The sequence below is a fragment of the Paenibacillus sp. MABNR03 genome (assembly GCF_050455445.1).
GTDB classification, from domain to species: domain Bacteria; phylum Bacillota; class Bacilli; order Paenibacillales; family Paenibacillaceae; genus Paenibacillus; species Paenibacillus xylanilyticus.
Window position 1 is genome coordinate 1038087 of record NZ_JBCIYR010000002.1, and the last position, 115343, is coordinate 1153429.

Genomic DNA, 115343 nt, shown 5'->3' on the forward strand with positions numbered 1-115343 from the left:
CGTTATTGATTTCGCCTCCGGCAAAAATGATTTTTCCTGCAAAGTCCTCCAACGCACAGGCAAGAATGGGCACAGAGTTGGTAATAACGGTGACCTGTGACCGACTTCGCAGCTGTCGCATGATCTCCAGCGTGGTTGTCCCATTGTCGAGCATTACTGTTTCCCCATCTTCAATGAGTGAGGCTGCCGCAGCACCGATGCGCTGTTTTTCGTTCAGTTGCAGTAACGAACGCTTCTGGAAGGGGGCTTCAATCATTCCCGAGCGCACACGAACCGCACCCCCATATACTTTGCGCAATTCTCCTTCCTTTTCAAGCCGATCCAGATCCCGCCGGATGGTTTCCGTGGATACCTGGAAAAGTTCAGCAAGTGCTTGAACCTGAACCTTGCCCTGAGTCGCCAGTTGAGCAAGAATGGTCTGTCTGCGTTCTTCATAGGTTAACGACATGAGTTATACCTCCCGGTTTTCTGTCTAGTTCTCTTCTTATTCTACGTCAGTTTTCATACTGCTAGCTACACGGATGGTCCAAATCATGTATTGACAGGATGAAGAGGGGGAGATAAGATCGGATCAAACAAACAACATAAAACCACAAGATACCACATATCTGTGGTATATGTACATAACGCACTTATAGGGGGATCCAAGGTGAAACGACAGTTAGCATTTCAAGCAAACGAAACCTTCAAAATCGTTCAGTTCACGGATTTGCACTGGAAAGATGGTCGGCCAGAAGACATCCGCACCCGTCAATTAATGAAAACGGTGATCGAAGCGGAGCAGCCGGATCTGGTGGTATTTACGGGAGATGTCATTTATACAGGCCCTGTCGATCCTGGGAAGAAGGCATGTGAACACCCTGAACAGGCCTTTCGTGAAGCCGTATCGGTTGTGGAGGAATGTGGTATTCCTTGGGCGTTTGTATATGGCAACCATGATACGGAAAATCGGATTACTCCAGCTGGTCTGATGGAGGTTGTCCAGGAACATGCCCATACGGTGACAGAACCGGGTCCAAGCGGGATTGCAGGTTTGGGCAATTACACACTGGAGATTGCAGGAGTGGACGGCAGCCCGGCAGCGGTATTGTACTTTCTCGATTCGGGGAGCTATTCGGAGGTCCCGACGGTACCTGGTTATGGCTGGATTCAGCCCAATCAGATCCAATGGCTGATGTCTGAATCCACACGCGTGAATCCCGGCCGCAGCCGCGGGGAGAAGCTTCCAGCTCTGGCGTTTTTCCATATCCCGATTCCGGAATATCAGGTCATGTGGGACACACAGACTTGTTACGGCAGCAAGCATGAACCCGTCTGTTCTGCGCAGGTTAACTCCGGTCTGTTCTCGGCGCTGCTGGAGATGGGAGATGTAATGGGTACCTTTTGCGGGCATGATCACGTCAATGATTTTCAGGGGGAACTCCACGGTATTCGTCTCTGTTACGGGCGTTCGAGTGGGCATAATACCTATGGAAGAGAAGGCATGCTGCGCGGAGGAAGAGTCATTCAATTGCAGTTAGGACAGCGCAGTTTCGACACCTGGATTCGTTTGGAAGACGGATCAGTCGTCATGGAACAGCCAGAACATCACCCGGAGAGCGCTGCGGCGAAGTAAGTTGGAAGGGCATCGGTTTAGAGAGGAATTTTAAATGATGATTTTACCGATATTTCTGGTGCTTGCATCCGGCATGGCTCATGCCGTCTGGAGCATGTTCACCAAACGAAGTTTGAATAAGAGTGTGTTTTTGTGGTCCATTATGATGATCCCTACGGTGATATTGCTGCCTGTGCTCATTGTGGAGCTGGTGCGTGTGCCCTTATCCATGTCAGCTTATGCACTGCTGGTTCTGTCGATGGCTTTGCAGGCTTTGTATTCCTGGCTGTTGTCTCAGACCTATGAACTCGGTGACTTGTCGCAGATTTATCCGATAATGCGGGGAACGAGCACCTTGCTGGTGCCTTTGATCGGGGTGATTTTTCTTGGGGAAACATTATCTTCGTTCGGGTGGATCGGCATTGCCTGCATGCTTGGTGGATTTATGGTACTCGGCGGTGTGGGAAGCAGGAGGGCTAAGACAGGCTCACAGGTACAGGGAACGAAGCCGGTCTTGATGGCACTATGTGTGGGGCTATGTACAACCAGTTATGTATTCGTAGACAAATTGAATCTAGAGCATATCTCGCCTTTGTCGCTGCTTGAGGTGACGAACATTGGCTTTGTCGCCGGACTGACTCCAGCGCTGCTCGCTTCCCGTCAATTGCGTCAGGAATGGAAAGTGAATCGATCCACCATCCTGCTTGGAGCGCTGTTAAACCCGGGTTCGTACCTGTTATTCCTGTTTGCGCTGCAGCAGGCACCGATGGCGAGACTGGGCCCTTTGCGTGAGGTGGGAACGGTATTTGCAGCGTTTCTCGGCATTCTGCTATTGAAAGAACAGCAGGGGAAGAAGCGCATCCTCTGTTCAATCGTTATATTTGGTGGCATCCTGCTTATTGGCATGTGGGGATGAATGGAATTCCAGATTCTGGAGATATGGTGTATACTCGTGAATATTGAACCGCTTTCACAAGGAGGATGAATCATTGAACATGCACCGTTTGGAAGATATCCATTTTCGTGACCCCTACATACTGGCTCTGCCATCCCGGAAGAAATACTATTTGTACGGCTCCATCGGACAAAATGTGTGGAGTGGCCCAGCGATTGGCTTCGATGCCTATGAGAGCGAAGATTTGGTTCATTGGCATGGCCCTATTCCGTGTTTCCGTCCGCCTGCGGACTTTTGGTCAGATCATCACTATTGGGCGCCGGAAGTGTATGAATGGGAAGGGCGCTATTATATGTTTGCCAGTTTCAAGGCGGAGGGTATCCCAAGGGTAACCGGAGTGCTGGTGGCTGATCAGCCGGAAGGTCCGTTCACATTGTGGAGCCGCTCTCTGACTCCCCCGGATTGGGAATGCCTGGACGGCACACTGTATGTGGATGATCATGGTGATCCCTGGATGATCTTTTGCAAAGAGTGGGTACAGGTCGAGGATGGCGAGATGTATGCAGTTCGTCTGACGCCCGATTTAAAAGGTCCGATTGGTCAGCCCGTTTTGCTATTCCGAGCTTCGGAAGCTTCATGGTCCATCGGAAGCGGAGAACAGCATAACCGCTATGTCACGGATGGTCCCTTTCTGTATCGGATGCAAAATAATGAACTGGTCATGATGTGGTCCACAACGGGACAAGATGGCTATACCCTGGGTCTTGCCCGCTCGATATCGGGAAAACCGCAAGGTCCATGGAAGCAGGATGACTCACCACTATTCACCAAAAACGGAGGGCATGGCATGTTATTTCGTACGTTCGAAGGACAGTTGTGTCTGACCATCCATGCACCAAACGATCACCCCAATGAACGCCCGGTTATTTTCCCCATCCAGGAGAAAGACGGACAACTTAAGCTTCTTGATGATGATTCAAAGTAATTTATTTGTAATTTATTTAATCCCCTCAGATTAACCGAACCTCAAGGAACATCTGTCCAGATGCTCTTCAAGGTATGGACTGAGGGGATTTGTTCATTTTATCGCAGGTACATAAACATGATATATTGGAGTCAGACGTGTTCAAAAAGGTAGAGTAAGTAGAGTCGGCTGAAGAGAGCATGCAGTAAGGAGAGGGTTCAAGTGCTACACGAGGCGAAATTAATCCAGTCAATAAGAGCACATGAGCGGTTGATGCATGACTTGCGGCAAGTCCGGAGCCTTGCACTGCCTCAGTGTTATATAGGTGCAGGGTATATTCGCAATTATATATGGGACGTTCTTCATGGATATGCCCAGCGCGAGCTGCATAGTGATATTGATGTCGTTTACTTTGATGCCGAAGACATGGATGAGGTGCGGGATGTGCGGCTGGAAAATCAGCTGCGAGACGAAACGGGTAATCCCAAGTGGTCTGTAAAAAATCAGGCCAGAATGCATCTGCGCAATGGCACAGGACCCTATCAATCCACAGAAGACGCCCTTCGGTACTGGCCCGAGATTGTAACAGCAATAGGCGTGCAGCTGGATGAGAAGGACCAAATTGGCATCTGTGCCCCGTATGGGTTGGATGATCTGTACGCGTTAACCGTTCGCCGAAGTCCGTTGTACACGGATGCGAAGGGGTACAACCAGCGTGTAGAGCAGAAACGTTGGCAGGACCAATGGCCGAAGCTTACCATCTTAAAGCATGAGTTTTCTTATGTTGTTTATTTGGTATAAAACAGCCTGAGATCAGGTTTAGTGAAATGCGGTGCAGGTACAAGAAGGAGTGTTGCTGGATTTATGAAAAAGTTCCTACGAGAAAAAGGCCTGATTATTGATCTTGCTCTGCTCGTCTGTTTTATCATTTTTCTGATATTCTGGGGCCAGAGGTTCGCGGTGATATTTTTTGGCTTGCTCACGGTGGCCTTTATCGTGCTTCGACGGATTGATTATCAGAAACATGTGGTACTTAAGCGCATTTTGTTAACGGGATTCGGGATAGCGGCCGTTTCCTTTGTCATCATCGAAGCATTGGTATTTACACAGTTGAATGCGAATGATCCGGAAGAAGCAGATTATGTCATCATTCTGGGATCAGGCATCAAAGGTACAGAGCTGTCGTTGACCTTAAAGCAGAGGCTGGATGCGAGCCTGGATTACATCCGTAACCATCCGCAAACGCCAGTGATTGTGTCCGGAGGGCAGGGACCGGGGGAGTCGATTCCTGAAGCTCTCGCGATGAAAAACTATCTTGTGGATCAAGGCATCAAGCCATCCCAGGTCATCATGGAAGACCAATCAACCAGTACACAGGAGAATATGGCTTTTTCCAAAAAGATAATAGACAAATCAGGGCTGGAGCATCCTGAGATTATGATTGTCACCAGTGACTACCATATGTTCCGGTCGAAGTATCTGGCTGCCAAGAATGGATACGCTGCCGAATATGGCATATCCGCTCCGTCACCGGGTTACCTGAAACCGATCAATATGATCCGTGAATATTTTGCGGTGGTCAAGGCTTTTATGTAGAGTTCATTTTTTCTATTCTCTATTAAACGTTTTACAAGGTTCCTGCATTACAGAACATGCAAAAAGCAGTTGAGCAGAATGTATTCAGGCTTAACTGCTTTTTGTCGTTCTTCAAGTGAATTCAAGGGTAACCAGCCAAATCATGATATAATATAGGTTACGAATAGAAGAATGATGTAGGAGTGAACGATGATTACAGCATATCCATTACCCGCTCTCTATGAGCAAAAGAAGATTTCAACGAACGATTTGGAAGAGATTGTACGCCTGCTCGCACACGCACCGTTACTATATGATGACGGACTAAGCATTCAGGTTGAGGATTTTACCGAAGGTTTGGAAATGGAGCTTAAGCATGAAATACGGCCGGCTGTCATCGAGCTGTATGAACTGGCTGTTAAGGCTTGCCGACAATTGTCCAATCCCTCTGCGTATGAGCAGCTTCAGGATACTCTGGGATTACAAGCAGAACTGTGGCAGGAAGGAGTGCTTGATCTTGCCTCATGGATGGATTGGCTGAAGCAGGTTGGTGAAGGACGCAGAGCCCTGCCGGAGTATGATTTCACGACCATGCTTGGAGCACTCCCTGAGGGGTTTATGATTCATGACTTCTATGATGAACTGCGATATCAACTAGAGCAGAACTCCTCGAATGCTTGGGCTATTCAGGAGCGAGATCGCTTATATGCAGCCATGGGTGTCAGATAATATCGAACGAAACGTGTAGAAACCGTGTTTATCCATATATAAGGGTTTGTCTTATCGCTTATGGAAATGAGGGGATACCGTGAAGAGGGTTGTTTTGGCTGGAGGTACGGGATTTGTTGGTCAGGATTTTGCGCAAAGATTCAAGAACCTTGGATATGAAGTACTCATTATCTCACGTCAGTCAGGTCATATTGCCTGGGAGGATCGAGAGGGAATCAGACAAGCGCTTGAAGGTGCAGAAATGTTGATTAACCTTGCGGGTAAATCCGTAAACTGCCGTTACACGGACGAGAATCGCAGGATTATTCTGGAATCCAGAACCCGGACAACCCGTATTCTTGGCGAATCTGTCCTTGCTTGTGACCATCCGCCTGAGCTATGGATTAATTCGAGCACAGCCACGATATACAGACATGCAGAAGACCGCCCCATGACGGAAAAAGAGGGAGAGATCGGCTCCGGTTTCTCGGTCGACGTTGCCAAGGCGTGGGAACAGGCTTTCTTCGAATTCAGTCCGCTGCCGTCTACCCGTCAGATTGCCCTGCGAATTGCGATTGTGCTCGGCAAGGGCGGTGTCATGGAGCCGCTTACGAATCTGGTTCGTTTTGGCTTGGGAGGATCACAGGGGTCCGGATCACAGCAATTTAGCTGGATTCATATCGAAGATCTGTTTCGCATGGTACTCTATTTTCAACAGCATCCAGACCTTGAGGGAATATTTAATGCTTCGTCTCCGCATCCCGTTACGAATCGTCAACTGATGGAGGGTCTGAGACGACAGATGGGTGTTGGTATCGGACTGCCATCCCCTCGCTGGATGCTGGAACTGGGAGCTCGATTGATTCGGACGGAAACGGAGCTGGTGCTCAAAAGCCGATGGGTCATTCCCGAGAGGCTTGAGCAGGAAGGTTTTACGTTTATCTACGATACGCTCGACACCGCACTACATGAGATTTTGAAATAGACAGATCACTAAACAACAGTTGAATAAAAAGGTTCATCCAGAAGGGCAGATGCATCTGCCCTTCTGCTGTATGTTCCAAAGAATTTTCGCTGACGTTTCGCCATCTCAGGTGCAGTGTATGAGTCATTTAATTCAGTCCGATGGAACAGAAAAAGGTTGGGGAAATGCAACTGAGAAGAGTGAGAATTGTTGGAACCGGCAAATATCTGACTGAGCGGAAAGTGTCAGACGAGGAGTGGATCTCCGCTTGAATGTGCCCTCTGGCTGGGTCACCAAAGCTACTGGTAGGTGTGCGTCATTATGCTTCTGGCGAAGAGACGTCTTCGTTCATAGGCGCAAGGGCTGCAGAAGCTGCGCTTGTCGATGGAGGATTGCAATTCTCAGATATGGACAATATGGTGGAGCCGGTATGCTCAAGGTGAGATGAATACATTCAGCAGAGGAAGGTGGAGAGGGAGCTGGTACAGAAGACTAAGGTGGAGACTGCACCCGTAACATTAATTACGGGTACTTCGAGTGGGTTCGGCATGCTTACTGCCATTTCACTTGCGAAGCAGGGATACCGGGTTGCCGCAACCATGCGAGATTTGAGCCGGAACGGAGAGTTGGTTAACCTGGCGGAACAAGCAGGTGTTGCGGATCGATTGCACTATATGCGTCTGGATGTGACGGATTCGGATTCAATACAAGCGGCTGTCGCGACTGTTCTTCAGATATATGGCCGGATCGACATGCTGGTCAACAATGCAGGGTTTGCGGTTGGTGGTTTTATTGAGGAAGTATCGATGGATGATTGGCGGCGGCAAATGGAGACAAATCTCTTCGGTCTCATTGGGATGACACGTGCCGTTATTCCTGTCATGCGTAAACAGCAGCAGGGACTCATCATCAATCTCTCCAGCGTTAGCGGGTTATCCGGTTTTCCGGGCCATGCGCCTTACGCGGCTTCCAAATTTGCCGTGGAAGGTTTCACGGAAAGCCTTCGCCATGAAATGACGTCGTTTGGGATACGGGTTGTTTTGGTTGAGCCGGGAGCTTATCGCACCCCCATTTGGGACAAAGGACTGGGTGAAATTCACCGAAGTGATGACTCTCCGTATAAAGATAAACTGGATGCGGTTCTCCGGTATTCCAGGCATGCGGGTCAGACTGCGCCCGATCCGCAGGAGGTGGCCGACTTGATTGTCCGAATTGCCCGGATGCGTTCACCACGGCTTCGCTATGCTCTGGGTAAAGGTTCACGTCTGCTCATCATTGGCAAAACGCTGCTTCCCTGGAAGTGGCTGGAGTGGATAATCGCCCGTGGTCTGAAATAGGGCAGTCAGGAATTCAACGCAGGAGGTACTTGGTCATGTTCGAAATGATCGTTATCGTATTGCTTGTAGCTGTTGTGGGACTGCTTTTTCGAATCAATAGTAAGCTGCCTGAACGTAACTGGGTCAAGGAAGCAATGGAACGTGACGCGTTGAAATAAAAATACGGGAGGTCTTTTCGATGAAAATGGCTTTTGTTTTGTTTGATGGCCTGACTTTTCTTGATTTTGCAGGATTTTATGATGTGATCAATCGGCTGAATTTCTTTGAACCAACCAAGGGCAGCACATGGGAAACCTGTGCGATGACAGATCAGGTCACGGATGAATCCGGATTAACGCTCAAGGTGGACCGAGTGAAACCGGACTTGGGGGAGTACGATCTTGTGTTTGTGCCTGGTGGCATGGGTACGCGCAAGCTTCGGTTTGATGAGGCTTTCGTGGGATGGTTACGACAGGCGGAGAAGGTGCCGTTGAAGGTGTCGGTGTGCACAGGCTCATTGCTGCTGGGTGCAGCGGGTTTTCTTACTGGTAAAAAAGCAACGACACATCCCAATGTGTATGATCTGCTTCAGCCTTACGTCGCGGAAGTTGTTCAGACCCGGATTGTAAAAGACGGGAATGTAATCACAGCCGGAGGCGTAGCCACGTCGATTGATCTTGGAATTTATGTGCTCGGATTGCTTGCCGGGCAGGAAGCGGCAGAGAATGTGAAGCTTCAGATCGATTATCCATATGTCATGCAGGGAGTGGTGGAGCAATGAGTGAAGAGCGGAAACAGGACATGTTTACTATTCGCAATATTCGGCGGGATGAGGCGGACAAGTACTGGCCTTTGCGCCTGGAGGCTCTGAAAAATCATCCGGAGGCCTTTGGATCATCGTACGAGGCGTCCGTTCCGCTTCCCATGAATGAAGTGCAGGATCGCATACATAACGAACCCGATGATTACATCCTTGGAGCGTTTACAGAAGAAGGAATGCTCGTTGGAACGATGGGGTTCAAAAGAGAATATGGTCTTAAACTCAGACACAAAGGGTTCATCTGGGGAGTGTATCTCGCTCCGCAATTTCGGGGGAATGGGCTTGCTTCCCGGTTGCTCCGTGAAGTGTTGGATCGTGGAAGTGAACTGGAGGGCATCAGGCAAATTAATCTGAGCGTGGTTACAACAAATGAATCAGCCAAACGTCTATACGAAAAATATGGATTTGAAACGTATGGGATCGAGAAACACGCCCTCGAAGTTGAGGGACAAGGTTATGATGAAGCCCACATGACGTACGTTTATCCCCTCAGGAGGTCTATATGACAGATCAATTTCAGCTCGAAATGGACGGTGTTTCGTTCGTTTTATTAGAGCCTCATTCTTTCGAATGGCTGCGGCCTTTGGGTAATGTATTTCGTGTGTTTGATCAGCAGGATTCAGGGAATCTGTCTTTTGGCATTGTGCAACAGGATGGACACAGGCTGTTTGTAAAATATGCAGGAGCAAGCACCATTCATGCGAGTAGTACAAATAGTCCTCCGGAAGCGATTCGTAATCTGAAATCATCTGTTTCAATCTATGAAAATTTGGCGCATGATACCCTGATTCGATTAACGAATCATTTTGCAACAGACCAGGGTTATGCCTGTGTATTTGATTGGGTGGATGGAGAGGGTCTGCATCCGCATTGGAGTTTTCCGCCACCTGCCAAATATGAAGATCCGCGTTCACCGTACTATCGTTTCAAACAGCTTCCTGTAAAGGCACGGATTCAGGCGATGGAGCAGATTCTGGATTTTCACATGGAGGTGGAACGGAAAGGGTATGTGGCTGTTGATTTTTACGATGGCAGCCTGATCTATGATTTTGAGCAAAACAAGATCAAGATATGTGATATCGATCTGTATAATAAGGGCTCTTTTACCAACACCATGGGACACATGTGGGGCTCATCCCGCTTTATGTCTCCGGAGGAGTTTGAGCTTGGCGCACCTATTGACGGAATAACCAACGTATTCAATATGGGGGCGATGGCATTTTCGCTGCTTGGAGGGGAGAAGGACCGCTCGTATGCCAAGTGGGATGCTGAAAGAGCGTTGTATGAGGTTGCTGTTCGGGCAGTTGATCCTGATCGGGCCCATCGCTATCCATCCGTTGCGGATCTGGGTGAAGCCTGGAAGCTGGCGATGAAGCAGGGGCTATGAGTTGTTGTTCGTGAATGGTGGATAAAAAAAGATCGGTACATGCTCCATTCGCAATTGCGCAATTTACATTCGTATCTGCATGAAATATCCCGTATAATGGAAATTAATGAGGGGGTGCAGCCCGAGCATGTGTCCAATATCAAACATCGCACCGTCGGAACTGATGGAAATACAGGCACAAACCCTATATACGATGAACACACAGCAGCGTCTGACAGGCATTAACGAACCGGAAGGTGGTCATGCTCCGGCCCTGTTTATTGGCGTGTCGTCTGCAGGCCCTCTTCCTTATTACCATGAGCAGTTGCCGCTGGAACTGGTTCATCAGATGGGTCATGACGTGAAGCTGGCAATTGATATTCCGAAGTTGGAGTTAATTCAGTTCGGCATGGATTTCAGCATCACGACTACATCATAAAGGGTGGATTCTGTTGATTCGAACGTATGTACAAAAGGATCTGCAATATGTCATTGAAGCCCATATCCGTATTTATCGGGAAGAGTATAATTATGATGATCGCTTTGCTGAATTTATCACGAATGCGGTGAATGCATTTGGACTTTCGGACAATGACACAGCTCTCGCTCTGGAGCAGGAACAGGAGGCTTGATCATGAAAACAGAACCGGTCTATGCGCAGAATACCATTACAGGAGTCCAATTTCATGGAACGTGGTGCTGGTATGTAACCGAGCGGGAGTACTGGTTTCTGAATGTGGAGATGGAGGAACGGTTCGGCATTGAAGTGCTGAATGAGGACACCGCTGCCCGATTCCTGCAGGCCATTCAGGACGAGCAAGTGACCGCCACAGAGCTGAGATACTACCTGCATCAATTCAAGGAACAGCACAGGGAAGGCGATGAATGGTTGAAGTTCGTACCGTCATTCCTTGTGGATTTTGACAAAAGGCAGTTTTGCTCCATGTTCCCTGAGCCTGCGTCCTTTGAACATTACATGCCTGAAGGCTGGATTGGAACTTATGAGGATTTCCTGGGTCGGGTGCCTGCGGAGGAACGATACTGGGAAATGGACGGCAAGTCCCTGTTTTATTAAACTTTTTGTTGAAAGGAGTGGTACAGTGATTCGTAATCGTTTGGTACGCGGCTTGGTATCTCTGAGTACAGTATTCATGATGGCTGCGTGCTCCACTCAGACGGAAGAACAAAATATAGCAGGGACAATTGAACGCAGCCTGCAGCAGATGGTTAGTAAACCTGTTACTATGGCCAGCAGTAATCCGAATGACTATATTGCTGGCAGCCCGGATGCGTACGAACAAATCTTGAATACGGGTGAGGAAGGACTGCGCGTTCTGCTGCAGGAACTTGAATCCAGTCGGGAGAACGGTCTCAAGGAATGGATTATGGCCCAGGCGAGTACGGAGCTGCTCGGGGAGCGGAATTTCGTGAACGAATGGCATAGTGGCAAAGACTGGCTCAGGCAGTATAAAATAAACGAAGAATAAAACAATTCTCGATGAACATACCTCACCTCCAGTCATCATGAGCAGGAAATAGAGGTTCCTGGAACCCAAAAGAATACGTTATAGAGGTGAAACCCTTGAATAAGAAAATTGCATTTTTTGACTCGGGCATTGGCGGCTTAACGGTCCTGCATAAGGCTATGCAGCAGCTGCCGCAAGAACAATTCCTGTATTATGCTGATACACTACATGTTCCCTATGGAACCAAATCTGCAGATGAAGTAAGAGGTCACATCTTCGAATGCGCTGAAGCAATCGTTCGGGAAAACGTAAAAGCGATCGTTATTGCGTGCAACACGGCGACAAGTCTTGCTGTGAAGGATTTGCGTGCCATGTATGATATCCCGGTCATTGGGATGGAACCTGCTGTGAAGCCAGCAGTAGAGATGAACCGTGAAAGCGGAAGAAGAGTGCTTGTATTTGCAACGGCTCTGACCTTGAGTCAGAACAAATATAACGAACTGGTATCGCGTGTGGATGACCACCACAGTGTGGATTCCATACCGCTTCCTGAACTTGTGGAATGGTGTGAGCAGCTGGATTTTGATCCGGAAAAGAGTGCAGCGTACTTTCGCCGGAAGCTGGCTGATCTTGACCTGAATGCATACGGGACGGTTGTTCTTGGCTGTACGCATTATCCGTTCTATACACCAATTTTACGTACCGTTCTTCCGGATCACGTGCAAATTATTGATGGCAGCACAGGCACAGTCAACCGCCTGAAGCACCTGCTCGGATTGACGGAGCAAACTGGAATGAGACCGAGGGAGCAGGTGACATTTCTCAGCTCATCAGGTCGTTTGGAAGATCAGGAGAACATGAGACGTGCACTGGAGTACCTTGACACCAATTACATGTGAATGGATCCCTAGGAGGTGAGAACCCTGCAGTCTATTTACCTCATTCGTCACGCCAAGGCTACAGGACAGGAACCGGATGCAGAGCTTACAGATGAAGGACTTCGTCAGGCGGAAAATTTGGCCGAAATGCTTGCTGTACATTCCATATCCTATATTGTATCCAGTCCGTGGAAAAGGGCGCTCCAGACGGCAATGCCGCTCGGTAGGGCAGCAGGGCAGCATATACATACCGATGAGCGGCTTCAGGAAAGGGTGCTTAGTACCCGTCATCTGGAGAACTGGATGGAAGTACTGGAACGTACATACACGGACGAGGACTGGATCGAAGAAGGCGGAGAGTCATCGCGTTACGCTGCTGCGCGCGGGATGGAAGTGTTGGAGGAGTTATGGAACCGTCCAGAGTATTGTGCAGCTGTAGTAACTCACGGCAACTTGTTATCTCTGCTCATTCGTCATTATGATATGTCCTTTGGATACGAAGAGTGGAAGCTGCTCACGAATCCTGATGTATATGTGCTGGAACGGCAGCAAGGAGATCATAAGTCACCCTCCATTCGCAGAATCTGGATCGATTAAACAACAAAGAGTGCTCCAGCGATCATTTACATCGGCTAGAACACTCTTTTTCGTCTACAATTCAAGATTACATTACAACGCGGCAATCATCACCAAGATCCAGCCGGCCAGAAATGCGACTCCGCCAAGTGGCGTGATGGCACCAAGTTTGCGAACTCCCGTTATGCTTAGCGCATATAGGCTGCCCGAGAACAGGAGAATGCCTGCGAACAGCAGCCATCCGGCTACCATAATGAGGGAAGGCTGTTCCAGGCGATCAGCAATCAATCCAAGCAGAATTAATCCGAGACCGTGAGCGATGTGATACTGAACCCCGGTTTCGTAGATTTTGATCATGTCAGCAGATAATTTGCGCTTGAGCGCGTGTGCACCGAATGCTCCGAGTGCTACGGCGAGAAACATCATGATACTACCGAGTACAACTAAGGTTTGCATAGGCTATTGTCTCCTTTAGAAGATGGGTAGATTGACCTTCAGTATACCTTGCTGAGAGCACCTACAGTTTACGCAGTTTAATGTGCTGAATAGAGTGGTCGGCTTCTTTTCTTAAGATTAGTCTGGCCCGCCCCTTGGTTGGCAAAATGTTCTCGTGCAAATTTTTGGCGTTAATATCCTGCCAGATTTGACTGGCCGTAAGTACTGCTTCCTCTTCACCGATATTCGCAAAGCGGTCATGGAAAAAGGAATTCGCATTTTGAAACGCTGTGCTGCGCAGCAGCTTGAACCGCTCAATGTACCAATGCCGGATGTGCTCCTCTTCCGCATCAATATAGATGGAAAAGTCAAAAAAATCGCTGACCAGCAGCGGAGTTTCCTTTTTCACCTGCAGGACGTTAATGCCTTCAATAATGAGTATGTCCGGTTGGCAGATCGTTTGCTCTTCCCCTTGAATGACATCATAGGCAAGATGGGAATACACCGGTGCTTTTACTTCGGGTTTACCCGATTTCACATCGCCCATGAACTGAATGAGTGATTTGATATCGTAACTTTCGGGGAATCCCTTCCGGTTCATGATGCCCTTCTCTTCCAAAATGGCATTGGGATATAGGAAACCGTCGGTCGTAACGAGATCAACCTTGGGTTTGTTTTTGCCTCTGGCAAGCATGGCTTGGAGCAAACGGGCAGTTGTGCTTTTGCCCACGGCAACACTGCCCCCAATACCAATGATGTAGGGAGCGGGATATTGTTCCTTTTTCAAAAAAGAAGCGGTCAATCGATTCAATTCGCGCGAAACTCTTGCATATAAGTCAATAAAGTGGGTAAGAGGTAAGTAAATATCTTCCACTTCCTGAATGGATACCTCTTCATTCAATCCCTTTAGCTGTTCCAATTCGGCTTCCGTCAGTGGAAGAGTGGTCTGATGTTCCTTCAGTTCAGCCCATTCCTTGCGGTTAAACTCGATGTAAGGAGAGTATAAATTCATGAGATCCCGCTTTCTGTATGTAATGTAATCAGTGACACAATCTTTAGTGTACCAAATTTCAGGGAACTGACAACACCTTTACATTTGCAATTCTGTTACGCTGCCCCATGAAGATGAATAAATGAAGTGATATCCGAAAGATTTGTACCAGTAGTTGTTAAATTCGAAGTATACCATGCGGAAGGGTGACAGCAAATGATCGTATATGAGAGAGAGCATGATTTTGTTTTGACCGCACAGCATGAGCATGGACAAGTAGCCGGTGTGATGGCTTCCCATTGGAAAAATGAACTGCTCGCCGATTCCCGTCACCGGGAGGAGCTTATCCTTGCTGCAAGAGAACATGACCGGGGCTGGATCGAGCTGGATTCTGCACCGTTCTGGAACGATTACAGCCAGTCGCCGTATTCATTCCGCGATTTTCCGCTGCGCCCGCGTTTTGTATTTTACCAAAAAGGGATTGAGGAAGTCCGTCAAAAAAGTCTGTATGCAGGATTGTTGTGCAGTATGATGTACACCGAGCTGTTCCAGAAAACCCTTGGTGCTAACCCTATTGATGATGATGATATCAGGGACTATCTGAACGAAGAACAGAAGCTGCAGACGGATTGGGAGCAGCAGTTGGGCGGAGGAGAGCCGCTTAAGAAGAGACTGCAGAGCGATTTGGAAATTATGCTCTTCTGTGATCAGCTAAGCCTCTTTCTCTGTATGGAGGAGCCGGGCACCCCTGCGTCACGTTATGACTTTTTTGCCGAGGGACTCAGCTGTACCTTTGATGCATGTGGGAGACAACCGATTCGGGCCGAATGGCTCACCAGTGATAAAGTAGGACTCTCTTACTTTCCATTTACGCAGGAATTCACAGTTGGTCTGCCTTACAAATCGGTACCCAAAGGAAGTATCCGCAAATTTGGTCTGCTTCAGGCATACCGGCGCGCCGAGTGGAAAGAACGCAGAGTATTGATTACAAGTATGGACTGAACATGGACGATTAATAGCAGGCCTCGAAGAAACCTTCGGGGTCTGTTTGCTTTTATTTTTTACCTATACGAAGAGGCAGGAAAATCCATGGGTTGACCAGAAATGTTAATGTACAACCATGTGAGATCAGCAGTAGGGGGAACGTAATGAATAAGCGAATTGAAATATTCACGATGTGTATGGTATGGGACAAGTTGAATGGAAAGGTTCTGTTGATGAACAGGCCTGATCGCAAAGGATTTCCGGGATACATTGCGCCTGGAGGCAAGGTGGATTTTCCGGAAAGCATCGTGGACGGAGCCATGCGGGAAGTTCAGGAAGAAACGGGACTAATGGTCAGTGAGATTACATATAAGGGATTGGATGAGTTTTGTGACCCGGAGCAGGGACTGCGTTATATGGTATTTAATTATTTGGCAACTTCATTCGTGGGTGAATTGCTGCAGGATCCGCCTGAAGGTGAATTATTATGGATCCCGGTTGAACAGGCACTTGATCTGCCCATGCAGGATTGGTTTGCGGAGCGATTTCCGCGATTTTTTCAGGAGGGTACGTTTGAACGAAGTGTCATTTGGGAAAAGTCGACGAACCGTACGCTAAAAGAAACGTTTATGATGTATACCGATGCGGTATTGAAATAGTAGGCCGCTTGAAGGATACATGCAGTAATTTAGCCTTAATCCCAAATAAGGATTGAACGAATGTATCATCCATTTCTATGTATACGTATCCATATATTGTGATATAATGAAGTTTGCTTTTTAAAGGGAGATATGAACGATGAAGGTGTCATACCGATCGAAGCTGGACGGAATAGGTGTTGAACAGCTAAGCGGAAATTTTTTTGATGGCTGGCCGAATCCCCCATCACCGGCGACTTTTCTAAAAGTGTTGGAACAATCCTATGCCGTTGAACTGGCAGTGGATGATGAGACCGGAAATGTCATAGGTTTTATTCAGGCGATTTCGGACGGGGTGCTCAGTGCGTATATCCCTTTGCTGGAAGTGGTACCGGAGTTTCAGGGCAAGGGAATCGGGACAACGTTGACAGAGAGAATGCTGAATAGGCTCCAAAGTCTATACATGATCGATCTGTTGTGCGATGCAGAAACACAGCCTTTCTATGAGAAACAGGGTATGTCCAAAGCCAGCGGCATGATGGTGCGCCATTATTCCAATCAGGATGGAGCAGCAGAACAGTAGAGTTTTGACCACAAGTGGATTATAACCAGATTAGAAGATAACTTAATACGTTACGCTATTACGATATAAATCTAGTGGCGTGATTGACGAGAAACATCAAGTTTAGAGATTTTGCCGATACATAGGCTTCCGCAAACGAGCCGTAAATGAATATTGTACGATGAAAAGGTGGAGATTGGCATGAGACTAACGTTCCGGATATTGGACTGGGAAGAAGAAAAACCATACGATCTTTTGTTAATGGCTGATCCCTCCAAAACCAAGGTGGACGAATATTTAAGTCGAGGAGTTTGTTTTATTGCTGAATATGAAGGTGAGATGGTAGGCGAGTTTGTGCTGCTTAAGACTCGGCCCGAGACTGCAGAGATTGTGAATATTGCCGTTCAGGAAGAATTACAGGGACAGGGCGTTGGCAAGCACATGATCAAGGAAGCGATCGAAGCTGCAGGCAGGCTGGGCTGTCGTACCGTCGAGATCGGAACAGGCAATTCAAGCTTTCACCAGTTGAAGCTCTATCAGCGCTGCGGTTTCCGTATTGTAGGGGTCGATCGCGATTTCTTTGTGAGACACTATGAGGAAGAGATTGTGGAAGACGGTATTCGTTGTGTGGATATGATTCGTCTGGCCTTGGACCTGGATACCCTTACAAAGGAGAACGACAAGTGAAATTATATCGCATGGAAGCTGAGAATTCGCGAGTCATTGCGGCCTTTGGCAGTAGCGGAGCAAATATTACACCGATTCTCCAAAACGCATCAGGATGCCATGTGTCTCATCTAAAACTGGCAGCGGGAGGGCATCTAGGGCTGCATCCAGCGGTGGGTGAGCAAGTATTTATGGTGCTGGAAGGTGAAGGCTGGGTTGAAGGAGAGGCAGGTGAACATGTGGTTATCCGTGCTGGAGACGCTGCGTTCTGGAAGGATGGCGAACATCATCAATCCGGTTCTGAACTTGGATTAACTGCCTTGCTGATTGAAGGAGATGAGCTGGTTATTCGTTTGTCGTTACAGGCAAGTGAATCTGAGAAGGGGAGCTGAAGCTTTTGAGTATGATCTGGGTGGTTGTGATTATAACGGGGTTAATCTTCACTCCATCGTTTTATCAGATGAATAAGCGGATACGTAAACTGGAGGAACAGGTCAGGTATTTCACAGACGAAAGAAGGAGTCATTAATGGATCGACATACACATCTGGGAGTATACGGTCTGGTCCAATGGCAGCACAAGGTGCTGTTGATTCATAAGGCACGCGGTGCATATGAGGGGCATTGGGATTTGCCTGGTGGCAGGCTTGAGTTTGGAGAAAAACCCGAAGCTGCTCTTCACCGCGAGATTGAAGAAGAAACGGGTCTTACGGATGTGCAAGCGATCATTCACTCTACGGAATCCAATGTGGTGCATTGGGTCCATCAGGGAAAGCCGGAAGAGATGCATCATATCGGTATTTTGTATCATGTGTATTTGAAATCAGACAGTCAGGCTAATGAGATCAGGAAGGAACGGATGGTGAGGATTCACTGGGTGCAGATTGGTTTACTTTGGAGCAGGTTCGACATCTCTCCCTAACACCATTTGCATCGCATATGATCCATGGGCGTAGTTGAAATCCGGGATTCAATTTAAAAATATGGATGAGATGTACTAAAGTTATTTTGGGAAAATAGACATGATGTTATATATTGCCAGGCAAAGTTGCTGTAAGGTATAATCTGGATAATGTTTGAACTAACAGCCCGATTAGAGGTCAGATGACCGGTTGTATACAAAAGAGATGCAATTTATAATTCGCGAATTCGATTTGCGATTATATCGGGGTATAGCGCAGCCTGGTAGCGCGCACCCTTGGGGTGGGTGAGGTCGTGGGTTCAAATCCCGCTACTCCGATTCGGATTTTTACACAGGGCAAAGGCTGTGAATCTGCGGATTCACGGTCTTTTTTTGTTGAATTAGTTCTCAAATGGTTAATGTTTAACTTGACGGTTTGTTTTGGCTGGTTATGGACCACAATTCTTATTAAAGGGGGTTAACGCGGAAAATTTGGAGCTTATTCATCTCCGATATGCAGAGTTTATGCTTCATTTATCTGATTCATCTAATTTATGCATCAATTGAACTAAAAATAGGAAATGCTCCTGAGCGCAAAAGTTTATAGAATAGACAGTAGAACACGACTTCAATTCTAAGTTGAGCTAGGTGTAACCCTCGAACGGATCCGGACAGTATTCGACATCTGTGCGACGGTATATACAATTATTGTTTATTATGTTATTGAAAACGCAGACAAACCTTGACGGGAGCGTCGAAACAACGTAATTTACCTCCAACAGCACGATGATTGGACTTCATGAAAAATTTCGCTTAAAATGTTGAACGAACGCAAATTACGGCTTAGTCAATGATTTCCGTCAAAAAACACGACTAAATCAAGACGGAGGGAACGTCGATGACGATCGAGGAAGGCAACAAGAAGCCCTGGGAAAGTTACTATGGACCCAATCTGGGATACGTACAGGAACAATATGAATTATTCTCTCAAGACCCTAATTCGGTTACACCGGCATATCGGGATTTATTTGAACAATGGGGTGCTCCGCCGATGCCCGGCAGAGATGCACATACAGCCACTTATTCCGGCAACGCCCAAACGGCTTCCGGGAGCGTGGATATTCAGTTATTACAGAAAGCGGTTACAGCCGGGAAACTGGTTTGGAATATTCGAACGTATGGACACCTTGCCGCGGATATTGACCCGCTTGGCATAAGTGAAGATTCAGATACATCTTTATTGGAACCGAAGCATTTTGAATTAAATGAAGAAGATTTGAAAGCACTGCCCGCTTCCCTGATTTGGGAAGGTGCGGATGGACAGACCACAAACGGCTGGGATGCAATTCAGCGTTTGCGTCAGATCTATACTGGACCGATGGCATATGAATTCAGCCATGTTCATGAAGTGCATGAACGTGAGTGGCTTAACCGTCGTGCGGAATCCCGCACGTCTCCTGCACCGTTGGATCAGGAGGAACGGAAGGCATTGCTGGAACGTCTGGTTGAGGTGGAGCAGTTCGAGGATTTCCTTCACAAAACATTTGTGGGACAAAAGCGCTTCTCCATCGAAGGGAACGATGTGCTTGTACCGATGCTGGATGAAGCGGTACGCATTATGGCGCAAGCAGGCTCGAGTCACATTTTGATGGGGATGGCCCACCGTGGTCGCCTGAACGTACTGGCTCATGTACTGGGCAAACCGTATAGCAAAATTTTCTCTGAATTTCATCATTCCCCGAACAAGGATCTGGTTCCGTCAGAAGGATCGACTGGAATCAACTACGGATGGACGGGGGATGTCAAATATCATCTCGGTGCGAATCGTTTTGTGAAAGATGGCGAAGCAGTACAGGCTCGTCTGACGTTGGCTAATAACCCAAGTCACCTTGAATACGTGAACCCTGTAGTTCAAGGTTTTGCTCGCGCTGCACAGGATGATCGGCGTGATCCGGGATATCCGAAACAGGACGTAACAAAAGCAGCGACGATTCTTATGCATGGTGACGCGGCTTTCCCTGGTGAAGGCATTGTGGCGGAAACACTTAATTTCAAAGCACTTCCGGGCTACCAAAATGGCGGAACAATACACATTATCGTGAACAACCGCCTCGGTTTTACAACGGATAGCAGTGATTCCCGTTCCACGTATTACGCGAGTGACCTCGCCAAAGGCTACGAGATTCCGATTGTCCATGTAAATGCGGATAATCCGGAAGCATGTATCGCAGCTATTCGTATGGCAGCAGAGTATCGCAACAAGTTCAAGAAGGATTTCCTGATTGATCTGATCGGTTACCGTCGCTACGGTCACAATGAAACAGACGATCCGGAAACAACGCAACCGAAAGTATATGAAAAAGTGAAGAATCACCCTACAGTGAGTCATCTGTATCAGGACCACCTCAAACAGGAGTCGGTTATCGATGACACATCCATTAATAGCATACGTGATGCGGTGACGGGCCGCCTAAAAGAAGCTTACGAACAAATGAAGAAAAACGAAGTTCATGAACAATCCCAATTGAAAGCCAGTCAGCCGGAGGCAGTGTCTCTTATTCCAACAGCAGTACCGCTGGAGAATCTGCGGAGCATCAATGCCGATCTGCTGAAATGGCCAGAGAACTTCAATGTGTATCCGAAGTTGCAGCGTATCCTTCAGCGTCGCAGCACTGCCCTGAACGAGGGTGAAAAAGTGGACTGGAGTCTTGCCGAGACACTTGCTTTTGCTACGATCCTCGCTGATGGCAAGCCTATCCGGATCAGCGGACAGGATGCAGAGCGTGCAACATTTGCTCATCGGAACCTGGTATTGCATGATTCAGAGAACGGCACGACGTTCTGCCCGCTGCATCACTTGCCGCAAGCACGTGCGGCATTTGCGATCTACAACAGTCCATTGTCTGAGGAATCGGTGCTTGGATTCGAGTATGGATACAATGTATATTCCCCGGATACGCTTGTCATCTGGGAAGCTCAATTTGGTGATTTTGCCAACTGTGCGCAGGTTATTTTTGACCAATTTGTATCCGCTGGCCGTGCCAAATGGTCTCAAAAATCGAGTCTGGTCATGCTGCTTCCTCACGCAAACGAGGGACAGGGACCTGAGCATACAAGTGCCCGTCTCGAACGTTTCCTGCAGCTCTGTGCAGAAGATAATATGACGGTTGCCAATTTGACGAGTGCATCCCAGTACTTCCATCTGCTGCGTCGTCAGGCATCGTTGACAGAAACGGAAGATGCACGTCCACTGGTATTGATGTCGCCGAAAAGCCTCATTCGCAATCCGCGTGTGGCGTCACCCGCTGCAGCATTTAGCGAAGGCAAGTTTGAGCCTGTACTGGAGCAAGCTGGGTTGGGAGCCAAACCGGATCGCGTTGAACGCATCATTTTGTGCAGTGGTAAAATCGCCATTGATCTCGAGGATGCTTTTGAGAAAGACAAATCAGACTGGTCCTGGCTTCATATTATCCGTGTTGAACAGCTGTATCCTTTCCCGGCGGAAGAAATCAAGCGTGTACTTTCACGTTTCAGCAATCTGAAAGAACTGGTTTGGGTTCAGGAAGAGAACAAAAACATGGGAGCCTGGACATACATGGAACCTCGCTTGCGTGCCATTGCACCGGAAGGAACAACCGTGAAATATGAAGGCCGTCCGGAGCACGCGAGTCCTTCCAGCGGTTATCAAAGTGTGCATAGCATGGAGCAGCAACTGATTATTACATCCGCGTTGAAGCAAACGACGAAGAATAATATTCCACTGGGGAGGTAACAGCTGTGAGTGAAATTAAAGTACCTGCAATGGGTGAATCAATTACCGAAGGAACGGTTTCCAGATGGCTTGTCAAAGAAGGGGAAACCGTGAATCAGGGCGACGTTCTTCTGGAACTGGAAACAGATAAGGTCAATATCGAAATCAGTGCGGAAGAGAGCGGAGTACTCGAGAAAATCATTCGTCAGGAAGGCGAGACTGTTGAAATCGGAGAAACGATTGGTACGCTCGGCGCTGGAACTGGAGGAGGAAGCGGAGCATCCGCTTCTGAGCCCGCAGCAGAACAGAAACAGGCAGCGGTGTCAGCACCGGAAGCAGTAGCGGTAGCAGCACCTCCGGCTCCTGCTGCTGTAGCAACGGAATCTTCCGATAACGGAACCAAAACAGCGTCACCGGCGGCACGCAAGCTTGCTCGCGAGCGTGGCATTGAGCTTGATCAGGTTCAGAGCAAGGATCCGATTGGACGTGTATACCAGGAAGACGTGAAAAGTCATAGCACGCAGGCACCCGCTCCGACGCCAGCTCCCGTAAGCCAAGCCCCGGCAGCACCAGCAAGTGCTCCTGCAGCTGGAGGATCGACCTATGCGAAACCGGTAGAACGTCAACGCATGTCTCGTCGCCGGGCTACGATTGCGAAGCGTTTGGTTGAAGCACAGCAAACTGCGGCGATGCTGACAACTTTTAACGAAGTAGACATGACTGCGATCATGGATGTTCGTAAGCGTCGTAAGGACAAGTTCAAGGAGAAACACGATATTGGTCTTGGATTCATGTCTTTCTTCACCAAAGCAGTTGTTGGGGCACTGAAAAAATTCCCAACGATCAATGCTGAGATTGATGGGGAAGATGTTGTCCTCAAAAAGTATTATGATATCGGAATCGCGGTATCTGCCAAGGAAGGTCTTGTTGTTCCTGTCGTTCGTGATGCAGACCGTCTGGGCTTTGCCGAGATTGAAAAGAGCATTGCGGACTTAGCTTCCAAAGCGCGCTCGAACTCACTTGCGCTTTCCGATCTGCAAGGTGGTACATTCACGATTACTAACGGCGGAACATTTGGCTCCCTGTTGTCGACCCCGATCCTGAATACACCTCAAGTAGGTATTCTCGGGATGCATAAGATTCAGCTTCGTCCTGTTGCGATTGATGCAGAGCGGATGGAAAACCGTCCAATGATGTATATCGCATTGTCGTACGATCACCGTATTATCGACGGAAGCGAGGCAGTGCGTTTCCTTGTCACAGTGAAGGAACTGCTGGAAGATCCGGAATCCCTGTTAATTGAAGGGTAACTCGATTGAAACATAAACAGCTATCATTATAGATTTGTGAAAGTGAAAGCCCCTACGGAAGCGCAGCATAAGCTGTACTCATCGGTAGGGGCTTTTCGTTTGTATAGATATGATGAAGAACATTATACAGAATCAGCGATAACCTCATTAAACTCAGGAGGGCTGTCTTGACCGAAAGCCGGCATATGACGCTCTAGCCAGTCCACCACATGCAAGCATACTTCTTCACGATTGGTTTCGTGCAGCATCTCATGGCGTCCATCAGGATACAGGCTGTACTCCACATCATGAAGTTGAAGCTGCCTATATTGGGCGACCAGGTTATGGACGCCTTTACCATGCAATCCCACCGGGTCCTGTTCCCCGGAGAAGAGGTACACCGGTTTATCTTTTGGGATTCGCTCCATATTCTCGGGCATATGAATTTCCAGCAGCAGCTTGAAAAAGTCACGAAAGAATCCGGCGGTACAGATGGCCCCGCATAATGGATCGTCGATAAATCGTTTGACTTCGTCTGCATCTCGCGATAGCCAATCAAAAGGTGTGTTTGCCGGACGGAAGGCACGATTAAATCCGCCGAATACAATGGCATTGAGCAGCATACTCGGATGCGTGGCACCCTGAATACCACATTGCATAACAGCAAGTTTTTCACCAAAACGGAGAAAGTTGCGTTTCCCATTGGTTCCGGACAAAATGAAAGCGTGATAAGGCTCATGGCCTGCATACATCAAATGCTGCACCAAGAACGATCCCATACTATGCCCCATGAGACACAAAGGAACACCCGGATGCTCCTTGGCAGCAACCTCGCCGAGGTTAATCATATCACTTGCCATCCAGCGGAAAGCATCAACTCCGGCATTGCCAAGCAGTTTCGGGCTTTCCACAGATTTTCCATGTCCTCGGTGGTCATTGGCATAGACAGCATACCCGTGGCTGGTGAGACACTTTGCGAATTCCTCATATCGTGCTGCGGTCTCAGCCATGCCGTGAGCAATTTGTACAATACCTTTGATTTTGCATTCCGGATCGGGAAGCCAGCGGTAGACATGAATACGGGTACCATCATTACCCACAAGGGCAAAAGTAGATTCCTGCATCGTGTAACCCCTCCTTCACTGGTTGATTAAGGTAGATAAGAACGAAGAACGGTTGTATTGCCGTCCAGTGTATAAGAACCCAGATTGGCAGGCAGCAGGTAGCACTGTCCCGAGCTTAATTCGATTTTCTCCTGTGCATCATTGTCCCATTCCAGGGTTCCATTACCTTCACAAACCACAAGAATAGTGAAGCTGTCAGCATGGGTAGAGAGTTCCCAGCGATCCGTAACAATCCCTTTTTCGACGACAAAATAAGGACATTCCGCAAGCTTCAGCCATTCGCCTGGTGTGGCGTTATTGGTTTTCATTGTGGTTGCTCCTGCACCCTCATAGGCAGTCACATTCAACGAATCTTCAACATGAAGTTCACGTGGTTTTCCATCGAGTCCTGGACGATTGTAATCATAGATCCGGTAAGTTGTATCCGAATTTTGTTGGATTTCGGCAACGACAACTCCTGCACACAGCGCATGCACTGTTCCGGCAGGAATAAAGAAGGTGTCTCCTGCCTCCACGGGCACTTGACGAAGTGTGTCCATTACCGTGCCATTCTCCAGTGCTTCCTTCAGTACCGCACGATCGACTCCTTCATTCAAACCATAGATGATGTGCGCTCCTGGTTTGGCATCAAGCACATACCACATTTCCGTTTTACCCAGTTCGCCAGGAGGAAGTGCCTCATAATCATCTGTAGGATGGACCTGTACGGACAGATCGTCATTGCAGTCAAGCAGTTTGATCAGAAGGGGGAAACGCCCGCCTTTTTCGGATACGCCTTTCGTTCCGAGCCATGCCGTTCCCAGCTGTTCCCGTACTTCATCCAGGCCTTTGCCAGCAAGTGCACCATTGATGACTTTGGTTGTACCATTGGGATGATCTGCAATCATCCAGCCTTCTCCAATATGTCCTTCAGGTGGTGTCAGACCGAATTGCTCCAGCGCCCGACCTCCCCATACACGTTCTTTGAACTCGGGTTGAAATTGCAGTGGGTATGGCTTAGACATCGTAATCTCTCCTCTAGTATATGAAATGGTGAATCGATTTAATCAATTCATGCCTGTTGCATTTCCCGATTGTATACGGTTGCAGCAGACGAATATGTAAAGCACGCATCGTCATGACAAGCGAACCGGCAATAAGGCTTGACCGTTATTCATGTACGGCGATGTCGTGCATTTTAATGTGTTCATTTTATGGCATTTGGAGAGTAAAGGAAATTACTTTTTCTCAATGCCAATCAGAAAAGGGGAAGATGACCGCTGCATCTGGCGGTACATTACCACTTGCGCCTGGTCAACAGGCAGAGCGGAGCACCATTCCACGACTGCATCTGCTTCCTGTGCACCTCCGTCGTGGCCAGGGTATAATACTGCAGTTATAATGCCGCGTGGTCTCAATAGACTCAATGCAGCTTCCAGTGCAGCAATCGTGCTGTCCGTTTGAGTAATGATGGAGGCGTCTGCTCCCTCTGCGGGAAGGTAGCCCAAATTAAACATAATCGCGCCTACTGCACCCTGCCATCGTTCAGGAACAGCTTCAGCCATTCGGTCATGGCTTAACTCCATCAAGGAGATGGAGCCGAGCTTCGTACTGTCTTCCTGTTTGCGAATTCGGGCTTGTGCCAGAGTCAGCGCTTGACTTTGAATATCGAAGCCGATCACCTGGCCGCGTTTGCCAACTTGCTGTGCCAAAAAAAGTGTATCCGCACCAGTCCCTACTGTGGCATCGATCGCATATTCCCCAGGCTGCAAACGGGAGGATACCCATTGTTGGGCACAGCTTAGAACAGAAAGAAATCCCATTTTATGCTCCCCTCCAATATTTACCCTGCCATGAATCGCGTAATCGCAGTTCCCGGTCAATGGAATTCAGCACTTCCCACTTTTTCATGGACCACATTGGACCAATCAGCAAATCACGCGGAGCATCCCCAGTAAGGCGGTGCACAATCATGTCCGGTGGAAGCATCTCCAGCGTATCGACAATCAGTTTAATGTACTCGTCCTGTTCCAGGAAACGAAGAAGTCCGGCTTCATATTGTTTAACCATTGGCGTTTTGCGCATCAGATGCAGCAGATGGATCTTAATGCCTTGCACGTCCATATTGGCTACAGCACGTCCTGTATCCAGCATCATTTCATGCGTTTCTTGAGGCAAGCCATAAATGATATGCGTACAAACGCGAATATTCCGTTTCCTCAGCTTCTCAACCGCTTCTTCATAACATTTGGTATCGTGCGCACGGTTAATGAGCGTCGAAGTGGACTCGTGAATGGTTTGAAGCCCCATTTCAACCCACAGGTATGTACGCTCATTCAGTTCGGCCAAGTAATCGACAACATCATCTGGCAAACAATCCGGCCTTGTGGCGATGGAGAGACCAACGACGCCAGGCTGCTGTAAAATGACTTCAAAATACTCACGCAGTTCTTCAACAGGAGCGTATGTGTTCGTGTAAGCCTGAAAGTAACCGATGTATTGGGCCGTTGGCCACTTCAGATGCTGTTTATCTCTAATTGTATTAAATTGAGTGACCAGATCATCCCGTCTGCTGCCGGCAAAATCGCCTGATCCCCGGGCGCTGCAGAAGGTACATCCGCCTTTGGCAATCGAACCGTCACGGTTCGGACAGGTGAATCCCGCGTCAAGCATAACCTTGAACACTTTATTGTTAAACTCGTTTCGCATCTCATAATTCCAGGTATGGAATCGTTTATCTCCCCAGGAAAGAGGAGTTTGTATTGCAGGTGCATTCATCTTCAAGGTGCTCCTTTGGCTGCCGCATTCCCTCTTGGAAGTGACATGTGTTTATCTATTCACGTGATAGAACGGATCCTCAAATCCGTGTCTCCATGGACTTTATCCATTGTATCAAAAAACTCAAAAAAAGGGGAATCCGAACGCAAAAATAGACTGTAAAATCAAGGTTTTCCCCTTGCTAAAGTTTACACCTTGTGTTATATTTAACTTAACGTCAGACAGCATCCAATGGGTACTATTCATCATAGCATTTGAATCAAAATTGACGTCATGGACCATACTATACCGTGAGGTGATATGAATGAATTCCCAAGTTAAAAACAGTAATCTTCATCATGTTTCAGTAGAACTGACGGCAGAAGAGGCACTGGCCTTGACAGGTGTTCGTTTCAATGGCAATCCAAAAGTGGAAGCGGCTGCAAGACAAAAAGTCCGCAATGCTTTCGAAAAGACATTTGATTTTTCACACCAAGATAAGGTAGACTATGAACTATTAAAGTAGTTGGACCCCAATTCCAAATAAATCGAAGAGGGAATCTTTGAGATTTGCCCCAAGTGGCAGATCCGAAGATTCCTTTTTCATTGCTCTTTACAATTGGCCGGTTCTTCGGCAAAATGAGTCTGAGACAAGTATGGACAAACGGAGGAATAAAATGCGTTTACGTGGCAGAAAAGGGATTCGGGAAAATCTGGAGGAGCAAGTGGATCTCGTTGTTCTGGATCCCAAACAGTTCAAGGGGAAATGGTCTGAACTGTTTGGCAATGACCACCCGATCTTTGTTGAATTTGGCATGGGTAAAGGTCAATTTATCAGCCAAATGAGTTATAAATATCCGCAATACAATTTTATCGGCATTGATATGTATGATGAACTGGTGCGCCGGGCAAGTGAAAAGGCTCGCAATGCGTGGAGTCAGGCCGATGTGGAAACCCCGCCCAATGTGAAGCTTGTACTGGCGAACATTGAACAGATCGAGGATGTATTTGAAACGGGAGAGCTGGAACGAATTTATTTGAACTTCAGTGATCCATGGCCAAAAGCCAAGCATGCACGCCGACGTTTGACGCATCCGCGTTTTTTGAAGAAATACACGGAATTGCTTAACAGCAAGGGACAAATTCATTTCAAAACCGATTCGGAGACATTGTTCGAGTTCTCACTTAACGCAATTGCCGACTTTGGTCTGCAAATGACCAATCTGTCCCTCAACCTTCACCGTGATGGATTGAATGAAGAGCATGTCATGACCGAATACGAGCAAAAATTCATGGGTAAAGGCATGAACATCCATCGTGTGGAAGTGATCGTAGGCGAAGAAGCGCTGCGTGAGTATCAGCAAATGCGTCTGGACAAGTATAAAGTACGTGAAGCTTCGGATGAATCCGGAGACGATCAGGAGTAAAAATGTACAAGCGACACAGTGAGGAAGGATTCGTCTGCCTCGTGTGTCGCTTTTTTTGTTCGTAATTCGTGTGATAAAAAATGGATATGCTGCTGTCTCATTGACAATGTCAGTATAGATTTGTTTGGCTACGCACGTTTTGCCTGTCTTCGGGCAATCAATGAGCTGCCGTTCTGTACTTCGTATTCGAAGTCGGCAGGCATTACAGTAATTTGTATTTTATTGCATCCATAAAGACCAAAAAAAGGCACCTTCGATTGAAGGCACCTTTTTTTCTATGCATATGTGCACACGGCTTGTTTGTCGCAGTCCATTCATGGCAATCAGGCCTGATCCGGCTGAAATGGCCTCAGATCCAGAAGATCGATGATGCTTTGTGCACTTTCCATCGGACGATATTTGGCGATCTGTGCCAAATGGCGTTTGCGTTTGCGAACGATGTCGGGATATTTATGTACCAATTTGTTCATCCATTTGACCACAACATCAAGGGAAGTAATCGGCTCTCCCAGTCCTCTAGCTGTAAAGTATTGAACATTCTCTTCTTCCTGACCCGGAATGGGATTATGGAACAACATCGGAATGCCTTTGGCAAGACCTTCGGTGCAGGTCATTCCACCGGGCTTAGTGATAAGCAGATCGGATACTTCCATTAATTTGTCCACTTCTTTGGTGTAACCGATAATGTGAATGTTTTCCTTCCGATATTGCGGATTCTGTTCCATGCTGATCCGGATTTTGTCATTCCGTCCGAGACAGAAAATGATCTGAATATCATTGTGCCATCTAGTCAGAAGCTTATTAACAACTTCGTCACTTAGCATTCCCCAGCCGCCGCCCATAACAAGAACGGTGGGCATATCTTTCAGGTTGAACTTGTTGCGAATCTCATCCCGGCCCGGATGTTCCCAGAAGTTGGGATGAACCGGGATGCCTGTAACTCGTATTTTGTCTGCGGAAACTCCGCGAAGCATTAGTTTGGACTTTACCTCATCTGTAGATACCAGATACAGGTCCACTTCGGGACTAATCCATGTGCCATGAGCGTCATAATCTGTAATGACAGTGCAGAGCGGCACTTGAACCCCCAGACGCTTCAATCTGGATATGACGGCACTCGGAATCGGGTGTGTGCATACAATGGCATTTGGACGCAGCTGCCGTACGATGCTGCGTGTATGAGTGTAAAACAGCTTGTGCAGCGCCAGTGTAGTCAATCGGTTTAATGACTTTTTATATTGATGCCTGTATACGTATCCTACAAGTTTGGGTTGGTTGGTTACCGTTTTTTTGTATGCCGTAATAATGAGTGGTGCAACTCTGGGATTCAGAAAACTTCCGAGCTCAAGCACTTTGGTTTGTACTTCCGGAGAGAGCTTTCTCAAACTGCTGGACAGTGCATAGGCAGCTTGCGTATGACCTGCTCCAAAGCCTTCGGATAGTAGTAATACTCGTTTTTTTTCCACGCTTGCTTCACCTGTTCCTGCTAGGTTTTCCTTAGTCTAACATATCCGCTTTAAGTCCATAATGCAACTGTTGCAAGTGCGACTAAAGTACCGATTGTAGCCCCTGCGAGCACATCCGAAGGATAGTGCAATCCCAGATAAATTCGGGAGAATCCGACAATCAGCGCAACCGGCAGCAGCAGCATCAGCAAATAAGGTTCCATAGCCATAAACGGTACGGTTACTGAGAAGACAGCGGTTGTATGACCTGAAGGAAATGAGTGGTCCGTCAGGGGATTGCGGAATGTAATCGTATCCGGCATGGCCAGATAAGGCCGGATGCGGGGATACAGCCTTTTGGCAATCGCCACGGGAATATGGCTGACAGCCAGTGCGATGCAGGCCTGAAGACCTGTCGTATTCCAAGGAGCTGGAGCGAGCAGCCATACCAATAAGGATACAGCAATAGAAAAGGTTGCTCCGCCCAGATGGGTGAGATAATACAGCCAAAAATTCATAAATCGATTATGAAGTCGACCATTAATCCACATAAACACGTTGCGATCGTACTCTTGAAACTTAACGAATAAACGGCTCATATTGGCCTCCTGCCAGTCAGGCCGCCCGAATTGGCGGCAGTATTTCCGGTATGTTTCCTGTGTCCGGTGTTGTCCTGATTACTATATAACCGTTTTTCGTGAAGTTCAGGTTATTTCAGGTATATGTTTATCATATTTTTAAATGTTGTCCTTTTCAAGAAGAAGACATGTGAACAACGTAAAATTCATGTTAAAGAGTGGTTAATCATCCAACTTAACTTTTTGACTCGGACGAGCTAAAAAAGATACAATGATTCAACATGGCTGAAATGAGGTTAAAAAAATGTGAGTTTTATATTGAACTTTTTGGTGCCTGTTTGCGTTATTTAGGTAAAGCCTCTGGTTGGACAGTACTGGGTAATGAAAAAAGCAGGGACTTTAGAAATAAAAATCAAGCAAACGGCTGAAAATAAGATATAACAGGCATGAATGCGAGGGTGCAGTATCACGAAGTGCCAATTCAGCGTTTAATGTTCACATTTCTGCTTCAGGAAGTGAAATTGCGGTTTTGACAAATGGCTGAAAAGCATCCAAAATCGATAAAGCAGCCAAATTGGTAGCAACCATGCTTGAAACACATGCGTAATAAACAAAAGACCAGGGTCATATTCTGCACATTACAAAAAAACAAAGATGCAGAATCAGGTAGAGAAACGCTAAAGTAAACAGGGTTTGAAAAAAAGGGGGTAACAGAGAACGATGTTGGACGCTATATTCGTCACGATGCAGGTCATATTGGCACTGCTAGCCGTGTACCAATTCACGTTTTCGCTGTTCGGTCTGTATAAGAAAAAGAAAAAGAAACATTATCCTGCGACAAAGTCATTCGCTGTACTCGTTGCAGCGCACAATGAAGAACAGGTCATTGGTGCGTTGATGGAAAACCTGAAACAACTCGATTATCCGGAAGATCTGTACGATGTATTTGTTATCTGCGATAACTGTACGGATGGTACGGCTCAGATCGTCAGAGAACATGGCTTGAATGCATGCGTGCGTACAAACGCCGACCTGAGAGGTAAAGGCTACGCGATTGAATGGATGCTTAAGTATCTGTGGAAATTGCCGCGTCAGTACGACGCCGTTGTGATGTTTGATGCCGATAACCTGGTTGATCGCAATTTCTTGCTTGAGATGAATAACGACTTGTGCAACGGTTCGCGTGTTATTCAAGGTTATATCGATACGAAAAATCCGGAGGATTCCTGGATTACTGCAGCTTATGGCGTATCGTACTGGTACATCAACCGTTTGTGGCAATTGTCCCGTCACAACCTGAACATGGCCAACTTCCTTGGCGGTACAGGTATGTGCTTTGAAACGAACTTGCTGAAGGAAATCGGTTGGGGCGCTACGAGCCTGGTTGAGGACTTGGAGTTTACGATGCGCAGTGTGCAGCGTAACGTATATCCCGTATTTAACTATGATGCAAAAGTATTCGATGAAAAGCCTTTGACATTCAAAGCTTCGGCCAGACAGCGTCTGCGCTGGATGCAAGGCCACTTTACGGTTGCGCGGAGATATTTCTTCCCGCTGCTGTGGCAAAGTATCAAGGAAAGAAGTTTGGTCAAATTTGACCTTGCAGTATATGGAGCGAACGTATACGTTGTATTGCTGACCTTCCTGATGACAGCTGTTATGTGGGTTGATACTGCCATATTCAGTGGTCCGCACATCGCCAACATCTACGGTTACTTCCCATTATGGGTAGGATTCGTTGCCATCGGTTTGAACATTCTCACGTTCCTGCTGTCGATGGCACTGGAGAAGGTTACTTTTGCGAAAGTGTATCTGTATCTGATTGTGTTCCCGATTTATCTGTTATCTTGGTATCCAATTACGTTCTATGCGTTCTTCACGCAGAACAACAAGCAATGGAGCCATACCCAGCATACGCGTGTTGTACGTTTGGATGAGGTGCAGAGCAAGCAGGGATAGAATGGTAAATGGTTAAGAAACCAATGTTTTTAAGGAAATTGTTTAAAAGGTGTTGACTATAGTCAACAATGATGGTATAGTATTCAAGTGCGTTAAATGAATAGTGATGGAATCACAAGCAGAAGTCCGACTTCTCACCTGACCAACATTCACGTTGGCTGGTCAACGATCCCAATAATTTATGAAGTGTATACTCATGAAGAATTGTGTTGATTACAGGGATGTCGGTAGCTTGACCGGCATCCCTTTTATTTTTGTTTAACAGTATTCAAAATGACCTGGAGGTGGACGGTTATTAGTAAAGATCACATGATTAATGATGAGATTCGGGCGAAGGAAGTACGCCTTGTCGGAGCTGAAGGAGAACAAATTGGGATCAAGCCCATTCGGGAAGCACTGCAAATGGCGATTGATCTGAACTTGGATCTGGTCAATGTGGCACCACAGGCTAAACCGCCGGTGTGCCGCATCATGGACTATGGCAAGTTCCGCTATGAGCAGCAAAAGAAAGACAAAGAAGCCCGTAAGAACCAGAAAATTGTTGACATTAAAGAAGTATGGTTCCGTTCCAATATTGAGGAGCACGATTATCAAACGAAGCTTCGTAATGTAGTTAAGTTTTTAAAAGAAGGCGACAAGGTTAAATGTTCTGTTCGTTATCGCGGACGTGAAATTGCGCATGCCGCCATTGGTCAACGGATTCTGGAGCGCGTTAAGGTGGAGGTTGCAGAACTCTGCACCATCGAACGTCAACCGAAACTGGAAGGCCGCAGTATGATCATGATTCTGGCTCCTAAAGCCTGATAACATTGAAGGAGGAAACACAAAATGCCTAAAATGAAAACACACAGCAGTTTGAAAGGACGCTTCAAAATTACCGGTTCCGGTAAAGTCCTTCGTTACAAAGCACACAAAAACCACTTGCTTTCCCACAAATCCAAACGTGCTAAGCGCGTTCTGAACGGTAACCCAGTAATGGCAGCCGGGGACGTAAGACGTTTGAAACAAGGTTTGGCTAACTTGAAAGGCTAAATTTAAAATTAGTACATTCCGTATGGGGGATCGGCTACGGCCGTACACATACCACGGATACATTTATATTTATTTGGGAGGTTCTTTAATATGGCAAGAGTAAAAGGCGGTTTTGTAGTACGTCGTCGTCATAAAAAGGTTTTGAAACTGGCTAGAGGTTATTTCGGTTCCAAACACCGCATTTTTAAAACAGCTAACGAGCAAGTAATGAAATCCCTGGTTTACGCATACCGTGACCGTCGCAACACAAAACGTAACTTCCGCAGACTGTGGATCGTTCGTATTAACGCAGCAGCACGTCAAAACGGTTTGTCTTACAACAAACTGATCCATGGATTGAAACTTGCTGGAGTGGACATGAACCGCAAAATGTTGGCTGATCTGGCCGTTAACGACATCAATGCGTTCAACTCTTTGGCTACTGTAGCTAAAGGCAAAATCAACGCTTAAATTGTATTATGCAAGCCGCCGTACCTTATGGCGGCTTTTTTCACGCCAGAAAGCGCCGGACGAATACAGTGTGGTCCGAGAGGACAAACTTAGATTGGATGCGGTTGACAGCTATCAGACCACTGGCAGATACATAAAAACCGAACGGTCATATAATGCAAATGAAAACTAGGAGTTACTGGTTATTGGTGATAATGATGGTATAATTTTGTTATATAACATCACATCGTTGTAACGTTAGTGTGTTAAACCGCTAAAATTTTAAGCGTTTTCAACAATAAAAGACTAAAAATATGTGATTTTTGGTCATGAAACATCTGGATTTTAACACTGGTTGAATGTATAATCACCTCTAGTAGGCAAGTCCTAAACATTTCTCTCCTAGTCATAATGTTCGGTTTTTCGGCTGATGATCCGGTAAAGTTAAGACGTGAATGTGCTCTTTATGTCGAAGAAACCATACATTCCGCTTGAAAATGATATCTGACATCTGTTCATCGTTCACTATCGACCTGGGTAGGAATTAGGTATATATCATTAAGGGGGAACAAGAGAAATGAAAAAGATGCTCAGCTTGTCTTTGGTCATGTTGCTGGCAGTTTCGGTAATGCTCGCAGGTTGCGGAAGCAAACCGAAGGAAGAAACAAATGCCGGAGGAACTACAGGTGGAGAATCCACTGAAGCAAAATCCGATTTGCAGATCGGTATGGTTACTGACGTAGGTGGCGTAAACGACAAATCCTTTAACCAATCCGCTTGGGAAGCCCTGCAGGCAACTGAAACTGAAACAGGTACTGCTGTAAAATACCTGCAAAGTAAATCTGATGAAGAGTACATTCCTAACCTGAACGAGTTCGTTAAAGGCGGATATGACCTGACTTGGGGTATCGGTTTCCAATTGGCTGATGCAATCAAAACGGTTGCTGACCAAAACCCTGATTCCAAACTGGCGATCATCGACAGTGTCGTTGATTCTCCTAACGTTAAATCCGTAACATTTGCTGAAGAGCAAGGTTCCTTCTTGGTTGGCGTTGTTGCCGGTCTGACTACAAAAACGAACAAAATCGGTTTTGTTGGCGGAATGGACAGCCCACTGATCAAGAAATTTGAAGTTGGTTTCAGAGAAGGCGTTAAAGCAGTTAACCCTGACGCTGAGTTGATCTCCAACTATACAGGTGCATTCGACAAACCAGACCTTGGTAAAGCAGCAGCTGCTACAATCTACAACCAAGGCGCGGATATCATTTTCCACTCTTCCGGTGCTACAGGTAACGGCGTGTTCAACGAAGCTATTGCCCGTAAAAAACAAGGACAAGATGTTTGGGTAATCGGTGTGGACAAAGACCAATCCCTTGAGTTCGGTGACGATGTTACCCTGACTTCCATGATCAAAAAAGTTGACGAAGCAGTTAAGAAAGTAAACCAAGAAGTTATCGACGGTACATTTGCTGGCGGTTCCGAAAACCTGACTCTGAAAGAGAACGGTGTAGGTATTGCTGATACTTCTACAAAAAATGTTTCTGCTGACATCCTTGCTAAAGTAGACGAATACAAAGAAAAAATCATCAACGGCGAAATCAAAGTACCTACAGAGTAATTCGCCTGCGAATTGAATAATCACAGGGCCGGTCTTGACCGGCCTTATGATTGTCAGGATAGGAAAATTTGCTCAGGCCATCATAACATTTGTACGTTGTTTTATAAGATGCTTGTTGGAAACCTTCCAAATGCAGAATCAATGTTTTAGCAATATGCTCCGTAAGGAGCTTTTCTTAAGATTATGGAATTTATACGTTTCAGCTGAGCTGAATGGATTCGATAATCTCAAGAAAAATAACCGCAATCGCGGTCTTTTCCCTTGAACATACGTCGATAGGACGTTTTTCTTACGTTTACGGAACCACACTATATCAGTTATAAGGGTGATTACATGGGTGCAGCAACCCCCGTCGTTGAGTTAAAACAAATCACGAAGCGTTTTCCAGGCATTGTTGCCAACGACGCCATCAGCCTTCAGCTTCGTAAAGGCGAGATTCATGCCCTGCTGGGCGAAAACGGCGCTGGTAAGTCAACGTTGATGAATATTGTATTTGGTCTCTATCAGCCAGATGAAGGTTCCATTGAAGTGAATGGCAAGCCTGTCATGATCGACAGCCCTAACAAAGCAATCGAACTGGGTATCGGCATGGTGCATCAGCACTTTAAGCTTGTACAGCCGTTCACGGTAACAGAGAACATTATTTTGGGATCTGAACCAACGAAAGGTCTCAACATTAACTATAAAAAAGCGGCTGCCGAAGTGCAGCGTTTATCCGAGCAATACGGACTCAAAGTGAATCCGCATGCCAAAATTCATGATATTTCTGTCGGCATGCAGCAGCGCGTTGAAATTGTAAAAACGTTGTACCGCGGTGCTGACATCCTGATCTTTGATGAACCAACGGCTGTTCTGACTCCTCAGGAGATCAAGGAACTGATGGTCATCATGAAAAAGCTCGTCGCCGAAGGCAAATCCATCATTTTGATTACGCATAAGCTGAAAGAAATCATGGAGATCTCCGATACGGTCACCATTATTCGTCGCGGAAAAGTGATCGATTCTGTAAAGACGTCGGAAACGAATCCCAATGAGCTTGCCGAAAAAATGGTTGGGCGTAATGTTACGTTCAAGGTGGATAAAAAACCGGCTACACCTGGAGCCAACGTGCTTGAAGTCAGTAAACTGACTGCCAAGAACAAAGAAGGTATTTCCGTCCTGAATGAACTGAATCTGAATGTTCGTGCAGGTGAAATTTTGGGCATCGCGGGCGTTGATGGTAACGGGCAGAGTGAACTGATTGAAGCCCTGACCGGATTGCGTAAGGTAGATAGCGGATCAATCCGTCTGCAAGGGAAAGAATTGTCCAACCATTCGCCGCGTCATATTTCGGAATCGGGAGTAGGTCATATCCCGGAAGACAGACATAAACACGGATTGGTTCTGGATTTCTCTGTCAGTGAAAATATCGTTTTGGAATCTTATTATAAATCTCCTTACACGCGTAAAGGATTCCTTAATTTCGATGCGATTAAAAAGCAGGCAAAGCGTCTTGTTGAGGCGTTTGATGTGCGGACACCTAGCATTGAAACGAAAGCACGTTCTTTGTCAGGGGGTAACCAGCAGAAGGCAATCATTGCACGGGAAGTCGATAAGAACCCGGAACTGCTTATTGCGGCTCAGCCAACGCGTGGCTTGGACGTAGGTGCTATTGAGTTTGTCCAGAAACAGTTGATTGCTCAGCGTGACCAAGGAAAGGCGGTACTGCTCATTTCCTTCGAGCTCGATGAAATTATTAACGTTTCGGATCGGATTGCTGTCATTTATGAGGGCCAGATCGTCGGTGAGGTGCTGCCGGAAGAAACGAATGACAGGGAGCTCGGCTTGATGATGGCGGGCAGCACCCAAAAGAGAGGTACTGTACATGAGTAAAGTATTGAAATGGTTTACCCGTGATTCCTTTATTCTGCCTATTGTTGCGATCCTTATGGGATTGATCTTGGGCGGTATCGTCATGCTAATTGGAGGATACAACCCCATTGAAGCATATGGCGCACTGTTTAAAAAGGTCTTTGGTGACATGTACAACTTCGGAGAAGCCGTACGTGAGATGACGCCACTCATCATGACCGGTCTTGCGTTTGCCTTTGCGTCCCGTGCGGGACTGTTTAATATCGGTGGGGAAGGACAATTTCTCGTTGGTATGACAGCAGCTACATTTGTGGGGGTTAAATTCGCAGGTCTTCCGATCTATATTCATGCTCCACTGGCACTGATTGCTGGTGCAGTATTCGGTGGTCTGTGGGCAGCGATTGCGGGTTATTTGAAGGCCGCTCGCGGAGTGAACGAAGTTATCAGCAGTATTATGCTGAACTGGATCGGTCTGTATTTGGCTAACCTGATTGTACGCCAGTTTTTGCTGCTTCAAGGGGAGAACCGTTCAGTCGATATCAGTGAATCAGCTTCTATCAGTTTGACTTGGTTATCCGAACTCATGGGCAATTCCCGTGTTCACATGGGAACATTGATCGCCCTGGTTATGGCTGTGCTCTTTTATATCTATATGTGGAAAACCAAGCAAGGATATGAAATCCGTGCTGTAGGTTACAACCCGAATGCGGCTGAATATGCAGGTATGCATGTCAATCGTAATATCGTAAAAGCTATGTTTATCAGTGGTATGCTTGCAGGTCTTGGTGGAGCTTTCCAGGTGCTTGGCGTATTCCAGTACCAGACAGTAATGTCGGGATCTCCAGGAACAGGTTTTGACGGCATTGCCGTTGCCTTGATTGGTTTGAACCATCCGTTTGGTGTGCTCCTGGGAGCGTTGTTGTTTGGTACGCTTACCTATGGATCTGCTGGTATGAGTTTTGCTGCGGACGTACCGCCGGAGATTATTCGGATTGTAATTGGATCGATTATCTTCTTCATTGCGGCACAAGGCATCGTGCGCTGGGTACTTAAACCGTTCTATTCCAAGCGCAAGAAAGAGAAGGTGTTGTAGATGGACTTGTTGACAATTGGGCAAATTATCAATACGACGCTTGTCTTTGCTACCGCATTGATTTTTGCTTCCCTTGGCGGGATATTCTCAGAAAAATCCGGTGTAACTAACCTGGGACTCGAAGGTTTTATGGTCTTCGGTGCATTTGCAGCCGGGATCGGGGCGCACTATGCCCAAGAAGCAGGTATGGGTGGTACAACATCTGCCTGGATGGGTGTTTTGGTTGCTGTGGCATTGGGCGTGCTGGTATCTCTTATTCACGCCGTTGCGTCGATTACGTTTAAGGCAGACCAGATTATCAGTGGTATTGTTATCAACTTCCTGGCAGCAGGAAGTACGCTATATTTGGTTAAATTGCTGTTCGAAGGTTCAGGAGACTCGCCTTTGGTACAGGGCTTCAGCAAATTTGATGTGCCGCTCCTGAAGGATATTCCTTTGCTCGGAGAAGCGTTGTTTAAGAACGTCTACCCAACAACATATTTGGCGATTATTCTAGTGTTCCTGACGTATTATGTACTCTTCAAAACGCCATTTGGACTTCGTCTGCGTTCTGTGGGTGAACACCCGAGTGCAGCCGACACTGTAGGTGTGAAGGTTCGTCGCTATCGCTATGTTGGCGTAATGATCAGTGGTGCACTTGCGGCTATTGGTGGTGCTGCTATCACACTGACAACAACAGGCACGTTTTCACATAATACGGTTTCCGGTCAAGGATACATTGCAATTGCAGCCATGATATTTGGTAAATGGAATCCAATCGGAGCTTTCGGTGCTGCTGTATTCTTTGGATTTTCACAAGCGATCCGAAATTATGTGCAGTTGTTCGAATGGTCTCAAAGTATTCCCCAGGAAATTATTTATATGCTGCCATATCTTCTCACGATTATCGTGCTTATCGCGGCAGTCGGGCGTTCTTCTGCTCCGTCTGCACTCGGCGAACCATACGATCCGGGGAAAAGGTAAGACAAGCAATCGATTAAATTTTTTAACAAGTTTTACAGAGAAAAGGGTCCGCTGCGTGCGGGCCCTTTTTTTGCTTTCTAACAAGCTATTTTCTCAAATCAGAGTGTTAGGTAGAATACCCATATTTTTTAGTAGGGACAAAGAAACAGGCGAAGCAGGTCTTGGACGAATACACTGTTTTGAATGATCCGAGGAGGAGGGGAAAGTATGAAACAACATGTTACGCGTCGTGAAGCGGTGAAATTCATAGGCAAAAATATCGTTGCGGTGAAAAAAGACGGCACTCGGGTAACGGGAAAGCTGTTGAAAGTATCCGGCAATAAATTAGTGCTAAAGCGCATGGATGGTAAAAAAGTGCGCACAAAAGCTATTTTGCCACTGGTATTGTTTGATCTGCTCGCTATTGCTACACTGCCTTATGCTTATGGTCCTGGCCCTGGATTCGGTCCCGGATATGGACCTGGACCGAAACATGGCCCTGGATATGGTCCAGGCTACGGACCGGGATATGGACCTGGCGGCGGCTTTGGCCCTGGCCCTGGATTCGGCCCTTATGGTCCGGGTCCACGTCCACCAGGGTTTTTCTAGGCCATTCTACAATGTTTTTTCCATCTCGTAACAGCGGCTTATCATAATATAACGAACGGTACTGTAACCATTTTTTTGATAAAATTGCAGTCCCTTCATGTTGCCTTCGTCGACCATCACTTTGGATCTCTTACAGCCCCGCGATGCAGCGAAGTTTTCGGCCTTTTGCAGCAAAGTCTGCCCGTACCGTTTGCGCTGCTCCTTCGTAGCCACAGCCATCATATCCACATATAATAGCTCGCCATGCATGAGAAAATGAACAAAAGCAACAGCCTCTTTATTCTGTTCCGGCGAGATCACAAAGGTCATGCCCCTGTTCATTCGCAGGGGTATCTCTTTGCGGATTTTGTTGATTTCATTTGTACTCATATGGGAAAGAGGAACAAGTTGTGAGTCAATTAAACTCATGATGGCCCCATCATCCAGCCTCGATTTGCGTTGCCGAATCACCATGCGTATTCTCCTTTCAGGACCAGTCGTGCTGCTCGTATATCCTATGCCTGCAGCAAGAGAAAAGGTGACTGTATGAAGTGCAGGGAATGGGGATACGTTAAGAAGCGAAGAAGTGTGATGGAAGAAGTTTAAAATTTTTATCTGAATCAGGTATTGACTTATCGGTTAGAGGAATCATATAATGTTCCTAACATTTAACGAGAATATTTAATCGGCTATGAAGAGGACGAAGTTTTAAGGGCTCTTTTGCTCAGAGAGTGGCTGGATCTGCTGAAACCACCACCATAATCCCTTATATACGAGCTCACCTCGGAGCTGTTTTCCTGAAAAGCACTGGATGTCACTCCATCTGCGTATTAGGGAAAATCGTATGTCTGCGTTACAGACAACAGGTATGGAAAACGGCTGTGTCCGTTTGATCTATCGTTTTTTGTACCTGGTAAGGTCCGTTATTGCGAAATTTCGGACAAAGTTGGGTGGTACCACGGAAGCAACAACCTTTCGTCCCTCGCAAGCATTAACTTGTTTGCAGGGATGAAAGGTTTTTTTTGTAACTTCAAATGTCAGAATGGTGTAAATTCCGAGAGGAGGATGACTGATGGGAGCTCAAATTCCAGAAGTACGATCAACAGATGAATTACGTGAAAAATGGATGAAGCCGGAGGTCATTAGCGGATCCGAAATTCTGCTAAGAAGCTTGTTGCTGGAAGGCGTAGAGTGCGTCTTCGGTTATCCAGGTGGTGCAGTGTTGTACATTTACGATGCCATGTATGGTTTTGAGGATTTCAAACACGTATTAACACGTCACGAACAAGGAGCCATTCATGCAGCAGACGGATATGCACGTGCGAGCGGCAAAGTGGGGGTTTGTATTGCTACCTCCGGTCCGGGTGCGACGAATCTGGTAACCGGTATTGCAACGGCTTATATGGATTCCGTACCACTCGTAGTTATTACGGGTAACGTCATTTCCAGCCTGATCGGCTCGGATGCTTTCCAGGAAGCGGATATCACCGGTATTACAATGCCAATTACCAAACACAGCTACCTGGTAAAAGACGTTAAAGATCTGCCGCGTGTCATTCATGAGGCATTCCATATCGCGAATACAGGCCGTAAAGGTCCGGTGTTAATCGACATTCCGAAGGATGTATCAGCCAACAAAACGTTGTTTGAACCAATCACTGAACCGGTTACGCTGAGAGGTTATAACCCTCGGACGGTTCCCAACAAGCTTCAGGTTGATCGTCTGGCTCAAGCGATTCAGGAAGCAGAACGTCCGATGATTCTTGCAGGTGGCGGGGTTGTTTACTCGGGTGGACACGAAGAGCTGTTCGAATTTGTTGAAAAAACGGGCATTCCAATTACGACAACGCTGCTTGGACTCGGAGCATTCCCAAGCGGACATGAACTTTGGACAGGAATGCCGGGTATGCACGGAACATACACATCGAATCAGGCGATTCAACAAGCGGATTTGCTGATTAACATCGGAGCACGTTTCGATGACCGGGTTACGGGTAAACTGGACGGTTTTGCGCCACATGCCAAAATTGTACACATCGATATTGACCCGGCGGAGATTGGCAAAAACATTGCAACAGACATCCCGATCGTTGGTGATGTGAAGACGGTACTCGAAATAGCGAACAAGGAAGTGCAGCGTGCAGAGCGTGCGGATGCTTGGAGAGACCAGATCAAGCAATGGAAACAAGAGAAACCTTACAGTTATACAGATTCCGAAGACGAGTTGAAGCCGCAGTGGGTTGTTGAACTGTTGAATGATACAACCAAAGGTGAGGCAATCGTTACCACAGACGTTGGTCAGCATCAGATGTGGGCAGCGCAATATTACAAGTTCAATCAACCGCGTTCATGGGTAACCTCTGGCGGTCTGGGAACAATGGGCTTTGGATTCCCTTCGGCAATCGGTGCACAGATGGCGAATCCTGACAGACTGGTAATCTCAATTAACGGTGATGGCGGAATGCAGATGTGTTCACAGGAACTGGCAATCTGCGCGATTAATAACATTCCGGTCAAAATTGTCATTATCAACAACCAGGTGCTTGGAATGGTTCGTCAATGGCAGGAAATCATCTATGAGAATCGTTACAGCCACATCGATCTTGCGGGAAGCCCGGATTTTGTAAAACTGGCTGAAGCATATGGTGTTAAAGGACTGCGTGCCACGAACAAGGAAGAAGCTGAACGGGCATGGCAGGAAGCGCTGGATACACCGGGACCGGTCGTTGTAGAATTTGTTGTACGCAAAGAAGAAAATGTATATCCAATGGTTCCGCAAGGAGCAACAATTGATCAAATGCTGATGGGGGATGCTGAGGAATGATTAGACATACGATTTCGATTTTGGTCAACGATCAGCCTGGCGTCCTGCAGCGGGTATCCGGATTGTTCGGTCGACGTGGATTCAACATTGAGAGTATTACGGTAGGCCAGTCGGAAGAAGCGGGTTTGTCGCGTATGGTCATTGTCACCATTGGTGACGACAAAACGCTGGAACAGATTGAGAAGCAGCTCTACAAAATCATTGACGTAATCAAAGTGGTGGATTTCAGCCTTAAGCCGATGGTCGCCCGTGAACTCGCATTGATTAAAGTAAAAGCAGAACCTTCTGAGCGTCCTGAAATTATGGGTGTGGTAGAAACGTTCCGCGCGTCAGTTGTAGACATTGGTCCAAGCAGTCTGATGGTTCAGGTGGTTGGGGATACCGACAAAATTGATGCCATGATCGAATTGCTTAAGCCTTATGGCATTCGCGAACTGTCGCGGACTGGAGTAACTGCACTGGTACGTGGCAACGTATAATTGCCAATAGATCTAAATGTATGGTCTAATATGCATATCGGGAAAGTGACAAGGGTGCGAAAAGAAGCAGTACCAACATACTTCGACTGATTCTTGAATGACATCGTAGTCCTGCATCTGCTGCAAGTCGACATTTTAGTGATGTAACGCTTGAAAAGATAGCTACACCCCCGCTTTAAAGGGCGGGTGTCTGAACGGATCGGATCAGACCCGAGTTGCTGGAACAACCAGCATGCCGGTCCCTTGAGACACCCGCTCATTAATGAAGGGTTCTTTACAATACAAAGGAGGACTTATAAACATGCCAGTAACTACTTATTATGAACAGGATGCAGAGCTTAGCGTATTGAAAGGAAAAACGATCGCCGTAATTGGTTACGGTAGCCAGGGCCACGCCCAAGCACAAAACTTGCGTGACAGCGGCTTGAACGTAGTCATCGGACTTCGTGAAGGTAAATCGTTTGACACTGCGAAAAACGACGGATTCGAAGTATTGTCCCCGGCTGAAGCAACTAGCCGTGCAGATGTGGTTCAAATCTTGCTCCCTGATGAAACGCAAGCTTCTGTATACAAAAACGAAATCGAACCAAACCTGAAAAAAGGCGCAGCATTGCTCTTCTCTCACGGTTTCAACGTTCATTTCGGTCAAATCGTTGCTCCAAAAGACAGCGATGTTCTGCTGGTAGCTCCTAAGTCCCCTGGCCACATGGTACGTCGTACCTATGTGGAAGGATTCGGTGTACCAGGCCTGATCGCGATCGAGCAGGATGCAACTGGTAAAGCAAAAGACATCGGTCTTGCTTACGCAAAAGGTATCGGCTGCACACGTGCAGGCGTTATCGAAACGTCCTTCCGTGAAGAAACAGAAACAGACCTGTTCGGTGAGCAAGCTGTTCTGTGTGGCGGTGTAAGTGCCCTGGTAAAAGCTGGTTTCGAAACATTGACAGAAGCGGGTTACGCTCCTGAAATGGCATACTTCGAGTGTCTGCACGAATTGAAACTGATCGTTGACCTGATGTATGAAGGTGGACTGGCTAGCATGCGCGATTCCATCAGTAACACAGCTGAGTACGGTGACTATGTAACTGGACCTCGCGTTGTGACTGAAGATACGAAGAAAGCAATGAAAGAAGTTCTTTCTGATATCCAACAAGGTAAATTCGCACGTGACTTCATCCTGGAAAACCAATCCGGTCGTGCTTTCCTGACAGCAACTCGCCGCAACGAAGCTGAACACCCAATCGAAGTGGTTGGCGGACAATTGCGTGAGATGATGCACTGGATCAAGAAGTAAGCATTTGCACTTAGAGGTAGTCCAAAAAGTCCTCAATTGATCACGAAGTAGCCCATGAAGCGAACTCGACATCGAATCTTGCGTTTACCTTCGGAGTCCGGTGCTCATGTAGGTTTGCCTACATTCCGCTCCTCCTCCTTCAGGTTCTCGCAACCTTCTCGGTGCTGAATCGTTGACTTTTTGAACATGCACTTATAGAATAAGCAATTTTACAGCTTTAACCGGAAATAGCGGCCGTGCTTATGCGTGTGCCGCTATTGCTGGTTTAGAGGCAATCATACATTACAGTCTAGGAGGTGCGAGGCGTGCGTAAAATCTATGTATTTGACACAACGCTGCGTGATGGTGAGCAATCGCCGGGAGTCAATCTGAACACTCGTGAAAAGGTAGAAATTGCCCATCAGCTCGAGCGGCTTGGGATTGACCGGATGGAAGCCGGTTTTCCGGCAGCATCTCCAGGCGATCTGGCAGCCGTAAATGCAGTAGCGAAAGCGGTTAAGAATATTACAGTTATCGGCTTGTCCCGCTCCAGAGAGCAGGATATTGATGCGGTTAGGGAAGCGCTGAAAGGTGCGCAGGACCCGTGTATTCACGTTTTTCTGGCAACCTCACCTATTCACCGCCAACATAAATTGCGCATGGACAAAGGGCAGGTGCTGGATACTGCTCGTTCAGCCATTCGTTATGCGAAGAAATCTTTTTCCAAAATTGAATTCTCCCTGGAGGATGCAGGCCGTACCGAATATGACTTCCTCGTCGAGATGGTAAACATGGCCGTAGAGGAAGGCGCATCGGTTGTCAACATCCCGGATACGGTGGGATATCTGAGCCCATACGAGTACGGTAACATTTTTAAACATCTCAAAGAGAATGTGCATGGCATTGAAAAAGTACAGCTGAGCGCACACTGCCACAATGACCTGGGAATGGCAACAGCCAATACACTGGCTGCCATTCTGAACGGTGCCGATCAGATTGAAGGTACGATTAACGGAATCGGTGAACGCGCAGGGAACACTGCAATCGAAGAGATTGCCATGGCGCTGGAGACACGTCAGGAATTTTTCAAGGCGAAAACTTCGCTCCAGCTCTCGGAAATTGCACGCACCAGCAGGCTTGTCAGCCGTTTGACAGGGATGGTTGTCCCTGGAAACAAAGCCATTGTCGGCGCCAACGCCTTCGCACACGAATCCGGTATTCATCAGGATGGTATGCTGAAGGAGAAAACAACGTACGAGATCATGACGCCAGAGACCATTGGTCTGAAGGAAAGCAAGCTCGTACTGGGTAAACACTCCGGGCGCCATGCCTTCCGTGAGCGTTTGATTGAGCTTGGATATGAGCTGGAGGACGAAGCATTAAATCGTGCTTTTGCTCAATTCAAGGATCTGGCCGACAAGAAAAAAGAAGTTACAGACGAGGATTTGCTGGCCGTAATTGAAGAGAAATTGCAGGATGCACCTGAGGTGTACAAACTGGAATCCATTTTTGTGACGTATGGGGACGAATCGACTCCGACAGCCAAAGTCCGCATTGCTACACTTGACGGCAGCACGGTTGAAAAGCAAGCGGAAGGAAACGGTTCCGTAGATGCCATTTACAATGCGATTGACCAGGTAAGCGGGGAAGAAGTAACGCTGTCCGATTACTCCATCAAATCGGTTACACATGGTAAGGATGCGCTCGGCGAAGTGCATGTTGTATTGACTCAAAATCAGGTTTCTGTTCAGGGACGCGGCGTAAGCACCGATATTTTGGGCGCAAGTGCACGTGCCTATGTGGACGGCCTTAACCAGCTGATTGAGAAACGCAAAACATATACCAATCGGGTTAACGTGAACCTCTAATAATTATTGCAGCAAGCATAGGATGCATGGATATCTGCGAAGCAGATGGATGCACAATCTAAAAAGTCTGACCCTCAACGATTTCGGAAGGGTCAGACTTTTTGTTATAACTTTAAGTGAACAGGTTTATGAATTAGGACGGATTACGGATTATTGTTTAGCTAGCTCTCATTACCATGCATACGCGTTAGGCGCATGTCCACCCGGACCAGGGAAAATCTCATCAAGACGTTTAAGTACCGCTTCATCCAGAGTGACTTCCAGACATTTGAGCGCGGTTTCGAATTGTTCCAGCGTACGAGGTCCGATGATCGGTGCTGTAACGGCCGGATTGGCCGCAACCCAGGCCAGAGCGATAGTGTCCTGTGGTTCACCGAGATCACGGCACAGTGCAGCAAATTCCTCAAGCTGTGTTTTATGACGCTCAATATGCTCAGCGATGCCGCCACTGCGTGTGCCCTCCAGTTTCTGAAGTGCATTGCGACCCAGCAAGCCACCATCAAGTGGGCTCCAAGGAATCACGCCGAGACCCAGTTCTTTGGCTGCAGGCAGCACCTCAAGTTCAGGCAAACGGCAGTTGAGACTGTATTTATGCTGCTCGGAAACCAGGCCGAGGAAATGACGATTTTTGGCTTCACTTTGAGCGATCGCAATCTGCCATGCAGCGAAGTTGCTTGATCCAACATAACCAATTTTGCCTTGATGAACAGCATTTTCGAATGCACCCCACAGCTCGTCCCAAGAAACCGCCGGATCAACATGGTGCATCTGGTACAGCTCGACATGATCCGTTTGCAGGCGGCGAAGGGAACCCTCCAGATGACGTCTGATTTTATAGGCAGAAAGGCCGGCGTCGTTGTTGGGACCATCTGTTTCGTCATGCATGGAACCATACACTTTGGTCGCGAGTACCACTTTTTCACGTCTGCCGCCACCCTGGCTGAACCAGCGTCCGATGATTTCCTCGGTGAGGCCGGAATTCTCACCCCAGCCGTAAATGTTAGCGGTATCAAAAAAGTTAACGCCGGCATCGAGTGCTGCATCCATGATGCGGAATGCTTCTTTTTCGTCTGTAGCAGGCCCAAAATTCATGGTGCCAAGACATATCCGGCTGACTTTGAGACCTGATTTTCCCAAGTACGTGTATTGCATGGTTGCAATCCCTCCTGAGTTACCTGAATTTGACTTCAAGTTATATTTTACCCCAGCCAGACGAGCAGAACAACAGACTCTAACCCTCTTATAGGCAAAATCTATTAAAGTCATAGATTGTATATCTTGGTCAAATGACCACTGAATATGATACAAAAGAGAGAGTTAAGTATGACACGTACGTAGATGAATGAAGGAGTTGGACAACCCATGACAGACGTAAAAAAAATTGCAGTCATCGCAGGTGACGGAATCGGTCCGGAAGTTGTAGCAGAAGCAGAGAGAGTACTCAAGCGCACGGAGGAAGTGTTTGGATATCGTTTTGAAACTGAACATGCACTGTTTGGCGGAATTGCCATCGACGAGAAAGGCACACCACTTCCAGAGGAGACGCTCAGCGTTTGCAAAAGCGCAGATGCAGTACTGCTCGGAGCTGTTGGTGGTCCAAAATGGGACAACAACAGCAAGGAACTTCGTCCCGAAACGGGCTTGCTGGGAATTCGCAAAGCACTCGGATTGTTCTCCAACTTGCGCCCAGCTGTTGTGTTTGACTGCCTGAAGGATGCATCCACCTTAAAACCTGAAGTACTGGAAGGTACAGATCTGATGGTGGTGCGAGAGCTGACGGGAGGCATTTACTTCGGGGAGAAGTTCAGACGTGAAGGATCACAGGGTGAAGAAGCAGTCGACACCTGTGTATATAATGTAACGGAAGTGGAGCGGATCGTTCGTCAGGCGTTTGAGATTGCTCAAGGACGCCGCAAAAAACTGGCTTCTGTCGACAAAGCAAACGTCCTGGAAACCTCCCGTCTCTGGCGTGAAGTCGTTAACCGGGTAGCCCCGGAGTATCCGGATGTTGAAGTGGAACATGTACTCGTAGACAACTGTGCAATGCAGCTGTTGCGTCGTCCAGCAAGCTTTGACGTTATCGTAACGGAAAATATGTTTGGAGATATTCTCAGTGATGAAGCAGCAATGCTGACAGGTTCGATTGGCATGCTGGCCTCTGCGTCACTGGGCGAAGGCAGCTTCGGATTGTATGAGCCGGTACATGGTTCGGCGCCGGATATTGCCGGTCAAGGGTTGGCGAATCCAATCGCAACAATTTTGTCTGTAGCGCTTATGTTCCGTACAACCTTCGGTTATGCCGAAGGCGCGGATGCCATCGAGGCAGCCGTATCCGAGGTACTGAATGCCGGACATCGTACGAGTGACATTGCAGTAGATAAGAGCAAAGCCATCAGCACTACGGAAATGGGCGATCTGATCGTTGCAGCGATCCGTAAGCAATAATAAGACATCATGATCAGGCAGCCCTTAGCTTTCCAGCAGGAAAGATAGAGGGCTGTCCCTTTATCTTTTTGGCACGAAAATTTCTTATTTATAATAATTATAAAAAAATAACGTTTATAATCTTGACTTTGAGAAGTCCGGATGATAACATTTTACTTGTACTTGTTATCAAGTATCAAACCGCTTTAATAACAGGAAAAACGTCCGCGTTTTTCTTGATGATGAGCAATCCATAGGATTGCTTACATAATCCCAAAGGAGGAATTTTTAGTTATGGCAGAACGTTTGGTTGGTAGACCAGCACCAGATTTCGCAATGGAAACAGTATCGGGAGACGGACAAGATTTTGGTTCCGTGAAACTGTCCGATTATCGTGGCAAATGGCTCGTATTCTTCTTTTATCCTTTGGACTTCACATTTGTGTGCCCAACTGAAATTACAGCTTTGAGCGATGCTTCCGAGCAATTCAAAGCTTTGGATACTGAAATTCTTGGCGTGAGCGTTGACTCGGTACACAGCCATAAAGCCTGGATCAACACACCTAAAGACAGCAATGGCCTGGGTCAATTGAACTTCCCACTGGCTTCCGATATCACGAAGCAAGTGGCTAAAGATTACGGCGTTCTGATCGAAGAAGAAGGCGTTGCATTGCGCGGTCTGTTCATCATCGATCCAGAAGGCGAACTGAAATATCAAGTAGTTAACCACAACGATGTAGGCCGCAGTGTTGAAGAAACACTTCGCGTACTGCAAGCTCTGCAATCCGGCGGATTGTGTGCAATGAACTGGAAACCAGGCGACAGCAACCTGTAAGCCTGATTAACTTGAACGTTTATTGTTCAAGCCCTCATCCCTATCGGGATTGAGGGCTTTTTGCACCCTTTTTCCCAATATAAGATGAGGCTGTACAAGGGTGTTTAGACAGGGTAAGAAACGTGTTAATGATGTATTATAGGAATGAGAGGTTTTTTACATCTCTCGAAAGAGGAATTGAAGAGCCTGAAGGCGAATAGGGTATGGAAACCCCGGAAAAATTTCGGGGCATGGCAATGATAATATTTTGATGAATGTGTTACACTGATGGAACGATTCCTTTTCAGTAAAGCTTCAAGTGTACGGGAGAGCCGGTTCTAATATAAGATCCCGACACGTAATAAGGAGGGTGAACAAAAATGAGTTACTGTTGTGGGGCAAGTATGGTGGGAACGAAGGGCACGCTGAAGCATTACCGCACCCAGGTTCATAATGTTCCCCTGCTGTTTTGTCCGGTATGCCACCGGGTAGAGGTGCATTACAAAGTGGAAAATGAATATGAAATTTTGGCTGAATATGCGCATGGTGACGGTGCTTCCGAAATTGATTTTCAGGATTATGTGACTGAGGATGAAGATGCAATCTTCGAAAATTGTGTAAACCGCGAGAGCGAGGATGCAATGGTCATCGTGCAGCGACAGATCGACATGGCCCTGGACCTGCTAAGGCTTGCCAAGGAAATGAAGGATGAGAAGTGGGAGAGCGAACTCAAACGCCGATTAGCCGTAATGAGCCAGCGCAGACTTAAAATTCAGCATAACAAAAGCGGGCTATAGATGTAATATGCATGATATAGATCGTGATCGGATACGAACGGAGCTGATTCGCAATTTAAGCGAAAAGGCTTCGTTTTTGTGTTTTCGAAAACGCTATTTCGAGGTTTTTCTTAAAATAATTTCCATTCGACACTTTCTCCGATTGACTCTCTTCTATAAACTTGTCTATGATAAAAACAGACTTGCAAAAGAGGCGGAGCAAAAAAGTGTTCGTGTTTGGGAATAGGAGATCGGTTAGAATGGAACAAACGTATATTATTTTCCGGATCAACTGTTGGTTACCGGGAAAAGACCAGCTAGGGTTCCGGACGTGCCATCCATATTTTCGGCTCAGCCCCCCAATGAAAGGGCACCGGTAATGAAAAATAAAATCGGCCCTTCCTGTTTCTGTGATGATATGATGTCCGAATGGCAAGTTTATCATTTACGTGAAAAGGAGGAACCTGACATGATTAGTGAATTTCAGGACACAGTGCCTCACCCAACGAACGGATTCCCGCCTGTACATCTCGATAACAACAAATATGAAAATGTTCTGGAACATTTGGATAGTGGTATTATGTTGTTTGACAGCAACGGTGTATTGACGTTTATTAACGTTCAAATGGCAAAATTGTTGGAGCTTCCCCGAAGTCTGTTGAGCGGCTGCACCCTGATGCAAATGCTGCATCATCCACAGATGAGCCGATTCAAGAAAAAGAAAATTTTACGTATCTATCGGGAAACCATTTTTCACCGTAAGCGCTATCATGAACTGATTGACGAGTATGGCAGACACTGGCTGGTCACGGTAACGTACGGAGATCAGATGGATGGAGATTTTTTGTTCAGTGTCAAGGACGTATCCGATTATAAACAAATAGAACAGACCGCTTATCAAAATGACAAACTTGCCATGCTTGGGCGCATTTCGGCATCCATTGCTCATGAAATTCGCAATCCTTTGACAGCGATCCGCGGGTTTATACAGCTGCTGCGCCCCCATTTGCTGCAATTGGGAAAAGATGAATACGCCAGGATCATATTAACGGAGATCGACAGGGCGAACGATATTATCTATGAGTTTCTAAACTCATCCAAACCGTCAGCACCGCAGAAGACGATTATGTCTGTAGACTCTCTGCTCAAAGAAGTGGTCCTTCTGACGGAAAGCGAAGGCTTGATGAAAGGTTGCGAGATTACGCTCGATGAAGGGGACTCGCCGATGAACGTCTCCATCGATGTCAAACAGATTAAGCAGGTTATTTTGAATATGGTAAAAAACGCGATGGATGCTATTGAGGACGTTGGTGAAGAGCATACAGGTCTGATTCGAATTTCCACTGGAGCCGAGAACAGATACGCACAGATCTCTATTGCCGATAACGGTCAAGGCATGGATCATAACACGCTTGTACGTCTGTTTGATCCATTCTTTACAACCAAAGAGAGCGGGACAGGTCTTGGACTCTCTGTAAGTTATCGTATTATCAAAAACCATGGGGGTACGATCTCTGTTGATAGTAAAAAGGGTGAAGGAACCCGGTTTATGATTATGCTCCCATTGGTGTAACTGCAGGACATTGGAAAGGAATCGGCGCGTACGTCGATTCCTTTTGTTTTTTTTGGGAACAATTCGGGTTATAGTTAGGATGAATGCGGATACATAATCATAGCTGCGAAAGGAAGGTCATTATGGATATTCAGGGAATGGAACAGATGAACAGGCATCTGACAGAGCATGTGGGTCAGGTTATTGTAGGCAAGGAGCGAACCATAGAACTGATCATGACAGCCATTATCGCATCAGGACACGTTCTGCTTGAGGATGTGCCGGGTACGGGCAAAACGATGCTGGCGAAATCGGTGGCATCATCTCTGGATTGCACGTTTCAACGCATACAATTCACCCCTGACTTGTTGCCGTCTGATTTAACAGGGATTCACTTTTACAACCAAAAAGCCGGGGATTTCGAGTTTAGAGCCGGTCCGTTATTTGCGAACCTGGTGCTGGCCGATGAGATCAATCGCGCCACACCGCGTACCCAATCAAGCTTGCTGGAATGTATGGAAGAGCGGCAGATTAGTATCGATGGATCAACGAGACAGCTGGAGCGACCGTTTATCGTCATAGCAACCCAGAACCCGATTGACAACCAGGGGACCTTCCCGCTGCCTGAGGCACAAATGGATCGATTTATGATGAAAATTCGGATGGGTTATCCGACCAGTGATGAAAGTGTAGAAATTTTGAGACGTACTGTCGCCGGTCGTTCGGTCGACGATCTTACATCAATTATAAGTCGCGAGAAATTGCTGGAAGCTCAGCGTACATACCAATCTGTCCAGGTTGAAGAAGACCTGCTAAAATACATCATCCGTCTCACGGAAGAGACACGCCGACATCCCGAGCTGTCGCTTGGCGTTAGCCCAAGGGGAGCCCAAGCCCTGCTGAAGGCAAGTCAGGCATGGGCAGCGCTGCACGGCAGAGACTACGTGCTGCCTGATGATATCAAGGTGCTTGCTGAGCCTGTGTTGGCTCATCGGCTAGTATTCCGTAACAGGGTTCGACAGCAGGAGGGGATGGCTGAGCGAATGATTCAGGAGATTCTGAGCCAGGCTGAAGTGCCTACGGAGAACATTGGCACCGCCAGTGGACGGTAAGTATGGCATTGTTATGGCTTGTCGTTGTTGGGAGCATTGTCATTGGTTTACAAGGCATAGCGTTTGGACGTCCGGCATTGCGAAAACTGAAGTATACACGTGAATTCAGCAAACTTCGCTGTTATGCAGGGGACGAGCTGGAGATGGTGGAAACGATAGCCAATGAGAAGCGGGTTTCAGTTCACTGGCTGAGACTTGAGGCGATGATGCCTGGCTCTTTTGTATTTCGCAGCGGTTCAGGCATGGATATCAGTCAAGGCGACATTTATCAGAATCATAAAAGTATCTTTACATTAAAACCGTTTACGCGTATCACACGCAAACATCCCTTTGTTTGCACTCAACGCGGTATATATACTCTGAACACGGTGACAATGACCGGTGGAGATCTGTTTGGCATTTGGCGCACTTCAAAACCCATTCCTGTTCATCTGACCATGATCGTATACCCTTCTCTGGTCCATGCAGAGGAACTGCCCGCCATCTATCAGGTGTGGCAAGGTGAAGTTGAGGTGTCACGCTGGATCGTGGAGGATCCATTTCTCATTCTGGGTGTCCGTCCCTACGGTGCAGGAGACCCCATGAATCGTATTCATTGGAAAGCGAGCGCACGAACAGGTGAGCTGCAGGTATACAAGCAGGGATGGACAGCTGATCCACAGTCCTGGATTATTGTAAACATTCAGGAATCAGCGGATATGTGGAGCGTGGTGACACGGCCTGAGGTGATTGAACGTGCATTGCGATATGCTGCAACAGCTGTGGTGGATGCGATCGGCAGAGGGCTGCCTGCAGGTTTTGCCCATAATGGCTATCGGGTAAACGGAGGGCGTGATCCGCTTCGGATTGAGCCCGATTATGGCAGCCCACATCTGGAGCTGCTGCTGGAAGCGATGGCGGAGACAGAGCTGAAATGCATGGTTCCCATGGAGCAATTTCTGCATGATGAAGTGGAGCGCAATGAGGAAGCTCAGCAAGTTCGGAGTTATCTTTTGATCACATCCTATGTTTCTTCTGCGATGGAGCATGAAATTGCTTGCCTGCATGAGCAAGGTCATCGGGTAACTGTTCTGCCTGTAGAGCGGGAACAAAGCGGCGTGAAGAACAACAAGGCGGTGAGTGCATGAGTGAACCGACTTCGAGCAGATACAGACTCGGAATACCTCTGTCAGCAGTCCTACTGACAGGTATTTATATGTATCCGCTGCTAACCCTGACCTCGCTCTATGCAACCGGTTATCTGCCATACACATTAATGATCATTTACTTTTTAGCAAGCGGGTTAAGTGTGGTACTGAAACAAAAATTTCAGCGATTGGGAATGAATGCCTGGATTCGGTTAGGTGCAGCTCTGCTTCTGGGAGCACTTGTCTGTTTGGTATTAACTTCGGCAGCCGGACTTTCATTGCCGGAGTTGTTCACAGCTCTTATATGGGGAATCATATCAGCCTACATAGGTTTGGCGCCCGAACCGACACTTCGCTCCACCTTGATGTGGAGATGGCAGATTTTCGGTGTGGTTGGTTCCATTATACTGAGTAGTTTCTCACGCTGGCTGGAACCTCTTTACCCGCTGCAGCCGTATGTGGGAACGTTATACGCATCAGGTCTAATCAGCTTTATGGGCTGTTTGCTGGTCGTGTACAGCTCGCAGCTGGACAGGGCTGTACTAAACGATGGCAGCAAAAGAATGGTGCTTCGGGAGTTTGCCAGATCGAATCATCAGCGGTTGATATGGATGTTGATTATCATTGCGGGAATTGGAGCATTTCCCAGTCTTGCCGCATGGCTAGCTCCTCTACGGGATCGTCTGCTCGTATGGATCAGGGGGTTAATAGGCTCATCTTCCAATCAGCAGCTGCCCATTACACCAATCTCTGGTATTGACCCGTCAATGCTTCCGGACAGAGTGGAGGAGCCTTCAGAACCATCTGTTTTCTGGGACATACTGGGTTGGGTCGTCTTAGGTGTATCTGCTGCTCTGATTCTATGGCTGATCTTCAAATTGGGACGGAAGGTGATAGATCGTCTTATGGACCGATTGAAGGGGATGATGGAACCCAAGGAACGGAGTGCCGAACCGCGAACCGAATACATCGATATTAGTGAAACGCTGGAAACGCCTGTGAGAGAACGAAAAACCTGGTTTCGAAAAAAAGAATTACCCCCATCAGAGGAAGCCGAGCGTGTACGTTACTATTACAGGAAATGGATCGATAGTGCCAAACGTCGAGGGGTTGAAATTGAAGGCGCGCAGACTCCGCTGGAAGCAGCAGAGACGATCCTTCATCATAAGCGCTCATCAGGCAAGCAAGAGGAACGGAAACTCTCAGAGGTGTTGCCTGGTGCCTATAACGCAGTGCGCTACGGAAAAAAAGCTCCGGATCCTTCCGAGATGACCGAGATGGATCGGATCTGGAAGTCCCAATAGACCCAATAACGTGTTTATCCCTTTACTTTTCTTGTCACGTTCAAGTATCATGAGAGGAATACACAAGTTGGTCAGAAAAGGAGCAGACAAATGAAGACAAATCATTGCAAAATTGTAGATTGCACCATTCGTGATGGCGGATTGGTAAATAATTGGGACTTTAGCGTGGACTTCGTTCAACAGCTGTACGCTGGATTGAATGAGGCAGGCGTTGATTATATGGAAATTGGCTATAAAAACTCGCCGAAACTGCTGAAAGGTGCCGAAGAGGCAGGACCTTGGCGTTTCCTGAATGATGATTTCCTGCGCAAAGTGATCCCGCAAAAAGGAAATACCAAATTGTCTGCTCTGGTTGACGTTGGACGTGTGGACGAGAATGACATTTTGCCACGCAGCGAGAGCATGCTGGATCTGATTCGTGTAGCCTGCTACAGCAAGGATGTAGACAAGGCGCTTGCGCTTGTTCAAACATTCCACGATCGTGGATATGAAACGACTCTCAACATCATGGCATTGTCCAATGTTATGGAAAACGAGCTGCTCGAAGCCTTTGAATTGATCAAAGATAGCTCGGTAGACGTTGTGTACATTGTTGACTCCTACGGAAGCCTTGATCATAATGACGTGAAATATCTTGTAGAAAAATTTAAAACCCATTTGCCAAACAAACGTCTTGGTGTGCATACTCACAATAATATGCAGCTTGCGTTCTCCAACACCCTTGTGGCGGCTGAGCTAGGCGTTGAACTGCTGGACGCTTCTGTGTATGGTATGGGCCGTGCAGCAGGTAACTGCCCAACAGAACTTCTTGTTGCTCATCTGAAGGGAACGAAATACAATCTCCGTCCGGTTCTGGGCGTTTTGGAACAATTGATGGTTCCGCTGCGTGAAAAAGAAGAATGGGGTTACATCCTGCCATACATGATCACAGGTGCACTGGACGAGCATCCTCGTTCGGCTATGGCGCTGCGTTCGTCATCGGAGAAGGATAACGTAGTGGATTTCTACGATAAGCTGACAACACCTGAAGTGAATTTCGATAAATAATTGCCGGTCAATATTCACAAATTGACTGTCGCTTTTCTGGACGAGACTCAATCGATTTATCAACAATATAGTCTGAAATACAGTTGTAAACTAAAAAAACATGGACTCCAAGCGGAGATTCATGTTTTTTTAGTTCTTAGTACCTTGTTTTCTTACACAGATATGAATACATATTCCTATTTTAAACTAAATTTGTAGTTCACGTCCGCAGAATTAAATGTTATTATGTACCAGATAGCATGTATGGGCATGTGAATTGAACGTTGGTAAATATTCATTGTCGAATGGTGTAACAATGAAAGTTTTCAAACCTGAATGTCACAACGCTGGCTAAAGGTTATTCAGGATAGGTGATCCCGGGAAGGAAAAACACGGCATGAAGGCAAATTCGCAAGATCAGAGAAAAGTAATTTGGGTCGCGCTAGGCGGCTTATTGTGTTTTCTCGCAAGTCAATGGTATCGTTCCTCTGCAAGCTCTGATCTAATCATATCCGGATACCCGGTTCTGACGCTATTGGGCGGATTCGTTGCAGCAGCAGCCTGTATCGGCATTTACAACCAAAGCTGGTTGTTCCAGACCCAAAAGCTAACCCTGCGCAGGGTCCTGATCACAACACTCTTCTTATTAATTGGTCTGTTTGAATTGATTCATATCGTTTCATATGCAGAAGAGGTGCCGACCGGAGCGATGATGGAATCAGAGTTCTCGCTGAAAATGATGACCCTTGGCTCTGTGGTCTGTACAGCCGGATTACTGCTCATTTATGTAGTGAGAGAAAAAGAAATAGCGTTACCACGTAAATTTTTACTGTTCAGTGGAACGTTGGGTACGTTTGTCATATTATACACACTGGGTGTCCAGGAATGGATCTGGTTGCCGAAGCTAACCGAGGAAGGTCTGCTCAGCGGAACGTTTACGAGAATTCACCTTTTGACAGGTCTTCTGTGCGGTATTACTGCAGTTGTGCTGTTTCTGAAATGGAAAAAGGGCAAGGATGGAGATCTTCCCTCTATCCTGTGCGGAGCCCTTTGTTTTTTCTACGGAGAAGGCTACTTGGTCTCTGCTGCGGAAGTGAACGACCTGAATCTGTTGTTTGCAATGTGGATGAACTGCATGGGTTACTTTTTTATACAAAAAGGACTTTACACAACGGTCGTGGACACACCGTTCCTGAAACAGCAGGCCGCTGAAGCCAAAATGAACTATATTGCTCATCATGATGATGTGACAGGCCTGCCGAATCGTCGCCGCCTCTCCCAACGGCTGAGAATGTTACTGGACGATGCAGTGGAGCAGGAACAGCTAGTCGGTGTGCTTGTGCTGAATATTAACCGGTTCAAAACGATTAACGATTCACTTGGTCAGCAGGCAGCCAATCGCGTCCTCCGTCAAGTGGGGCAGCGCCTCAAGCATTCTTCTCTGCCGGGCGAGGAAGTATATGGACTTGGGCGGGACGAGTTTGTGATCACGATGACGGACTTCTGGACCACAGAAAATGCACTGCGCCGAACAAGATCGATTCTGCAGCTGTTTGAAAAGCCGGTTATGGTTGATGGCAATGATTATCATATTACGCTTGGCATAGGCATGGCCATCTATCCCCATGACGGGGGATCACCGGAGGAAATTATTCAAAATGCGGATACAGCCCTGCACAATGCCAAGGAACAGGGCATCGAGCTGAATCGGTATGCCCATGCAATGCAGATGAAGGCACAGGAACGCCTGCAGCTGGAGAATGATCTGCGCAAGGCATTGGATCGGGGCCAGTTCTACCTCGTATATCAGCCACAGATTAATCTCGCAAGTGGAATGATTGTAGGCATGGAGGCACTGGTACGCTGGCAGCATCCGCAGCGTGGACCGATATCCCCGGCAGAGTTCATCCCTCTGGCAGAAGAAAGTGGTTTGATCGTGCCACTGGGTGAGTGGGTGCTTCGGGAGGCATGTGCGCAGAACAAGCTGTGGCAGGAAGCTGGGTATCGCAAGCTATGTGTATCGGTCAACCTCTCAATGAGACAATTCAGACATTCCCATTTGCTGGACAACATCAGTGGTATTCTAAGGGAAACCGGATTGGAGCCTGTTTGGCTTGAACTGGAGATTACCGAGAGCATGACATTTGATAAAGATCGTGCGTTTGAGCAGCTGCGCAAAATCAAAGAAATTGGTGTTCATATCAGTATTGATGATTTTGGAACAGGGTACAGCTCACTGCATTATCTGAAGGATCTGCCGATTGACCGGCTCAAAATTGATCGCTCATTCGTCAATGAAGTCATGGAGGATAGCAACAATGCGGCGATTGTATCGACCATTACATCCATGGCGCATCACCTGCAATTGAAGGTGACGGCCGAAGGGGTAGAGAACGAGGCACAACTCCTTTTCCTTCGTGATCAGCATTGTCATGAAGCACAGGGCTACTTTTTCAGTAAACCGATCGTTGCAGCCGATTTTGAGAAGCAGTTTCTACGAGATGTGGATAAACCTACAGGATAAACATCGGGCAGGGGCGTGGATCGCTTCTGTCTTTTTTATGTACCAAGGAAAAAGTGGGAAATGGAACTTGCAAGGATTGGAGGAACATGTTATATTAGTTTTTGTAAAAACCATGTTAAGATTCTTAGGAACTTAACGAACGTAGCTCAGCTTGATAGAGCACCTGGTTTTGAGATCAGTCGCATGTTCAAATTGAGTCGTCCCGATCATCAATCGTGCGGGTGTAGTTCAATGGTAGAACTTTAGCCTTCCAAGCTAATAGCGTGGGTTCGATTCCCATCACCCGCTTAACTTCATTTAAGAAACCCTCTTGTTAATCACAAGGGGGTTTCTTTTTGTCCAGAAAATGAGAATCCTCAGTGTTGTTCTAGACCACTCAAACCTTTGCATTTACTCCATCTTCTGGTACAATAATGGAGAATTGATACTATACATGAATGAGAGGTAACCACACGTCCCATGAAGTAAGACACATGAATTGAACCCCAGTAACTGCAGAACGTGTATGACGCAGTCAGCCGCAGCGGCTGAGCAATGAGGGGATTCGTGTGTCCAAATTCAGCAATGGGATCAGGTGTGTGTGCGAGCCGTTTGTTGTGGTTTGCGTTTACCTTGTTTAGGGGTATATTTCTTCATGCCTGGAGTATCTTATGCTCGTTTTTTGACGCTTGATTCCAAACCTGAATTGCCAGACCGCCGGCGGATGCCAGCGGTTTTTTTTGTTCAGGAAATATTCGTTATGGATTTCCTGTGAACCGTGGCAGCTCCAATAGTGACTGAGATTAACGAGAAGATCTCTCATCAATGTTGGAGATGTATTCGATTTCAACACAGGAAGGATGAGGTCTTATGATGACATTGGTGCGCCTCCATGAAGTATCAAAAGAGTGGAACGGGATGGAATTGTTTACAGGATTGAATATGGAAATTAACGAAGGTGAGCGGCTTGCCATTTTGGGTCGCAATGGATGCGGGAAAACGACATTGTTACGTATCATGCTAGGAGAAGAGGAGGGTGGTGGACGCATTGAGCGCCATATTCCGCAGCAGGAGTGGGGATTCATGCGTCAGCGCTCCCTAATCGAACCCGGAATGAAGGTGCTGGATGCTGTACGGAAGGAAAGTGGCCGGATTTATGAAGTGAAACGTGAGTTAGAAGAACTGGAACGGAGCATGGGGAGGAGTGGGAGTGAAGAGGAGCCGCGGCTGCTTAAAGCCTATACCACAGCCATAGAGCAATATGAGCAGCTGAACGGATACATGTGGGAGACCGAGGTGGAAAAGATACTGACCCGTCTTGGGTTAAGCTCGGAATTTTGGAGCAGACCCTATCAATCCTTGAGTGGTGGACAAAAAACCAAGGCGAGACTGGCAGGACTACTGGTCAGCAAGCCTAAATTTCTGATTTTGGATGAACCGACGAATCATCTGGATGAAGACAGCATGCGATGGCTCGAAGAATGGCTATCTAATTATACAGGCACACTGCTCTTTGTTTCGCATGACCGAACCTTTATAGATCAAGTGGCAACAGGCGTCATTGAGTTTACCCCACAAGCGTTGACCAAGTATAAAGGCGGGTACTCTGACTACAAAGTTCACAAGGAGAGGGAGCGGCGTGAGCAGGAAAGCCTTTACCGCAAACAGGAACTGGAGCGAAAAGCGCTTGAAGAGACCATTCGCAATTATCAGCAATGGTTCCATAAGGCCCACAATTCGGCAACGGATGTGGAGGTTAAGATCACCCAAAGCTTTTACAAAGCTAAAGCCAACAAAAACATCTCGCGTTACCATGCAAAACAGAAGCAGTTGGAACGCCTGGAGAATGAGCGGGTAGATAAACCTCGTGAAGCAGCAAAATTAAACATGGAACTGCAAGTCAACACGCTGGCGGCACGCCAGCTACTTGGACTGAGCGAAGTCAGTTTTGCTTATCCGGGAGGAAAGCCGTTATTTCACGATCTGGGAATGGCTGTCGAGCGTGGTGATCGGCTTGCCGTACGTGGGCCAAATGGTACGGGCAAGACGACCCTGCTTAAATTGATGATCGGGGAGCTGGAACCGGAGCACGGTAAGGTGACACGGCACCCACAGCTGAAGATCGGATATTTTTCACAAGAGCTCGAGGGACTTCCCGAGAATCTGACCCTGCTGGACAGTTTACTCAGTCTTCCGTCCATGACCCAGAGCGCAGCACGAACCATTCTGGGATGTTTTCTGTTTACCAGAGAAGATGTATTCAAGCACATCGGGGACCTGAGTATGGGAGAGAAATGCAGAGTGGCGTTTCTAAGACTATACTTTGGCGGTGCCAACTTGCTGGTGTTGGATGAACCAACGAACTATCTGGATATCGATACCCAGGAAGTCATGGAAAATGTATTAAAGCAGGCTTCGGGTGCATTGGTGCTTGTATCTCATGACCGAATGTTGACCAAGATGCTGGCTAACCGTTTGGTTGATCTGGAACCTGGAGGTAAGGTTGCGGTATTCGAAGGAGGAGTCGAAGATTGGGAACAGTCAAGAAAACTTCGAAATTCTGCGCTTAACCAGCGGGACTCGGACGATGAACGATTACGCCTGGAATTGCGGTTGTCCGAGTTGCTGTCTCCAATGAGTGATGCGGGTAAAGGTGTGTTTTCACATCAAGGGGCTGATGAGGAACGAGCTGTTGAAGCAGCCGAGATCCGGGAAATCCAAAAGCAGTTAGAACAGCTGAAAAAGAAGGATGGGAGCAAAAATTAGATGGATGACTGGCTTGCTATTTCGATTGAATTTGCATATAATTATGGACGATCATCTATAATTACGTCGATACAGGTTTGACTAACCAACAAACGTGATGATGGAGACAAGTAAGCAGTGCCTCTGGACAGGGAGGAAGCGCCGTAGATTGAGAGCGTTTCTGTAGAACAAGGCTGCCGAAATTCACTCCGAAGCGGTTCCCTGAACTTGGCTTTGCATTCATTTGCAGAGTGTCAGCAGTAGGGGCAAACGGTTAACGGTCGTTATTCCGTACAGAGTGAGACAGACGTGTTGCAGGCCGGAAGGGCTACGCAGCGCCGAATGTCTAACAAGGGTGGTACCACGGTCTTTTCGTCCCTTTTGGGGAGAAAAGGCCTTTTTTTGTTGCAATAACACCACATAAAGGGGGCAATTACACATGAAAGAACGTTTAGAAGCATTGAAGATCGAAGCGCTGGAACAGTTGTCCGGCGTAAATGATCCGCAGACGCTTGGTGATCTGCGTGTAAAGTATTTGGGGAAAAAGGGCGCATTGACTGAGATTTTGCGTGGTATGGGTGCACTTAGTGCGGAGGAACGTCCAGTGATTGGGCAAGTGGCCAACGATGTTCGCAGCGCCATTGAGGAAGTCATCGACAGCAAGCAGGAGCAGTTCCAGAAGGAAGAGACAGCGAAGCGCCTTCAATCCGAGAAAATTGATGTGACCCTCCCTGGACGTCGTGGACGTCAAGGCGGCCTGCATCCGCTAACCAAAGTGGTACAGGAAATCGAAGATATTTTCATCGGTATGGGATACCGCGTAGCGGAAGGTCCTGAAGTGGAAATGGATTACTATAACTTTGAAGCACTGAACCTGCCGAAGAACCACCCGGCCCGCGATATGCAGGATTCCTTCTATGTAACAGAAGACCTGTTGATGCGTACCCATACGTCTCCGGTTCAAGTGCGGACCATGCAGAGCATGAAAGGGGAAGTGCCTGTCAAAGTCATTTGCCCGGGTAAAGTATACCGCCGCGATGATGACGATGCTACGCATTCCTTCCAGTTCAACCAGGTTGAAGGCTTGGTCATCAGCGAGAACATTCGTATGAGTGACCTGAAGGGAACCCTGCTGCAATTTGTGCGTGAAATGTTCGGTGCTCACACGGAAATTCGTTTGCGTCCAAGCTTCTTCCCGTTCACCGAGCCGAGTGCGGAAGTGGATGTAACCTGTGTACAATGTGGCGGCAGCGGCTGCCGGGTATGTAAACAAACCGGATGGCTTGAAATTCTGGGCGGCGGTATGGTTCATCCGAAAGTGCTGGAAATGGGGGGATATGACCCTGAGAAATACAGTGGTTTCGCATTTGGTATGGGGGTTGAGCGTATCGCGATGCTGAAGTATGGTATCGATGATATTCGTCATTTCTATAACAGTGATATGGCATTCCTGAAGCAATTCGGACGGCTGTAACTTAACGATAAGCAAGCGCAACGCTTGAACTGCAAAACCAATTTATAGATTAAGGAAGTGAACGTCCATGAGAGTATCGACAGATTGGCTGTCTGATTATATTGCCCTTGAAGGTGTGACGCCACAGGAACTGGCAGAGAAAATTACACGCGCAGGGATTGAAATCGATGTAGTGGAAAACCGCAACCAGGGCGTAAACAAAGTGGTTGTAGGTTACGTGAAGAGCAAGGAGAAGCACCCGGATGCCGACAAATTGAACGTATGTATCATTGATGCCGGACAGGAAGAAGATCTGCAGATCGTATGTGGAGCGAAAAATGTGGATGCAGGTCAAAAGGTAGCTGTGGCCCTGGTTGGAGCGAAGCTCCCTGGCGGTCTGGATATTAAAAAAGCCAAGCTGCGCGGCGTCGTTTCACTCGGCATGATCTGCTCTGCAAAAGAGCTTGGCATGAACGACAAGCTGCTCCCTAAAGATCAGCAGGAAGGCATTCTTGTCCTGCCAGAGCAAACGGAGATTGGCACGCCAATCAGCCAAGTGCTTGGTCTTGACGATCATGTGCTTGAACTGGATTTGACACCAAACCGTTCCGACTGCCTGAGCATGCGCGGAGCAGCCTATGAAGTCGGCGCCATTCTGGGTCGTGAAGTGAAGCTTCCGGATCCGAAAGAGCAGCTGGTTGAGATTGGTGATGCTGCTGCGGATCATATCTCGGTGAAGATCACAGCTCAGGAACAATGCAGTCACTATGCAGCACGTTATGTGACAGGCATTAAACTTGGAGCTTCTCCCCTCTGGATGCAAAACCGTCTGGTCGCGGCTGGTGTTCGTCCTATCAATAACATTGTGGATATCACAAACTATGTGATGCTGGAATATGGTCAACCGCTGCATGCATTTGATGCAGATAAGCTGGAGAAAGGTCATATCGAAGTGCGCATGGCCAAGGAAGGCGAAACGATCGTGACTTTGGATGGCCAGGAGCGCAAGCTCGAACCGCACATGCTGTTGATTACGGATGGCGTGAAGCCGGTAGCCATCGCTGGTGTTATGGGTGGCGAGAATTCCGAGGTTTCGGAAAGCACCGTCAATCTTTTGCTCGAATCCGCCAAGTTCGACGGCGGTACCGTTCGGAAAACGTCGCGCCAACTGGGGCTGCGTTCCGAAGCAAGCATGCGTTTTGAGAAGGAAGTTGACCCGGGGGCTGTCATTACGGCACTGGATCGTGCAGCTGAATTGATTCAGCGTTATGCTGAAGGGCAAGTGCATCAAGGAATCGTGGAAGCTGGAGCAGAAGTGGCAGAGAAACGCGTTATACAGCTGTCGCTGGACAGATTGAATCGTTATCTGGGAACAGAGCTGTCACTGCTTGAGGTGAAAACCATTTTTGCTCGTCTGCACTTCGCGTGCGGAGACGCCGAGCAGGGGCTGCTTGATGTGGAAGTGCCGACTCGCAGAGGCGACATTACCCGTGACGTAGATCTCTTCGAAGAAATTGCACGGCTCTATGGATATGACAACATTCCAACCACATTGATTGAAGGACCAACAACACCAGGTGCCTACACGCGCTCCCAAGCAATGCGTCGCACCATCCGTGGCCTGCTTGCAGGAAGTGGCTGGCAGGAAATGATCAGTTACTCTTTTGTACATCCGGATAAAGCAACGTTGTTCCCGGCATTGACTGAAGGAAGCAAGGCTGTGAAGCTGGCTATGCCTATGAGTGAGGATCGCAGTGTTCTTCGCACAAGCATTCTGCCGCAAATGCTGGATGCAGCGGTCTACAACATGAACCGTAAGCAGGATTCACTGGCTGTGTTTGAAGTAGGCAGCGTGTTCTTCACTGAAGAAGAAAAGCTGACGAAACAACCGCATGAAATTCCGGTCCTGAGCCTGCTGCTTACCGGCAACCGTGCCTCCCAGCAGTGGAATGTGGCAGCAGAAAAAGTGGACTTCTTCGACCTGAAAGGTGCACTTGAGAACCTGTTTTCCTATGTCGGACTGGAACAACGTATTCGTCTTGTGGCAAACAGTCCTGAAGGCTTCCATCCGGGACGTTCCGCATCCGTATATTTGGATGGGAAGAATGGTGGCGAAGGCAAACTGATCGGTACCATGGGTCAGCTGCATCCTGAACTGCAGCAGCAATATGATCTGAATGATGTGTACATCGCAGAGATTGCGCTTGAAGCAATCTACAATGAAGCAGACGTGGACATTCGTTACCGCGAACTTCCGCGTTTCCCAGCCGTAGAACGTGATATTGCGGTAGTTGTAAGCAAGGACATTGAAGCTGGAGATATGCTGCGCACAATTCGTGAAGCAGCGGGTGAACTGCTGCAAACAGTACAGGTATTCGATGTGTTTACAGGCAGCAAACTGGGTGAAGATAAGAAGAGTGTAGCGATGGCTCTTGTGTATCGCAATCGTGAACGTACGTTGACGGATGAGGAAATTACTGAGGTACATGCTCGTGTGGTTGCCCGTCTGGAGGAGCAATTCGGAGCAGAATTGCGCAAATAGAACAGAACCCAATTTTTTGAACAAAGATTAGCAGGAATTGCTTGAAGTCACATCGAATCCTTAGCATTAGAGGATCGATGTGACTTTTTTGTCATTACAGCTTAGAATCAACATACAGACTTGAAGGAGGGCACAACAGTGACTACACCTGATCGTACACGCGTCACCGTAGAGATCTACGGGACTTCCTATAAACTGGTTGGCAGCAGTGCCGACTATATGAAACAAGTAGCTAATTTGGTAGATGAGCGCATGAGCGCAATTTCCAAGCATCACTCCCGTCTGGATACTCCGCGTATTGCGGTGCTGGCGGCTGTACATATGGCTGAGCAGTCTCTACAGACTCAGGAGATCCGGAATGAATTGAAAATGCTGACCGGTGAACGGACAGAACTTAGAAATGAAGTAAACAGGCTGAATGCGATTCAAAGTGAGCATCAGCAGGAACTAGAGCGTCGTGACCAGGCGCTTGCTGAAGCGACCAAGCAGAAGTCCGAGGTAGAGCAGGCCATGGCGAAACTGCAATCCGAGAAGCAGGCAGAGTTAAACAAGCTGAATGCCCTGCTCGAGCAGGAACGTGCACAGGCTGCAGCCCGTGAACAAAAATGGCAGTCGCAGACAGCCGCACAGCTCAAGGAAGCAGAAGAGAAGTTGAAATTGAGCCTGAGAGAAGCCGAAGAGAAGGCGGCAAACCAGCTTAAACAGGCCAAGGCTCAAGCAGCTGCCGAGCTCAAGGAAGTACAGGCACGTGCTGCAGCCGAATTGCAGCAGAGCCAGGCGAAAGCTGCTGGACAGTACAAGGAACTGCAAGAGAAGACAGCAGCCCAGCTCAAGGAAGCGGAAAGTCGTGCTGCAGCAGAACGCCAGAAAATCGAGGCGAAGGCGGTACAGCAGGTACAGGCAGCCAAAGAGGAAGCCGAAGCTGCGATCTTGTCAGAATTGGAGCAGGCTGAGAGTCAATTGAAAAAAGCTCAGGAAGAAGCCGACCTTCAATATCGTGAGCTCCAGGCCCAAACGGATCAGCGCTTGCAGGAGGCCGAGCAGCAGGCTGCTGAGCAATTAAGTTTGCAACTGGCCAAGGTGAAGGAAGAACAGGCAGCACAGCAACAACGATTGGAACAGAACCACGTAACCGAGATTGAAAAGCTAAAAGCCGATTTCCACGAATCCGCGGAGCAGTCTGAACTGGAATGGATGGAAAAGGAAGCTGCTTACGAGGAGCAATTGCAGCAAGCAAAAGAAGCTGCAGCCATTCAGGTTACAGAAGCCGCGGCTAGTGCTGAAGCTGCGTTGCAAGAAGAACGGGAAAAACTGTTGCAACAGCTTGATCAAGAGCGGGCACGGGCTGCGGATCACATCACGGAGATTGAAAACGAACTGGGCAATCTACGGAAGCAGCTGGCAGAGGCACAGGAAGTGGTTGTTGATCAGGAGCAGCAGCTTCAGCACGAACGCGATCAACTGGATACTTTGCGGAATGAACATGCGTTACGCAAACAAGAGCAGGAAGTTCATGTACGCCGGATAGCGGAACTCGAACAGCAATTGGGACAGCTGAAGGAAGACAGTGCCCAGCTGCAGGAGCAGCTTCGCGAAACGGAAAATGCCTTGCAGCAGTCTCGTGAAACCGAGCAAGAGTGGAAACAGCAATACAATGATACGGTGGAGCGAGAAAGTTCTCTCACAGCACAGCTTCGCAAAATTCAAGAGCAGCATGGACTCCTTGAAAAAGATATTCAGAAGCTGCGTGAAGCCGAAGAGAAGTCGGAGAATGAACAACGCAGATTACAGAAGGTTCTGGAGCAGGCACATGCTGCCGTACGTACATTGCAAAATGAAATCAGTATGCTTACCGAGAGTGAAAAATCTTGGAAGGACCTGGCTGAACAGCGTCTTGTCGAAATGGGAGAGCTGGAGACTCAAGTGCTTGAGGCAGCAGAACAGAATGAAACACTGGAGTATGGTGTACAGTCACTTCATGATGAATTATCCGTGGTTAAGGAAGAAGCTCGCGGGTACAGAGAAGAAGCGAATCGCTACAACGAGCAGGCAAGTCGTGCGCAGCAGGAACGTGTGCAGCTCGAAGATGAGCTTAATCGTATCCGTGAAGAGCTGAACAAACTCCAGGAATCCTATAAACAAATCCGGAATGATTATGGGGATGCACTTCAGCGCGAAGAGGATCGGACTCGCAAGCTGGATGAACTAGGTCAAGAAAATCAGTCGCTGGAACAGGCGCTTGCGAAGTCGAGAGAGCATGCCACCAAGCTGTCGGAACAACTTGCTGAACAGAGCGGTTTGCTTGCACAGACAGAGGAGGAAGCCCTGGAATGGCAAATCAAGCATGAAGAATTGTCTGCGTCACAGGCAGAGCTTGCATCACGGCTGGATGAGTTAAAAGAGCGGGAAGCTCAGCTTCTCGCTCGAGCTGAACAAGCTGAACAGCAGGATCAGGTCTGGCAGCGTCGTGCAGAAGAATGGGCTGTACAGGAACAATCCTGGCAGGAACGCTGGAATCTGCTTGAGAATGAATTAAGCGTATGGCAGAAGGAAAGTGCCGCCACGGTTGAAAAGGTGGAAGAGCTGGAGCAGGAACGACAGCAGCTGGACCAACTGCGCGCGGAAGCAATAGAAGAGAAGCAAACGATGGAAAATGAACTGCTGGAGATTGGCGAGCGGTACGAGCTTGCAGCGAATCAGCTGCGTTTGCTGCAGGTGGAACGTGAAATGGAGCAGGAGAAGGCAGAGCAGCTGAACATGGAGTATCGCCAGCTGCACGATGAATATACGAAGTTGCAGACGGAATATAACGAATGGATCGAATTGATTGAACAGGATCAGACCTAACGAAATTAGATCATGATTGGAATCATGGACATCGTACGAATGTACAATTTGTTATAATACAGAAAGAGCTCCCGTCGCTGCGGGGGCTCCTTGTCTTGGGGCTTATTATTCTTCGACAATGATTTTGGAGATCATGCTGCTATGCCCACTTCCACAAAACACGGAGCAGGACATTTCGAATTCTCCTACTTTGTCGGGGGTAATCACTTTAGAGCTGTTTTTGGTGTCGAGCCGTAAATTCAGCTCAGGAACGAGAATGCCGTGATTACCATTAACGTTTTCGTAAACAATGTTAACCGGGACCCCTTTTTTGAGATGGTATTCCGGTTGGTCGAATTCATAGTTGCTCGCCTTGATTACGAGTTCCTCGCTTGCGGTTACACCTGCATCGGTATCACCGCTGCTGCCCGAGCCTGCGGACTGTTTGCCTCCTCCACAAGCAGCGAGAACCAGGATTAACATGCAGGCTGCAAGCCAAGCCATAGTCTTTTTCATCATGTGCCTCCTTAAGCATGGTATAGATGAAATTTTAATCATTTCTCAAGTCATCATACCGCAAAATGATTAGGCCTGTACATGAAGGCTATGTCGTTTTTTTGAAGATTAACAAGTAGAATTTCTCTCTAATCCAGAGAAGCGGCTGAGATGCTATGGAAATGAAAAAACCTCATCAGGCATATTGGCCATCAGAGGTTGAAGGAGAACTCGTAGGTGTTTAAAGCAGTTGCAATATTAGGTGCTTCTTAGTTATTCTTGGAGCTTCGTCCCGCTTCGAAAGGTGTGGATACCGGAATGAACAGATCGATTATCCCAATCACCAGCGCAGCCAGAATGGCGCCAAGCAGACTAACTTCGACATGGTCAACAATATACTGACCGAGCCAGATCACCAATGCACTTACAATAAAGCCGACGATCCCACGGCCAAAAGGGGTGACTCTTTTGCCAAAGATGCCTTCAATGATCCAGCCGAGCAGTGCAATAACCAGAGCGAGCAGCAGAGCGCTCCAGAAACCACCGACAGCAAATCCGGGAACGATCCAGCTGACAACCATTAATACGATCGCAGCGATGATAAAACGTACGACATGTCCCAAGAAGTTCAACGTGTTTACCTCCTTTAAGTTCAGATCGGATTATGCGTTTGTCATCCACTTTCACGGAGAGGCTGCAAAATCCTGACACCTGTAGTTTGTAGCATGATGTCAGAACTTATGTGTGGAAGGATTCGTTAAATAGCGCGACATCGTTTCTTTCGTTATAATACAGATATAGTTTGGAAGGAGTTGTACACTTGGACACGAAAATTTTACACACACTGGAATACCGCAAAATTTTAAATACATTACAAAGCTATGCACAGACGACCATGGGAAAAAAGAAAGCGGAACAATTGGAACCCATCAGTGAGTTGGAAGAAGTAAAAAGATTACTCCAGCAAACGGATGAAGCATTCACATATGACCGTCTGAAAGGTTCACCTTCTTTTGGAGGCATTGTGGACATCACGGCATCCGTGAAACGAGCCGAAATCGGAGGAACCCTGAATCCGCATGAACTTCTTGGAATTTCCAATACAACTTTGGCAGCTCGCCGCTTGAAGCGGCAAATCGCGGCCCTTCATGAAGATGAAAAGATTGACTCATTGTTTTTTATCAGCGATCAACTGTCGGAGCAAAAGGCGCTTGAAGACGCCATTCGTGTCTGTATTGATGACAACGCTGAAGTTGCAGACAGCGCGAGTGTAACACTTGCACAGATTCGGCGTGAGCTTCGGGGCGGGGAATCGAGAATTCGCGAAAAGCTGGATTCCATGATTCGTTCCTCTACGGTGTCCAAGATGCTTCAGGATCAGCTGATCACCATTCGTGGAGATCGATTCGTCATCCCGGTAAAAGCGGAATATCGTTCTTACTTTGGCGGGATCGTGCACGATCAATCCGGTTCAGGAGCAACATTGTTTATAGAGCCTGAGTCCATCGTAGCGATGAACAACAAATTGCGTGAGACCCGAATTCGGGAAGAACGCGAAATTGAAGTGATTCTGCAGAAATTGACGGCACTTGTCAGCGAGCAGGCTGAATGGCTGTTATATGACGTCGATTTGCTGGGATCTCTGGATTTTATCTTTGCCAAAGCGCGGCATGCCCGTGAACTGAAAGCCACGTTGCCTCGTATGAATGACCGTGGATTTATCAAGCTCAAAAAAGGACGTCATCCGCTAATCGCCATCGAAAACGTGGTACCGACCGACATTGAACTGGGCAATGATTATACATCCATTATTGTGACGGGGCCGAATACGGGTGGTAAAACAGTAACACTCAAAACGATTGGTTTGCTAAGCCTCATGGCAATGTCCGGTCTGTTTGTTCCTGCCGAAGATGGCAGTCAGCTTTGTGTGTTTGACGCAATCTATGCCGATATTGGAGACGAGCAGAGTATTGAGCAGAACCTAAGTACGTTCTCCAGTCATATGACGAATATCATTCGAATTCTGAAAAATATGACGACAAAAAGTCTGGTGCTGCTTGACGAGCTCGGCGCAGGAACAGACCCCGCCGAGGGATCGGCACTGGCCATCTCCATTCTGGAGCATATGCATCAAACAGGATGCCGCATGGTGGCAACAACGCATTACAGTGAGCTGAAAGCTTATGCATATGAACGTAAAGGTGTCATTAACGCCAGCATGGAGTTTGACGTGAATACACTGAGCCCGACATATCGTCTATTGGTAGGCGTTCCGGGACGAAGTAATGCGTTTGCCATTGCTGAACGTCTTGGTTTGCCAGGATATATTTTGGACTATGCTCGTGGCGAGGTGAAGGAAGAGGATCAGCGTGTGGAACACATGATTGCTTCCCTGGAAGAGAACCGGCTTACAGCGGAACAGGAACGGGAAAATGCCGAGCGACTGCGTCGGGATATGGAGAAATTGCGCAGTCGTCATCAATCCGAGCTGGAGAAGCTGGAACAGCAGCGTGAACGCCGGATTGAAAAAGCAGAGGAAGATGCTCGCAATATTGTGGACAAGGCCAGAGCGGAAGCAGAAAAAATTATTGCGGATCTGCGTCAGCTCGCGATGGAAGAAGGCGCATCCGTAAAAGAGCATAAACTGATTGCTGCCCGTAAACAACTGGATGAAGCCGAGCCGGAGAAACGCAAGAAAACAGTGAAACGCACAGGGTCTGCATCCAAAACCCGGGCTATCGGCCCAGGCGATGAAGTGCATGTGTACAGTTTGAACCAAAAAGGTCATGTCGTCGAATTGTCCGGCAGCAAAGAAGCGGTTGTGCAGTTGGGTATCATGAAAATGAAAGTATCTCTGGAGGATCTGGAACTGAAGCAATCTGCGCCTGAAGCGAAGGTCAAACAGAAACCAGTCACTGGCATGAAGCGCACACGTGACGATAATGTGAAGAGTGAATTGGATCTACGGGGAACCAACTTGGAAGAAGCATTGATGGAGACGGACCGTTTTATCGATGAAGCATTCCTGGCGAATCTGGGTCAAATTTACATCATTCACGGTAAAGGAACAGGAATTTTGCGTTCCGGTATTCAGGATTATCTCCGTAAGCATAAACATATTAAAAGTTACCGGCTGGGCAACTATGGAGAAGGCGGAAACGGCGTAACCGTTGCAGAACTGGAATAGCCGGACCATGAAACAACGATGTTCCATTGCCAGTGGTGAGAGGGGCAGTGGAACAGGGAAGGGGAACAGTGAGTGAAAGGGACGATTGACCAATTGCTGTCTCATCCCTTGGGGATGGTACTCGGTTTTTTCTCGGTAGCCATCATGGAGCTGCTTGTTTTTCTGGCTTGTTTTGAACTTGTAACCAAATACAAATGTTGGGATGAGATCAAGAAAGGCAATGTGGCTGTTGCCATGGCAACGGGAGGCAAGATCTTTGGAATCTGCAACGTGCTTCGATTCTGCATTCAGGCCAAGTCTTCTGTGTATGAAGCGATGACATGGTCTTTTGTAGGCTTTGTTCTTCTGCTCATTGCCTACTTTCTGTTCGAGTTTTTGACACCCGTCTTCTCGATAGACAAGGAAATTGCGCGAGATAATCGGGCAGTTGGTTTAATATCCATGATTATTTCCGTCTCGTTGTCATTTGTAATCGGCGCGAGCATCATGTAGGGGGACCTGGCATGAAAATATTGATACGGATTTTGTTTGCGGCATCTATTGTGTTTTTTGCTATCGGTGTCATTTATGTCATGAACACCTGACAGGAAGATTGTATAAAGAAAGGTTGATCTAATTTGGAAACAACAGTATGTCCATGGTGCCACACTGAAATCGTATGGGATGAGGAATTGGGACCTGAAGAAGAATGTCCGTATTGCCACAATGAACTGAAGGGTTACCGTACGCTGAACATTAACATCGGAGATGAAGAAGATGATGAAGCAGACGATATTTACGATGTAGATGATGTTCAAGACCGTGACCAGACCTCTGATATTGCTGCATTGTGGGGAGATGAGGTAGAGCTGAAATTGCCTGAACTGCGTACCTTAACCAAATATGCAGATGAGGGCAACGATCTGATCCAATATGAAGAAGGTGTGGAAAAACAGCTTGACCTGCAGGAAGAAGTGCCGGAATGTCCACATTGCCGCGAATTCATGATTCTCGCTGGCACACAAACCTCCAAACCGGACACGTTCACACCTGTTGCCAATGCAGTTTCACGGGAAGATTCCCTGCTGGACGCACCGTTCACGGTTCAGATGTATGTATGCTCCGGATGTTTCCAAGTGCAATATAGTCTGTCCGAAGACGATCGGCTGCGTCTCATTCAAAATCTGAGCGCCAAGAAGTAATTTCCACTCCATTAAAAATGAATTATTCCTGAGATTCATCATGTTTTTCCTCTGCTTGGGGTAGGTTAACCTTAAGACCTGCCTGCGAAGTGCTGACTTCAAGTGGAATAAGGAGGGAGCAGATGAAGATATCTCTGGGCCGACAATCCATTCTGCTTCTGGGCGTGAATGGATTGTTTGTGTTAGCCGGAGCTTTGTCGGGAACGTTTCTGAATGTATATTTGTGGAAGAGTCGTCCAGACTATGCCATGCTCGGATGGTTTACGATAAGTCAGCAGCTTGCCCTTGGATTGACATTTTGGTTAGCCGGTAAATGGGTGAAGGAACATAATAAAATGAGTGCACTGCGGCTGGGCACAGCATTATCTGGCACATTCTATATGCTTGTTCTATGGGCCGGTCCAAAAGCGGTGGATTGGATATGGCCACTCGGTATATTGCTTGGATGTGCTTTGGGTTTATTCTGGATCGCCTTTAATGTGGTGTACTTTGAAGTGACCGACCGGGAAAACCGGGACCTGTTCAATGGATGGGTGGGATTGCTGGGCTCCATGACAGGAATTATTGGTCCATGGTTCTCGGGTTTGATTATTTCAAAGATGGTGGATAACTCAGGTTATCGGCTCATTTTTACCGTCTCACTCATAATTTATGTGATTGCAGTGGTCTTCAGCTTTTTTCTGAAAAAAAGAAAAGTCAGCGGTACCTACCGCTGGTCGGAACCCTGGCAGCAGTTATCCCGCTCAGGGAGTGAATGGAGGCCTCTTGGACTGGGATTGGTTGCCCAGGGGGTAAGGGAGGGCGTGTTTGCCTTTCTAATCGCGCTGCTCGTTTATGTAGCCACGGAGCAGGAATACAAGCTGGGTCAATTCTCATTGATTACATCCGCCGTAGCCTTGGTCAGTTATTGGATGGCAGGCAAGTGGTTCAAACCGCATTATAGATCCAAAGGGATGTTGACGGGGGCCATAATTCTATTTGTCGTTCTGCTTCCCTTAATCTGGAAAGTAAGCTATGGCACACTATTAATTATGGGAATTGGTTCAGCGCTCGCCATGCCGTTATACATGCTGCCCATGATTGCGGCAGGATTCGACTTGATGGGCATGAGCGGCGAAAATGTGGAGAAAAGGGTTGAACTTGTCGTATTAAGGGAGCTTTGCTTGATGACAGGGCGCTTGTCTGGTCTAGCTGTATTTATCCTCATCGTGATGAATGGTCCCTCCCTTCAGATGCTAACCTGGCTGATTGTGGTTTTAGGTGCTTTCCCGCTGATCGGCTGGATCTTTATGCGTAAAATGCTAACTCAAACACAGCAGTAACATTGCTGTCCCATCAGATTATCAGAATAAAAGAAGGTGCAGAAACAGGAAGGGATTCCTGATCTGCACCTTTTTTCATTTTACACAGGAGAAGGTTTATTGGTTCTGGTTAATGAGAACAACTCCATGTCCTCGTTCTTGCCCATAGTAATGACATCTGCAAGAATGGATGCGGCAATCATGCTGTATATCGTACCGTTGCCTCCATAACCTTCAATAAAATAACAATTGGGGTAATCGGGGTGCGGACCGACAAAAGGGAGTCCATCATGGGTGCTGCCAAATACAGCTTCCCAAGCATAATCCATTTTCAGATCTGGCAGTGGGAAGTAGTCAGCTATTTTATGCAATAGAGTCTCACCCTTATTTCTGGCTCTAATGGCACGTTGGTCTTCATGTGGAATTTCCTCATCAAGTCCCCCGGCAATAATTCTGCCGTCGGGGGTTGTTCGCATGTATAAATAAGGGCGAGCCGTTTCCCATATCAAGCTACGTTTATACCAGCTGCTGAGATCCTTCAGTGGTTTGGTTGCAATAGCATAAGTGCTCTGCAGGTAGGCTCCGCGGTCATTCTTAATCTCCTGTGTCTCGTATCCTGTTGAAAAAATGACCTGCTTGGCACGGATTGTCCCACTAGGCGTGTAACAGACGACACCGTCTTCATCATAATCACAATGGATCATCTCGGTCCGTTCGTAGATCCGGGCACCCTTACTGTAAGCAGATTGAAGCAAGCCGTGCACCAGCCTGAAGGGATTAACTTCCGCATCTCCATTGGTGAACAATGCGATCGGCTTGCTAAAAGGGAAGTGGGTGCTGATTTTGTCCCGATTCCACATCTCCACATCGAACCCGTAGGTTTTGAGCGTGTGGTACTCCTCTTCCAAAAGAGCAACATCTTCTTCGCTGCTTGCACAATACAAACTTGTACGGGGGATATACCATGGGTCAATCTCCAAACTGAAGGCCATGTCCTCCAGCTGCTGCAGGGCAATACGGCACAATTCATAAAATCGTACCCCACGTCGTTCTCCAAAGGTATGTATGCAGGAGGTGAGCGTCTTGTCGTTGGAGTATTGCAGCAGTCCCAAGTTGGCCATGCTGCTCCCATGGCCGATCTCTCTCTTATCAATGACTACCGTGCGCAATCCTCTTTCTGTCATAAGTTTGGCAGACAGGGCACCTCCCATGCCACCCCCGATAATGAGACAATCACAGATGATCTCACCTTCGAGAACCGGATAGTTGAAATGGGGTTGGAAAGTAGTAGACCAAAACGTATTGCCATTTATAAGTTCCATAATGAAATCACCTCAATTGAATGTTAAATAAGTATACTTTCGCAGGACAAGGTAAAAATAAACTCGCATAAACTTTAGATTAAGGAGGAAGACGATACATGCAAAATACACAAATGCAAGCACTTAGCCCCAAAGAACTGAACTATATTGCAGACTCGATCTCCAATGAAGAAATGCTGATCAAACAGTGTGCAGCAACAGCTTCTATCTCACATAACCCGCAAATCCAGCAGGCTCTTAACCAGTATGTTCGCACACATGAACAGCATCTAAGTACACTCGTCAATGTGCTTCAGCAGCATCAGTCCATTGCGCCTACACAAGCTCAATAGTCCCGGAAATCTAAACACATAGGAGGAAATCGCATGTACTCTCAATCTTTGTCATCTGGTGGGAATTTTATGCAGGAACAGGACCTGTTGAAGTCGATTCTTGCTGATTTAAGACGAACTTCGCGTGAATACACAACAGCAACGACAGAATCTTCCTGCCCGGTGACCCGCAGAATGTTTACAGACCTGACGAACAGTACCCTTAGATTGCAGGGGGAATTGTTTCATCTGATGCAGCAGAACAACATGTACTCGGCCTCTTCGAAGGCCACTCGAAGCGAATTAGACAAGACGGTTCAGTCAGCACAACAAACGCAGCAAAAGTGCCATCAGTTCATTCAGGAAAAGAATACGCAAGCCAGTCCATACAGTCAGGCACCTAATGTGCCTCAGCATCAACCCAATTATGGTAACCCTTATTACATGTAACCTTTTTAAGCTCAAGTTTTTATGGACCATACCACCGCTTGCCTGAATTCAGGGCAGGCGGTTTTTGTCTTTGCATGGACGTTAAATTCATGTAATATAAGTATTAATTCATTTTCAGGAACCTGGATGACGCTGGAGGGAAAGTCATGAAAGATTTGAACGATCTGCAATTAAAAGTTCTGGATCTGCTGAAGGAAGACGCAAGAAGGTCTCCGGCGCTGCTGTCTACACTGCTGGGGGAGTCTGAAGACAAGATCAAGAACGCTGTGGCCCAGCTTGAACAGGATCACGTTATTGTAAAGTATGCAACCGTGGTTAACTGGAGCAAAATTGACGATGAGAAAGTAACAGCCCTGATTGAAGTACAGATCACACCGGAACGTGGTCGTGGTTTTGAGGGCATCGCCGAACGAATTTATCTATATCCGCAAGTGAAATCAGTTTATCTCATGTCAGGTGCATACGATCTGCTCGTAGAAGTGGAAGGTGGCAACCTGCGTGAAGTCGCTAACTTTGTATCGGAGAAACTGTCACCGATTGATTCTGTGCTTTCGACCAAAACGAATTTTATTCTAAAAAAATATAAGCAGGACGGGATCATTTTTGAAGACCATCAGGAAGATAACCGTCTCATGATCTCGCCGTAAAGGAAGATGTGTCATGATAGTGAATGAACAGACAACAGGGAACAACAAGAAGATGACCTCGTATCTGGCACCTCTGGTTCAACAGATACCCCCATCCGGGATTCGCAAGTTTTTCGACCTGGTGGGTGACAACAAGGATATTATTACACTGGGTGTTGGTGAACCCGACTTCGTTACACCTTGGCATATGCGTGAAGCTTGTGTATACTCCCTCGAAAGAGGCATGACAAGTTATACATCGAATGCAGGGATGCCCAAGTTGAGAGAAGCCATCAGTAATTACCTGGATACTCAATTCGATACCAAGTATGATCCCAAGGATGAGATTATTGTTACGGTTGGCGGCAGTGAGGCCATTGACCTTGCGCTGCGTGCTTTAATCGTGCCTGGAGACGAAATTCTGATTCCGGAGCCTTCATACGTGGCCTATTCTCCCATTGCTTCCATAGGCGGAGGAGTTCCTGTGGGTGTTGAAACCTATGCGAAAGATCAATTTAAATTGACTGCCGAGGCACTTGAAGCAGGCATTACGCCGAAGTCCAAAGTTGTGATTTTATGTTATCCGAGCAATCCGACGGGGGCCATCATGACGTACGAAGACTGGCTGCCGATTGCAGAAGTCATCAAGAAGCATGATCTCATCGTCATTGCTGATGAAATTTATGCAGAACTGACGTATACACAAAAACATGTCAGCTTCGCATCAATTCCGGATATGAAGGAACGGACCATTCTTGTGAGCGGCTTCTCAAAGGCATTTGCCATGACAGGCTGGCGGATCGGTTACATGTGCGGTCATCCTGAACTTATCGCAGCTATGTTAAAGATTCACCAGTATACTGTAATGTGTGCTCCAGCTATGGGGCAGGTCGCAGCGCTTGAAGCGTTAACGAATGGGCTGGGGGAGAAGGACCGAATGGTGGAGTCCTATAATCAGCGCAGACGTCTTATTGTACAGGGGTTCCGTGATATTGGCCTGGATTGTCACGAACCTCAGGGAGCGTTCTATGCATTCCCTAGCATTCAGAAAACAGGTCTCAACTCTGATCTTTTTGCAGAGCGACTCTTAACCGAAAATAAGGTGGCTGCTGTGCCTGGGAACGTGTTTGGCCCTCAGGGAGAAGGTTTTCTGCGCTGTTCTTATGCCACTTCAGTGACCCAACTGAACGAAGCATTGGAACGAATCGGAAATTTTGTTTACAAACTGCAAAAAGAGGGTTAATAGGAAGTAGAATCATTTTGCAAATGTGTCCATTTTATAATTTAGAAAAAAATAACTTTCATTTACAAAATATTGTGATATAATTTCAATTTGAAATATGTTTTTCATATATTTGGAAACTAATTTTCCAAGGAGGGGTTGGCATTGTTTTGTGTTGAATATGATTTACCGACTAATCGTGGGCATTATCTGGCTGAGAGCGATCATGGCGACCGGTGGTCGGTGAGACCGGATCACGAATCTTTGCATGACATTTCCTTGGAAGATGAGATCCATATCCTTCGTCGCAAGATGGAACAGATTTTCCTGGAGGAGAAATCCTTTACTTCGGAAATTGTGATTGAAATCAGCAGCTTGCTGGATCTGAAGATTAATGAATATATGAAAGCTAACCCGATTAAAGGAAGATAAATTGCTGTTAACGAAAACGTTACCCATATGAAATGCAGAGAAGACCCTGACGGGTCTTTTTTTTGATATGGTTATGGAATCTCTTAAATGAACGGGTTATTTTTTTGCGTGGAACAATTGTGATATATTGTACTTAGGAGACTAAAGGGGGAACTGGAATGAAGAGATTTTGGGGGCTAACAGCAATCGTTTCATTGATTTTTCTGCTTGCTGGATGTGGTGGGAAGGACGGATTTACCATTTTCATCATTGATAATCAAGGTAATCCATCCGTAATCTCGGAGCAGTTACAGGCCAATTTGCAGCAGAAACTGGGTGAGGAGCCGAAAGTTGAAGTCATTTCGAGTGCAATGTACGATGTCCAGAAAATCATGGTTGAGTACGCAGCAGGGAGTCATGATATTTTCATCCTGCCGGAAGCAGACATGAAACAATACGGGAGCAACGGCTCCAATATCCCGCTTGATGATACATTTGATCCAGAGAAGTATAAACGTGGTGTGTTTGACGGTGGAGTTCTTGTTGAGCAGGGTCAAGGAGATGACGGTACTGACATTAAGAAGGAATCACATCTCTATGGTATCCCGCTGGAAGAGATGCAAATGTTCAAGGATCTGGATTATGCCGCTCAAAATCTGTTCGCTACCATTCCGCTATCGGCAGCCAATGTCGAAGATTCCAAAAAAGTGCTGAAGGCGCTGACAGAATAGCGTAATACAGCATGGTAACTGAAGGAGGGGAGCGGATTGCTGATTACGGTCACTGGCGGTATAGGGAGTGGTAAAACCAGGTTTGCCCTGGGTTTCGCAGCCCAAATCAGCCGGGAAGGAATCTATTTATCCACAGGCGATCATGATCCGGTGATTCCGGAACTGCCATCCGCTCATTATCGAGCCATTTCAGCCGGCAACGGTCATCATCTGACAGAGGTCATTCACCAGATCAATCGGGAATCGAATCTGTTTCTGGCTGATCAGCGAATAGTTATCGTAGACAGCCTGACCTCATGGATGGCTGCCGGGTTTAGAGCAACGGATGATCTGGATCAACAACGCGTACATACACAACAGCTGCTTGATGCCTTGCTATCTTATCAAGGCAAGCTGCTGGTCATTACTAATGAAATGCATGGTGCTCTGTATCCATCGGAAAAGGAACGTATCTTTGCAGCGAGGATGGCTTCGGTGAACCGTGCGCTCCAGGCCCACTCGGAACGCATGTATATGGTAGTATCTGGACTGGCGATTGATCTGAAAGATCAAGAAATGCGTTACGATGAGTAAAAGGGAATTGGATGAAAGAGATGTACAAGCATACAAAAGCCTCCGTACCACAATTGTGGTCGGAGGCTTATTTTATCTACGTAGTGTAAAATTACAATCGATTGTTGTGATGAACGATCTCTATTTACTTTTTTTCATACGTCTGATCCACCAGATGATGCAGCCAATAAGGATGATGGCGAGCAGCGCATAGACCACCAGAGAATAGACGTCCATAAAGTGCAAAATATTCTCCCAAGAAGCGCCAAGTGCAGCCCCGACCGAGACCAGAATAATATTCCAAGCGAGTGTCCCGATGGTTGTGAAGAGCACGAACAAACCGAATTTCATGTTGGACATGCCTGCAGGAATCGAGATGAGACTGCGAACAAGAGGTACCATGCGGCAAAATAATACAGTCCACATTCCATATTTGTCAAACCATGCATCGACACGGTGAATATCCTCTTTTTTGATTCGCAAAATATGTCCCCAGCGATCTACAATTTTCTCCAGACGATTCACGTCAATCAGAAGTCCGATACCATAGAGAATCATAGCACCCAGCACAGAACCAATGGTAGCTGCAATGATTACACCGGGAAGGGTAAGGCTGGTGTACGTTGTCATGAATCCGCCGAAAGGCAAAATAATTTCCGATGGAATGGGAGGAAATACGTTTTCTAGTGCAATAATGAGTGCTATGCCTATGTAGCCGTATTGTTCCATGAAATCGGTTATCCAGTTTTGCATAATCGTCTCCTCTACTTTTGATTTACCTGAATTTGACGTATACTCGGGCAGAGTACGCCAATTCATATATACGTGCAAAGGGTACAACCGGTTTCTGAAAAAAATGCATTTCCGTAACCATCTGAGGTCAAGTATACTGGTTAAGTTGAAGTTAGAAGGCATGAATACAAAAATGAACCGAATTAACCTAATGTTCTGCCATGTGAATTAAAATTAAACGTTTGGAGGGATGGCAAATGGGCATCTATACACGAACAGGTGATGAAGGACAAACTTCGGTCATCGGTGGACGGGTTATCAAAGATGATGACCGGGTGGAAGCTTATGGCACTATAGATGAGTTGAATTGTTTTGTCGGCCAGGCGATCAGTCTGATTGATGATGCAGAGGGGAAATTCGAGGATTTGCGCGAACATTTGCTGGAGGTACAGCAGGAATTGTTTGATTGCGGGTCGGATCTGGCATTTGTGAAAATTAGCGAAACCAAGTACAAGGTACGGGATGACATGGTTACCCGGCTTGAACAATGGATAGACCAGTACGATGCAGAGAACCCCAAAGTGGAACGGTTTATTATCCCTGGCGGCAGTCCGCTGTCTTCAGCACTTCATGTATGCCGTACGGTATGCCGCCGTGCAGAACGCCGTGCCGTAACATTGGGGCAGCATACAGATATTAATCCTTCGGTACGTCGTTATTTGAACCGCCTGTCGGATTATTTTTTCGTTGTAGCACGGACCGCCAATGCCAGACAGCAGGTGTCGGATATTGAATATGTACGGAGCAAAAAAGTGTTCCGCCGCAAAGAATGAGCGGATATTATTCGCCAATCGTCTACACGATTCCTGAACAGGAAGATGGCTGGCTGCTGAAAACCGTGCTTCAGCGTCGGCTGCAGGTGTCACGCAAGCTCTTATCAAGGCTTAAGCTCACGGAGCAGGGAGTCATGTTAAATGGAGAACGCGTGTATATCAGCGTCAAAGTATCCGCAGGCGATGTACTGGAGATTCGAATGGAACAGGAGGAATCCGATGACATTCTGCCAGAGTCCATTCCTTTTACCATTTTGTACGAAGATGAGCATCTGCTCATTGTTAACAAGGATGCCGGCGTAATTGTGCATCCGACACATGGACATTATACAGGGACACTAGCCAATGGGGTTGTTCATTACTGGAAGTCCAAGGGAGAGCGTTTCCGCTTTAGGCCTATTCATCGATTGGATCAGGAGACATCCGGGGTACTGGCCATTGCCAAAAATCCGTACGTGCACCAGCATGTGTCTGAACAAATGATCGCAGGAACGGTGGAGAAAAAGTATATCGCTTTTGTCCATGGATCCCCAGTTCCTGAGCAGGGTTCCATTGATGGTGCCATCGACCGTGATCCGGAGGAGCCCCATCGACGTATTGTCACGCCTGACGGTTACGCAGCGAGAACACTATACACCACGATAACAAGGTGGGCTGGTGGGACTGCAAGTGCGGTAAACCTGAAGCTGGAGAGCGGCAGAACCCATCAGATTCGTGTACATATGACGTCTGTCGGATGTCCGCTGATCGGCGATCGAATGTACAAGACACTACCTGCAGATGAGATTGATGAGCAGACGGCTGCATTGCGAGAAGAACGGGACTTGTGGATCAATCGCCAGGCATTGCATGCCTGCGAGCTGTCGTTTGTACATCCCCTTACACAGGAACGCATGACGTTCCATGCACCGCTTCCTGCAGATATGGCTGCACTGGAGAAGCGTTTGAATGATGAGGCAGCTCCCCGAGAAGAGTTGGAGTAGTTTTCGAATCTATGGTTTTAATCATTTTTAGACGTATTGCGATGGTATCGATTTGGAGTGACTTTTGAATTTGCGAAGCAAACCAAGGGAAGCGAGAAATCAAAACCGGAGCAGCTCTAGGAGGAACATTTGTAATGGGTAATCTGAAAGTATACCAGTATGCCAAATGCGGCACATGCCGCAAAGCTGTAAAATGGCTTGAAGCTCAAGGACATGAGCTGGAGTTAATCCCCATTTTCGACACACCGCCATCCGAAGCCGAATTAACCGATCTCATTCAGAAGAGCGGACTTGAAGTGAAGAAGTTTTTTAATACAAGTGGTGAGGTGTATAAGGAGCAGCAATTGAAGGACAAGCTGCCTGGCATGTCTGCAGAAGAACAGATTCGTCTGCTCTCTTCCAATGGTCGTCTGATTAAACGTCCAATTGTTACGGATGGAGAAAAGGTGACTGTGGGATTCAAGGAAGATACGTATGAACAGGAATGGACCAACGCATAAATAAGGACCGATTAGTGTGTTTGTCCGATTCTATATGAAGTGGCAATACCAGCCCTGAATTGTTCAAAATTCAGGGCTTTTTTGGCTGAACGATGCTTGGCGGAACTATGCTATAATGATAGAATTAGTTTCGATATTTTATTTGCTATATAAGTTGAATTTAACATTTACATGGGAACGGAAAGTGCAGAACCAATCTGGAGAAGCGGAGCGTTCGCCTTTATCCCCTGATTTTTCCCTTTGGAGAAGGGATTCAAAAAAATCAGGGGATAACAGTGATCGGAAGATGGTACTGCAATTGGAGTGGTCTAGTGTAATTCGTTAGTTTGAGTTATATAGAACCAGGATAGGAGAGAACAAAATCAAGTGAATCAACGTAATGAACCTACTTTGTTGCTGGTAGACGGTATGGCGGTGTTGTTCCGGGCATTCTACGCGACATCTGCAAGCGGATATATCAGACGTACAAAGGCAGGATTGCCAACCAACGCGGTATACGGATTTATCCGTTATTTCTGGGATGCGGTTCAGACTTTCGGACCAAGTCATGTGGTATGCTGCTGGGATATGGGAGGCAAGACGTTTCGCGGTGAAGAATATGCGGCATACAAAGGCAATCGCCCAGAAGCACCGAATGATTTGATTCCCCAGTTTGCACTGATCCGTGAGGTTATGGACAGCCTGGGTATTCCAAATATTGGAGCAGAGGGATATGAAGCCGATGATTGCATCGGTACACTGGCCAAGTATTACACCGAGCAGACCGAGATGAACGTGATGGTGCTGACCGGTGACCACGATATGCTGCAGCTGATCAATGACCGCACAAGCATTATTATTATGAAAAAGGGTCATGGCAACTACATGGTATACACCCCTGAATCTCTCATGGCAGAGAAGCAGCTGACACCTCGTCAAGTGATTGATATGAAGGGTCTGATGGGAGATGCAAGTGACAATTATCCGGGTGTACGTGGTATTGGTGAGAAAACGGCTCTGAAGCTTGTGCAGGAATACGGCTCTATTGAGGGAATCCTGGATAATCTGGATAAGCTGACACCTTCGGTGCGCAGCAAGATCGAGAACGATCTCGACATGCTGCACCTGTCCCGCAAACTGGCAGAGATTCACTGCGCTGTTCCGGTTGCCTGTGCACTGGATGTATGTGAATTGCGTCTTGATCCGGATATGGTGATGGACAAGTTTGAACAACTTGAGATGAAGAGCCTGGGCTCTTGGATGGGAGTGGCAATAGGGTGAGCAACATGCAGACAAAACGGGCCGGTAGAAAGTGGTGGACAGGGGCTATGGCCCTCGTCCTGGCTTTGCCGGTATTACTATCAGGCGCAGTAAGCGCTCCGCAAACAGCTGATGCAAAAGCGGCAATCGGCACCAAAGTACAGAAAGTAAAAGCAGCAGGACGAAATTTCACCGTACAAACGGTAAGCATTCCCAAAGGAACACCGGTGACTGTAGGATTAGCCAAAAAACAGGTGGGTCAAACGGCCACACTGCCTTCAATTGTGAAAGCTTATGGCGCCCAAGCTGCCATTAACGGCGCTTTTTTTGAAGCTTACAATGGAGCACCAGATCCTTACGGCATGTTAATAGCAAATGGAAAAGTTATACATATTGGACGATACGGAACAACGATTGGTTTTAAGGAAGATGGTACAGCCATTATGGATTCACTCCAGGTAAGTCTTACAGGCAAAGTTACCGATTCAACAGGTAAATCACGCAGCTGGTATGCAACATTCATCAACCGTACGCCTTCCGCGAGTGCGAGCATTTCCATGCTGTACACCCCCGAACGCGGCCCAAAGGTCGGATTTAAAGGCGGTATTGCGGTTGTGATGGAAAAAGGGATTGTCACCAAAAAAGTGGCGAATAACAATGTGGCGATTCCGAAGAACGGGTCTGTATTGGTCTTCACGGGCAATCAGAAATCCTCTGCCGACCGCTTCACCGTAGGTTCAACAGTGGAAATGAATTATAAGTATACCAATGCAGCAGGCAAAGAAATCCCTTGGCAGGATGTGGTTACTGCCGTTGGTGCTGGCCCCCGTCTGGTGAAAGACGGTAAAATCGCCGTGAATCCAACAAGCGAAGGCTTCAAGGATACCAAAATTCTGAATGCCTCGGGGGCCAGAAGCGGGATTGCCATCATGGCAGACGGTTCGATCATGCTGGCAACCGTTTCGGGAGCGACAATCAAAGAGTGGGCGGCAGTCATGCAGAAGCTGGGTGCCAAGCAGGCGATGAATCTGGATGGTGGTGCATCCTCAGGGATGTATGCGGGTGGTAAGATGCTGACATCACCAGGGCGTCTGTTAAGTAATACACTTGTTTTTGGTGGCTCAGTCCGTTAAAGAACAGTTTATGAATGGGAGGTATGAAGCAGATGACACTCACACCTGATCAACAGCCAGCGGAGCAGGATACAGCTGTTCTTGCCATCAACGTGGGACAGCCTCAGCCCCTGTCTGGCCAGAAGCGTGAAGTGCTCAGCGGCATTGTGAAACATCCCGTATCCGGCCCGGTTTTCCTGTCATTCACTGGAATGACGGGAGATGCCCAGGCGGATCTGGAGAATCACGGGGGACCGGATAAGGCTGTTTGTGTATACGATTACAGTCGATATTCTGTGCTCGAACAACTGATGAATCGCAAGCTGGACTGGGGAGCCTTTGGTGAAAATTTGACGGTTAAAGGGTGTCCTGAGGATCAAGTACGGATTGGTGATGTATTTGAATTTGGTGGAGCCGCGGTACAGATTAGCCAGCCAAGACAACCCTGCTTCAAGCTCGCTGCCCGGTATGATTTCAAAGAGCTGCCTGTATATTTTCAGGAGAGCGGCTATACCGGATTTTATTTTCGTGTGCTGCAGGAGGGGGAAGTGGCACCTGCCTCTGCATTGCGGCGAATCCGCACCAATCCTGCATCCATGACTGTTCTTGAAGCCAACCGAATCATGCATCAGGGGAGGAAGGATGCTGCGGGAATGGGTGCACTACTGGCCATTCCAGAGCTGTCAGATAGCTGGAGGCAGACGTTATTGAAACGTTTGGACAAGCTGGAGAGCGGGCAATAGTTCTTCACCATACCATCGTCCAGAAACAAAAAAATGAATTCCATTTTAAACTAACTTGGGAGTGTGACTAACTTGACGATTTTAGGCGCAATTGAAGCTGGAGGAACCAAATTTGTATGTGGTATCGGTACAGAAAATGGAGAGGTGCTTGAACGGGTAAGCTTTCCTACAACGACACCGGAAGAAACGATGGCGCAAGTTATCGCATTTTTTGAAGGCAAGGGGATCGAAGCCTTGGGTGTAGGCTCTTTTGGCCCGATTGACCCGATTGAAGGAAGTCCTACGTATGGTTACATTACAACTACACCGAAGCCTCATTGGGGTCAGTATGATCTCATTGGTAAACTCAAGGAACATTTTGATGTGCCGATGACATTTGATACGGATGTGAACGGGGCGGCGCTCGGCGAAGCGACCTGGGGAGCAGCACAGGGGCTTGAGAGCTGCCTGTATATTACTGTTGGAACAGGGATCGGTGCTGGAGCCGTTGTAGGCGGCAAAATGGTGCATGGTTTGTCTCACCCTGAGATGGGTCATATTATTGTGCGCAGACATCCTGAGGATACATATGAAGGCTTCTGTCCGTACCATGGGGATTGTCTGGAAGGCCTTGCAGCTGGCCCGGCGATCAACAAACGTTGGGAGCAGCCAGCATACGAACTGCCCGCAGATCACAAAGCCTGGGAGATTGAAGCTCACTATCTGGCACACGCACTCATGAATTATGTACTAATTCTCTCTCCGCAAAAAATTGTAATGGGTGGCGGTGTGATGAAGCAGGAGCATCTTTTCCCTATGGTACGCAGCAAATTGCAGGAGCTGTTGGCTGGATATGTTCAGCACCCTGCTCTTCACTCCGGAATCGACGAGTATGTTGTTCCGCCAGGTCTGGGCGATAACGCCGGACTGTGCGGCTCGCTGGCTTTGGCAAAATTGGCATTGATCAAGTAAATACTTTTCACAAATGGTTGACGAATTTTTCCATTGTGGTAAGATATGAGCAACAGCATAATACGGTTAATGAGGAAGCACCTCTCTTGCATGAATTTGCAGGAGAGGTGTTTTTTTGTTGCCTGAAGGCGGCTCATTTAACTGTGAATAGCTGCAATATTGAGGAGGGGAAGGAAACCAATGGAAGTTATTTTTATGAACAGATTATCCAAATTGTCCGGTCAGCATGAAGAACACGCTCAGTTATGGATTGGCGAGGAAGAAGGTGCCTGGCACCTTGGGTGGAGTCGTTATGAGGAAGGGGATCGAGAAGACAGCAGCTGGTATGAGGGGAGCTCATGGGATGAACTGCTGCATATTTACCGCCACCAGTTGGCGATCCAGATGAGCGAAGGATATCGTCCACTGATTCAGGGACTCTTTCACGAAAGTGAGGATTTAAAGTCACGCAGTTATGGGGGACAGCGTCTCCATTGTTATAGTGAACGTTATGGGAATGAAGAGCTGTATGCAGATCTGTGCACATGGCGTAGAAGGAGAGCCGCAGCTGACCGGAAGGCGCCCTATTTTATTGCAACGAATCGTTTGCTGCGCATGATCAGCGCATTTGTTCCACAAACGATGGATGAGCTGATGCAGTTACCGGGTGTTGGGGAGAGCAAGGCAAATGAATATGGGCAGGAGTGGATGGAGCTTACGAGCGGGGTAGAACGTACGACCGCATTTCCTCTCGATTGGGTACAGTCTGTTTTGTCCGAAGATGAATATGAGAGCTGGTTATACAAACAGAAAGAGCAGAAATACAAGCAGGAGCTGGACAAGTTCACCACCCGCAAGCAGGTGCTTGAGGGCATGAAGGAAGGATACACGCTTGAAGAGATTGTGAATCGCTCCGGATTGTCCCGCAGGGAGCTAATCGAACTGCTGGAGTCACTTGATCTGGAAGGCTATGAAACGGATAGTCTTTTGGACGCGGAACTCGCGGTCATGCCCGAACAGGAGCAGGAGGCCGTTTGGAATGCATACGAAGAACTAGGAGATAGCTTCCTGAAACCCGTATTACATAAAGTTTATGGTGGAGATAAGCCAGGTGGAGGTAATCTGGAGCAGGTATATGAGAGATTGCGCATGATACGCATTCGGTTCCGGAGACATGCAGAGGCGGAGCGGAATGCTGGATAAGAACCAAAGATAGAGTGACAAAGGTTACGCAAAAGCCAAAAAAGACGAAGCAGTCTCTCCCTGAAAAGGAGCGCTTCGTCTTTCTATTTGGTACGTTCAGTTCAGATCCAATCTTTTTTACGGAAAATAAAGAACATGCTTAAGCCCAGGGTTACCATCAGGCCAATGACGACAAAATATCCATACTTCCAGTCCAGCTCAGGCATGTTCGTGAAGTTCATCCCGTAGATCCCGGTGATGACCGTCAGGGGCATGAACACCGTTGTAATGGCGGTAAACACACGCATGATTTCATTCGCCCGGTTGGCGATACTGGATTGGTAAGCTTCTCGCAAGTTCCCCATCAGGTCCCGATAGGTCTCAAATGTCTCGGATATTTTCACGGCATTCTCATAGATGTCACTGAAGTACTTTTGCAGTTGATCATCGATCAGCCGCAAGTCTTTTTTATTGAGCGTATTAATAACCTCTTTTTGAGGCCCCAGCACCTTTTTGAGCCACAGAATCTCACTGCGCAGCCCGATAATTTCATTCAGATGGGATTTCTTGGTGTGCATCAGAATATCTTCTTCGAGCTTCTCGATGCGTGCTTCAATCCGGTCTCCGACCGTAAAGTAGTTATCCACAATCAAGTCGACCAGCAGATACAGGAGACGATCGGGTGTACTGACTTCCTGTTCCCACAGAATTGGCTTCAATGTACGAAGTTCGCTGACTTTCTGCTTCGTCACACTGATGATAAAATGTCTGCCAAGAAACAGGTTGACGGCACGTAAAAAGATCTCTTCATCATCAAAACGAATACTGTTGATTACAATAAAATAATGGCTCTCATAAATTTCAATCTTCGGGCGCTGTTCTTCATCACTCAAACAGTCCTCTACAGCCAGATCATGCATCATAAACAGCGGTTGAAGCACCGCCAGATCATCCACGTCTGCATCGATCCAGTAAAATCCCTCTGCTGGTGGCGTCAGCGCCTGCTGGATATCGTCCACCGGGATAAATACACCGTTGTTTACCAACCGGATTTTCATCGTTCATCCACTCCTTCTGCACCCGCCAAACAGGCGGATTTTCATCAATATGGGCGCAAAAAGAACAGATCAGCCGGTCGGCAGCGGAGCCTGGAGGTCAGGACTGCGTTCGCTCTATAATCAAACGGAAGTAACGTCCCGCTGCCGGCATGCTGATGTCAATTCTCTATGCAGTTTGTCGGAATACGGCTGACAGTCAGGCCTCGGGTCGCCATCCATTGAATATGTCACCTCTCACATAAGGGTATGCAACACTTGTTTAGTATACCGCTGGTACATGGTGCTTTCAAGCGCAAAAATGTGTCTATTTCGCGCCCTGAAGCAGTGTATGACAGCGAGAGACAAACGGTTCCGGCCTACATGAACAGACACAAAACTACATGCTTGACGTGAGAGGATTAATGTTTTAAAGTAGACGGTGAACCACACTAAGCACACAATTGAATATGGCGAAATCTTATCAAGAGTAGGTGGAGGGACTGGCCCGATGAAACCCGGCAACCGGCGGTATACCGCACGGTGCTAATTCTTGCAGCGACTAAGTGTCCAAGGAGACACTGTTGTAACTGAGAGATGAGAGAGGCGCATATCTATTTACATATGACCTTTCTCGGAATCCGAGAAAGGTCTTTGTTATATGCACCGACTTCTCAGCACTGATTTTCGCTACGAAACTTGAGTTTGTCACATGTGAGGGTTTCAATTCCAACCATCCCTGTAGACAAGCTCATGGCTGCCTAACGCTGAATTGACGCGAACACATCAAGCCAGCGGGCTGCATCTATCTATGCACAAGGAGGAGTTGTACATCATGCCAATCAAAATACCAGACACATTGCCTGCCAAGGAAGTCCTTGCAGGAGAGAACATTTTTGTCATGGACGAGACACATGCTTATCAGCAGGATATTCGTCCACTACGCATTGCTATATTAAACCTGATGCCTACCAAAGAAACGACAGAAACCCAGCTGCTGCGTCTCGTGGGGAACACCCCGATTCAAGTGGATATCGTCCTGGTACATCCCAAATCGCATACGTCGAAGAACACGTCACAGGAGTATCTGAATCTTTTCTACAAAACCTTTGACGAGATTGAACATCGCCGTTTTGACGGGATGATCATTACAGGTGCACCGGTGGAGCAGATGGATTTCGAAGACGTCAATTATTGGAAGGAAATTCAGGAAATCTTCGAGTGGACTAAAACCAATGTGACTTCGACCATGCATATATGTTGGGCTTCCCAGGCTGGACTGTACCATCATTTTGATGTACCTAAGGTCGCGCTGGATGAGAAGTGCTTTGGCGTATTTCCACATACGATCAACAAATCTCATGTGCCGCTGCTGCGTGGGTTTGATGAAGTGTTTAACGTTCCTCATTCCCGTCACACTGAAGTGCGGCGTGAGGATATTGAGAAAAACGAAAAGCTCGAAATTTTGGCTGAATCAGAGGAAGCAGGCATCTTCCTGGTTGCAACCAAAGACGGCAAGCAAATTTTTGTGACAGGGCATGCAGAGTATGATCCATTGTCTCTGAAATGGGAATATGACCGTGATGCATCCAAAGGATTGGATATCGCCTTGCCAAAGCACTATTTTCCAAACGACGATCCATCCCGTGTTCCTCCGGCAACCTGGCGGGCACATGCAAACTTATTATTCTCTAATTGGCTCAATTACTATGTGTACCAGGAAACGCCTTACGACATTGGCCCGCAAATCTAATCGAGATTACAGGAGGATGCTGCAATGGAAGACAATAAGTTGAAAATCGAGAGCCGCTTGGCTCAAATCGGGTCCGTTAATGAACCGGTGACAGGTGCCGTGAATTTTCCAATCTATCAATCGACAGCGTTTCGTCATCCGAAGCTTGGACAGAGCACAGGTTTTGATTATATTCGTACAACTAATCCAACCCGTAAGGTGTTAGAAGAAGCAGCAGCTGCACTGGAATCTGGCGATGCTGGTTTTGCCTGTAGTTCGGGCATGGCAGCCCTGCAAACCATCTTTGCGATGTTTGGACAGGGAGATCATCTGATTGTATCGCTGGATCTGTATGGAGGAACGTATCGTTTGCTTGAGCGCATCCTGTCCCGTTTCGGCGTGACCGCAAGTTATGTGGACACCAATGATATAGCGGCAATGGAAAGTATTCGTCAGCCGAATACCAAGGCCGTATTTATCGAGACGCCAACCAACCCACTTATGATGATTACGGATATCGAGGCGGTCAGCGCTTGGGCGAAAAGCCATAACCTGCTGACCATCGTGGACAATACGCTGCTGACTCCATTTTTCCAACGTCCTATTGAGCTCGGAGCAGATATTATTATCCATAGCGCAACCAAATATCTGGGTGGACACAACGATGTGCTGGCTGGATTGATCATTACCAAGGGTGAAGAGTTGTCGGCCGAAATGGCATTCCTGCATAACTCCATTGGTGCAGTGTTATCTCCAAGCGATTCCTATCAGTTAATGAAAGGCATGAAGACTTTGGCGCTTCGGATGGAGCGTCATGAGTATAATTCACTCACCATTGCCAAATATCTGCTGGAACATCCAGCTGTGGGTGAAGTGTATCATCCGGGTTTGTCGGATCATCCAGGATATGAAGTACAGAAAAAACAGTCCAGAGGTAATACAGGCATATTCTCATTTAAAGTCAAGGATGCCCGTTATGTTGAACCATTGCTGCGACATATCAAGCTGATAGCTTTTGCCGAGAGTCTTGGCGGGGTTGAATCGTTGATGACGTATCCTGCGGTGCAGACGCATGCGGATATACCACTTGAGATACGTGATGCTGTGGGTGTCGATGATCGTTTGCTGCGGTTCTCCGTTGGTATTGAGCATGCAGACGACCTGATTGCAGATTTGGGCAACGCCCTGGAAGCTGCACAGCGCGAGGTTGAAGGAGGCGTACATCATGAGTGAGCAGAACAACAAGCCCAATTCCAATGATCATTCACCTGAATTGAAATTTGATACCAAGCTGCTGCATTTCGGTGACGAAGTAGATAAAACGACTGGTGCTTCCAGTGTGCCGATCTATCAGGCGTCCACTTTCCATCATTTTGACATCTTTAATCCACCGCAGCATGATTACAGCCGTTCAGGTAATCCTACACGACAGGCATTGGAAGATTACATCACCCTGCTTGAGGGCGGGGCCCGGGGATTCGCTTACTCTTCAGGTATGGCTGCGATCTCCAGTGTATTCCTTATGTTCTCGGCAGGAGACCACATGATTGTGACGGAAGATGTGTATGGGGGAACATATCGCCTGCTCACGTCGATCCTTAGCCGGATGCAAATTGAGACGACGTTTGTGGATATGACCAATATCGAAGAAGTGAAAGCGGCCATTAAACCGAATACGAAAGCTGTATATATGGAGACACCTTCAAACCCAACGCTCCGGATTACAGACATCGCTGCTGTCACATCCTGGGCACAGGAACATGAACTGATTACAATTCTTGATAACACATTCATGACGCCATATTATCAGCGCCCGATTGAGCTTGGCGTGGATATTGTCGTACATAGCGCAACCAAGTTTCTGGGCGGACACAGTGACGTGCTTGCAGGACTTGCGGTTGCCCGTACCGAATCGCTGGGAAGACAACTCAAGCAGCTTCAAAATGGGCTTGGTACCGTGCTCGGAGCTCAAGAATCCTGGCTTTTGATGCGCGGCATGAAGACACTTGGAGCCCGTATGGCACACAGTGAACAGAGCACAGCCAAGCTGGCGGCTTGGCTCAGCGGACGAAGTGATATTACGGCCGTATACTATCCGGGACTGCTGGATCATCCGGGCCGTGAGGCTCACGAGCGCCAGTCCACGGGATATGGGGCGGTTGTCTCATTTGATGTTGGCTCAGGTGATCGTGCCAAAGCAGTGCTGAATCGAGTCAAGCTTCCAATCGTTGCGGTCAGTCTCGGTGCGGTAGAGAGTATTCTGTCCTATCCTGCTATGATGTCGCATGCAGCCATGCCTGCTGAGGTTCGACGAGATCGCGGAATTACCGACGGATTGCTGCGTTTCTCTGTTGGCTTGGAAGATATTGACGATCTGATTGCTGATCTGGATCAAGCTCTCCAGGAATCATAATAGATACGTTCTGAATGAGTTACAAACACAGTTAAGTCTAAAAGAGCTGGAATTATAATAGAATGAATATGTAAATATTTTTACTTATTTTTAAAGCACCTGTTCATAAGGTGCTTTTTTTCACATGTAACCTGTGTTACGATAGACAGAGTACAGAAATGCGATGTTGCCACCAGAACTTGCAAGCCCTGCGTCTTTTGCATAAATCCAAAGAAACAGTCTTTTAATTACAAAGATATGGATCGAAACGGTCCAATTCGTCTAGATCTTGTACGCAAGCGTTTGGAATCGAATTATGCATCAGGCTGGCAAATATACAAGTCGGGACGGATCGTGAACATATTTCTCTTCATGAGGGAGGCTTTTTTACGATGAGTACGGTAGACCGTATCTTAGATAAAGCCCTTCGGGGCGAACGTTTAGACCTGGAAGACACGATTCAGCTGTTTGAATCGAACGAAGTCGACAAAATCGGGGCAGCTGCCAATGTTATTATGAAACGCATGCATCCTGAACCATACAGAACATTTGTCATCGGGCGTAACGTCAACTACACCAACGTGTGTGATGTGTACTGCCGTTTTTGTGCTTTCTATCGCAGACCTGGATCAGATGAAGGGTATGTATTACCAGATGAAGTGATCTTCCAGAAAATTCAGGAAACACAAGATGTGAACGGGACCGAGATTCTGATGCAGGGCGGAACAAACCCTAACCTTCCTTTCAGCTATTACACGGACCTGCTGAAAGCTATCAAGGAACGTTTTCCTGACATTACAATGCACTCCTTCTCGCCAGCTGAAATTATGAAAATGGTAGAAGTATCTGATGGCCTTACATTGGAAGAAGTGGTTCGTGCCATTCACGAAGCTGGACTGGACTCCTTGCCAGGTGGAGGCGCTGAAATTTTGGATGACCGTACACGCCGCAAAATCAGCCGTTTGAAGGGTTCATGGCGCGACTGGATGGACGTGATGCAAACCGCACACCGGATCGGAATGAACACAACAGCAACAATGGTCATCGGATTGGGTGAATCGATGGAAGAGCGTGCGCTGCATTTGCTTCGTGTGCGTGAGGCCCAGGACGAGTGTATTGCCAACAAGTATGACTCGGAAGGTTTCCTCGCATTCATTCCGTGGACGTTCCAACCGGATAATACGAATCTGAAACTGGAGCGCCAAACGCCGGAAGAGTATCTGAAGACGGTTGCGATCAGCCGACTTGTACTCGATAATATCAAGAACATTCAATCTTCATGGGTAACCATGGGGCCTGAGATTGGTAAAAAATCACTCGAATTTGGCTGCAATGATTTCGGCAGCACGATGATTGAAGAGAATGTGGTATCTGCTGCAGGTGCTACATACAAAGTCAACATTGGCTCAATCCTGCAACTTATTCGTGAGGCTGGTTATATTCCGGCACAGCGCAATACGAGATATGATATTTTGCGCATGTTTGATGAAGAAGAGAACTCTGTTCAACAAGATTTTGTCATGCAGAACTAATAAGTTTATATCCATATAGGTATTAGAATGAAAGACCACTGGTTGCTCGTATTATGGGGATCAGTGGTCTTTTTGTTGGTTACCTCTCCCTGAGAAGATCCGTCCCAGGTCATGAAAGAGTACATATTACACATTTGACGATATTTTATAATGATATTTAACTGATAAAATGAAAGAAACTCAGGTAACAGACATGCTGGGAAGGGGAAGCCAATGAAGAAAAGAATACTTGGAAAGACCGGTTTGGAAGTGCCTGTATTGAGCTATGGGGCGTCTTCCCTGGGTTCTGTATTTCGCGACATTGACCGTGAAGAAGGTATTCGTACGGTACATGCAGCACTGGATGCAGGAATGAATTATATAGACGTATCCCCTTATTATGGTCTGACAAAGGCTGAGGCGGTACTTGGAGAAGCAATCCGCAGCCAGCCGCGCAGTTCTTTTATTTTATCTACCAAGGCCGGACGTTATGGGGAGAATGAATTTGATTTTTCACGTAAGCGCATTCAGGAAAGTGTGCAGGAGAGTTTGAACCGATTGCATACCGATTATATTGATATTCTTTTCCTGCATGATATTGAGTTTGTACCGGCAGAGGTCATTCTTGAAGAAGCCTATCCAACTTTGCTGCGTTTGAAAGAGCAGGGCGTGATTCGTCATGCAGGGATCTGCGGACTGCCACTGCCCATGTTCGAGAAAGTGCTGCCGCAGATTGATGCAGATGCCATCATCTCGTATTGCCACTATGCATTGAATGATACATCATTACTGTCCTTGCTGCCCCTATTGGAAAAAGAGGGAATTGGCCTTGTGAATGCTTCACCTCTATCCATGGGCTTATTAAGCACGAGAGGCACGCCTGCCTGGCATCCTGCAGAGGAGCGCATCAAGCGAGCCTGTTTGAAAGCTGCACAATTCTGTGCAGAGCAAGGCGCGGATATCGCTAAGCTGGCTGTACAGTATGCAACGGCAAATGAACAAATTCCAACCACACTGGTCAGCAGTGCGAGTGAACTCAATATCCGCAATAATGCGGCATGGGTAGATGAACCGCTGGATGAAGAGATGCTGGCAGAAGTACTGCGCATTCTCGCACCAATTCACAACGAGACTTGGTCAAGTGGTCGTCCCGAGTATAACGAACAGCTGCAGAATGCATCGAAGGAGGAACAGTGATGAAGGCCATTGTGTGTGAAGATATCAATCGATTGGTATTAAAGGATATTGACGAGCCCGTTCGTAATGAAAATGAGGCTATTGTATCGATAAGACGGATTGGAATCTGCGGGACGGATTTGCACGCGTATAAGGGCAATCAGCCCTTTTTCACCTACCCACGAATTCTGGGGCATGAACTGGCAGGGATCATTGACGACATTGGCCCCAATACAGCTGGTTTTCAAGCTGGGGATCAGGTAAGCATTATTCCTTATTTACACTGTGGGCAATGTATTGCCTGTCGAAACGGTAAAACCAATTGCTGTGCATCCATGCAGGTCATGGGTGTACATGTGGATGGGGGGATGCGCGAGAAAATTAGTGTACCTGTCTCACATCTAATTAAGGCAGAAGGATTGACACTGGATGAAACGGCGATGGTTGAACCGCTGAGTATCGGTGCACATGCCGTCAGAAGAGCACGGCTGCAGCCTGGGGAACAAGTCGTTGTGATTGGCGCAGGACCGATCGGCCTTGGAGTAATGGCTTTTGCCAAACAGGCAGGGGCGCGAGTTATAGCCGTTGATCGGAACCGGGACCGGTTGGAACTAAGCCGAACCTGGGCAGGGGCGGATGTTCTAATTCAGGCCTCGGATCAGGCAGTGGAGCAGGTCGCCGAAGTGACGGAGGGAGATTACGCTACAGCCGTATTTGATGCAACGGGTAATGTAGAGTCGATGAATGATGCGATTCGATATGTAGCTCATGGGGGGCAATTGGTTTATGTAGGTTTGGTCAAAGCGGATATTACGTTTCATGATCCCGAATTTCACAAACGTGAGATGAGTATTCTGGGCAGCCGAAATGCTACGCGAACGGATTTTGAGCAGGTGATGTCAATCTTACAGCAGAAGAAGCTCAGCATGGATGGGTACATTACGCATCGGGAGCATTTCACTCGGCTGCCTTCCTCCATGGACAAGTGGTTGCTGCCAAATTCGCATGTGGTGAAAGCGATAGTTGAACTGTAATCATGGAGCACTAGAAATTGAAAAAACGTTGATAAAACAAAAAACTCTCTCTAAACCTGGAGTGGTAACATATCACAGGGCATAGAGAGAGTTTAGTTTATTTCAGGCCTTCTTCATTCATGGTTATTTCTCCGAATGAGTGACAATTCCCGCGTGGGGATCAATATGTCGCACAATGGATTTCAACCAGACCATTTCCAGAAAATGAACTTCATAGTACAATGCCCCTGGGATGTTCTGAACCCATCCTTCAGCAGGAACGGAAGAAGCCAGATCTGTAGATGGTGAGGGAGAACCGGGTTCACGGCGCAGACGTTTCCGGACTGCTTTTTCAACCTGTGAGCTTTGTGTAGTCAAAATGTACAGTTTGCGTGTGGACGAAAATCCACGGAATGCAATATATACCATTTCATAAGCAATGAGATAGGCAATGACAGAGTACATGGCTTGATCCCAGCCGAAGACAACACCAGCGGCTGTCAGAATCAGCAAGTTGAGCAGCATGATTATTTTTTCGATAAGCATCCGTTTCCCGCTAAATATTCGTTCAGGTGGCCGGGAAGACGGATCACCGATTTCCAGCGTATCCAGTGTCCCGCCATACCGCACCACCAGTCCGATTCCAACACCCAGACATAATCCGCCGAACATGGCGGCAGCCAGTGGATGTTCAACCAGCGGCGGCATGGGATGAAGCACGATGGCACCGATCGAAAAGACAACCAGACCCAGCACAGTAACGAGTACAAATTTCTTTTGCACAAGCCTGTAGGATAAAAATATAAAGGGAACATTGAACAAAAACAGGAACAATCCAATCCTCATCTCGGTCCAATGGGCGAACAGAGATGATATGCCTGTGATGCCTCCAATAATGATCTTATTAGGGTGCAAGAACAATTCAAGTCCCACGGAGGCCAGAATCCCGCCTACAATCACCAGTAAAAGATTCAATAAGCGACGAGTAGATGATATTCTGGTCTTGGCGGTTTGTGGCACCGGATTAGCCGATATCAGAGGTGCTTTCATATGTCATCCTCCTTTGTGCGGCTGGCGAGCCATTCTCCCTGGGTTAATCACAGAAAGATCGGCGAAGAGCCGCTGGTTACGATCACATGCCTATTCTGCACAGGCACGGGTGTTATCCTTCTTTCTGTAAAACCTTCGGTTCCTCTTTCTTTTTCCGAGGATCTTTGAACTTGAATATTTTATCCAATATTTTAAACACATGTTTGGACTCTTTCGTCAGCAGTGGTCCAAGAATGGCCAGAATCAGTACATATAGCGCGGCGAACGGCTGGAGAAGCGGTAAAAGTCCACCAGCTTTACCCATATTGGCCATGATTATCGAGAATTCACCACGGGATACAATGGTTAATCCTATATTGGCAGAAGCTTTTGGAGACAGTCCTGCACTGCGCCCGGCGAGCATGCCTGCCAGGAAGTTACCAAATAGAGTAATGACAACAGCAATCAATGCCAGCCATACGGCTTCGCCACCAAGGGACAGCGGATCAATGGACAATCCGAAGCTGAAGAAGAAGATGGCTCCGAAAAAGTCACGGAACGGCAGAATCAGATGTTCAATCCGTTTGGCATGTTCTGTCTCCGCAAGGACCAGACCAACCAGCAACGCACCAATCGCTTCAGCCACGTGAATGGTTTCAGAGAACCCGGCTACAAGGAACAATGCACCGAAAATCACAAGGGAAAACAGCTCGTTGGAGCGTATTTTAAGCAATTTATTGAGCAGTGGTGTCGCTTTGCGACCGAGAATGATAACAATGAGCATGAATCCAAGTGCAACAAGCGCGGATACGATGACACCTCCGATAGAGGATGAATCACTGAGTACCAATCCGGACAGGATGGAGATGTACACGGCGAGGAACACGTCTTCAAACATGATAATGCCGAGAATCATTTCCGTTTCCGGGTTGGCCGTACGTTTCAAATCAACTAGCACCTTGGCTACGATGGCGCTGGAGGATATGGTTGTGATCCCTGCAATAACAAGTGCTTCAGCAGGAGGGAAATCGGATGCAAATCCGAAAATCAATCCGAGTGTAAAGTTAATCGCGATATAGATCGAACCGCCGACGGCAATGGACTTACCCGATTTGATCAGACGACCAACCGAGAATTCAAGTCCCAGATAAAACAGCAGGAACAGGATTCCGATCCGGCCCATAAATTCGATAAAAGGCTGACTTTCAATAAAACGGAAGTCCAAATGCCATATTTTCATGGCATGTGGCCCAACGGCCATCCCGATCAGAATGTAAAACGGGACGACCGAAAAACGTAATTTGGCTGATAAGAGTCCAGCCGCTGCAATAAGCACGAGAGCCAGACCCACTTCAAAAATCAGATGATCCATCGACTCACCCCCTTCCGGTCAGGAGGAGGGATTTGAAGAGTTTCTGCTGGTTGCGTTCGCCAACGGCAACAACTGTTGATTCAGCAGTAATCACGACCTCAGGACCGGGGCTGATATGTTTTTTGTGGTTTTTCTCTACAACGGCAATAACCGTTGCCCCAGAGTTTTGACGTACATCCAATTCACCGATGGATTTGCCGATACTTCCGTAGGAGGATTCGACTTTGTACCATTCGATAATCAGATCGTCAAATGTAACTTCAATGTTCTCCAGCTGTTTTGGCTTATAAGTCAATCCGCCAACGATAGCGGCAATTTGTCTGGCTTCATAATCATCAAGCGTGATCATGGAGATGCTTTGATCGGGATCGTCGTATTCAAAATGGTACATTTCCCGACGTCCGTCATCATGAATAATGATCACAATTTTATCTCCGCTGCTCGTTTCCACCTGAAATTTTTTGCCGATTCCCGGCAAATCAGTTTCGCGTACATCCATGGTTAGTGTGCCTCCTTAAATTGAGGGCTGGCCACAGGAGACAGGCTTATTTCCCGAAAATAGAATGATCTGTATTTGAAAGGAACATTAAATGATGCGGGCAAACAGAGCCAGGTACTCCTGACACACAGCCGTTTACATTGAAATTTGAACAAAAGTGGACATAACAAATACAATATCGTTAATAAATAAAATCTGTCGTTATTTAACGTTTGCTGAAAGGGTTATGAGTTATGCACAAGCACACCGTCTATTTGGACAGAGGTGTCTCTATGCATGGCGACCAAACATACGGTGCAACGCCTAGCGAAGAGCGTTTACGTATCTCGGTGCAGTAGGGGCGAGGGACAAATACATACTGGTGAATTTAATGGGTAGCAGAAATAATCTGCGCTTAAACAGACAAATCAACGGTTTAAAGGGCAGACGCGGAGTAGGAATTCGCAGCATCAGCAACAAGGCAAGCACCAAAAATACAGGCTTGTTATTCGTCACTGCAATCAGCTTGACCATCACTTGTGAATATTTGCGGATGGCAGGTTTTTGCTGAGCCTCGGGTATTTGCAATAACACTTCCTTGTTGGAAGTGGCATCAATGGAAACACCAACAGCGGATTCTGTCTGCATCGGAATAGGGAAGCACAACGCTTGGAACAAACACAAAATGATGATTAAAGCACTGCGGAGCATTCTTGGTTGTTGTCTCATTTTGGCTTCCCCCCTTTTCCGTGAAACATACTGTTATCAAAATAATAACACATTTTTGTCGTAACTCCAAACCCCTTTACAAATATACTGAGAAATCATGACACGCTTTCCATCAATCCGCTTCGTATATCCCCATCCGCCTTGCCATATACTTTGAACAGGAAGGAAAGGAGTGATTCTTGTGGAGCTGTTCGCCGTATGGACCGATGTATCAGGGCAGGAGGAAGCAGATCAATTTTATCGTTGCATCAAAGAAAAAACCAAAGGTTTACATATAAGCAAAAGAGGTTTCAGGCTCACCTTCAAACATAATGATGGCAAAGCAGCCTGGGTATGCCGAGGGAATGAAAATCATGCTGAATTTCAACAGTGGCTGCCCCAAATCAGTGATTTGCTTGCCAAAGGACTGGCTGATTTTATTATGGATACCCGGGAGCGCTCCATTGTAGAAAACATGATTTCCAAAGCCTGTTCTGTCATGGACGAATATGAGGTGGAAAAGGTGAATCGGATCTGTATGCCCTTGCTTTTCAATGGCGATCTGGATCAGCCCGGACTTCGCGAAAAGCGCCGCTTAACGCTCGCGAATGGTCTCAGACATGATTTGGAGGAGGTTCATTTTTTTCATCTCGAGGGCATTCTCCACTTTCGGATGAAGCAATACAAGCAAGAGCTGCACGAACTGGTGGAATACGCTCTGGATGAGTTTTGGATGGATCGTCAATACGAAGAATTTATGGGATTGTTAAAATATTTCGTGTTCTTTCAGGAAGCTAAAGTTCCGCTTGTCCATCTGGTACACAAAGGTTCACATGAATTTCAGGTACTGGATGCGGGGCTGAATCCGCTCCCTGTGCAAAAAGATGAACAAGTCGTAGTGGAAATGCCGGGTCTTGAGCTTGAAATGGATATTGAAGACATGATTGTAAGCACACTGATATCGATATCTCCTGAAAAAGTAATGCTGCATACTCGCACACCGGATCTGCCGATTATATCTACGATTCGCCAGATCTTTGAGGACAAGGTGCAAATATGCCATCACTGTCCGGAATGTGAAGTGCTTCGTTCCGGTTTGCTGTCAGGCCTTGACGCAAGTGATCTCGGCAATTATAATAACTGTTGATCCATGAATTATGGAACGTATTTTATGGATAAGATATAACCAATAACCAACAAGCAAAAGCGTTGACAAAGACAAGGACCATACGCACGGTCGGTGCAGAGAGAGGAAACCAGGCTGAAATTTCCTCCAGATGCCACGTTTGGTTTACCCCTTTGTAGCTGCAGTTTTGAAAACGGAGGAATGTTACCTTAATAAGGTAGTGGTCCGTGAGTAAGGATATGCCGGGTCATGCCCGTTACCGTCATGCCAATGAGGGCTGTACGTTCACTATAGAATGAAGCAGCTGAATTAGGGTGGAACCACGAGTATACAACACTCGTCCCTTTGCCGGGACGGGTGTTTTTTGCGTTCCTTTGCAAACAAAGTGCAGGAATAGCAATAGATCATCAGTCCATTAACATGATGATGGACGTAGGTTACATTAACAGGAGGAATGAGACAAATGGCAGTTAACATTAAACTACCGGATGGTTCGGTACGTGAGTATGCCGATGGCAGCAGTATTGAGGACGTAGCAGCATCCATTAGCAGCGGATTGCGCAAAAACGCCGTAGCAGGCAAGCTGGATGGAATCGTAGTTGACTTGTCCACCAAACTTCACGAAGGAGCCTTGGTGGAGATCGTAACTTTGGATTCACCAGAAGGACTTGAAGTGATGCGTCATAGTACAGCTCACTTGATGGCTCAAGCAGTGAAACGTTTATATGGTAACAAAGAGGTACGCCTCGGCATTGGCCCGGTCATCGAAGATGGTTTCTACTATGATATGGACCTCGAACACCCGCTCAATCCTGAAGATCTGCAAAAGATTGAGAAGGAAATGGAACGTATTGTGAACGAGAACTTGCCAATTGTGCGTAAGGAAGTTAGCCGCGAGGACGCGATCAAAACGTTCGAAGAAGTGGGCGATCCTTACAAACTTGAGTTGATTCGTGACTTGCCAGAAGACAGCGTGATCACTATTTATGAGCAAGGTGAATTCTTCGACTTGTGTCGTGGTCCTCACGTACCATCGACTAGCAAAATCAAAGTGTTCAAACTGATGAACGTTGCGGGTGCTTACTGGCGTGGAGACAGCAAAAACAAAATGCTGCAGCGTATTTACGGTACAGCTTTTGTGAAAAAAGCTCAGTTGGATGAGCATTTGCACTTCCTCGAGGAAGCACGTAAACGGGATCACCGTAAGCTGGGTAAAGAACTTGAAATGTTCACATTCTCCCAACTGGTTGGACAAGGTCTGCCAATCTGGCTGCCAAACGGAGCCAAACTCCGTCGTACGTTGGAACGTTACATTGTGGATTTGGAAGAAAGCCTTGGATACCAGCACGTGTACACACCAGTTCTCGGTAATGTGGAATTGTACAAAACGTCTGGACACTGGGAGCACTATCAAGAAGACATGTTCCCGAAAATGGTTATGGATAACGAGGAACTCGTTCTCCGTCCAATGAACTGCCCGCACCATATGATGGTGTACAAGTCCAGTATGCACAGCTACCGTGACCTGCCGATTCGGATTGCCGAGCTTGGCATGATGCACCGGTACGAGATGTCTGGTGCTCTGACAGGTCTGCATCGTGTTCGTGCGATGACCTTGAACGACTCACACATTTTCTGTCGTCCGGATCAGATCAAGGAAGAATTCGCTCGTGTTATTGAATTGATCCAAACGGTTTACAAGGATTTTGGTATTCATGAATATCGTTTCCGTCTGTCTTACCGTGATCCGCAGGATACCGAGAAATATTTCCAGAACGATGAGATGTGGGAAATGTCCCAGCGCATGCTGCGTGAAGTTGTGGAAGAACTTAACTTACCTTTCTATGAAGCAGAAGGTGAGGCAGCGTTCTATGGTCCAAAACTCGACGTGCAGATCAAAACAGCACTGGGCAAGGAGGAAACGTTGTCCACAGTACAACTGGACTTCCTGCTGCCAGAACGCTTCGAACTGGAATACGTGGGAGATGACGGACAGAAACATCGTCCGGTCGTTATCCACCGCGGCGTAATCAGTACGATGGAACGTTTCACTGCATTCTTGCTGGAGAACTTTGCGGGCGCATTCCCGCTGTGGCTTTCCCCAGTTCAGGCAAAAGTCATTCCGGTATCCGGAAACTTCGACGATTACGCACGCGAAGTGGAAGCAAAACTGAAACGTGCTGGAATTTCGGCTGAAGCTGATCTGCGGAACGAGAAGCTCGGATATAAAATCCGTGAGGCACAGCTTGAGAAAATGCCTTATATGTTTGTCGTTGGTGAGAATGAACGCAGTGCTGAATCGGTATCCGTGCGTAAACGCGGAGAAGGAGATCTCGGCATGAAACCGGTAGACGAAATCGTAGCTCAATTGAAAGAAGAAATTAGCACACGCTTAGTATAAGTATACGTTTTGATTGAAGGCCGTCTGGAACATGGGTATTACACCATGTGCAGGCGGTTTTTCGCTGTCGCCCCTTTACTGAAAACACCTGTGATCGGCCATGTGTATAACAACTTTGGTTTTTGGAAAACCTTTGCAGTAAGGGGGAGGTTTTCAAATGAAAAAGCAGTACACAATGACAACAAAACTTTTACGGGTTCTGATCTCAAGTTGTGCCGTATCCATCGGATTAATCTTAACTTGGAATCAGGCAGGGGCGTATACATTCGAAGAGGAAAGCGCAGTGCTACATGTGGACAAACGGCAGAGCGTATTATCAACAACAGCGGAGCATATTGGAAATCAGCCAGAACGATCCATCCACGATTATGAATACAGTGATCAGGCACAGGTCACGACGATGGTCTATATGGCTTTATTGTGGTCACCACAGCCCATTGTCATTCCGAAGCCCGAGGTCCCGGGCAAGCAGGTGGTACTGGATCCTTCAATGCCTGTCATGGCACCACGTTCGGAACAGGTGCTGGGAACTCAGAAAGTGACAGCGACTGGTTATACGGCAGGTGTGGAGTCAACAGGAAAAGGACCAAAGCATCCTCAATATGGAATTACTTACTCAGGAGTGAAGGTGCGAAGAGACAAGGAGACGGTGTCAACCATTGCTGCCGATCCCAAATTGTTTCCTCTGGGTTCCATTCTCTACATTCCCGGATATGGTTACGGCATTGTTGCGGATACAGGTTCAGCCATTAAGGGCAATAAAATTGATCTTTATTTTCCGACAACGAAGCAAGTATATAAGGAATGGGGCAAAAAGGACGTCGAGGTACAGGTGATCAAACAGGGTGACGGAAAATGCACGGAAAAGATGCTGGATGAGTTGTCCGAAGCGATCGATGTATATAAATCTGTGCCGGATTCGTGGTTGGACAAGGCCGTTTAATTTGGCATGTTAAAGGATGAATAACTAAAGTGCTCTCTTCACATAATACTGACTGGGGACGAACCCCGCGCAGCAGCAGTGCAGCGTAAATATGAAGAGAGAGGTGATTCGTTGTGGCTAAAAGAACACAAGGACAAGGGTACCAAACGCCGAACGAGAAGTACAATGCTGAGTTTGGCCAAGAAACTGCGGCAAGCAAAGTGAAGCAATCCGAGCAAAATAAAGTACAAGAAAATTTCCAAACACCTGATGAAAAATACAATGCAGAGTTCGGTGTAGAAAACACTGGACAAACAGGCCAAAACGGCCGTGCAGGTAAATTCCAGAAATAAATAGAAGTATTCACCACCCTGGAGCTAATGCTCCAGGGTGTTTTATTTTTGATCCATTTACATAAAAATCCTCACGCCTCAGTCTCGAGACCGAGATGAATTCCATCTGCCGCCGCTGTTAACGAACACTCCTCTGAGGTACACTGGATACAGAATACAGACGAAGGAGACATGAGCGATGAAACGATCTACGCGGGACCGCTGGTGGGTTGGCATACCTCTGATTGCGATTGGCGCAATCATTTTGTTTCGGCAATTGGGTTATGACATTGATATAGGATATATATTCAGAACATATTGGCCGTTGTTTTTGATCTGGTGGGGGGTAAAAGGAGTGACCGAAATCCGGCGTAATGGCGGGTACGCATTCATTGGCCCTGTCATTGTGCTGGCTATAGGTGGGTACTTTCTGTCACGTAACCTGGGCTGGATCAACTACTCCATGGGTGAGTTCATCCGGTATCTCATTCCAATCATGTTGATTGGGGGCGGATTGTTTGTCCTGATCGGACCACGTCGCCGTGATCGCAAACATCAAGACAAAATGCAGCCACCTCCACCGCCGGAACCATACAAGCCGTTGTCTTCCGAGGATTTAGAGATGCCTTCATCTTTTGATGAACAATTCGAGAAGACTTTTGGCAAGCCGAAACAGGAGAAGAAGGATAATCCCTTTGACTCTTACTCGACTGGGCCTGAAGGTGAATCGCATCACGGACATCAGCATAAGAAAAAGCATCATTCTCATTCTCATGGCCCGGATGGTAACGGGTATGGAAACCACTATGGTGATGGCGGATACGGTAGTGAATATGAAGATTACGGCAACAGAAATACCATTAACAAATCAGCATTTATCGGTGACCTCTACATGGGACAGGAAGTGTTCTCCCTTAAACCAATGAATATCTCGGCGTTTATCGGCGACACGGTTATTGACTTGACGAAAGCGCAAATCCCTTATGGCGAGACCAAGATCAACATTTCCTCTTTTATTGGGGATGTGAAAGTATTTGTGCCGGAAGATATGGATCTTGGTGTAACCGTCACCACTAACTCGTTTATTGGAGATATGTCGCTGTTGAACCAAAAACGGGGTGGGTTTCTAAGCAGCGCTCAGGCTGAAACTTCTCATTACCGCGAAGCAGGAAAAAAGGTACGGATCGTTGTAAGTGTATTTATCGGAGATGTCAAAGTAAATAAGGTGGGTTAACACATGATTCGAACGATTCTCAAGGCCAACAAGTGGGAGCTGATGATGTATTTTGCCCTGACCGGGCTAATTACTCTGGGTGGGTTCTACTTGCTGTACGGAGAGGTGCTGATGGGTACGGGGCGCCAGCGCGCTTGGACGTATGCTGCTGTGGTCGTGCTGGCAACCGTAATTACCGGATATATTGCTGCTCTGCGGCTTCAGCGCAAAATTGATCTTCTGGATCTGAATATGCTTAAAGTATCCAAGGGTAACCTGGCGGTTCGCATGCCTGAGGCAGATGATGCCTCGTTCGGCAGAGTATACCAGGAGTTCAATGTCATGATGGATTCGATTGAGAAAAAAATGAGACTGCTCCAGCGCCTTGGGGAGCAGGAAGTAATTGAGAAAGAACAAGCTTCCGAACGTGCCGTGCTTGAAGAACGCAGACGGATGGCGAGGGATCTGCATGATACGGTTAGCCAGCAGCTGTTCGCCATGCACATGTCTGCCTCTTCCTTGCCACGGTTATTAGAGATGAATCCGGAACACGGGCAAAAGGTGCTTGACCAGTTAATCCAGATGTCGCATATTGCACAGCGGCAGATGCGCGGTTTGATTGCGCAGCTTCGTCCGGTAGAACTCGAAGGAAGGAATCTCGCTGAGGCGCTGGACAGCTGGTTTCCGGATTATTGCAGACAGAATGGATTAAAAGGCGTGAAGGAGCTGGAACTGGATGGCGGAGTCTCGGACGCCATCGAGCACCAGCTGTTTCTTGTTATTCAAGAGGCTGTTGCCAATGTGGTTAAACATGCGGAGGCTGGGCTTGTGAGTCTGTCCATCCGGGAAAGTGAACATCAGATCAGCATGAGCATTAGTGATGACGGTCAGGGCTTCATGCAGCAAACTGAGCGGCCGGGGTCCTATGGATTGTCCACCATGCGTGAGCGGGCAGAGAAGCTTGGCGGGCAGGTCCAGATTATATCGAAACCGGGAGCGGGAACGACAGTACGGGTGCTTATCCCGAAATTCCCGAATGAACCAGAGGGGGAAACGGAATGAACGGAAAAGTGAATGTAATGATTGTAGATGACCATGATATGGTGAGAATGGGTTTGAAAACGTATCTTATGCTTGAGCCCACATTTCATGTGATGGGAGAAGCGGGTAATGGACAGGACGCGCTTAACCAGCTGCGCAAGCTGAATAAGGAAGAGATGCCGGATCTCATTTTGATGGATCTGATGATGCCTGTCATGAACGGTGCTGAGGCTACGCAAGCCATCATGGGTGAATTTCCAGGGTCCAAGATTGTGATGTTGACCAGTTTCCTCGAAGATGATCTGGTCGTGCAGGCCATTGAAGCGGGAGCCGTCAGCTATGTCCTGAAGACCGTATCCGCTGAAGAATTGATCTATGCTCTTCAGGGAGCCTATCGGGGAATGCCCGTGATGACAGGGGACGTGTCCCAGGCTTTGACCCGTGGCATCAGGCAGCGCACAGCAAGAGAGAGCGAATCTGGTCTGACCGAACGGGAGAAGGAAGTCCTTTTATTGATTGCAGAAGGCAAAACCAACAAAGATATCGGAGAAGAACTACATATAAGTATCAAAACCGTCAAAACACATGTAAGCAACCTGCTCATGAAGTGTGAAATGGATGATCGAACACAACTGGCTATTTATGCTCATCGTCAGGGTTGGGTGAAGAACAAGGGTTAAAATGCTGATTTAACGGGAAAAATGTTCTATTATTGCGTGCTTTTATCTCCTTTTTAATTGTTTTTAAGGTACGGTTAAGGTTTAAAGTACAAAATAAGGACAGTTAAAGAATATCTCTTGCGAAGAAGAGATTGGGAGGTAGAAAGCATGGACGAACGTAATTACAGACCGAACCGTCAAGACGAGGAAAATCAAACAAAACAAGCGGAGAACCGCAATTCATCCGGAACGGACGAATCCTCCTACTATTATTCTTATGGACCTTTTCAGTCCGTGAATCAGGAAGATACAGCAAGCAGTCATGTGAATCATAACGACCGTGAAGAAGGCGACGTACAGATTACGAGACCGGAGCCTGTTAAGCCGCTTCCGATGTATTACAACAATGGATCAACGGACCAGGCTAGCCGCAGCAATGGAGGCAGCGGTAACGGTTCTGGTAACGGCGGAGATAGCGGAAATGGTGGCAAAAACGGCAATGGAAACTGGAATTATAACAATCGCAAGCCGCGTTCCTCGGTCAGATCACTTTTGTTCTCTTTTATCGCGGGGATGCTGGTCATTACGGTATTAATGTACACGGCAGACCGCACGAACATGTTCACACCACAGGAAGCGTTGACAAGTGCAGAAAATCAAAGCACAGCCAAGGAATCAACTTCTACGAATACGGGCAGCAGCAACAATGTAACAGCATCGCTCCTGCCAACGGGCAAAGAGGATGTATCTTCCGTAGTCACGAGCACAAGTCCTGCGGTTGTCAAAATTGAAACGCTGGCTACACAATCCACACGCAGTGGAAGTCAAGGTGGATCGACGATGAGTGATCCGTTGTACCAATACTTCTTCGGTAATGGAAGCAATGGGGGCAATCAAGGGCAAAGCGAACAGCAGCAACAAGGAAGCAATCAACTTGTTCCTCTGGGTATCGGTTCCGGATTTATCTTTGACAAAGAAGGATATATCCTGACGAACCAGCACGTCATTCAGGGAGCAGATGTCATTCAGGTTACACTGGAGAACAACAGCAAACCATACGAAGCCAAACTGCTTGGAAGCAGCTTCGATCTGGACCTTGCTGTATTGAAAATCGAGAAAAACAGCGGTGACGAAGATTTCCCTGTTGCTCCGCTTGGCGACTCGAACAGCACACAAGTTGGTGAATGGCTCGTTGCCATCGGTAACCCCGAAGGATTCGAACATACCGTTACTGCAGGTGTACTGAGTGCCAAAGAACGTACGATTAGCATTCCGGACGAAGAAACAGGCAAAACTCGCGAATACAGCCACCTGCTGCAAACCGATGCATCCATTAACCCGGGTAACTCGGGTGGTCCGCTGCTTAACCTCAATGGTGAAGTCATTGGTATGAACGTTGCCGTTAGCGCTGATGCGCAAGGTATCGGGTTTGCCATCCCTTCGACTGTGATCTCGGATGCAGTGAAATATTTGAAAGAAAACAAAGAGGTTCCAAAAGAGCCTGTACCGTTCATTGGTGCATCTCTGATGGCTCTGACGCCAGAAGTGGCGAAACAAATGGGAACAGATATCACTGAAGGTTCTGTCGTAGCCAGCACCATCTATCAATCTCCGGCATACCAAGCCGATCTGCGTGCCTATGATATTATCACTGGTGCGAATGGAACAGCCTACAGCACAAGCCAAGACCTGATTGATTTCATCAAAACGCAGGAGATCGGCAGCGAAGTCACACTGAATGTTGTTCGTGATGGCAAGAAGATGGATATCAAAATTAAAATTGGCAACAAAAACGATTATGATACTTCACAAACATCTGAACAACAGCAGCAAACACAACCATAATTAAGAGTGGTAATCAGAAGGTTCAAAAGAGCGGAAGGGTTTGAGGGCCCTTTCGCTTTTTTTGTCCCACATGAGACGGATGTTGAAGATGACTGGAAGAGGTGAACAGCAAAAACCGTTTCAAGATGCAGATTGTGCTAGTGCCTGTTACAATGGGAATAAAACGTGAGGATAAAGGAGAAAGACCATGCGCTCAACTATATTGATTGTCGATGATGATGAAAAAATCGTGTCCATGCTCCGCCGGGGGCTGGCATTTGAAGGTTATGAGGTGCAGACAGCCTCCAACGGGGCTGAAGGCCTCAGTAAACTGATGGATAAGGAACCGGATGTGGTGGTGCTGGATGTGATGATGCCCCAAATCGATGGATTTGAGGTATGCCGCAGATTAAGAGAAGCGGGCAGCAAGGTGCCTGTACTGATGTTAACAGCCAAGGATGAGGTTCAGAGCCGGGTTACCGGGCTGGATACAGGCGCGGACGATTATTTGGTAAAACCATTCGCACTCGAAGAATTGCTGGCACGCGTACGCGCATTATTGCGCCGCAAATCGGACATCGCAGATACGCCGGACAACCGGCTCGTGTATGAAGACATCATTCTCGACAACGATTCTCGCGAGGTAATGCGCGACGGACAGCGTCTTGAACTGACAGCCAAGGAATTCGAATTATTGAATTTATTTATGCAAAATCCAAAAAGAGTGCTCTCTCGTGATCTGATCATGGATAAAATCTGGGGCTATGACTACAGCGGAGAGTCCAATGTTCTGGAAGTATATATTGCAATGCTCCGGCAAAAAACGGAAGAGTATGGAGGCAAACGCTTAATCCAGACGATTCGTGGAGCGGGTTATATTCTGAGAGGTGACTCCTGACATGTCCATTCGGTTAAAACTAACCGCATGGTATTCTGGCATCTTGGCAGCTGTGCTTATTTTTTGGGGTGTCGTAATCTATGCCTTTGTTTATTTCAATACGTATCAGGAAGTCGAACAGCAGCTGAAGTCGAAGAGTGCACGAATTACGGACCAGATCGGGGTTAACCCGTTATCACAAACGCTTGATTTGGACCCGTTTACCGAGAGTCAGCTGCAGGAAGCTCAAATTTATATTCAACTCTGGGATTACCAGAGCCAGTCGGGCAAAATCTCCGGGAACATGGAGAAGGTTCGCATCCAATTTCCGGTTTTGAAGACGAATGAAATCCTTGAAAAACGCGGAATATCCAAGATTTACGTGAATGGCACTCCTTTTCTGGTTAATCAGCAGCCCTTGTCTCTTTCGGGAACCAATGAAATCAGAGGGCTTCTTCAGGTCGGTGCCAATGTGAGCTCACAGGAACGATTGCTTGAAGCACTGCTTAACATTTTGATCTTTGGCTGGCTTGTGGCTATGGCCCTTGCCATAACTTCAGGTCTCATTCTAGCACGCAAATCGATGCGTCCACTTGTGAATGTCATAGATGCAGCCAATCAGATTCAATCAGGCGATGACCTGAGTGTCCGGATACAGTATACCGGTCCCAAGGATGAAATCGGCCGTTTAATTGAAACAGTGAATAACATGCTCGAACGGACGGAACTTTCTTTCCGCGGCCTGGAGGAGACGAATGCTGCCCAGCGCAGATTCGTATCGGATGCTTCGCACGAACTGCGTACACCGCTGACTACCATTCGGGGGAATGTGGATTTCCTGAAAAAGTTATGGGATCAAGAAGGTAACGATCGACCGAATCTGGACGAGGAGACCGTCAAGGCGATGTCGCTTGAAGCGATTGAAGACATGGCGGATGAAGGCAAACGCATGAGCAGGCTGATTAGCGACATGCTGTCACTGGCGAGAGCAGACACTGGACAAAAGATCGAGCTTAATCCTATCCCGCTGCAGATTTTGGTGCAGGAGGTTGCGCGTCGTTCCCAATTCCTTGACCACAAGGCGGAGTGGCGGGTGGGCGATTTGTCCATTTTGAATGGGATATATGTAAACGGCAGCAAGGACTATCTCCAACAGATGCTCTTTATTTTTATTGAAAATGCATTCAAGTACACACCGGACGGTTCGGTAACGCTTGATGCGATTCTATACAAAGGTCAGGTTGGTCTCCGGATCAGTGATACAGGAATAGGGATGGATAAAGATGAGGTACCGTTTATCTTCGATCGTTTCTATCGTGCGGATGAATCTCGCGGAGCTACACCGGGCATTGGTCTGGGATTATCCATTGCCAAATGGATTATTGAGGAACATCAGGGCTCCGTTGAGGTAGTAACCAGACGCGGTGAAGGAACAACTTTCATCGTCTGGATGCCGGTTGTCTTTGCTCCACCTATCGAATAAAGGTATAATAGACTGGACTGCAATTACATCGGCAGCTAGTGCCGAAAAAGAAAGCGGGTGGCAACCAAGTGGAAGTACTGCGAATTTCGCCGCGAGGGTATTGTTACGGAGTTGTGGATGCCATGGTTTTGGCACGTCAGGCAGCACGCAATCTGGACCTACCACGGCCTATATATATATTGGGTATGATTGTGCACAACAAACATGTGACGGATTCCTTTGAAGATGAGGGTATCATTACATTGGACGGTCCAAACCGGATTGAAATTTTGAGTCAGGTGGAGAGCGGTACAGTGATCTTTACGGCTCATGGAGTATCTCCTGAGGTACGCAAGATGGCACGGGACAAAGGGCTGACTACAGTAGATGCAACATGCCCTGATGTTACCAAAACGCATGACCTTATTCGAGAGAAGACGGCTGAAGGTTATCAGATCATCTATATCGGAAAAAGGAACCATCCCGAACCTGAGGGTGCTGTTGGAGTGGCACCAGACCAGGTCCATTTGATCGAGAAGGAAGAAGAAATTGATGAACTGAATGTGCCATCTGGCAGAATTCTCATCACCAACCAGACGACAATGAGCCAATGGGATATCAAGCACATCATGAGCCGTCTGTTGGAGAAGTATCCAGGAGCGGAAATTCACAACGAAATTTGCCTCGCTACACAGGTTCGTCAGGAAGCTGTGGCAGAGCAGGCGGGTCAGTCTGATCTGGTCATCGTTGTGGGTGACCCGCGCAGCAACAACTCGAACCGGCTTGCACAAGTGTCGGAAGAAATTGCGGGTGTAACAGCCTACCGGGTATCGGATGTGTCCGAGATCAAGCAGGAATGGCTGAAAGGCGTGAACAAGGTAGCTGTCACTTCCGGGGCTTCAACGCCGACACCGATTACGAAGGAAGTCATCAGTTATCTAGAGCAATACGAGCATGATCAGCCGGAGACGTGGGAAATTAAACGTACGGTCAACATGAGCAAGCTGCTGCCTCCTGTGCGGGAGAAGACACGTACAACTTAAATGAACAACGAGGAATCCTGTGTTTCAGCCCGAATTTTGGGTTGCGGCACAGGTTTTTTTGTACTTGGTGGACGAACAGTTATCTTGACGAGAAAGGCAGACTATGATATATTTACTTTAGTGGATAAAAGCTTAAAAGCGAACAAGCGTTTAAGCGCGACAGAACTTTATTTATAATCAGACGCACATCGAAACAGTTAGGTGCTCTTATACAAGGAAGGATGGGAATTAATTATGATCGTTATTGCAGGTAAAGCAACACCAGAGGAACAGATTCAGGATATCGTCGCTGTGATTGAAAAGGAAGGACTTCAGGTGCATATCTCCCGCGGGGAGGATCGTACCATTATCGGATTGATTGGTAAAGTGGAACCCAAAATGCAGGAGCACCTTCGTCAAATGAAGGGCGTAGAGAATGTCGTAAGAATCTCGAAGTCCTACAAACTGGCCAGCCGTGACTTCCACCCTGAAGATACAGTCATTTCCATTAAGGGAGTGGATATCGGCGGAAAAGAACTCGTCGTTATGGGTGGACCATGTGCGGTAGAATCCGCTGCCCAAATTGATGAAATTGCTGGTCTTGTTAAAGCTGCTGGTGGCCAGGTACTGCGCGGTGGTGCATTTAAGCCACGTACAGGTCCTTACAGCTTCCAGGGCACAGGTGTAGAAGGGCTCATCATGATGGCTGAAGCTGGCAAGAAACATGACCTGCTGACCATCACGGAAGTGATGACACCGGAATACGTTGATATTTGCGCGGAGTACGCGGATATTCTGCAAGTCGGTACTCGGAATATGCAAAACTTCGATTTGCTTCGTAAGCTGGGTGAATGCGGTAAACCGGTATTGTTGAAACGCGGCTTCAGTGCGACGTACGATGAGCTGTTGAATGCGGCTGAGTATATTCTTGCTGGCGGTAACCCTAATGTAATGCTCTGCGAGCGTGGCATTCGTACGTTTGAATCCTATACTCGCAATACGCTCGATCTGTCGGCTATTCCTGTGCTGCAGTCTCTTAGCCATCTCCCTGTCATTTCGGATCCAAGCCACGGCACAGGACGCCGTGAGCTGGTAGAACCAATGACGAAAGCTTCAGTGGCTGCTGGTGCCAATGGACTGATTATTGAGATGCACACAGATCCAGACAA

At 47.3% G+C, this 115343-nt stretch carries 112 protein-coding genes, 2 tRNA genes and 1 riboswitch (2 of these 115 cut by a window edge); of the genes, 94 read left to right on the plus strand and 20 right to left on the minus strand.

The genetic code is table 11. From position 1 onward, the window contains the following. Positions 1-448, minus strand: the 5' portion of a protein-coding gene (locus tag AAIH57_RS13505) for a DeoR/GlpR family DNA-binding transcription regulator (RefSeq protein ID WP_430021963.1). The gene continues 323 nt to the left of window position 1, outside the view; only the first 448 of its 771 coding nucleotides appear in the window; it begins with the start codon at positions 446-448; the stop codon falls past the left edge of the window. Positions 449-649: 201 nt separating this feature from the next. Here AAIH57_RS13505 and AAIH57_RS13510 point away from each other — a divergent pair, with 201 nt between their 5' ends. The 18 genes from AAIH57_RS13510 (at position 650) to AAIH57_RS13595 (ending at position 13143) form a co-directional block, all read left to right on the plus strand. After that, positions 650-1615: a metallophosphoesterase family protein gene (locus AAIH57_RS13510; RefSeq protein WP_430021964.1), complete on the plus strand. Its 966-nt coding sequence runs from the start codon at positions 650-652 to the stop codon at positions 1613-1615. 34 nt (positions 1616-1649) lie between these two features. Further along, on the plus strand, positions 1650-2510 hold the full coding sequence (locus AAIH57_RS13515; RefSeq protein WP_430021965.1) for a DMT family transporter: 861 nt from the start codon (positions 1650-1652) through the stop codon (positions 2508-2510). A gap of 79 nt (positions 2511-2589) precedes the next feature. After that, complete coding sequence (locus AAIH57_RS13520; protein WP_175399844.1) at positions 2590-3474, plus strand: glycoside hydrolase family 43 protein; 885 nt, start codon at positions 2590-2592, stop codon at positions 3472-3474. Between the two features lie 201 nt (positions 3475-3675). Next, positions 3676-4254: a nucleotidyltransferase family protein gene (locus AAIH57_RS13525; RefSeq protein WP_430021966.1), complete on the plus strand. Its 579-nt coding sequence runs from the start codon at positions 3676-3678 to the stop codon at positions 4252-4254. Positions 4255-4317: 63 nt separating this feature from the next. After that, positions 4318-5049 carry a YdcF family protein gene (locus AAIH57_RS13530; protein WP_430021967.1) on the plus strand — a complete coding sequence of 244 codons (732 nt, stop codon included), beginning with the start codon at positions 4318-4320 and terminating at the stop codon, positions 5047-5049. Between the two features lie 189 nt (positions 5050-5238). After that, positions 5239-5757 (plus strand): hypothetical protein, encoded by a 519-nt coding sequence (locus AAIH57_RS13535; protein WP_430021968.1) that lies wholly within the window; start codon positions 5239-5241, stop codon positions 5755-5757. A gap of 79 nt (positions 5758-5836) precedes the next feature. After that, positions 5837-6721, plus strand: coding sequence for a TIGR01777 family oxidoreductase (locus tag AAIH57_RS13540; RefSeq protein WP_430021969.1), 885 nt, complete (start codon positions 5837-5839; stop codon positions 6719-6721). A gap of 446 nt (positions 6722-7167) precedes the next feature. Next, positions 7168-8037, plus strand: coding sequence for an SDR family oxidoreductase (locus AAIH57_RS13545; RefSeq protein ID WP_430021970.1), 870 nt, complete (start codon positions 7168-7170; stop codon positions 8035-8037). 35 nt (positions 8038-8072) lie between these two features. Beyond that, on the plus strand, positions 8073-8195 hold the full coding sequence (locus tag AAIH57_RS13550) for a hypothetical protein (RefSeq protein WP_430021971.1): 123 nt from the start codon (positions 8073-8075) through the stop codon (positions 8193-8195). A gap of 20 nt (positions 8196-8215) precedes the next feature. Next, complete coding sequence (locus AAIH57_RS13555) at positions 8216-8797, plus strand: DJ-1/PfpI family protein (protein ID WP_175399464.1); 582 nt, start codon at positions 8216-8218, stop codon at positions 8795-8797. Then, entirely contained in the window at positions 8794-9342 is a 549-nt protein-coding gene (locus tag AAIH57_RS13560) for a GNAT family N-acetyltransferase (protein ID WP_430021972.1), read from the plus strand. Before AAIH57_RS13555 ends, AAIH57_RS13560 begins: the two co-directional genes overlap by 4 nt. Further along, the gene (locus tag AAIH57_RS13565; protein ID WP_430021973.1) at positions 9339-10223 is read left to right on the plus strand and encodes a serine/threonine protein kinase; all 885 of its coding nucleotides are present in this window, start codon (positions 9339-9341) and stop codon (positions 10221-10223) included. Before AAIH57_RS13560 ends, AAIH57_RS13565 begins: the two co-directional genes overlap by 4 nt. A gap of 127 nt (positions 10224-10350) precedes the next feature. Beyond that, positions 10351-10641, plus strand: a complete 291-nt coding sequence (locus AAIH57_RS13570; protein WP_430021974.1) for a hypothetical protein — start codon at positions 10351-10353, stop codon at positions 10639-10641. 13 nt (positions 10642-10654) lie between these two features. Next, entirely contained in the window at positions 10655-10834 is a 180-nt protein-coding gene (locus tag AAIH57_RS13575; protein WP_430021975.1) for a hypothetical protein, read from the plus strand. A gap of 2 nt (positions 10835-10836) precedes the next feature. Further along, positions 10837-11277, plus strand: a complete 441-nt coding sequence (locus tag AAIH57_RS13580) for a hypothetical protein (protein WP_430021976.1) — start codon at positions 10837-10839, stop codon at positions 11275-11277. Between the two features lie 25 nt (positions 11278-11302). Continuing rightward, on the plus strand, positions 11303-11689 hold the full coding sequence (locus AAIH57_RS13585; protein ID WP_430021977.1) for a hypothetical protein: 387 nt from the start codon (positions 11303-11305) through the stop codon (positions 11687-11689). A gap of 95 nt (positions 11690-11784) precedes the next feature. Next, positions 11785-12567, plus strand: coding sequence for a glutamate racemase (gene murI / locus AAIH57_RS13590; RefSeq protein ID WP_430021978.1), 783 nt, complete (start codon positions 11785-11787; stop codon positions 12565-12567). 15 nt (positions 12568-12582) lie between these two features. Next, the gene (locus AAIH57_RS13595; protein WP_413034349.1) at positions 12583-13143 is read left to right on the plus strand and encodes a histidine phosphatase family protein; all 561 of its coding nucleotides are present in this window, start codon (positions 12583-12585) and stop codon (positions 13141-13143) included. A gap of 72 nt (positions 13144-13215) precedes the next feature. Here AAIH57_RS13595 and AAIH57_RS13600 read toward each other — a convergent pair whose 3' ends face one another. Together AAIH57_RS13600 and coaA are read right to left on the minus strand one after the other, a co-directional pair. Continuing rightward, a complete protein-coding gene (locus tag AAIH57_RS13600) occupies positions 13216-13578 on the minus strand; it encodes a DUF423 domain-containing protein (RefSeq protein WP_430021979.1) in 363 nt (120 codons plus the stop codon). 61 nt (positions 13579-13639) lie between these two features. Beyond that, positions 13640-14569, minus strand: a complete 930-nt coding sequence (gene coaA, locus AAIH57_RS13605; protein ID WP_413034347.1) for a type I pantothenate kinase — start codon at positions 14567-14569, stop codon at positions 13640-13642. A 195-nt stretch (positions 14570-14764) separates the two neighbouring features. On the opposite strand from coaA, the gene AAIH57_RS13610 reads away from it, so the two are divergent. From AAIH57_RS13610 to odhB, 9 genes are all read left to right on the plus strand, one after another. Continuing rightward, a complete protein-coding gene (locus AAIH57_RS13610; protein WP_430021980.1) occupies positions 14765-15550 on the plus strand; it encodes a DUF3891 family protein in 786 nt (261 codons plus the stop codon). Between the two features lie 146 nt (positions 15551-15696). Then, the gene (locus tag AAIH57_RS13615) at positions 15697-16191 is read left to right on the plus strand and encodes an 8-oxo-dGTP diphosphatase (RefSeq protein ID WP_430021981.1); all 495 of its coding nucleotides are present in this window, start codon (positions 15697-15699) and stop codon (positions 16189-16191) included. 139 nt (positions 16192-16330) lie between these two features. After that, positions 16331-16753 carry a GNAT family N-acetyltransferase gene (locus tag AAIH57_RS13620; protein ID WP_430021982.1) on the plus strand — a complete coding sequence of 141 codons (423 nt, stop codon included), beginning with the start codon at positions 16331-16333 and terminating at the stop codon, positions 16751-16753. Positions 16754-16933: 180 nt separating this feature from the next. After that, positions 16934-17419, plus strand: coding sequence for a GNAT family N-acetyltransferase (locus tag AAIH57_RS13625; RefSeq protein ID WP_175399476.1), 486 nt, complete (start codon positions 16934-16936; stop codon positions 17417-17419). Beyond that, positions 17416-17790 (plus strand): cupin domain-containing protein, encoded by a 375-nt coding sequence (locus AAIH57_RS13630; protein WP_430021983.1) that lies wholly within the window; start codon positions 17416-17418, stop codon positions 17788-17790. The genes AAIH57_RS13625 and AAIH57_RS13630 overlap by 4 nt, the downstream gene beginning before the upstream one ends. Before the next feature lie 136 nt (positions 17791-17926). Beyond that, on the plus strand, positions 17927-18319 hold the full coding sequence (locus AAIH57_RS13635; RefSeq protein ID WP_430021984.1) for an NUDIX domain-containing protein: 393 nt from the start codon (positions 17927-17929) through the stop codon (positions 18317-18319). Between the two features lie 244 nt (positions 18320-18563). Then, a tRNA-Pro gene (locus AAIH57_RS13640) sits at positions 18564-18637 on the plus strand. Positions 18638-19196: 559 nt separating this feature from the next. Beyond that, positions 19197-22070 (plus strand): 2-oxoglutarate dehydrogenase E1 component, encoded by a 2874-nt coding sequence (locus tag AAIH57_RS13645; RefSeq protein WP_430021985.1) that lies wholly within the window; start codon positions 19197-19199, stop codon positions 22068-22070. 5 nt (positions 22071-22075) lie between these two features. Next, a complete protein-coding gene (gene odhB / locus AAIH57_RS13650) occupies positions 22076-23359 on the plus strand; it encodes a 2-oxoglutarate dehydrogenase complex dihydrolipoyllysine-residue succinyltransferase (RefSeq protein ID WP_430021986.1) in 1284 nt (427 codons plus the stop codon). A gap of 122 nt (positions 23360-23481) precedes the next feature. Here odhB and AAIH57_RS13655 read toward each other — a convergent pair whose 3' ends face one another. The 4 genes from AAIH57_RS13655 to AAIH57_RS13670 form a co-directional block, all read right to left on the minus strand. Further along, entirely contained in the window at positions 23482-24462 is a 981-nt protein-coding gene (locus AAIH57_RS13655) for an alpha/beta fold hydrolase (protein ID WP_430021987.1), read from the minus strand. Between the two features lie 26 nt (positions 24463-24488). Beyond that, entirely contained in the window at positions 24489-25466 is a 978-nt protein-coding gene (locus tag AAIH57_RS13660; protein ID WP_430021988.1) for a type I phosphomannose isomerase catalytic subunit, read from the minus strand. A gap of 213 nt (positions 25467-25679) precedes the next feature. Then, positions 25680-26264, minus strand: a complete 585-nt coding sequence (locus tag AAIH57_RS13665; protein ID WP_430021989.1) for a class I SAM-dependent methyltransferase — start codon at positions 26262-26264, stop codon at positions 25680-25682. A gap of 1 nt (position 26265) precedes the next feature. Next, complete coding sequence (locus AAIH57_RS13670; protein WP_175399484.1) at positions 26266-27219, minus strand: TIGR01212 family radical SAM protein; 954 nt, start codon at positions 27217-27219, stop codon at positions 26266-26268. 304 nt (positions 27220-27523) lie between these two features. On the opposite strand from AAIH57_RS13670, the gene AAIH57_RS13675 reads away from it, so the two are divergent. Together AAIH57_RS13675 and trmB are read left to right on the plus strand one after the other, a co-directional pair. Further along, positions 27524-27724, plus strand: coding sequence for a hypothetical protein (locus AAIH57_RS13675; protein WP_175399485.1), 201 nt, complete (start codon positions 27524-27526; stop codon positions 27722-27724). A gap of 151 nt (positions 27725-27875) precedes the next feature. After that, positions 27876-28625, plus strand: coding sequence for a tRNA (guanosine(46)-N7)-methyltransferase TrmB (gene trmB, locus AAIH57_RS13680; protein WP_430021990.1), 750 nt, complete (start codon positions 27876-27878; stop codon positions 28623-28625). Positions 28626-28948: 323 nt separating this feature from the next. Here the strand turns inward: trmB and AAIH57_RS13685 are convergent, their stop codons facing one another. Continuing rightward, positions 28949-30091, minus strand: coding sequence for an MGDG synthase family glycosyltransferase (locus AAIH57_RS13685; RefSeq protein ID WP_430021991.1), 1143 nt, complete (start codon positions 30089-30091; stop codon positions 28949-28951). Between the two features lie 50 nt (positions 30092-30141). Beyond that, positions 30142-30669: a phosphatase PAP2 family protein gene (locus tag AAIH57_RS13690; protein ID WP_175399488.1), complete on the minus strand. Its 528-nt coding sequence runs from the start codon at positions 30667-30669 to the stop codon at positions 30142-30144. A 699-nt stretch (positions 30670-31368) separates the two neighbouring features. Between AAIH57_RS13690 and AAIH57_RS13695 the strand changes: the two genes are divergently transcribed. The 9 genes from AAIH57_RS13695 to AAIH57_RS13735 all read left to right on the plus strand — a co-directional run bounded on the left by AAIH57_RS13695 (position 31369) and on the right by AAIH57_RS13735 (position 40181). After that, the gene (locus AAIH57_RS13695) at positions 31369-32607 is read left to right on the plus strand and encodes a glycosyltransferase family 2 protein (protein WP_193722149.1); all 1239 of its coding nucleotides are present in this window, start codon (positions 31369-31371) and stop codon (positions 32605-32607) included. A 309-nt stretch (positions 32608-32916) separates the two neighbouring features. Further along, positions 32917-33411: a translation initiation factor IF-3 gene (infC, locus tag AAIH57_RS13700; protein ID WP_110821116.1), complete on the plus strand. Its 495-nt coding sequence runs from the start codon at positions 32917-32919 to the stop codon at positions 33409-33411. Positions 33412-33435: 24 nt separating this feature from the next. After that, positions 33436-33639, plus strand: coding sequence for a 50S ribosomal protein L35 (rpmI, locus tag AAIH57_RS13705; RefSeq protein ID WP_017689665.1), 204 nt, complete (start codon positions 33436-33438; stop codon positions 33637-33639). 90 nt (positions 33640-33729) lie between these two features. Then, entirely contained in the window at positions 33730-34089 is a 360-nt protein-coding gene (rplT, locus tag AAIH57_RS13710) for a 50S ribosomal protein L20 (protein WP_095288335.1), read from the plus strand. Positions 34090-34645: 556 nt separating this feature from the next. Next, positions 34646-35686, plus strand: a complete 1041-nt coding sequence (locus AAIH57_RS13715; RefSeq protein ID WP_175399490.1) for a BMP family lipoprotein — start codon at positions 34646-34648, stop codon at positions 35684-35686. 333 nt (positions 35687-36019) lie between these two features. After that, complete coding sequence (locus tag AAIH57_RS13720) at positions 36020-37558, plus strand: ABC transporter ATP-binding protein (RefSeq protein ID WP_175399491.1); 1539 nt, start codon at positions 36020-36022, stop codon at positions 37556-37558. Further along, positions 37551-38630: an ABC transporter permease gene (locus tag AAIH57_RS13725; RefSeq protein ID WP_095359125.1), complete on the plus strand. Its 1080-nt coding sequence runs from the start codon at positions 37551-37553 to the stop codon at positions 38628-38630. The genes AAIH57_RS13720 and AAIH57_RS13725 overlap by 8 nt, the downstream gene beginning before the upstream one ends. Further along, entirely contained in the window at positions 38631-39593 is a 963-nt protein-coding gene (locus AAIH57_RS13730; RefSeq protein WP_175399492.1) for an ABC transporter permease, read from the plus strand. A gap of 207 nt (positions 39594-39800) precedes the next feature. Next, positions 39801-40181 (plus strand): hypothetical protein, encoded by a 381-nt coding sequence (locus AAIH57_RS13735; protein WP_175399493.1) that lies wholly within the window; start codon positions 39801-39803, stop codon positions 40179-40181. A 6-nt stretch (positions 40182-40187) separates the two neighbouring features. Here AAIH57_RS13735 and AAIH57_RS13740 read toward each other — a convergent pair whose 3' ends face one another. Further along, positions 40188-40631 carry a GNAT family N-acetyltransferase gene (locus AAIH57_RS13740; protein WP_430022155.1) on the minus strand — a complete coding sequence of 148 codons (444 nt, stop codon included), beginning with the start codon at positions 40629-40631 and terminating at the stop codon, positions 40188-40190. 601 nt (positions 40632-41232) lie between these two features. Here AAIH57_RS13740 and ilvB point away from each other — a divergent pair. The 4 genes from ilvB to AAIH57_RS13760 all read left to right on the plus strand — a co-directional run bounded on the left by ilvB (position 41233) and on the right by AAIH57_RS13760 (position 46604). After that, positions 41233-42984 (plus strand): biosynthetic-type acetolactate synthase large subunit, encoded by a 1752-nt coding sequence (gene ilvB, locus AAIH57_RS13745; protein WP_175399494.1) that lies wholly within the window; start codon positions 41233-41235, stop codon positions 42982-42984. Beyond that, positions 42981-43463 (plus strand): acetolactate synthase small subunit, encoded by a 483-nt coding sequence (gene ilvN / locus AAIH57_RS13750; protein ID WP_095288328.1) that lies wholly within the window; start codon positions 42981-42983, stop codon positions 43461-43463. The genes ilvB and ilvN overlap by 4 nt, the downstream gene beginning before the upstream one ends. Before the next feature lie 301 nt (positions 43464-43764). Continuing rightward, positions 43765-44757 (plus strand): ketol-acid reductoisomerase, encoded by a 993-nt coding sequence (gene ilvC / locus AAIH57_RS13755; RefSeq protein ID WP_095288327.1) that lies wholly within the window; start codon positions 43765-43767, stop codon positions 44755-44757. 305 nt (positions 44758-45062) lie between these two features. Beyond that, on the plus strand, positions 45063-46604 hold the full coding sequence (locus AAIH57_RS13760) for a 2-isopropylmalate synthase (RefSeq protein ID WP_175399496.1): 1542 nt from the start codon (positions 45063-45065) through the stop codon (positions 46602-46604). Positions 46605-46775: 171 nt separating this feature from the next. Here AAIH57_RS13760 and AAIH57_RS13765 read toward each other — a convergent pair whose 3' ends face one another. Further along, on the minus strand, positions 46776-47756 hold the full coding sequence (locus AAIH57_RS13765; RefSeq protein ID WP_175399497.1) for an aldo/keto reductase: 981 nt from the start codon (positions 47754-47756) through the stop codon (positions 46776-46778). Between the two features lie 210 nt (positions 47757-47966). On the opposite strand from AAIH57_RS13765, the gene leuB reads away from it, so the two are divergent. From leuB to AAIH57_RS13835, 14 genes are all read left to right on the plus strand, one after another. Next, entirely contained in the window at positions 47967-49049 is a 1083-nt protein-coding gene (gene leuB / locus AAIH57_RS13770) for a 3-isopropylmalate dehydrogenase (RefSeq protein ID WP_175399498.1), read from the plus strand. A 273-nt stretch (positions 49050-49322) separates the two neighbouring features. Continuing rightward, positions 49323-49862: a peroxiredoxin gene (locus AAIH57_RS13775; RefSeq protein ID WP_062320195.1), complete on the plus strand. Its 540-nt coding sequence runs from the start codon at positions 49323-49325 to the stop codon at positions 49860-49862. 359 nt (positions 49863-50221) lie between these two features. Beyond that, positions 50222-50638: a hypothetical protein gene (locus tag AAIH57_RS13780; protein WP_175399499.1), complete on the plus strand. Its 417-nt coding sequence runs from the start codon at positions 50222-50224 to the stop codon at positions 50636-50638. A gap of 448 nt (positions 50639-51086) precedes the next feature. Then, a complete protein-coding gene (locus AAIH57_RS13785) occupies positions 51087-52190 on the plus strand; it encodes an ATP-binding protein (protein ID WP_175399500.1) in 1104 nt (367 codons plus the stop codon). A 122-nt stretch (positions 52191-52312) separates the two neighbouring features. Next, a complete protein-coding gene (locus AAIH57_RS13790; RefSeq protein WP_430021992.1) occupies positions 52313-53281 on the plus strand; it encodes an AAA family ATPase in 969 nt (322 codons plus the stop codon). A 2-nt stretch (positions 53282-53283) separates the two neighbouring features. Then, complete coding sequence (locus tag AAIH57_RS13795) at positions 53284-54408, plus strand: DUF58 domain-containing protein (protein ID WP_430021993.1); 1125 nt, start codon at positions 53284-53286, stop codon at positions 54406-54408. Next, positions 54405-55712: a hypothetical protein gene (locus AAIH57_RS13800; protein ID WP_430021994.1), complete on the plus strand. Its 1308-nt coding sequence runs from the start codon at positions 54405-54407 to the stop codon at positions 55710-55712. The genes AAIH57_RS13795 and AAIH57_RS13800 overlap by 4 nt, the downstream gene beginning before the upstream one ends. 90 nt (positions 55713-55802) lie before the next feature. After that, positions 55803-56759: an aldolase catalytic domain-containing protein gene (locus AAIH57_RS13805; RefSeq protein WP_175399504.1), complete on the plus strand. Its 957-nt coding sequence runs from the start codon at positions 55803-55805 to the stop codon at positions 56757-56759. 376 nt (positions 56760-57135) lie between these two features. Next, positions 57136-59262, plus strand: a complete 2127-nt coding sequence (locus AAIH57_RS13810; protein ID WP_430021995.1) for a bifunctional diguanylate cyclase/phosphodiesterase — start codon at positions 57136-57138, stop codon at positions 59260-59262. Between the two features lie 217 nt (positions 59263-59479). Beyond that, positions 59480-59550 (plus strand) — tRNA-Gly (locus tag AAIH57_RS13815). Positions 59551-60111: 561 nt separating this feature from the next. After that, positions 60112-62007: a ribosomal protection-like ABC-F family protein gene (gene abc-f, locus AAIH57_RS13820; RefSeq protein WP_430021996.1), complete on the plus strand. Its 1896-nt coding sequence runs from the start codon at positions 60112-60114 to the stop codon at positions 62005-62007. A 418-nt stretch (positions 62008-62425) separates the two neighbouring features. Then, positions 62426-63460, plus strand: a complete 1035-nt coding sequence (pheS, locus tag AAIH57_RS13825) for a phenylalanine--tRNA ligase subunit alpha (protein WP_175399507.1) — start codon at positions 62426-62428, stop codon at positions 63458-63460. Positions 63461-63527: 67 nt separating this feature from the next. Further along, positions 63528-65981, plus strand: a complete 2454-nt coding sequence (pheT, locus tag AAIH57_RS13830) for a phenylalanine--tRNA ligase subunit beta (RefSeq protein ID WP_430021997.1) — start codon at positions 63528-63530, stop codon at positions 65979-65981. A 138-nt stretch (positions 65982-66119) separates the two neighbouring features. Further along, positions 66120-68828, plus strand: coding sequence for a hypothetical protein (locus AAIH57_RS13835; protein ID WP_430021998.1), 2709 nt, complete (start codon positions 66120-66122; stop codon positions 68826-68828). 105 nt (positions 68829-68933) lie between these two features. On the opposite strand, the gene AAIH57_RS13840 is transcribed toward AAIH57_RS13835, so the two are convergent. Together AAIH57_RS13840 and AAIH57_RS13845 are read right to left on the minus strand one after the other, a co-directional pair. Continuing rightward, on the minus strand, positions 68934-69326 hold the full coding sequence (locus tag AAIH57_RS13840; protein ID WP_312884389.1) for a cytochrome C oxidase subunit II: 393 nt from the start codon (positions 69324-69326) through the stop codon (positions 68934-68936). A gap of 245 nt (positions 69327-69571) precedes the next feature. Further along, a complete protein-coding gene (locus AAIH57_RS13845) occupies positions 69572-69934 on the minus strand; it encodes a phage holin family protein (protein ID WP_430021999.1) in 363 nt (120 codons plus the stop codon). Between the two features lie 188 nt (positions 69935-70122). Here AAIH57_RS13845 and AAIH57_RS13850 point away from each other — a divergent pair, with 188 nt between their 5' ends. From AAIH57_RS13850 to AAIH57_RS13865, 4 genes are all read left to right on the plus strand, one after another. Then, positions 70123-72489: an endonuclease MutS2 gene (locus tag AAIH57_RS13850; protein WP_430022000.1), complete on the plus strand. Its 2367-nt coding sequence runs from the start codon at positions 70123-70125 to the stop codon at positions 72487-72489. Between the two features lie 114 nt (positions 72490-72603). Then, the gene (locus tag AAIH57_RS13855; RefSeq protein ID WP_175399851.1) at positions 72604-72981 is read left to right on the plus strand and encodes a DUF350 domain-containing protein; all 378 of its coding nucleotides are present in this window, start codon (positions 72604-72606) and stop codon (positions 72979-72981) included. Between the two features lie 125 nt (positions 72982-73106). Next, a complete protein-coding gene (locus tag AAIH57_RS13860) occupies positions 73107-73670 on the plus strand; it encodes a hypothetical protein (RefSeq protein ID WP_430022001.1) in 564 nt (187 codons plus the stop codon). Positions 73671-73792: 122 nt separating this feature from the next. Next, positions 73793-74992, plus strand: coding sequence for an MFS transporter (locus AAIH57_RS13865; protein ID WP_175399512.1), 1200 nt, complete (start codon positions 73793-73795; stop codon positions 74990-74992). An 80-nt stretch (positions 74993-75072) separates the two neighbouring features. Here AAIH57_RS13865 and AAIH57_RS13870 read toward each other — a convergent pair whose 3' ends face one another. Further along, a complete protein-coding gene (locus AAIH57_RS13870) occupies positions 75073-76293 on the minus strand; it encodes an NAD(P)/FAD-dependent oxidoreductase (protein ID WP_430022002.1) in 1221 nt (406 codons plus the stop codon). A 98-nt stretch (positions 76294-76391) separates the two neighbouring features. Between AAIH57_RS13870 and AAIH57_RS13875 the strand changes: the two genes are divergently transcribed. The 7 genes from AAIH57_RS13875 to AAIH57_RS13905 all read left to right on the plus strand — a co-directional run bounded on the left by AAIH57_RS13875 (position 76392) and on the right by AAIH57_RS13905 (position 80617). Beyond that, positions 76392-76625, plus strand: coding sequence for a hypothetical protein (locus AAIH57_RS13875; RefSeq protein WP_430022003.1), 234 nt, complete (start codon positions 76392-76394; stop codon positions 76623-76625). Between the two features lie 33 nt (positions 76626-76658). Further along, positions 76659-77054 (plus strand): spore coat protein, encoded by a 396-nt coding sequence (locus AAIH57_RS13880; protein WP_430022004.1) that lies wholly within the window; start codon positions 76659-76661, stop codon positions 77052-77054. Positions 77055-77200: 146 nt separating this feature from the next. Further along, positions 77201-77701, plus strand: coding sequence for an Lrp/AsnC family transcriptional regulator (locus AAIH57_RS13885; protein ID WP_095288304.1), 501 nt, complete (start codon positions 77201-77203; stop codon positions 77699-77701). A gap of 13 nt (positions 77702-77714) precedes the next feature. Further along, positions 77715-78923 carry an aminotransferase class I/II-fold pyridoxal phosphate-dependent enzyme gene (locus AAIH57_RS13890; RefSeq protein WP_413034309.1) on the plus strand — a complete coding sequence of 403 codons (1209 nt, stop codon included), beginning with the start codon at positions 77715-77717 and terminating at the stop codon, positions 78921-78923. A 222-nt stretch (positions 78924-79145) separates the two neighbouring features. Further along, complete coding sequence (locus AAIH57_RS13895) at positions 79146-79334, plus strand: aspartyl-phosphate phosphatase Spo0E family protein (protein WP_312884395.1); 189 nt, start codon at positions 79146-79148, stop codon at positions 79332-79334. Positions 79335-79492: 158 nt separating this feature from the next. Continuing rightward, on the plus strand, positions 79493-80044 hold the full coding sequence (locus AAIH57_RS13900; RefSeq protein ID WP_175399517.1) for a hypothetical protein: 552 nt from the start codon (positions 79493-79495) through the stop codon (positions 80042-80044). Between the two features lie 36 nt (positions 80045-80080). Continuing rightward, complete coding sequence (locus tag AAIH57_RS13905) at positions 80081-80617, plus strand: bifunctional adenosylcobinamide kinase/adenosylcobinamide-phosphate guanylyltransferase (protein WP_430022005.1); 537 nt, start codon at positions 80081-80083, stop codon at positions 80615-80617. A 120-nt stretch (positions 80618-80737) separates the two neighbouring features. Here the strand turns inward: AAIH57_RS13905 and AAIH57_RS13910 are convergent, their stop codons facing one another. Then, a complete protein-coding gene (locus AAIH57_RS13910; protein WP_175399519.1) occupies positions 80738-81349 on the minus strand; it encodes a DedA family protein in 612 nt (203 codons plus the stop codon). A gap of 236 nt (positions 81350-81585) precedes the next feature. Here AAIH57_RS13910 and AAIH57_RS13915 point away from each other — a divergent pair, with 236 nt between their 5' ends. The 8 genes from AAIH57_RS13915 (at position 81586) to AAIH57_RS13950 (ending at position 88871) form a co-directional block, all read left to right on the plus strand. Further along, positions 81586-82161 (plus strand): cob(I)yrinic acid a,c-diamide adenosyltransferase, encoded by a 576-nt coding sequence (locus AAIH57_RS13915; protein WP_175399520.1) that lies wholly within the window; start codon positions 81586-81588, stop codon positions 82159-82161. Continuing rightward, positions 82158-83144: an RluA family pseudouridine synthase gene (locus AAIH57_RS13920; protein ID WP_430022006.1), complete on the plus strand. Its 987-nt coding sequence runs from the start codon at positions 82158-82160 to the stop codon at positions 83142-83144. The genes AAIH57_RS13915 and AAIH57_RS13920 overlap by 4 nt, the downstream gene beginning before the upstream one ends. Before the next feature lie 134 nt (positions 83145-83278). Then, positions 83279-83644 carry an arsenate reductase family protein gene (locus AAIH57_RS13925; protein ID WP_430022007.1) on the plus strand — a complete coding sequence of 122 codons (366 nt, stop codon included), beginning with the start codon at positions 83279-83281 and terminating at the stop codon, positions 83642-83644. Positions 83645-84010: 366 nt separating this feature from the next. Continuing rightward, positions 84011-84904 carry a 5'-3' exonuclease gene (locus tag AAIH57_RS13930; RefSeq protein WP_175399523.1) on the plus strand — a complete coding sequence of 298 codons (894 nt, stop codon included), beginning with the start codon at positions 84011-84013 and terminating at the stop codon, positions 84902-84904. A 5-nt stretch (positions 84905-84909) separates the two neighbouring features. Next, positions 84910-86016: a phosphodiester glycosidase family protein gene (locus AAIH57_RS13935; protein ID WP_430022008.1), complete on the plus strand. Its 1107-nt coding sequence runs from the start codon at positions 84910-84912 to the stop codon at positions 86014-86016. A 32-nt stretch (positions 86017-86048) separates the two neighbouring features. Further along, positions 86049-86738, plus strand: a complete 690-nt coding sequence (locus tag AAIH57_RS13940) for an MOSC domain-containing protein (protein WP_430022009.1) — start codon at positions 86049-86051, stop codon at positions 86736-86738. A 72-nt stretch (positions 86739-86810) separates the two neighbouring features. Beyond that, positions 86811-87689 (plus strand): ROK family protein, encoded by an 879-nt coding sequence (locus AAIH57_RS13945; protein ID WP_217506637.1) that lies wholly within the window; start codon positions 86811-86813, stop codon positions 87687-87689. A 180-nt stretch (positions 87690-87869) separates the two neighbouring features. Continuing rightward, on the plus strand, positions 87870-88871 hold the full coding sequence (locus tag AAIH57_RS13950; RefSeq protein WP_430022010.1) for an HRDC domain-containing protein: 1002 nt from the start codon (positions 87870-87872) through the stop codon (positions 88869-88871). Positions 88872-88972: 101 nt separating this feature from the next. On the opposite strand, the gene corA is transcribed toward AAIH57_RS13950, so the two are convergent. Continuing rightward, a complete protein-coding gene (gene corA, locus AAIH57_RS13955) occupies positions 88973-89908 on the minus strand; it encodes a magnesium/cobalt transporter CorA (RefSeq protein WP_175399527.1) in 936 nt (311 codons plus the stop codon). A 49-nt stretch (positions 89909-89957) separates the two neighbouring features. On the opposite strand from corA, the gene AAIH57_RS13960 reads away from it, so the two are divergent. The 7 genes from AAIH57_RS13960 (at position 89958) to AAIH57_RS13990 (ending at position 97729) form a co-directional block, all read left to right on the plus strand. Next, positions 89958-90101, plus strand: coding sequence for a hypothetical protein (locus AAIH57_RS13960; protein WP_430022011.1), 144 nt, complete (start codon positions 89958-89960; stop codon positions 90099-90101). A 261-nt stretch (positions 90102-90362) separates the two neighbouring features. After that, positions 90363-90488, plus strand: a riboswitch (SAM riboswitch). 231 nt (positions 90489-90719) lie between these two features. Beyond that, positions 90720-91637: a homoserine O-acetyltransferase MetA gene (gene metA, locus AAIH57_RS13965; protein ID WP_175399529.1), complete on the plus strand. Its 918-nt coding sequence runs from the start codon at positions 90720-90722 to the stop codon at positions 91635-91637. 24 nt (positions 91638-91661) lie between these two features. After that, on the plus strand, positions 91662-92849 hold the full coding sequence (locus AAIH57_RS13970; protein WP_175399530.1) for a PLP-dependent transferase: 1188 nt from the start codon (positions 91662-91664) through the stop codon (positions 92847-92849). Continuing rightward, a complete protein-coding gene (locus AAIH57_RS13975) occupies positions 92842-94029 on the plus strand; it encodes a trans-sulfuration enzyme family protein (RefSeq protein WP_175399531.1) in 1188 nt (395 codons plus the stop codon). Before AAIH57_RS13970 ends, AAIH57_RS13975 begins: the two co-directional genes overlap by 8 nt. Before the next feature lie 371 nt (positions 94030-94400). Beyond that, complete coding sequence (gene mqnC, locus AAIH57_RS13980; protein WP_175399532.1) at positions 94401-95540, plus strand: cyclic dehypoxanthinyl futalosine synthase; 1140 nt, start codon at positions 94401-94403, stop codon at positions 95538-95540. A 213-nt stretch (positions 95541-95753) separates the two neighbouring features. Next, positions 95754-96716: an aldo/keto reductase gene (locus tag AAIH57_RS13985; protein WP_430022012.1), complete on the plus strand. Its 963-nt coding sequence runs from the start codon at positions 95754-95756 to the stop codon at positions 96714-96716. Beyond that, on the plus strand, positions 96716-97729 hold the full coding sequence (locus AAIH57_RS13990; protein ID WP_430022014.1) for a zinc-binding alcohol dehydrogenase family protein: 1014 nt from the start codon (positions 96716-96718) through the stop codon (positions 97727-97729). Before AAIH57_RS13985 ends, AAIH57_RS13990 begins: the two co-directional genes overlap by 1 nt. Before the next feature lie 123 nt (positions 97730-97852). Here AAIH57_RS13990 and AAIH57_RS13995 read toward each other — a convergent pair whose 3' ends face one another. The 4 genes from AAIH57_RS13995 to AAIH57_RS14010 form a co-directional block, all read right to left on the minus strand. After that, positions 97853-98758, minus strand: a complete 906-nt coding sequence (locus AAIH57_RS13995; RefSeq protein WP_175399535.1) for a YitT family protein — start codon at positions 98756-98758, stop codon at positions 97853-97855. Between the two features lie 112 nt (positions 98759-98870). Then, complete coding sequence (locus tag AAIH57_RS14000) at positions 98871-100109, minus strand: cation:proton antiporter (protein ID WP_175399536.1); 1239 nt, start codon at positions 100107-100109, stop codon at positions 98871-98873. 4 nt (positions 100110-100113) lie between these two features. Then, the gene (locus AAIH57_RS14005) at positions 100114-100608 is read right to left on the minus strand and encodes a cation:proton antiporter regulatory subunit (protein WP_175399537.1); all 495 of its coding nucleotides are present in this window, start codon (positions 100606-100608) and stop codon (positions 100114-100116) included. A 303-nt stretch (positions 100609-100911) separates the two neighbouring features. After that, positions 100912-101316, minus strand: a complete 405-nt coding sequence (locus AAIH57_RS14010; protein WP_175399538.1) for a hypothetical protein — start codon at positions 101314-101316, stop codon at positions 100912-100914. A 172-nt stretch (positions 101317-101488) separates the two neighbouring features. Between AAIH57_RS14010 and AAIH57_RS14015 the strand changes: the two genes are divergently transcribed. The 12 genes from AAIH57_RS14015 to aroF form a co-directional block, all read left to right on the plus strand. Further along, positions 101489-102442: a putative sporulation protein YtxC gene (locus tag AAIH57_RS14015; RefSeq protein ID WP_175399539.1), complete on the plus strand. Its 954-nt coding sequence runs from the start codon at positions 101489-101491 to the stop codon at positions 102440-102442. A gap of 442 nt (positions 102443-102884) precedes the next feature. After that, a complete protein-coding gene (gene thrS, locus AAIH57_RS14020) occupies positions 102885-104822 on the plus strand; it encodes a threonine--tRNA ligase (RefSeq protein ID WP_175399540.1) in 1938 nt (645 codons plus the stop codon). 157 nt (positions 104823-104979) lie between these two features. Next, positions 104980-105765, plus strand: coding sequence for a 3D domain-containing protein (locus AAIH57_RS14025; RefSeq protein ID WP_430022015.1), 786 nt, complete (start codon positions 104980-104982; stop codon positions 105763-105765). Between the two features lie 113 nt (positions 105766-105878). After that, positions 105879-106097 carry a hypothetical protein gene (locus tag AAIH57_RS14030; protein ID WP_430022016.1) on the plus strand — a complete coding sequence of 73 codons (219 nt, stop codon included), beginning with the start codon at positions 105879-105881 and terminating at the stop codon, positions 106095-106097. A gap of 178 nt (positions 106098-106275) precedes the next feature. Next, positions 106276-107310 carry a cell wall-active antibiotics response protein LiaF gene (liaF, locus tag AAIH57_RS14035; protein WP_430022017.1) on the plus strand — a complete coding sequence of 345 codons (1035 nt, stop codon included), beginning with the start codon at positions 106276-106278 and terminating at the stop codon, positions 107308-107310. Between the two features lie 3 nt (positions 107311-107313). Beyond that, the gene (locus AAIH57_RS14040; RefSeq protein ID WP_175399543.1) at positions 107314-108351 is read left to right on the plus strand and encodes a HAMP domain-containing sensor histidine kinase; all 1038 of its coding nucleotides are present in this window, start codon (positions 107314-107316) and stop codon (positions 108349-108351) included. Beyond that, positions 108348-109010, plus strand: a complete 663-nt coding sequence (locus tag AAIH57_RS14045; RefSeq protein ID WP_175399544.1) for a response regulator — start codon at positions 108348-108350, stop codon at positions 109008-109010. Before AAIH57_RS14040 ends, AAIH57_RS14045 begins: the two co-directional genes overlap by 4 nt. Before the next feature lie 147 nt (positions 109011-109157). Beyond that, positions 109158-110834 carry a S1C family serine protease gene (locus AAIH57_RS14050; RefSeq protein ID WP_430022018.1) on the plus strand — a complete coding sequence of 559 codons (1677 nt, stop codon included), beginning with the start codon at positions 109158-109160 and terminating at the stop codon, positions 110832-110834. A gap of 187 nt (positions 110835-111021) precedes the next feature. Beyond that, positions 111022-111711: a response regulator transcription factor gene (locus tag AAIH57_RS14055; protein WP_175399546.1), complete on the plus strand. Its 690-nt coding sequence runs from the start codon at positions 111022-111024 to the stop codon at positions 111709-111711. Position 111712: 1 nt separating this feature from the next. After that, positions 111713-113173: a sensor histidine kinase gene (locus AAIH57_RS14060; protein WP_175399547.1), complete on the plus strand. Its 1461-nt coding sequence runs from the start codon at positions 111713-111715 to the stop codon at positions 113171-113173. A gap of 68 nt (positions 113174-113241) precedes the next feature. Further along, entirely contained in the window at positions 113242-114195 is a 954-nt protein-coding gene (locus AAIH57_RS14065; RefSeq protein ID WP_175399548.1) for a 4-hydroxy-3-methylbut-2-enyl diphosphate reductase, read from the plus strand. A 234-nt stretch (positions 114196-114429) separates the two neighbouring features. Next, positions 114430-115343: the 5' portion of a 3-deoxy-7-phosphoheptulonate synthase gene (gene aroF / locus AAIH57_RS14070; protein WP_175399549.1), read on the plus strand. 151 nt of this gene lie beyond the right edge of the window; only the first 914 of its 1065 coding nucleotides appear in the window; it begins with the start codon at positions 114430-114432; the stop codon falls past the right edge of the window.

Coding starts and splice junctions, on each gene's coding strand:
- AAIH57_RS13515 (WP_430021965.1), top strand. CDS start 1,650: ATGATGATTTTACCGATATTTCTGGTGCTTGCATCCGGCATGGCTCAT.
- AAIH57_RS13520 (WP_175399844.1), top strand. CDS start 2,590: ATGCACCGTTTGGAAGATATCCATTTTCGTGACCCCTACATACTGGCT.
- AAIH57_RS13530 (WP_430021967.1), top strand. CDS start 4,318: ATGAAAAAGTTCCTACGAGAAAAAGGCCTGATTATTGATCTTGCTCTG.
- AAIH57_RS13535 (WP_430021968.1), top strand. CDS start 5,239: ATGATTACAGCATATCCATTACCCGCTCTCTATGAGCAAAAGAAGATT.
- AAIH57_RS13550 (WP_430021971.1), top strand. CDS start 8,073: ATGTTCGAAATGATCGTTATCGTATTGCTTGTAGCTGTTGTGGGACTG.
- AAIH57_RS13555 (WP_175399464.1), top strand. CDS start 8,216: ATGAAAATGGCTTTTGTTTTGTTTGATGGCCTGACTTTTCTTGATTTT.
- AAIH57_RS13560 (WP_430021972.1), top strand. CDS start 8,794: ATGAGTGAAGAGCGGAAACAGGACATGTTTACTATTCGCAATATTCGG.
- AAIH57_RS13565 (WP_430021973.1), top strand. CDS start 9,339: ATGACAGATCAATTTCAGCTCGAAATGGACGGTGTTTCGTTCGTTTTA.
- AAIH57_RS13570 (WP_430021974.1), top strand. CDS start 10,351: ATGTGTCCAATATCAAACATCGCACCGTCGGAACTGATGGAAATACAG.
- AAIH57_RS13580 (WP_430021976.1), top strand. CDS start 10,837: ATGAAAACAGAACCGGTCTATGCGCAGAATACCATTACAGGAGTCCAA.
- AAIH57_RS13600 (WP_430021979.1), bottom strand. CDS start 13,578: ATGCAAACCTTAGTTGTACTCGGTAGTATCATGATGTTTCTCGCCGTA.
- coaA (WP_413034347.1), bottom strand. CDS start 14,569: ATGAATTTATACTCTCCTTACATCGAGTTTAACCGCAAGGAATGGGCT.
- AAIH57_RS13610 (WP_430021980.1), top strand. CDS start 14,765: ATGATCGTATATGAGAGAGAGCATGATTTTGTTTTGACCGCACAGCAT.
- AAIH57_RS13615 (WP_430021981.1), top strand. CDS start 15,697: ATGAATAAGCGAATTGAAATATTCACGATGTGTATGGTATGGGACAAG.
- AAIH57_RS13620 (WP_430021982.1), top strand. CDS start 16,331: ATGAAGGTGTCATACCGATCGAAGCTGGACGGAATAGGTGTTGAACAG.
- AAIH57_RS13625 (WP_175399476.1), top strand. CDS start 16,934: ATGAGACTAACGTTCCGGATATTGGACTGGGAAGAAGAAAAACCATAC.
- AAIH57_RS13635 (WP_430021984.1), top strand. CDS start 17,927: ATGGATCGACATACACATCTGGGAGTATACGGTCTGGTCCAATGGCAG.
- AAIH57_RS13645 (WP_430021985.1), top strand. CDS start 19,197: ATGACGATCGAGGAAGGCAACAAGAAGCCCTGGGAAAGTTACTATGGA.
- AAIH57_RS13655 (WP_430021987.1), bottom strand. CDS start 24,462: ATGCAGGAATCTACTTTTGCCCTTGTGGGTAATGATGGTACCCGTATT.
- AAIH57_RS13660 (WP_430021988.1), bottom strand. CDS start 25,466: ATGTCTAAGCCATACCCACTGCAATTTCAACCCGAGTTCAAAGAACGT.
- AAIH57_RS13665 (WP_430021989.1), bottom strand. CDS start 26,264: ATGGGATTTCTTTCTGTTCTAAGCTGTGCCCAACAATGGGTATCCTCC.
- AAIH57_RS13670 (WP_175399484.1), bottom strand. CDS start 27,219: ATGAATGCACCTGCAATACAAACTCCTCTTTCCTGGGGAGATAAACGA.
- AAIH57_RS13675 (WP_175399485.1), top strand. CDS start 27,524: ATGAATTCCCAAGTTAAAAACAGTAATCTTCATCATGTTTCAGTAGAA.
- trmB (WP_430021990.1), top strand. CDS start 27,876: ATGCGTTTACGTGGCAGAAAAGGGATTCGGGAAAATCTGGAGGAGCAA.
- AAIH57_RS13690 (WP_175399488.1), bottom strand. CDS start 30,669: ATGAGCCGTTTATTCGTTAAGTTTCAAGAGTACGATCGCAACGTGTTT.
- AAIH57_RS13695 (WP_193722149.1), top strand. CDS start 31,369: ATGTTGGACGCTATATTCGTCACGATGCAGGTCATATTGGCACTGCTA.
- infC (WP_110821116.1), top strand. CDS start 32,917: ATGATTAATGATGAGATTCGGGCGAAGGAAGTACGCCTTGTCGGAGCT.
- rpmI (WP_017689665.1), top strand. CDS start 33,436: ATGCCTAAAATGAAAACACACAGCAGTTTGAAAGGACGCTTCAAAATT.
- rplT (WP_095288335.1), top strand. CDS start 33,730: ATGGCAAGAGTAAAAGGCGGTTTTGTAGTACGTCGTCGTCATAAAAAG.
- AAIH57_RS13715 (WP_175399490.1), top strand. CDS start 34,646: ATGAAAAAGATGCTCAGCTTGTCTTTGGTCATGTTGCTGGCAGTTTCG.
- AAIH57_RS13720 (WP_175399491.1), top strand. CDS start 36,020: ATGGGTGCAGCAACCCCCGTCGTTGAGTTAAAACAAATCACGAAGCGT.
- AAIH57_RS13725 (WP_095359125.1), top strand. CDS start 37,551: ATGAGTAAAGTATTGAAATGGTTTACCCGTGATTCCTTTATTCTGCCT.
- AAIH57_RS13730 (WP_175399492.1), top strand. CDS start 38,631: ATGGACTTGTTGACAATTGGGCAAATTATCAATACGACGCTTGTCTTT.
- AAIH57_RS13735 (WP_175399493.1), top strand. CDS start 39,801: ATGAAACAACATGTTACGCGTCGTGAAGCGGTGAAATTCATAGGCAAA.
- ilvB (WP_175399494.1), top strand. CDS start 41,233: ATGGGAGCTCAAATTCCAGAAGTACGATCAACAGATGAATTACGTGAA.
- ilvN (WP_095288328.1), top strand. CDS start 42,981: ATGATTAGACATACGATTTCGATTTTGGTCAACGATCAGCCTGGCGTC.
- ilvC (WP_095288327.1), top strand. CDS start 43,765: ATGCCAGTAACTACTTATTATGAACAGGATGCAGAGCTTAGCGTATTG.
- AAIH57_RS13765 (WP_175399497.1), bottom strand. CDS start 47,756: ATGCAATACACGTACTTGGGAAAATCAGGTCTCAAAGTCAGCCGGATA.
- leuB (WP_175399498.1), top strand. CDS start 47,967: ATGACAGACGTAAAAAAAATTGCAGTCATCGCAGGTGACGGAATCGGT.
- AAIH57_RS13775 (WP_062320195.1), top strand. CDS start 49,323: ATGGCAGAACGTTTGGTTGGTAGACCAGCACCAGATTTCGCAATGGAA.
- AAIH57_RS13780 (WP_175399499.1), top strand. CDS start 50,222: ATGAGTTACTGTTGTGGGGCAAGTATGGTGGGAACGAAGGGCACGCTG.
- AAIH57_RS13785 (WP_175399500.1), top strand. CDS start 51,087: ATGATTAGTGAATTTCAGGACACAGTGCCTCACCCAACGAACGGATTC.
- AAIH57_RS13790 (WP_430021992.1), top strand. CDS start 52,313: ATGGATATTCAGGGAATGGAACAGATGAACAGGCATCTGACAGAGCAT.
- AAIH57_RS13795 (WP_430021993.1), top strand. CDS start 53,284: ATGGCATTGTTATGGCTTGTCGTTGTTGGGAGCATTGTCATTGGTTTA.
- AAIH57_RS13800 (WP_430021994.1), top strand. CDS start 54,405: ATGAGTGAACCGACTTCGAGCAGATACAGACTCGGAATACCTCTGTCA.
- AAIH57_RS13805 (WP_175399504.1), top strand. CDS start 55,803: ATGAAGACAAATCATTGCAAAATTGTAGATTGCACCATTCGTGATGGC.
- AAIH57_RS13810 (WP_430021995.1), top strand. CDS start 57,136: ATGAAGGCAAATTCGCAAGATCAGAGAAAAGTAATTTGGGTCGCGCTA.
- abc-f (WP_430021996.1), top strand. CDS start 60,112: ATGATGACATTGGTGCGCCTCCATGAAGTATCAAAAGAGTGGAACGGG.
- pheS (WP_175399507.1), top strand. CDS start 62,426: ATGAAAGAACGTTTAGAAGCATTGAAGATCGAAGCGCTGGAACAGTTG.
- pheT (WP_430021997.1), top strand. CDS start 63,528: ATGAGAGTATCGACAGATTGGCTGTCTGATTATATTGCCCTTGAAGGT.
- AAIH57_RS13840 (WP_312884389.1), bottom strand. CDS start 69,326: ATGATGAAAAAGACTATGGCTTGGCTTGCAGCCTGCATGTTAATCCTG.
- AAIH57_RS13855 (WP_175399851.1), top strand. CDS start 72,604: ATGGTACTCGGTTTTTTCTCGGTAGCCATCATGGAGCTGCTTGTTTTT.
- AAIH57_RS13865 (WP_175399512.1), top strand. CDS start 73,793: ATGAAGATATCTCTGGGCCGACAATCCATTCTGCTTCTGGGCGTGAAT.
- AAIH57_RS13870 (WP_430022002.1), bottom strand. CDS start 76,293: ATGGAACTTATAAATGGCAATACGTTTTGGTCTACTACTTTCCAACCC.
- AAIH57_RS13875 (WP_430022003.1), top strand. CDS start 76,392: ATGCAAAATACACAAATGCAAGCACTTAGCCCCAAAGAACTGAACTAT.
- AAIH57_RS13880 (WP_430022004.1), top strand. CDS start 76,659: ATGTACTCTCAATCTTTGTCATCTGGTGGGAATTTTATGCAGGAACAG.
- AAIH57_RS13885 (WP_095288304.1), top strand. CDS start 77,201: ATGAAAGATTTGAACGATCTGCAATTAAAAGTTCTGGATCTGCTGAAG.
- AAIH57_RS13890 (WP_413034309.1), top strand. CDS start 77,715: ATGATAGTGAATGAACAGACAACAGGGAACAACAAGAAGATGACCTCG.
- AAIH57_RS13900 (WP_175399517.1), top strand. CDS start 79,493: ATGAAGAGATTTTGGGGGCTAACAGCAATCGTTTCATTGATTTTTCTG.
- AAIH57_RS13910 (WP_175399519.1), bottom strand. CDS start 81,349: ATGCAAAACTGGATAACCGATTTCATGGAACAATACGGCTACATAGGC.
- AAIH57_RS13915 (WP_175399520.1), top strand. CDS start 81,586: ATGGGCATCTATACACGAACAGGTGATGAAGGACAAACTTCGGTCATC.
- AAIH57_RS13920 (WP_430022006.1), top strand. CDS start 82,158: ATGAGCGGATATTATTCGCCAATCGTCTACACGATTCCTGAACAGGAA.
- AAIH57_RS13925 (WP_430022007.1), top strand. CDS start 83,279: ATGGGTAATCTGAAAGTATACCAGTATGCCAAATGCGGCACATGCCGC.
- AAIH57_RS13935 (WP_430022008.1), top strand. CDS start 84,910: ATGCAGACAAAACGGGCCGGTAGAAAGTGGTGGACAGGGGCTATGGCC.
- AAIH57_RS13940 (WP_430022009.1), top strand. CDS start 86,049: ATGACACTCACACCTGATCAACAGCCAGCGGAGCAGGATACAGCTGTT.
- AAIH57_RS13950 (WP_430022010.1), top strand. CDS start 87,870: ATGGAAGTTATTTTTATGAACAGATTATCCAAATTGTCCGGTCAGCAT.
- corA (WP_175399527.1), bottom strand. CDS start 89,908: ATGAAAATCCGGTTGGTAAACAACGGTGTATTTATCCCGGTGGACGAT.
- AAIH57_RS13960 (WP_430022011.1), top strand. CDS start 89,958: ATGGGCGCAAAAAGAACAGATCAGCCGGTCGGCAGCGGAGCCTGGAGG.
- metA (WP_175399529.1), top strand. CDS start 90,720: ATGCCAATCAAAATACCAGACACATTGCCTGCCAAGGAAGTCCTTGCA.
- AAIH57_RS13970 (WP_175399530.1), top strand. CDS start 91,662: ATGGAAGACAATAAGTTGAAAATCGAGAGCCGCTTGGCTCAAATCGGG.
- AAIH57_RS13975 (WP_175399531.1), top strand. CDS start 92,842: ATGAGTGAGCAGAACAACAAGCCCAATTCCAATGATCATTCACCTGAA.
- mqnC (WP_175399532.1), top strand. CDS start 94,401: ATGAGTACGGTAGACCGTATCTTAGATAAAGCCCTTCGGGGCGAACGT.
- AAIH57_RS13985 (WP_430022012.1), top strand. CDS start 95,754: ATGAAGAAAAGAATACTTGGAAAGACCGGTTTGGAAGTGCCTGTATTG.
- AAIH57_RS13990 (WP_430022014.1), top strand. CDS start 96,716: ATGAAGGCCATTGTGTGTGAAGATATCAATCGATTGGTATTAAAGGAT.
- AAIH57_RS13995 (WP_175399535.1), bottom strand. CDS start 98,758: ATGAAAGCACCTCTGATATCGGCTAATCCGGTGCCACAAACCGCCAAG.
- AAIH57_RS14000 (WP_175399536.1), bottom strand. CDS start 100,109: ATGGATCATCTGATTTTTGAAGTGGGTCTGGCTCTCGTGCTTATTGCA.
- AAIH57_RS14005 (WP_175399537.1), bottom strand. CDS start 100,608: ATGGATGTACGCGAAACTGATTTGCCGGGAATCGGCAAAAAATTTCAG.
- AAIH57_RS14010 (WP_175399538.1), bottom strand. CDS start 101,316: ATGAGACAACAACCAAGAATGCTCCGCAGTGCTTTAATCATCATTTTG.
- thrS (WP_175399540.1), top strand. CDS start 102,885: ATGGCAGTTAACATTAAACTACCGGATGGTTCGGTACGTGAGTATGCC.
- AAIH57_RS14025 (WP_430022015.1), top strand. CDS start 104,980: ATGAAAAAGCAGTACACAATGACAACAAAACTTTTACGGGTTCTGATC.
- liaF (WP_430022017.1), top strand. CDS start 106,276: ATGAAACGATCTACGCGGGACCGCTGGTGGGTTGGCATACCTCTGATT.
- AAIH57_RS14040 (WP_175399543.1), top strand. CDS start 107,314: ATGATTCGAACGATTCTCAAGGCCAACAAGTGGGAGCTGATGATGTAT.
- AAIH57_RS14045 (WP_175399544.1), top strand. CDS start 108,348: ATGAACGGAAAAGTGAATGTAATGATTGTAGATGACCATGATATGGTG.
- AAIH57_RS14050 (WP_430022018.1), top strand. CDS start 109,158: ATGGACGAACGTAATTACAGACCGAACCGTCAAGACGAGGAAAATCAA.
- AAIH57_RS14055 (WP_175399546.1), top strand. CDS start 111,022: ATGCGCTCAACTATATTGATTGTCGATGATGATGAAAAAATCGTGTCC.
- AAIH57_RS14060 (WP_175399547.1), top strand. CDS start 111,713: ATGTCCATTCGGTTAAAACTAACCGCATGGTATTCTGGCATCTTGGCA.